Here is a 115,343-nt window from a genome sequence, read left to right as displayed (position 1 = left end):
CGACGACGGTTAAGTTTTCTTGCGTGCTGTAAAAAATCGTTCCGGACAGTAACGTCAACAGGCACAGGATCAATAGACCGCGGAAGTAGGATAACTGAAAAGCATGGCGTAATCCTTTAAATAATCGTGAAAAAATCGCAAGCATGGAAATCATCGTGTGCCTCCTTCGGACGGTCGTTGAATCGATTCGAGTGTATCATGAATCCGGTATCCGTTTTTACCATTGTATTTGATGTGATACATGGCCTGATCGGCATGATGAATCAACGTATCCAAGCTGATGCCGTGATCGGGTGAATAACTCAGTCCAATGCTCGTTCGAATCTCGATCAACTCTTCTGCGAGTATAAACGGATTGTCCTGGAAGGTCTCTAAGAGCGAAGCTGCGAACCGGTGCAACTGGTCCGGTGTCTGATTCGGCAACAGTAAAAAGAATTCATCGCCGCCGACCCGGGCAGCGAAACCGGGCGGCTTAACGGTCCGTTCAAGCAGCTGAGCCAAGTGAATCAAAAAGGCATCGCCGATTTGATGACCGTACGTATCGTTGATGCTTTTAAAGCCGTCGAGGTCAACGACGACGACCGTGACACTGTCCTGCTCGAGAATGGCTTGCCCGGCCCGTTCGTAAAAGTTACGCCGGTTGGGGATTTTCGTTAACGGGTCATGATAGGCGAAAAAGCGGATCGTCTGCTCGGCTTCCTTAAAGGACTGGATATCCCGAATCAGCAACATCCCGTGTAACTCCTGTTCGATGAAGACAAAGTCGGCGTCCATGACGACATACCGTTCCTGTTGTTCGAGCGTCAGGACCTTTGTTTCGTATTCGTTGAATTTACGTTGAGAAGCAAAGTGGACCTCATAATGCTGAAGCCAACCCTGTTGTTTTTTCTCCGGCAGGTAGTCGGCGAACGGCTGACCGGACAGTTTGTGTTCTTTCAACAATGTATGAGCCGCGGGATTCGCACTCTCGATTCGGCCGTGACGGTCGAGCAACAGAATCGCCGAAGGATTCAGATTGTACAGCGTCGCAAACCGTTTCTGGTAAGAGGCGAAATAATCGAACCGGCGCATGGCGATCGTCAGAGCACCGGCCCAAAACAGTCCGCCGTACATATAGGCGTAGGGCGGCATGACACCGTAGAACGAGTTGTATCCGAAGACGATATCCCAGACGAGAACAAGGAGCGCAACACTCAACAGGACATTGATGATTCCCCGGCGCGCATCCCGCAACTGGGTCCGCGCATAAAACAGTAAACCGATCACGAGAAGATGGAAGACGTTCCCGACAGTCATCGTGATTAAGTACGAGGCATTGAACTCCGGATAGATGAAGGCGCCGATCCGTTCAAATTGCTGACTGTTGATGACGTTCGTCTGAAAGGCATACGTGATCAGAACAATGACCATTGGTACATAAAAGATGCCCGGGTAAAGGAACCGCGGCATCTTTTTCCACAGATTCGAGACACGGAAGATAAAGTGGAGCGATGTACTGAAGACGAGTAGTCCGGCATTCCCAAACCAATACGTCACGAAAGCCGGACTCATCGAGACGGGCGCAGCGTTTCGGAAAAATTCACCGAGAAACAACATTCCGTAGGCGAAAGTAAAAAGACTCAGCAGCCGGTGTTGCGAACGTTTTGGATTGCGTAACAGGATATCGACGGCCATATAGAACATGATGAACGTCGGAATCAAATAGACGGCCGTATACAAAAATAAGGGAGTCATGAAAAACCGTCCTTCTGAATGAATTTAAAGTGTTTCTTTCATTATAGAAAGAAGAAAAGGACGAATCTGATATGTTTTGAACAAAAGGGGAATCAGTCTAAATTTAGTGTCAGTTGCCGGGTTTTGAGTGTCCCGACGAGACCGGACGGATCGTTTGCCGTTTTATGGGCGACGAAGGCTTCGTCTTCCGGAGCGGTCCGGACACGCAACGGCTTCTCATCGGCATGGACGAGTTTAAAGATCAACTCGGCGATCGTTTCCGGCGACTGGCGCTCGGCGTGCCGGACGCGGTACGTCCGTAAATAACTTTCGATGATCGGTTTGAAATCATCTTCGTGCAATCCGCCTGTCTGCTCAAGACGGTCGAGGACGCTTGCTGTGAAGTTCGTCTCGACGGCAGCCGGTTCGATCAACGTGACATCGATCGAGAAAAACGGTTTGTAATAAGTAGCTAAGCTTTCGAACAGTCCTTCAAGCGCAAACTTGCTGGCACAATAGATTTCGTTCATCGGCTGACCGACAAGTCCGCTGATGCTCGAGGTGGCTAATAAATGACTGCCGTTCGGAGCGGCTTTTAAAAGCGGCAGACAACATTCAATCGTCCGCATGACACCAAACACGTTGATATCAAACAGCTGAGTGATTTCATAACTCGTCGCTTGTCCGAGTGCGCGTAACAAGCCTTGTCCGGCGTTGCAGAATAAAGCATTCAAATGACCAACTTCTTGCTCAATGACGGAGACGGCCTGTTTTAAACTCATCAGGTCCGTGACATCGACTTCAAGGAAATGCAAATGCGGTAAGGCGGCTTTTTCCAGTGCCGGAGTCAGTTCACGGGTTCCGGCATATACCGTCCATCCTTCTTCAGCAAAACGTGTCGCCGTCGCGAGACCGATCCCGGACGAAGCACCGGTAATGAAAATCGTACGCATGCGTCATTCCTCCTCTTGAATTCCAGGCTATACCATTCTTTACCCGAATTGAGCGAAGTTATTTTAAGTAAAAATTGCATTATGTAATGTAAAAACTTAAAATGAAGAAAAAGAGCAGGAGGAAAAGGAAGATGGCTCAACAGGATCGACTTCAACAAATGCGCGAATGGATCAAGACGACACCTGAAATTTCACTTGATCAGCTGATGGAAGAGTACCGGATTTCCCGGGACACAGCCCGGCGTGATTTGATTCAGCTCGAGCGGGAAGGGAAAATCATCCGGGTCAAAAACGGTTTGATCCGTGTCGGGACAAATACGACCGTTCAGTATGACCGGCGGACCGAACAGCCGGAAAAGAACCGGATTGCGAAACACGCCGTCCGGTACGTTCAGCCGGACCAAACAATCATCCTCGATGCAGCTTCGACGGTCGCCCGGATGACGGTTCATCTGCCGGCGCAACCGATCCAAATCATTACGAATGCACTAGCTGTCGTCGAACAACTGGAGGCCCGTCCGGAAATTGATCTGTATGTGACCGGAGGAAAATGGGACCGGCATGCACACAGTTTAGTCGGGATTAAGACAGCGGATGATATTTTGAACTATCAGGTCGACCGTGTATTTCTTGGAGCGTGCGGACTGACGGAACAGGGGGTATTCGCTGAAAATCTGGAAGAAGCCATCGTGAAAAAGGCGATGATCCGCAGTAGCGCGGAAGTGATCGTACTGGCGGACCATACGAAGTTCGAGAAACGTTTTCTGCACAAAGTCTGTGATCTTGATCAGATCGATGTCCTGATTACGGATGAACACCCGACCGAACAATGGCAAAAGTGGCTGCAAGAAGCCCATATCTTGCTCGAAACAGCAGAGGAGGAACAAACATGACGACGATTCAAACGACATTAGTCGGATTCGGATTTTCAGCCGTAACGTTTCACGCCCCATTGATTCAAGCGTTGCCCGAATATACGGTCCGGCAAGTCGTATCCAGCCAAGCCGATAAAGTGGCGGCTGTTTTCCCGGAAGCCGATGTGATCGAAACACTCGAAGAGGCCTTACAGGATGAACAGACGGAACTTGTCATCATTACGACACCGACAGCTTTACATTTTGAGATGGCGAAACAAGCCATCGAAGCTAAAAAACATGTCCTGCTCGAAAAACCGGCCGTCGTGACGATGGAAGAGGCAATCGAACTGCAACGTCTCGCAATGCAACACGGCGTCTCTGTCGCCGTCTATCAAAACCGCCGTTACGACGGTGATTTCCTGACGGTCGAACAGTTGGTCGAGATGAATGAAATCGGAGATTGGCAATTGTTCGAATCACGGTTTGATCGCTATCGTCCGGTTGTACGGGATCGCTGGCGGGAAAAAGCAGGACCGGGTTCCGGTATTTTATTTGACCTCGGTTCACACTTGATCGATCAGGCGCTCGCTTTGTTCGGGGAACCGGATGCAGTCGTCGGGGATGTTTTATCCCAGCGCGACGGAGCGGAGACGGATGATGGATTCCACATTACGTTATTTTACGGAAAGCGTCGCGTCATCCTGCGGTCCAATTCCTTTATCCAAGGGGCAACGCCGCGGTTTGAATTGCATGCGACACGCGGAAGTTATCTCAAATACGGAATGGATCCGCAGGAAACGCGCCTTGCGTCCGGACAAACAATTGATGCCGCAATTGGTCAGGAGGAAGCCGTGAATTACGGATATCTGCAACTTGCGGATCATCCGGCGGAACGATTGGCGACACTTCCGGGGAATTACCTTGGTTTTTACAAAGCACTTGCCGAAGGTTTGAAGACGGGTGACGTGCCGGTCGATTTGACGGATGCACTCAAGACGATGCAAATCATCGAAGCCGTTCGTTTGAGCAGCGAGAAGGGACGGAAGATTTTCCGGAAGGAGTGGGAGCAATGAATCTGACGGAATTGTTGGTACAGGAAGAAACGCTGACGTTACGTCAGTTTACGAATCACGATGCCCTGCGTGCCGGACGATATGTCATCGACCGGGCAATCGAGGAGCAACTCAGCGTCGCCGTCGAGCTGAAACGGAACGGACAACGGCTGTTTTATGCGGCACTCGACGGAACGGCACCGGATCAGGAAGAGTGGATCCGGCGGAAATCGAACGTCGTCCTCCGTCACGGACACAGCTCGCTCTACATGCGACTGTATAACGAAAGTAAAAACCGGTCCTACCACACGATGTATGCGGTCAATCCGGCCGACTATGCCGACGCCGGCGGATCATTTCCGGTCCGGGTCGCGGGTGTCGGTGTCATCGGAACGATTACCGTATCGGGCTTATCGCAGGAAGCGGATCATCAGCTCGCGGTGGAAGCCCTGACTTTTTTAAAAGGATGAACAGATGAAAAAACGAGGCTGACTCAAAAAAGAATCACTCGTCTTTTCACGCCCTTTCCTCAGGCGAGACACAAGCCAGTTTTCCTGCCTCGTTTAGGCAGGGAAACGGGTCTTGTTTGTCTCTGACAGCGCAAAATGCGCTTTTCCCTGTAGGAGTGGCGTGAAACGAGTGATTCCCTTATTTTTGTAGGGACTGACTTTTGAGTCAGCCCTATTTTTGTATGGTCTCAAGAAGCCATCGAGTCGGAAGCAGGCGCTTCGACCCGTCGTTTGTTCCCGCGGTAAATAAAGAACAAGGCGGCTAACATAAACAACAGACCGGCAAAACGTTTCAAATCAAACGCGACTTCGACGCCGCCGAATGTTCCGAAGTGGTCAAGCACCATTCCGGCGGACAACTGTCCGATGACGGTTGCGATACTGGCTGCCGTCACCCCGATTTTCGGCACGGAGAGAATGGTCAGGAACAGATAACTGACACCGAACCAGACGGCACTGAGCTGCCACCGGGGTGCATCAAGAATTAACAGGACATCTCCTTGTCCGAAAAAGAGGACGGCGAGTGCAAGCAGGAGCATGCCGGTGAAAAAAGTTAAAAATGTACTTTCCAGTGCGCCGGCTTTTTGACCGAAGGCACCGTTGATGGAAGACTGGGCACTGAGGAGAATTCCTCCGAGCAGTGTCATGCCGAGTAATGCGATATTCATCAAGTTTCCTCCTTCTTAGAAAATCAAAAATAGCGCGACGACCATCAGGCCGGATGCGATTAATTTGTCTTTGTTAATGGCGACGCGGGGACTTCCGAGCCATCCTTTATGTTCAATGACCATGCTGGCGATCATCTGACCGATGATGACGCTGATCATGGCGAGACCGACACCGACGAGCGGGATGCTGATGATCAGGATCGTCAAATAAATACTTCCGAGTAATCCGCCGAGCAACGTCCATTTCGGAGCTTTGAATGTATAGCCAAGCGAACCTTTTCCAAAGAAAAGGGTGATGATGCCGATGATGATTGTACCGGCAAAGAAATTATAAAAGCTGCTTTCGAGTTTACCGATACTGTTACCAAGCTCCCCGTAGATGGCGCCTTCGATACTGAGCGCAATCCCGGCAAGTAAAGCCAACAGGTAATAAATGAATTTCACAATCCGTTCCTTCTTTCTTTTCCAAATCTACATATCGAGAATTGTCGATATATGAACAAAGGAAAACCCCTTAGAGTTCTCCTTTTAGATACTCTGCCAACTCGTTAATCTTTTCTTCATTTCGACGGTAATACGTCCACTTGCCGTGACGTTCGGATTCGAGCAATCCGACTTTTTGTAACATCGCCAAGTACTGGGATACCGTGGATTGGGACAGGTTGGCCTTCTCCTGGATATCACCGACACAGACGCCTCCTTTTTCAGCGAGATTCGTTGACAAGTGAGCTGCCGGTTTGTTGAAATGAGTTTCCGGATCTTTGAGCCAGCGCAGGATGTCGAGACGGACTTCGTTCGACAATGCTTTAAAAAGATCTACTTGTTGTGTCATGCCATCAATCTAATCGATACTTTCCGATATGTCAATTCATCGGTTTGAGTCGGCAAAAGCGGTTTTATCCAAAGTGTGCGTGATTTTTTCACCGGAAACGAGTTGAAATCCGAGACCTTGATAAAACGGATCGGCCTGTTCGCTGTATAAGACGAGTCGGTCATACGTCAAAAAGGCTTCAGACATGATTTTTTCAAGCAATGCCGTCCCGATTCCATGTGACCGGGCTTCCGGCAAGACATAGACATGACGGATCCGGCCGGTTCGGGCTTGACCGGATTGTTTCATATATCCGCCGCACGCGAGGACTTGATTGGTTGTCGACAGGGCGACGAACATCGCTTCCCCGTCTTCTTGAAACGATTCCTCCCGGCGGTTGCGTAACATTCGCTCGACGAGTTGGAATCCTTCCTGCGAACTTTTAGCGAGCAACGGAAGCCAGTTGTATCCATCAAAGTCGTTTACCCGTTCAATTGTCACATCCATCCGTGATTCCTCCTTCTTTTCTCTTGGATTATTCCTTTTTCAGGCCCCTCAAAAACCCAATTTTCTTTTTCGATGAATCTTTTTTTACGAGAGACTGGATTTTTAAAAGCCCTTTTGCGTATAATGAGAAGTAATGGATTGAACGCAAATGAAAGGAAGTGGCCGTCACAATGAGCCTCAGCCGTTTAAGTAAAGAAGAAATTACTGATCTTTCACTGATTAACTTCGTCAATGAAATGCTGCAAGAAGCGGGCGAACAGCCTATTACTTTCGATGACATCACAAAAGAAATCGAAAAATATCATACGTTTAAAAATGAAGAGGATAAGTTCGAGAAACTTGCCCAACTTTATACGGACATGAACATCGACGGAAACTTCGTTAACGTCGGAGCTAACCGTTGGTCGCTTCGTGCATGGTATCCGTTCGATAAATCGGACGAGGACTTGGTCATCGAAGCGCGTCAACGCGGTGAACTCGATGAGTTCGAAGAAGAGTTTAACTACGATGCAGAAGAAGATGAGTTCGAGACAATCGAAGATGATCTCGATACATTCGCGAAAACTGCTGATTATGATGCAGCAGATGACAGCGAAGAAGATACATTCAAAAAAGTTGCGGTCATTGATGACCTCGAAGACGATTTGGATGAAGAAGACCTCGAAGATTTCGAGGAAGATGACGAAGAAGTTTAACAACCGCAACCTGCCATTTTTGAACATGAAAATGGTAGTTTTTTCGTTGACGGCTGACACAGGTACGTGTGATTTTTGTCTTTAAAAAATCTGCTTGACGAAGTTTTCGGAATGACGTAAGTTAGTCATGGGCTTCTTTAAGCAACGTGCTTAATTTCAGCAAAAGTGTCTCCTGTGAATGGGGGCACTTTTGCTTTTTTATTTTTTAACGACCTCTGACAGATTTCTGGACTCGAGAAGGGAGCAATTTAATCATGACAAAGTATATTTTCGTAACCGGTGGGGTAGTATCTTCGCTCGGTAAAGGGATCACGGCAGCATCACTCGCTCGTCTCTTGAAAAACCGTGGCCTGAACGTCACGATCCAAAAATTCGACCCGTACATCAACATCGACCCGGGAACGATGAGCCCGTACCAGCACGGCGAAGTGTTCGTCACGGATGACGGTGCTGAAACGGACCTTGACCTTGGTCACTACGAACGGTTCATCGACATTAACCTCAGCCAAAATGCAAACGTGACATCCGGCCGGATCTACTCGACGGTTCTGAAAAAAGAACGTCGCGGGGATTACAACGGTGGAACGGTTCAGGTCATTCCGCACATCACGAATGAAATCAAAGACCGTGTCTTCCGTGCCGGAAAAGAAACGGGCGCAGATGTCGTCATCACAGAGATTGGTGGAACAGTAGGGGATATCGAATCGCTTCCGTTCATCGAAGCCATTCGTCAGGTGAAAAACGATATTGGGAAAGAAAACGTCATGTACGTTCACTGTACACTCGTTCCGTATCTTGCCGCTGCAGGCGAGCTGAAGACGAAACCGACACAACACAGTGTTAAAGAACTCCGCAGCTACGGGATTCAGCCGGATATCATCGTTCTTCGTGCAGAACATGATGTACCGCAAGAAATGAAAGATAAAATTGCCCTCTTCTGTGACACACGTCCGGAAGCGGTCATTGAAGCAAAAGATGCGTCGACACTTTACGAAGTGCCGCTTAATCTGCAACGTCAAGGCATGGACCAACTCGTCTGTGACTACTTCAAATTCGATACACCGGCTGCTGACATGACTGCTTGGAAGCAACTTGTCCACACCGTGACACACCTCGAGAAGAAAACAAAAATCGCTCTCGTCGGGAAATATGTCGAACTCCGTGATGCGTACATCTCGGTTGCAGAAGCTTTGAAACACGCCGGTTTCGCCTTTAACAGCGACATCGAAATCGACTGGATCAATGCAGAAGACGTCACGCGTGACAACGTTCAGGAATTACTCGGTTCAGCAAATGGAATCCTTGTCCCGGGCGGATTCGGAGAACGTGGAATCGAAGGGAAAATCGAAGCGACACGTTTTGCCCGTGAAAACAACGTCCCGTTCTTCGGAATTTGCCTCGGTATGCAACTGGCGACAGTTGAGTTCGCCCGTAACGTCTTGAATCTTGAAGGTGCCCACTCGGCGGAAATCGATCCGGCGACACCGTATCCGATCATCGATTTGTTGCCGGAACAAAAAGACATCGAAGATCTCGGCGGAACACTTCGTCTTGGTCTGTATCCGTGTAAGCTTGAAGACGGTTCAAAAGCGCGTGCTGCTTATTCGAGTGAACTCGTTTACGAACGTCACCGTCACCGTTATGAGTTCGGCAACGAATTCCGTGAACAGTTCGAAGCGAACGGCATGATCTTCTCTGGTACGAGCCCGGATGGCCGTCTCGTTGAAATCATCGAAATCCCGGAACACAAATGGTTCGTCGCTTGTCAGTTCCACCCGGAATTGATTTCGCGTCCGGAACGTCCGCAAGCCTTGTTCCATGACTTCATCCAGGCATCACTTGGTGAGTAAGAATTAAAGTGAATGACCAACAACCCTGTTTCCAAATCGGAGACAGGGTTGTTTAGTTTATTACTATAGAAGAAAAGCGTCATTCCCACTCTTCCGTCATCTCTTGTAACTGTGTCAAAATATGCGTCAACAGGAAGGCACCCAGTGCCAGACTCGGCAAACCATGACGGGAACCGTCCTCAGCCGGAAGCAATCCTTTATCGAATTTCAGAGCGAGCGGTGCAATCGACCGTTCGAGTGTTTCCGTCACATCACCAAGTGTGATGATTGAATACGGCGTATGCCATGCATCATAGCGGGCAAGTGACGCGAGTAGATCGGACCGTTCCGTATCCGGTGTGAAAATCAACACCCGGTCGACGGCATGCAACGTTTTATGATCCTTAATTTTCGTGACACGCTTCATCTGGTCCGGACCGTCGGACAGCATCGGATACAGTCCTTCAAACTCGCCGTAGGCATCGAGATAGACTTTTCCTTGACCGACGAGTGCCTGCGCAAGCAGACGGACGACATCGAATAATTCGTCTTCCTGTTTTGTAAGCGTTTGTAGTTTTCCGTTGAATTGTGTCGCTAAAATTTTCAGCATTTCTAACATCCTTTCTAAATTTCTCTCACACACAGTATATAGCAAGTTTTGCTTTCATGTAGAATGGAAATAACTATGAGGAGGAGTGTGGGAGATGAAAGGAAGATTACTCATCGCGGAAGATGAACCGGGGATTCGGAATTTACTGGCACAATTGTTTCGGGCGCAAGGATATACGACCGATGTCGCCGTCGATGGTCTTGAGACGATTGAACGGCTCAAGGAGACGGAATACGATTTGTTATTGATGGATGTCAACATGCCGGGGCGGACCGGTCTTGAAGTCCTGCGTCATCAGGATGAGGTCGGACGACGGATCCGCACGATTCTGATGACCGCTTTAGACGAAAAAGAAGCGATGGATGAAGCGAAACGACTCGGTGTCGTTGCCTTCTTCGGCAAGCCGTTCGACATCTTTGAATTAAAAAAAGAAGTGACTGTGCAAATTTCGAACGATGTAAGCGGTTAATCATTCACGTCGTCGTCACAATCCTAAATTCGGAGTGAAATGCTGTACGTTCCGGTGAATCAGTGTGTTATAATCAGTCTGAAAATGCACGTTTACGTGTAAGTAGCGATCAAAACAGAGGAGGATGTCATTATGCCATTAGTATCTATGACAGACATGTTAAACAAAGCTCTCGAAGGTAAGTACGCAGTAGGTCAATTCAACATCAACAACCTCGAGTGGACTCAAGCAGTACTCGGTGCAGCTCAAGAAGAGCAGTCACCGGTTATTCTTGGAGTATCTGAAGGTGCAGCACGTCACATGGGCGGATTCTACACTGTTGTTAAAATGGTAGAAGGTCTCGTTCACGACATGAAAGTAACAGTTCCTGTTGCAATCCACCTCGACCACGGTTCGAGCGTTGAAAAATGTAAAGAAGCGATCGACGCTGGATTTACATCTGTAATGATCGACGATTCACATAGTCCGATCGACACAAACATCGAAACAACAAAAGCTGTTGTTGAGTATGCGCATTCGAAAGGTGTTTCAGTAGAAGCGGAAGTTGGTACAGTTGGCGGACAAGAAGACGACGTCATCGGTGATGTCATGTACGCGAAACTTGACGACTGCGTTCGTATCGTCAAAGAAACTGGTATCGACACGCTTGCTCCTGCACTCGGTTCTGTTCACGGACCATACAAAGGTGAACCAAACCTTGGTTTCACTGAAATGGAAGAAATCCGTAACGCAACAAACCTTCCACTCGTTCTTCACGGTGGAACAGGAATCCCGACACACGATATCGAAAAAGCAATTTCGCTTGGTACTTCGAAAATCAACGTCAACACGGAAAACCAAATTTCGTTCGCGAAAGTGGTTCGTGAAGTCTTGGCTGAGAAACCAGAAGCATATGACCCACGCGTATTCATCGCACCAGGTCGCGAAGCAATCAAACAAACTGTCATCGGTAAGATGCGTGAGTTCGGTTCAAGCAACAAAGCTTAATTTTCCATGCCTAAAGCACGGTAGACACTCGTCTATCGTGCTTTTTTTCATCTAAATCAGCAGATTGTTTTGGAAAACGTTAGGACTTCTCACCGAAAAAATTTATAATGGAGGAGTAAGCGATTTCAAGGGATACTTTAAGGGATGAAAGGGGAAAGAGAGAGATGAGATTTTTTATCGACACAGCAAACGTAGAGGATATTAAAAAAGCACATAAAATGGGGATTTTAGATGGGGTTACGACAAACCCGTCACTCGTCGCAAAAGAAGGCGTCGATTTCCATACACGACTGCGCGAAATCTGTGAGATCGTCGGAGACGTCTCAGTCAGCGCTGAAGTCATTGCCCTCGATGCAGAAGGAATGATTCGGGAAGGGAAGGAACTTGCTCAGATTGCACCTAACATTACGGTAAAGGTTCCGATGACACCGGCAGGACTTGAGGCTGTTGCAGCACTTTCAAAAGAAAACATCACGACGAACGTCACGTTGATCTTCAATCCGAACCAGGCCTTGCTTGCGGCACGTGCCGGCGCGACATACGTATCGCCGTTCCTCGGTCGTCTGGATGATATCGGGCAAGACGGAATGGGGCTTGTCGAAACGATTGCCCAAATCTTCGTCATTCATGATATTCCGACACAAATCATCGCGGCTTCTGTTCGTAATCCGGTTCACGTCACGAATGCGGCGCTCGCTGGAGCAGACATTGCGACGATTCCGCTTAATGTCATTGAATCACTGACGCAACACCCGTTAACGACGCAGGGAATCGAACGTTTCCTGGCTGACTGGGAAAAAGCGCAGCAATAACAGATTGTAGAGAAAGGTTGATGGAATGTGGACATTTTGCATATCGTAGGACAACAACGTCTTGAAGGAACCGTCATGATCAGTGGATCGAAACAGAGTGCGATTCCGTGTCTCGCGGCAGCACTGCTGACCAATCAACAGGTCATTCTTGAGGGGGTACCGGACATTGGCGATGTCGCGACGATGATCCAAATCATTGAGATGCTTGGAGCCGTCGTAACACGTCAAGGCGATATGGTGACGATTGACCCGAGTCATGTCGAACCGATGCCGCTCACAGGGACAGATACACGAAAATTACGTGGATCCATTTATCTGATGAGTGTTCTCGCGGCGCGATTCAAACAGGGGGTCGTCGGTCTGCCCGGTGGTTATGCCATCGGTCCTCGACCGATTGATTTACACATCAAGGCACTGGAACGACTCGGTGTCGAGATGCGAAATGAACAAGGGGTTTACTACATGAACGTCGAAGAGTTGAAGGGAAACCGGATTTATCTGGACCTTCCTTCATTCGGTGCGACCATTAGTGCCTTGCTGGTCGCTGTCATGGCGGAAGGAACGACGGTCATTGAAAATGCAGCGTGTGATCCGGAAGTCATCGACGTGAGTACGATGTTGACGAACATGGGTGCGAGTGTCAAAGGTGCAGGGACCGATGAGATTCGAATCAAAGGCGTCGAGACGCTTCAAGGATGCCGTCATACGTTAATTCCGGATCGGATGGAAGCAGGGACGTTCCTGGCAATGGGAGCCGTCCTCGGCCGCGTGACGGTTGATAACGTCATTCCGTTACATCTTGAAAGCATCATTCAAAAGTTGGAACGGTTCGGGGCTAAAATCGAGTTGGCGGATGATTCGGTCACAGCGTCCATCGATATGGCGAAACCGATTGATATTCGTGTCTTTCATTACGGAGGATTTCCGAGTGATCTGCAACCGGTCATTTCGGCTGTCCTGTTGAAACCCAAAGGCGCAAGTGTCGTCGTCGACAAGCTGTATCCGCAACGTTTCCGGCATGTCCAGGAAATGCGGCGCCTGAATGCACGGATTACCCACGAAGACGCTTCAATCATCATCCGCGGCGGTGAAGCATTGCGCGGTACTGAAATTGAAGCCCATGATCCACGTGGTGCCGCGGCACTCGTATTAAGTGGAATGCTTGCTTCCGGTGAAACGTTATTACACCATGCAGAAGTACTTGATCAAAGCTACGAACGGTTTGACGAGAAGTTAAAAGGACTCGGCGCTCTTGTTTGGCGCGAAACGGTTTAAGGTTTTCAGTTAGGGAGAGGGGATTATACACATGGAGAGAAGTTTATCAATGGAACTCGTACGCGTAACAGAGGCAGCAGCACTGGCTTCGGCACGCTGGATGGGGAAGGGCTTGAAAAACGAGGCGGATGATGCAGCAACCAGCGCCATGCGTGATGTATTTGATACGATCCCGATGAAAGGAACAGTCGTCATCGGCGAAGGGGAAATGGATGAGGCACCGATGCTGTATATCGGTGAGAAACTCGGAAATGGATACGGACCGCGTCTTGATGTCGCAGTTGATCCGCTTGAGGGAACGAACATCGTTGCCAAAGGAACATGGGGTGCACTCGCAGTTCTTGCAGTCGCAGATGCCGGTGATTTGTTACACGCACCGGATATGTACATGGATAAAATTGCGGTCGGACCGGAAGCAGCGGGACATATCAGCTTGGATGCGACAATCGAAGAAAACATCGCTGCAGTCGCAAAAGCGAAAAACAAAGAAATCGAAGACGTCGTCGTCTCGATTCTTGACCGGGAACGCCATGAAGAAATCATTCAACGTATTCGCGCAACAGGGGCACGGATTCGTCTGATTGGTGACGGAGATGTCGCAGCAGCTATCAATACGGCTTTCCCGCATACAGGGATCGATATTCTACTCGGTTCAGGCGGAGCGCCGGAGGGTGTTCTGGCAGCCGTTGCTTTAAAATGTCTCGGCGGGGAACTTCAAGGCCGACTCTTACCGGCAGATGAAGCGGAAGTCGCACGATGCAAGAAGATGGGGATTGAAGACCCGTCGAAAATCCTCATGATGGATGACCTTGTCACGGGTGATGACTGTATCTTTGCAGCAACCGGTGTCACGGACAGTGAGTTGATGAAAGGTGTTCAATTTAGCGCGCAAGGCGGTCAAACACACTCTGTCGTCATGCGGGCGAAATCGGGAACGGTTCGTTTTGTCGAAGGGATTCATTCGTTCAAGAAAAAACCAAAGCTCGTTATTAAGTAATCGGCATTGCAAGCTTATCCAAAAGAATCTACGTTTTCTTCACCCGCTTTCCTCGGGCGAGACACAAGCCGCGCCTACTTTGTCCAAATGGACAAGTAGTCGGGTCTTGTTTGTCTCTGACAGCGCGGAAAAACTGCGCTTTTTCCCGTAGGAGTCGAGTGAAGAACGTCATTCTTTTTAAATCGATGATGTATTGCACAAGGGAGATGGATTTTCGTAAATTCGAAAATCCACCTCCCTTTTTTGCATGCAGAGAGTAAAAGATTTCGTTTGAAATGCTTGGTGGTGCATTGAACTTCCCTGTCCGAGAAAACAGAGCTGACTCAAACGTCAGTCTTTACAAAGATGAGGGTGGCAGATTATTATTCTGCCACCCTCATTCCGTTTAAACAGGGATCACTTGCTTCACGCCACTTCTACAAGAAAAAGCAGCGAGCTTGCGCTGTCAGAGACAAACAAGACCCGGTTTCCTGCCTGGATGAGGCAGGCTGGCTTGTGTCTCGCCTGAGGAAAGGGCGTGAAAAGACGAGGGATCTCTGTTTGAGTCAACCTTGTTTGATTATTGTATGCCGGAACTGTTTGTCGCAAGAAACTCTATTAATGATTGGCCGGAGCCTGCAACTGATGTGTCATCTGAACGAGTTTCCGGCGGGAGAAGAAACGGGTCATGAAGACATACACCGCATTGCTGCGACCGGGGATGACAAGCGTTTTTCCCTTCATGTATCCGGTGAACGAGAGTTGCGCGACGGTTGATGCGTCCATGATGCCGGGGCGCTTGAACAATCCGGACGCTGCAAGATCGGCAGTTTTGGCAAAATCCGTATGCGTGGCTCCCGGACAAACAGCTGTCACCTGAATATTGTAAGGGGCGAGCTCGTCTGCCAAAGCTTCCGAGAAACTGAGGACGTACGCTTTTGTCGCATAATAGACGCTCATCAAAGGACCGCCGTGAAAAGACGAGGTCGAAGCAATCTGAATGATCCGTCCGCCACCCTGTATTTTCATTCGCCGGGCAAAAGCTTTCGTCAAATGTGTCAGTGCCCGGATATTGACGTCAATCATATTGAGTTCGCGTGCTAAATCCGTCTCGATGAATTCCCCGTACAGACCAAACCCGGCATTGTTGATTAAAATATCGACCGGAGTGTTCTCTGTCGCACGTAACAGGGCTTTAATTTGAAGCGATTGCCCGATATCATATGGAAGCACGACGGCAGATCCACCGCGTTGTTCGACAAAGTGTTTCGTTTCGAAAAGTTGTTCGGCGTTCCGTCCGACCAGTAACAGATGATCTCCCTGTTCCGCATGCAGATAAGCCAGTTCGCGACCGATTCCGGCAGATGCGCCGGTGATTAATACGTTCATGACATGTCCTCCTTAGATAATCGGGTAGAAAAAAAGCGATCGAGCCGATGCTCAACCGCTTGGTAATTTCAATTATAGGTATGAACCCGCGCCGACAAGGCGTGAACCCCAGTAACCTGATTTGAAGCTAGAGTATTTAACGCCGCCTGTTTCTGAGTTAACCATGCTTGTTTTGCTTGTTGCCATACCGACGTGCTGAATGCCGCTACCGTGTGAGAAGAAAACAAGATCTCCAGGTTGAACGTTTGAAACACTTACTTTTCTAGAAGAAGCATATTGTGAAGAAGACGTACGTGGCAATGTTTTGCCTGCTGCTTTTTTGTAGACGTAGCTTGTGAAACCAGAGCAGTCAAATCCACGAGTTGTCGTTCCGCCCCATACATAAGGAGTTCCTTTATGTTTTGCTGCTTCGCTGAGAAGGCGTGTACGTGTTGAAGATGAAGTTGTTGATTTTTTAGCCGTTGAAGTAGAAGACTTATATGTTTTCGTATACTGTGTCGAAACGTAACGTGTTTTCCCACCGTATGAAATTTTAGTCCAGCTGCCTGATTTACCTTTGTATGTAAATGTTTGGCCTGCGTTTACTTTACCAACGATGCTTGCTTTTGTAGAAGGGCCCGTACGAACACGTAATCCGCTGTCTGTGATCTTAACTTTAGTTACTGTAGAAGCTGCTTCAACCTTACCTGTTCCCACTGATGCAAATCCTGAAACCACTAATGCTGCTGTCGCGACCGATGCTAGAAAACGTTTCATATGTGAAATCCTCCATGTCATTTTAAAGTAGTTTTGAAAACCGAGTTATATGATGTATCTCATTAAGTGTTTGTTTAAGCAGTATGCCTTACAACTGTGTAAGTTTTTCTCTGCACGATTATCTTAGCATGCGGATACATGAAAACGTTTTTTCAGTTCCGCTACAAAACATGACGTTTTTGTAACATAATTGCAATAATATACTCGAATATTACAAAGAAGAAATTCCCATTTCTTAAATCACGACGAAATGGATGAAATGTGATACCTTTAATTCACGAAGAATTTGCAACATGATCTTTTGCACCATGAAGAAGACATCCTTTGCTCCTGAATTTATACGAAGAATAGGTGAATGCATATGCCAACTGAAAAAACTGACAAACCAGAACGTTCCTATACACTTGCTCAACTCAGTAACCTGACATTAAAAGATTTATATGAGATCGCTAAAACAAAAAACGTACCGCAGTACCGTGAGGCTCGTAAGCGCGAATTGATGTTCAAGATTCTTAAAGCGCAGGCAGAATCCACCGGTCTTTATTTCCTCGAGGGGGTACTCGAAGTCATCCCCGGAAACCCACAAATGCAAAATGACGGCGGCTTCGGCTTCCTTCGTCCTATCAACTACTCGCAATCCTCTGAAGACATCTATATCGCCGCTTCACAAATCCGCCGCTTTAATCTCCGTAACGGAGACGTCGTGACTGGGAAAGTTCGTCCGCCAAAAGAAAATGAACGGTTCCAAGGCTTATTAAGTGTGGAAGCCGTCAATGGAGAAGCGCCGGATACAGCCCGGAACCGTCTGTTCTTCCCGGCATTGACACCAATCTATCCGGATCGCCTGATGCGTCTTGAGACAGAACCGCGTCATTTGTCGGTCCGGGTGATGGATATGATTGCCCCGGTCGGATTTGGCCAACGCGGTTTGATTGTCGCGCCGCCAAAAGCAGGTAAGACTTCTCTATTAAAAGAAATCGCCAATTCAATCCAGGTGAATCATCCGGATGTTGAATTGATTATTCTGTTGATTGACGAACGGCCGGAAGAAGTGACGGACATCGAACGTTCTGTCCCTGGAGCGGATGTCGTCAGCTCAACGTTTGACGAAACACCGGACAACCACGTTCGGATTTCGGAACTTGTGTTGGAGCGGGCGATGCGTCTCGTCGAGCATAAAAAAGATGTCGTTATTTTAATGGATTCGATTACACGTTTGACGCGTGCTTACAACTTAACGGTTCCGCAAAGCGGACGGACGTTGTCCGGGGGGATTGACCCGGCAGCCTTCCACAAACCAAAACGCTTTTTCGGTGCAGCCCGGAATATCGAACACGGCGGCAGTCTGACGATTCTCGCGACGGCACTCGTCGAAACCGGTTCACGGATGGATGATGTCATCTATGAAGAGTTTAAAGGAACTGGAAACATGGAACTGCATCTGGACCGGAAATTATCCGAGCGCCGGATTTTCCCGGCCATCGATATCCGGAAATCCGGAACACGGAAAGAAGAGTTGCTGTTACCGAAGGAACAACTGGATGCCTTATGGACGATCCGCCGGACGATGAACGAGTCCAATGAGTTCGTCGACAGCTTCTTACGCAAGATCCGGGATACAAAAAATAACGAAGAATTTTTCGTTGAACTGGAGAAAGAAAAGAAGAAACCCGTCCGGCGTGCGCCTGTGAAGCCACGTGTGACGAAAACCGATACAACGACTTGAAAATAGGTATTGCGGGGCATGAAAAAATCGTTTAGTATAGGAAGGTAACTTACTCTGGCTCAGCAAATGAACCAGGGCGGAAGGAGAGAAAACAACCATGAAACAAGGAATTCACCCAAACTACAACAAAGTTGTATTTATGGACTCAACTACTGAGTACAAATTCTTGACTGGTTCTACACGTTCTTCGAACGAGACAATCACTTGGGAAGATGGAAACGAGTACCCACTCATCCGTGTGGATGTGTCTTCGGACTCGCACCCATTCTACACTGGTCGTCAAAAGTTCAACGCTGCAGACGGTCGTGTCGATCGCTTCAACAAAAAATACGGCCGCAAGTAATTGCGACTTCAGTATTAAAAAACAGCCTGTCTCCTTCACTGGAGCAGGCTGTTTTTGTATAGGCTGAATTTGGCACGGTACGTCAGGTACGTCTTCAGAACGAAGGACAGACCGATTGCACCCGTAGCACCGACGAGGTACGGCAGTGTCTCCGGATTGTTCGCGAAATGTTCGAACAGTAGACTGAAGGAAAAATGACGTCCTAAAAAATATCCGGCTCCTAAAAAAACACTGATCCAAATGAGAGCACCTGTATACGCATAGGTGACGAAGATCCGGAACGGCATTTTCGAGACACCGGCAAAAAAGGCGGACAACTGTCGAAGGCCCGGTATGTAATAACCAATGATTAAGACGGTTTTTCCGTAACGTAAAAATCCAGCTTCGGCTTTAAAGATATGTTTTTCAGAAATCCGTAATTTCGGAGCCATTCGATGCAGTAACGGCATTCCGAGCTTCAAACCGAGCACGTAGCTGATCGTCATACCGATGCAACTGCCGGCATAGGCGGCAAGAATCGTTCCGATGAGCGGTAAATCACCGTGATGCATCCAAAATCCTGACATGACGAGTAATGTCTCGTCCGGAACCGGAAGACCGACGATTCCACCGGCCAGAAGAATTGCGAGTCCGAACGCTCCATATTGCTGGAGGACTTCATGTAATATGTGATGAATCGGAGTCACCTTCCTTCAAAGAAACTTCTCTTTCAGTGTACAGGAAATACATACCAGTTGAAATGAGAAGATGAAGAAAGTGGCGAATTTGGCAAGGGTTTTTGATTTTTAGAAGTCAATCCTTTTTCTCAATTTAGATTCGGGCTATACTCGTTAAAGTGACTAATTTAGAGGACGGTGTTTACGATGATGCATGTGATCAATCAATATGGTTGGATTGAAGTGATTTGCGGAAGTATGTTTTCCGGCAAGTCGGAAGAACTGATCCGTCGTGTCAGACGGGCACAGTATGGAAAGTTACCGGTTCAAGTGTTCAAGCCGGCAATCGATGACCGGTATCATGAGGAACACGTCGTGTCGCACGTCGGCAATTCGGTCATCGCGATTCCGATGGCGACGAGCCGTGATGTCTATGCAGCAGTGGCGGAAGAGACGCAAATCGTCGCAATTGACGAAGTTCAATTTTTTGACGATGAGATTGTCGCCGTCATCGAAGCACTAGCTCAAGATGGCAAACGCGTCATTTGTGCAGGCCTCGATCAAGATTTTCGGGCAGAACCATTCGGCAAGATGCCTGAATTATTGGCACGCGCAGAATTCGTGACGAAATTACAGGCGATTTGTCTGTCGTGCGGCGATCCGGCATCGCGGACCCAACGATTGATTGACGGAAAACCGGCCAACTACAATGATCCGATCATTCTGGTCGGGGCGTCTGAGTCCTATGAACCACGTTGCCGCCATTGCCACCAAGTACCGGGGAAACCACAACCGTTGCAGGAATGGAAAAAGCAACAACATAATTAAGCAATACAAAAAAGCGAACGATTCCCGGCAGTCAGGCCGAAGAATCGTTCGCTTTTTTGGGGTTCAGCCGGTCTGTGTCAAGTGGCTGAACTGTTCGACGAACTGCAGCGTTTCGCGGACAATCGTTTTTTGGTCGTGGTCAAGCGTTGCGACGTGGTAGGAGTCAAGCAGACAGTAACTGCGCTTATCTGCTGCACCAATCGTCCGGTACAAATAATCCGAACAGATCGGTGGGACGACATGATCCTCGGCAGAATATAAAATAAGCGTCGGAATTTGAATCGTCGCGAGGTGTGATCGCGTCTCCTCAATCAATCGTAACAGTTCCGAAGCGCAGACGGCGGGGACAAGATCATAGATGATTTCAAAAGCCGACTGTTTGATATCAGGGACACTTTCCGGAAGATAGACCGGACAATCGGTGAACGACAAGGCTTCGTAGGCAGGGACGGACAAGGCGGCATTGATGGTGATGATTCCTGCGACCGGGAGTCCTTCAGCGGCAAGTGACAGGGCAAGTGTCGCGCCCATCGATTGGCCGACGATGAAGACGGATTCGCATCGTCCCGCCAATTGTTCAAAGCCGTCCCGGACGCTCTGCTTCCAGTCATCGGCCGTCGCCGCTTCGAATTCTCGCAGATCCGTCCCATGCCCGTGCAGGCGTGGCGCATGGACGGAAAAACCGTGTGCTGCGAACTGTTCTCCTACAGCCCGAACACTTTGCGGCGTTGCATTAAAACCATGACAGAGCAAAATGCCGACGGATCCGCGTCCTAAGGAAAAGGCTTCGGCACCCGGTATAACAGGATAAACCATACTCATCATCTCGTCCTCCATTTCAAAAATAAAAACCCGTTTGGCTTTGGACGCAAACGAGTTTCTCGTGTGTATCATCCAAAGCAATTGCTTTGCTGGTCGGAGCACCTTGCCGATCGGCAGGTTGCCGTGGAGTCCTAGAGCCAGGTCTCTCGTCCACTCTTGATATATCGTATAGGAATTGTCGGATTAATCATTGAGAAGATGATAGCATTGACGGAAAGGGATTGTCAAACTCTCTTTATACGGCGTCGAAGAGCTTTCGGGAATCCGTCCTGTCCCGGGTTGCTGATCGATATGGGCCATATGGTTTATTTTTGAAAATATGGTTGACCTTTAAAAGATCTTTCTGTAGTGTAAAAATTAGTTTTACGACATAAGTTCAACCGGCAACAATACACATATGAATTTCATACCGCAACACTTATCCAGAGAGGTGGAGGGACTGGCCCTACGAAACCTCGGCAACAGACTCATTATGAGCACTGTGCCAATTCCATCAGACAATTGTCTGAGAGATGAGTCGAGTGGATTCTGCCATTGTGCGGATCCAGGTCTCTTCTTGTTTCTTAAGAAGAGACCTTTTTTGTATTTTGAAGGGGGAAAAAGTGGTGATTACATTCAAAAATGTAAAAAAAATCTATGAAACAAATGATCAATCGATTGCTGCGCTGAATGGCGTGGATCTCGAAATCCGAAAAGGCGAAATCTTCGGCGTCATCGGTTTCAGTGGAGCCGGGAAAAGCTCCTTATTACGTTGCGTCAACCTGCTCGAACGGCCGACATCCGGCAGTGTGACGGTCGATGGACAAGATTTGACGACACTGTCGGCGAAGCAGTTACGGGAGGCGAAGCAACACATCGGGATGATTTTTCAGCACTTCAACCTGCTGGATTCGAATACAGTATTTGCGAACGTCGCTAAACCGCTCGTCTTAAAAGGTGTCAAAAAAGATGAGGTCGAGCGGCGGGTCACGGAACTGCTGGAGTTCGTCGACTTGGCGGATAAAGCTGATCACTATCCGGATCAGCTATCAGGCGGACAGAAACAACGGGTCGGGATCGCCCGGGCACTCGCCACCCAGCCATCGGTCCTGTTATGTGACGAAGCGACATCCGCTCTTGATCCGCAAACGACCCAACACATATTGCGTCTGCTGAAACAAATCAATCAGGAATACGGCATTACGATTTTACTGATTACCCATGAGATGGGGGTCATCCGTGAAATCTGTGACCGGGTCGCCGTCATTGAAGCCGGTCAGCTGATTGAATCAGGGACCGTGTTCGATGTCTTCTCGAACCCGCAGACGGCAACGGCGAAAAACTTCGTCCGCTCCGTCATGCAGGATGAGATTCCGGCCTCGGTTCAAAAAGTCATCGATCAACGGGATGCCGGCCATCACATCTACAAAATCAACTTCCTTGGAGCAGGGACGGGACAACCGCTCTTATCGCAGGTCGCAAAACGGTTTGATGTCGATCTCAACATCCTGCACGGCAGCATTACGGAACTGCAAAACATTCCGTTCGGCAGTCTGCTTGTTGAACTGATTGGCGACGCGACGGAAATCAAGCGGGCATTACAATATATCGATCAGTCGGATGTCATCGTCGAGGAGGTGCTCGCAGATGCTAGTTAATTACACGGACATCTGGACTGCTTTTCTGCAGACGTTGACGATGGTTGGACTGTCATTACTCTTTTCGACATTGATTGGTTTACCGCTCGGGATTCTGCTTGTCGTGACACGCAAAGGAGCGTTGCTCGAACGAATTCCGTTCTTCAATGTCCTAAGCGGCATCGTCAATATCTTCCGGTCCGTTCCGTTCATCATTCTGCTCGTGGCAATCATTCCGCTGACCCGTTTAATTGTCGGATCGTCAATCGGAACACAGGCGGCAATCGTTCCGCTCGTCTTTTACGCGGCACCGTACATTGCCCGCCTGATCGAAAGTTCGTTGCTTGAAGTCGATACCGGTGTCCTTGAGGCAGCGGAAGCGATGGGGGCGACACCGTTGCAGACGATTTTCCGTTTTCTGTTGCCGGAAGCGCTCAGCTCGCTTGTTCTGAACCTGACGATTGCGACGATTGGTTTGATCGGCGCATCAGCAATGGCCGGGGCGATTGGTGGCGGTGGACTTGGTGACTTGGCGATTACCTACGGTTACCAACGGTTTGATACGACGGTCATGATCATCACGGTCGGAATTCTCGTCATCTTGGTTCAAGGACTACAGACGACAGGCAATCTGTTGGCACGAAAAATTCGGAGACACTAAAAAAAGAGAGAAAAAAGGGAGAGATGGATGATGAAAAAAGGTTTAGCGATTGGTGCAGCATTAACGACGGTATTGTTTGCGGGATGTGCCGCTTCCGGAGAAGAAGATCAAAAGACGGTCAAGCTCGGGGTCAGCGGTTCTGATACACAAGTCTGGGAATACGTCGCGAAAAAGGCGAAGAAAGAGGGCATCACGATTGAACTCGTCAAGTTCTCCGACTACGTCCAGCCGAACCTCGCCCTGGCGGAAGGGGAAATTGATGCGAACTCCTTCCAGACGGTTTCTTACTTTAACGCCTTCAAAAAAGAACATAAGTTAAAACTGTCGCCAATTGCGACGACGGTCATCGCACCGATGGGAATTTATTCGGATAAGGTCAAGGACGTCAAAGACATTCCGGTCGGCGGAAAGATTGCCGTTCCAAACGAAGCGACGAACATGGGTCGGGCATTGCTGCTGTTGCAGGAAGCCGGCTTGATTAAATTGCCGGATGACTTTGACGGCAACGGATCCGTTGATAAAATCGTCGAGAATCCGAAAAAACTGAAAATTGTCCCGGTCGTGGCCGGTCAGACACCACGCGTTCTGCCGGATGTCTCGGCCTCGATCATCAATAACGGAATCGCGGTCGATGCCGGATTCAACCCGATCAAGGACTCGATTCTCCATGAAAACGAGACGGCAAAACCATACATCAACATCATCGCGACCCGGACGGAAGACAAAGACAAAAAGACGCTTAAGAAAATCGCCTCGCTGTATCAGCAGGACGATGTCGCGGCCTTCATCAAAAAAGAATACAAAGGCAGCACGATTCCAACGTTCGTCCCACTCAGTGACATCGGCGAATAACTAAAAATCCAAAGGAGCTGACCGAAATGACGATTCAGACAAAACGGGAAAACCTGACACAAACGATTGAACAGGATATTGAACAAAAACGCGAGTCTTACCTCGAGACAAGCCACCGGATTCATGCGACACCCGAGATTGGCAATGAAGAATATTTTGCGTCACGCCATCATGCGGAACGACTGACGGCGGAAGGATTTACAGTTGAACTTGGTGTCGCGGGACACGACACGGCGTTTTTGGCCCGGAAGACTTCGGATAAACCGGGAGCGACCATCGCTTTTCTCGCTGAATATGACGCATTACCGGGGATTGGTCATGCGTGCGGTCACAACATCATCGGCACGACGAGTGTCGCGGCAGCAATCGCCCTCAGCAAGGTCATTGATGAAGTCGGCGGCAGTGTCGTCGTTCTCGGGACACCGGCGGAAGAAGGCGGGCCGAACGGCAGTGCGAAAGGCAGTTTCGTCAAACATCATCTGCTGACAGGGATCGACGCGGCCCTGATGGTTCATCCGTCCGGACAGACCCGGATCACCGGTTCGTCACTTGCTGTCGATCCGCTCGATTTTGCCTTTACCGGCAAACCGGCTCACGCGGCGGCATCGCCGGAAGAAGGGATCAATGCGCTTGACGCCGTCATTCAGTTGTTTAACGGGATCAACGCGTTACGTCAACAGTTGCCGAGTGATATCCGGATTCACGGTATCATTACGGATGGCGGAGATGCACCGAACATCATTCCGGAGTACGCGAAGGCCCGTTTCTTTATCCGGGCGACGACGCGGGAACGGTTGAATGCGGTGACGAAGAAAGTCAGAGCTGTTGCTGAAGGAGCGGCTCTAGCGACCGGGGCAACGCTTGAGGTCATCGCCTTCCAAAATGAGGTTGATAACCTGCTGTTCAATCGGACGTTTGACGAGATTTTCCGCGAAGAAGCGACGGCGCTCGGAGAAGATGTCAAGACGGACGAACGGCCGGGACTCGGTTCGACCGATGCCGGAAATATCAGTCAAGTCCTGCCGACGATTCATCCGTATATCAAGATCGGAGCTGATGATTTAGTGGCGCATACCGAAAGTTTCCGGGAGGCGGCAAAATCGGAACAGGGCGACGAAGCTTTGATTACGGGAGCTAAAATTCTGGCGCGGACCGGATTACGCCTGCTGACGGATGATTCATTGCTCGGTACGGTCAAACAGGAGTTTCACGACCGGAAAAACGGTTATTTGACGTAACCGGGACAGACAGAAGTATGGATTTTCCCGCCGGATCTTTTCTTGACCACCGGGCGGGAAAATCATACTTTTTTTCTTGCATCACAAAAAAAGAAAACAAATTCTTTTTTGTATTTTAAAATAACCTGTGCTAGTCTTGACCTGTACAACTGAATAACCAGTTCTTCGAGGTAGGGTGAAAATCCCAACCGGCGGTGATGCGATTTTTAAATCGACGAGCCCGCGACCCATAGTGTACGCACTATGGCTGACTTGGTGTGATTCCAGGGCCGACGGTAAAGTCCGGATGGGAGAAGAACGAAAAAATGTGCTTGAAACCATTTTCTGAAAAAATCTGTTCGGAAAAAGGTCTATTTCTGTATGCTTTTTAGCAGAAAACAAGACGTTTCTTTCGTGACCCTTCAATCATGACGCCCTGCATCTGCAGCGGCGTTTTTTCTTTTGAAAGGAGCGAAATCATGAATAATCGAATGCATCAGGCGATGCAATTGGCACGGATGTTAGACGGACAAACCAGTCCGAATCCGAGTGTCGGTTGTGTCATTACGAAACATGGAAAAGTGCTTGGCTTCGGCGCCCACCGGTTTGCGGGTGGACCGCATGCGGAAGTCGAAGCGTTAAAAATGGCAGGAGAGGCGGCGCGCGGTGCCGATCTCTACGTGACGCTCGAGCCGTGTAACCATCACGGCAAGACACCCCCCTGTACGGAAGCGATTTTAGCTGCCGGCATCAAGCGGGTGTTCGTCGCGACCGAAGACCGTCACGCCATCGTCGCCGGACAAGGCATCAAACGGCTGCGCGACGCGGGGCTGACAGTCGAAGTCGGACTGCTCGAAGACGAAGCCGTTCGCTTGTATACACCGTTTTGGCAAAGTCTCAAACGTCACCGCCCAAACGTCACCGTCAAAGTCGCACAAAGTTTAAACGGGATCGTCACGACAGGGCAACAACGCTTTATCACGTCAGTTGCAGCGCGAGAAGCCGGACGTGAGTTGCGGGCGACACACGACGCCATTCTCGTCGGAAGTGAGACGGTGATGGTCGATGATCCCGCATTGACATTACGGACGGAAGCCGGACCGGAACCAATCCGGATCGTCGTCGACCGGCGCGGACGTTTGCCGGAAACGGCGCAAATTTTCCGTGACGGCTTGAATACGACGTACTGGCTGACGGAACAACCGCGTGTCTCGGTTCAATCGAATGTCACGGTTCTCGTCGGCACGTATACGACACCGAATCAGATTTTAGACATATTGTACGACCAAGGCATCCGCAGTGTATTGATCGAAGGCGGACCGACGATTCAGTCGGCGTTTTTAGAAGCCGACCTTGTCGACCGTCTTGAGGTCTATCAAGCACCATCGGTTCTACGTGGAATGCCGGGATTATCAAGTACTGTCGAAATCGAAGACCGGTTTGACTTAACGGACGTCAAGCAAATCGGACAGGATGTCCACCTGCGCTACGAACGGAAAGGAGACGGCTTATGTTCACAGGATTGATTGAAGAAGTCGGAACGCTCAAACGCAAAGTTCCGCGCCCAAATGGTCTGGCGCTTGAAATTGAAGCGCAGCATGTACTCGAAGGAACAAAAATCGGTGACAGTATCGCGGTTGACGGGATTTGTTTGACGGTCACGGCGATGACTTCGACGGCTTTTACGGCAGATGCCGTGCACGAAACGATTCGGGCGACGTCTCTTCAGACCTTACGGGTCGGCACACCGGTTCAACTCGAACGGGCGATGCCGGCAGACGGACGGTTTGGCGGTCATTTCGTCAGCGGACATATCGACGGAACGGCTCGGTTCTTAAGCCGGCGCCCGGACGGTGAAGCGATGGAATACCGGTTTGAGACCGGTGACTGGCGTAAGTATTGTATTCCGAAAGGTTCGATTGCGATTAACGGAACGAGCCTGACGATTCAGCACATCGAGACAAACAGTCTGACCATCTCGTTGATTCCGCATTCGCGGCAGGTGACGACGTTTGACCGGTTGCAAAGCGGATCGCTCGTCAATATCGAGTGTGATTTAATGGCAAAACATCTGTATCACTTTACGCAGCAGGAACAAAAGACGGATTGGTCGGCATTTTTAGGAGGCGGAGCAGGATGAACGGATTTGATCTTGTAGAAGAAGCGGTGGAAGACTTAAAACACGGACGTCCGATCATCGTCTGTGATGATGAAAATCGGGAAAATGAAGGAGATCTGATCCTCCTCGCGGAACATGCGACACAGGAACAGATCAACTTCATGATTACGCACGGGAAAGGACTTGTCTGTGTCCCGGTCAGCCCGCAACTTGCAGCACGCCTTGAGCTGAACCCGATGACGGATGTCAATACCGATCCGCACGGGACGGCATTTACGATCAGCATTGATCATGAAGACGCGAAGACCGGCATCAGTGCCGCGGAACGTGCCTTGACGATTCAACGGATGCTGACGGACGGGCCTAAACAATTCAAACGTCCCGGTCATATCTTCCCTTTAATTGCAAAAGAGGGCGGCGTTCGCGAACGACGCGGTCATACGGAAGCCGGTGTCGATTTGGCCCGTCTTGCGGGAAGTGCTGAAGCAGCCGTCATTTGCGAAATTATTCTCGAGGACGGAACGATGGCCCGTGTGGATGATTTGCTGACGTATAAAGAAGTCCACGGGTTGAAGATGATTACGATCGATGCGCTTGTTGCCTATCTTGAACGTCCGGTCCGACGGGAAGCGGACGTCCTGCTTCCGGCGGTGCATGGCGCATTCCGGATGCTCGGTTATACGACGCCCGATCAAAAAGAGCATGTGACCGTTTTATCAGGAGAGCCGGAAGACGGGATGCTCGTTCGGCTGCATTCCGAGTGTCTGACGGGAGATGTCTTCGGTTCTAAACGGTGTGATTGCGGTCCGCAACTCGACGCGGCACTGGAACGGATTGGTCAGGAAGGCGGAGCCGTTCTTTACTTGCGGCAGGAAGGACGCGGCATCGGTTTGATGGCAAAACTGAAAGCCTATGAGTTGCAGGAACAGGGGCTCGATACGGTCGAAGCAAATCATGCGCTCGGCTATGCGACAGACTTACGCAATTATTCCGTTGCCGCCGCTATGTTGCACGATTTGGGAGTCACGAAAATCCGTCTGATGACAAATAATCCTGAAAAACAGCAGGCGTTGGAAAACGAAGGGATCACAGTGCTTGAACGGGTTCCGCTTGAAATTGCGGCGGTTCCGGAAAACAAACAGTATCTGCAGACGAAACAAACGAAACTCGGGCATTTGCTCGACATCCAAGGAGGAAACTAACATGGTATTCGAAGGATTTTTAACAGGTGAAGGACTGCGCGTCGCGATCGTCGCAGCACGATTCAATGAATTGATCACATCAAAATTAGTCGGTGGAGCGAACGATGCGTTCCGTCGCCACGGCGTCGCGGCGGACGCTGTCGACACGGCGTGGGTACCGGGAGCGTTCGAGATTCCACTCGTCGCGGAAAAGCTTGCGAAAAGCGGGAACTATGACGCTGTCATCACACTCGGGGCCGTCATCCGCGGCGCGACATCACATTATGATTATGTTTGCAACGAAGTCGCGAAAGGGGTCGCCGGCGCCTCACGGGAAACAGGCGTGCCGATTATCTTTGGTGTTCTGACGACGGATTCGATCGAGCAGGCTGTCGAACGGGCGGGAACAAAAGCCGGTAACAAAGGATATGAAGCGGCGGTTTCTGCGATTGAAATGGCCAACTTACTGCGCACCATTTAATGAGATAACTGAGTCTTGAGACCTGTTTCTTCACGGAACAGGTCTCTTTTTTCTTGATGGCGCAGGACTTCGCTGACATCATCCCTAATCAAAAGAGAAAGACTGTTCGCAAAGGGAGGGAACAATCCATGGGTGGTGTGAATAAATCGTATTATCTGCCTGGAATCGTCGGATTCATTGCGGGATATTATATTTGGCTCCTTGTTTTTAATCAGCAATCAGAATGGGTGTCTTGGGGAAGTAACTTATTCTCGATTTTCGGCTGTCTGTTCGCGACCATCCTGTTGGTTCGGGCGCAACGAGATCCGAATCAGCAGGAAGGGCGGTTTTTTCTGTACCTGGCCTGCGGGATTGGCAGTTATCTGATTGCGGAAATCATCTGGTTGACCTATGAAAACATCCTGCAAGTCGACGTACCGTTTCCCGGTGTATCAGATATTTTTTATGTTTTGCAGTCTGTTTTCTTTTTAATCGCCTTCATTCATTTAATTCACCGGCACGTTACGAAAAATCGGTTGCTCAGCTTTATTTTTGATATTGCCATCGTCATGACGGTGGCGGTCACGTACAGTTGGTATTTCCTGATCCGGCCGTTGTTTGATACACCGTTCGCATCGAACGCCGAGGTGATGTTAGCCTTTGCTTATCCGTTGTGCGACATCGTTTTGTTATTTTGTATGATCAGTATTTATTATCTGTTCGAGAAAAAAGAGTGGTACGAACGGCGGCGCTTGTTTCAGTTTCTATTTGCCGGACTGTTACTTCAGGTTGGAGCGGACACGTTATTTGTCTATATGACGACCGTCAGTGGAGACAATGCGATCCGGTTGATTGACCCGTTATTCATCCTTGGATTACTGATGGTCGGTGTCTCGGGGCATATCGTTAGTCCGGTAGATTCAAAAGAAGACAGACAGTCGAAACAACGGATAAAAGTGCAGGTCGGAAAGTTATTTTTACCGTATTTACTGGTTATTCTGCTGTTTTTGACGATGGCTTTCTATGCGCGTCGGGACGAAGCCTTAAACGGGTTGATGATTGGTTGTGCTGTCACGATTCTTCTGATTTTAGTCCGCCAGATTCTGATGATTTTAAGTCACCAGGAACTGATTCAGGAAATTCATGAAAAGGCGGATGAGCTGGAAGTCAGTGAAGAACGCTACAAGTCGTTGTTCACGTACCATCCGGATGCCGTCTATTCCCTTGATCTGAAAGGACGGATTGAGAGCGCGAATCCGTCTTTTGAAAAATTAACGGAGCAGCATGCGGAAGAGTTAGTCGGTAAAACGTATCGTCAGTTCACGACATGGCAACAGACGTCGACAGACAAGGCGACAGCACAGCAATTTGAAACTATTTTCCAAAAATCCGGCGGTCCGGATGTGTTGCTGAACGTAACCAACATTCCGATTCGCGTCCGGGACCGGTTCGTCGGAATGTACGGGATTGGTCAGGATATCACGACAATTAGGGAAAATGAATTAAAGATTCGCCGGCTTGCCTATTATGATCATTTGACCGGTGCCATCAACCGGACTTACTTTGAAGAAGTGTTGCACCATTTAATCGAAACGGAACAAGCCGATGAGACGATCGTCCTCTGTTTCATTGATCTCGACGACTTTAAACTCGTCAATGATTCGTTTGGTCACCATGTCGGGGATCAGTTACTGATTCAAGTGGCAAAACGCCTCCAAGAAGCCGTCGAACCGGACGATCTCGTTGCCCGGCAAGGAGGAGACGAGTTTACTGTCATCCTGCGGAATGTCACGTCGGATGATCAGGCGAGATGCCGTACGGCCCGTCTGCTGGATGATTTAAAACGAACGTATGCGATTGAAGGAATCGAATTGATTTCCAATCCAAGTATTGGAGCGGTCAGCTGCCGGCGGACGTCGGAAAAACATGTCGTGACGTTATTGAAGCAGGCCGATCTTGCGATGTATCAGGCGAAAACGGGTGGCGGCAAATCTATTATCTTCTTTGAAGATATTGCCGAAAAAGCGTCCTACCGCTTGCGACTCGAGTCGGAGCTGCCGATTGCTATCGAAACCAATCAGTTGATTTTACATTATCAGCCGCAAGTCGATACGGTCACGTACAAGATGGTCGGCGTTGAAGGACTGATCCGCTGGAATCATCCGGAACTCGGAATGATTACACCAAACGATTTTATTCCGATGGCGGAAGAAGCCGGAATGATTATCCGGCTCGGGGAATGGGTCTTGCGCGAAGGATTTTTACAGGCAAAACAGTGGCAGGATGACGGTCTGAACTTAAAAGTCGGACTCAATGTTTCGATGCAACAGTTTCATCATCCGACGTTCGTCCTGACGTTGATTCGGCTGGTCGAAGAAACAAAAGTCGATCCGACCCGGATTGATCTTGAAATCACGGAAGTCTCAGCCGTTGAAGACATCGAAGAGACCGTCTTGACGATGAATCGTCTGAAGGACCTCGGCTTCACGATTTCGATTGATGATTTCGGAACCGGTTATTCGTCCTTATCGCGGTTGGCGGATTTCCCGATCGACACATTAAAGATTCCGCGTGAGTTCGTCGAAAAAATCCAGCCGGCAACGACCGGTTACTCGATGATTTCGTCCATCATTCACTTAGCGAAGTCGCTTCATCTTGAAGTCATCGCCGAAGGTGTCGAGACACTTGAACAGGTCAACGTCCTGAACCGGTTGGAATGCTCGCGGATGCAAGGGTATTACTTTGGCCGGCCGATGCCGGCAGAACAAATCCCGGCTCTTTACTAAAAAAGAAGACGATCCTTTCCGGTAAAACAGGAAGGGATCGTCTTTTGGTCTTTTAGCATTATAAGCGCAAAGAAAGGGACGAACCTTTTCCAAGGACATCACGTTTCGTACTCAGGACGTCACTCGTCAACCAGTCGACGTAGGAGAGCGGTTGTTCGAGGATGAATCCGAAGTTTCCGCTCCGTGTTTCATCCGGAGCATAGGTTGCAGCGAGCGACTCAAGATAGATATCATCCTCGATCGTCTTCTCGATCTTGGTATCGAGTTTAAAGTGAGCGACGGGATTAAATGTGACCGGCTCATTACCCGTATTCGTAATCGTTACCCGTGTCTTGACGAGATCAAAGGATTCGTCATGGGTGAAGCCGTGAAAGAAGTCAATCATCCCGTAACTCGGACGGGCATGGAATACTTTGACTTCTTCGACTTTCATCCTGATCGGTCCGATCGTACGTGTTACATCCGGACGGACAAACTGTTTTAATGTCAATTCACCTTTGTCATCGGCAATTGATGCGTCGACTTTCGTCAGTTTCCGGTCATCCGGTAATTGCGGATTCGGGACGTAAGCGGCTGTTTTTTCAATCGATACCTGCTCCTGTTTTGGAAGGGACACCGGTTGTTTTGCCTCTTGGACCGGATTCCCGCAACCGGAAAGAATCGTTCCGAGCGTCAGGAGAACAACTAATTGTTTCATGAAAGACTCCTTATTTCTTTGACTTCAGCAAGTCGAATATGATTTTGGCGTGATCCGTATTATCGACTTGTCCGGCGAATCGTTCCTTCGCGGGACCGAAGGCATAGACCGGAACATCCTCCCCGGTATGTCCGCCTGTCGTCCAGCCGGTATGTGACCGTTCATTAAAGATCGCTTCGATGGCATTATCGATATCAAGCAGTTTCTGCGACTCCGCTGCACGAATGACGGATCCGATTTCGTCTTCCGTCAAGGCAAGTTTCTTTTGGTCGATATACGTCGTCAACGTCTGACGGACATCCGCTCCGTTGATAATTTTTTCCGCCATGAAGTCCGGTGTCTTTTTCGCCGCTTTGATAGGCTCGGCGAACCAGTTATAAATTCCGTCCGCGCCGATTGAATAACCGCCGGTCGAATGATCGGCCGTCGCGACGACGAGTGTATGTTTGTCTTTTTTCGCGAAAGCAATTGCCGCTTTAAAGGCGCGTTCGAAGTCTTCCATTTCGCTCATCGCTCCGACGATGTCATTGTCATGACCGGCCCAGTCGATCTGACTGCCTTCGACCATCAGGAAAAAGCCTTTTTTGTTGGAATCAAGACGTTTGATGGCGGAGTTCGTCATCTTCTCAAGGGACGGAACCGTGTTTTCACGGTCGATGCGCTTCGGCAGTCCGCCGTCTGCAAACAGACCGAGGACCTGCTTGTTTTGATCTGTCTGCAGTTGATCCAGATTCGTGACGTAACTGTAGCCGTCTTTTTTAAACGACTTCGTCAAGTCGACGTCCGGTCGGACGAAGTTGGATTTTCCGCCACCGAGGAGGACATCAATCTTATGATTACCGTTGACCCGTTCCTTAAAGTAATCGTCGGCAATTGCATTCATATTTTTCCGGTTCTCATCGTGTGCGCCGAACGAAGCCGGCGTTGCGTGCGTGATTTCCGATGTTGCGACGAGACCTGTGGATTTTCCGCGTTCTTTCGCTGCTTCGAGAACCGTCTTAACTTCCGATTTATCATTGTCGACCGCAATCGCCGCATTGTATGTTTTGACGCCGGATGACATCGCCGTCGCGGCAGAAGCGGAGTCCGTGACGTTTTGTTGCGGATCTTCCGGATACGTCATCTGTTGTCCGACGAGATACTGATCGAACGCCGTTTTTTCGGCCAGTGGCGTCGAAGGGTCATTCTTTAAGTAACGATGGGCTGATGTATACGAGACGCCCATCCCGTCTCCGATCAGGAAGATGACGTTCCGGATTTCCGGTGATTTCGCGTGCTTCGTTTTTGCTTCGGCATCGTTCATCGAGACCATCGTGCTTAAGGAAAGGGTCGATAAAGCTAGGACAGGAATGATTCGTTTCAAGGTCATGAATGGTTCCTCCTTCAGGAAAATGAGTACGGTTCAGATCTACAGGACTAACTCTAGCGTTGGAGTGTAAAACGCACATTTGACCGATGTAAAGTTTTGTTAAGAATCATCAAAGAAACTTTACGTTTGGCAAAGGGACGTTCAGTTTGATGAGTAAAAAAGAGTCAGAACGGTAATAGTATAAGAAATGGTTTTGAAACATTTTCCAGTGATAAGTCGTAAATAAAGATAATCAATTTCAAGGAGGAATGACGATGAAGAAGACAAGGTGGATGACAGTCGGTCTCCTCACGGCGACAATTGGGCTGGCAGGATGTAATGACCAGACGATAGAAGATGGTCAAGGGGAAAACGGGTCGAAACAGCTCTCGAATACGGAGTTGCTGAAAAAAGCATCGAATGCGCAAGAAGACATTAAATCGTTCCGGATGGAAGGAACGACGGCATCGGATGTCGGCGACATGACGGTCGATCAGAGGGTAACGGTCGATCTGATTCAGGAACCGCTCGCCATGCATCAGACGGTTAATATGAAAAACCCGCAAGATGGAAAAGATCTTCAGGTGGAAAGTTATATCATCGATGATAAGTTGTACCTCTCCCAAAATGATCAGTGGTTTGTTCAGGATGCATCCCAACTCGGTGAGATGATGACTCAGATGAAATCAACCGTCTCAACAGATAAAAACCTGCAATTACTGAAAAAGTATAAAGACAGCTGGACAGTTAAAAAGACCGGTAACGTCTATCAGGTGGATGTGGATTTAAAAGGGGGTCAGTTGAAAGCGTTTATGAAGGATTCACTGGAACAGTCCGGTCAATTTAATCAGATGAAAGAGGTCATGGATCAAATTGAGTATAAAAAGATGGTCTACTCGATGACCTACGATGCAAAAACCTACTATCCAAAAACGATGGATATGGAGATGGAGTTTGCGGTTGACGGGAAAACGGACTTTTCGATGAAAAATGAATCGACGTTCTCGAAATTTAATGAAATTCCAGCCATAAAATTGCCGATGGAAGCTAAAAATGCACAGGAATTGCCGGGCGGTAATCAATAAAAAAGCTGATTTACCTAAAGAAGCAATCGTCTCCCGGATTACTCCGGATAGATGATTGCTTTTTACTAAGCAGTAAAAAATACAATAATGTAATATGGACAATCGTATGCATAAAAAATTAATCATTGACAATAATCTGTAAATTCTGAAAAAATAGAAAAGTACATAGTAAATTGAAGGAGGGGATTGGAATGGGAACATCGTTCAGTGATTGGATTGGCGCGGTATCGGATTTCGTCTGGGGTCCGCCGTTGCTCATCTTTTTGGTCGGTACGGGGATTTACTTGACGATACGACTTGGATTCATTCAGATCACCAAACTTCCGTATGCCTTGAAACTGGCATTCTCGAAGCACCAGGACGATACGTCGGAAGGGGATATCAGCCATTTTCAAGCCTTAATGACGGCACTGGCAGCGACGGTCGGCACGGGGAACATCGTCGGAGTTGCGACAGCCGTCGTCCTCGGAGGACCGGGCGCGATCGTCTGGATGTGGTTATCCGGATTGTTCGGGATGGCGACGAAGTATGCCGAGGCGATTCTCGCCGTCAAATACCGTGTCGTCGATGAGAAAGGACAGATGGCCGGGGGACCGATGTACTATCTCGAGCGGGGATTAAAACAGAAATGGCTCGGTGTCCTGTTTGCCGCGTTCGCGTCGCTCGCCGCCTTCGGAATCGGAAACGGCGTCCAGACAAACTCGGTTGCGCTGGCGATGAAATCAACGTTTGACGTACCGTTGTATGTAACCGGAATCGTCTTGATGGTGGCGACGGGGGTCGTCATTCTCGGCGGGGTCAAATCAATCGGCAGAGTCGTCAGTTATTTTGTGCCGTTCATGATTTTCTTTTATGTCGGAAGCGGTCTCCTCATCATGGTGATGAACTTTGATCTGATTCCGGGAGCACTCGCGACAATCTTCAGCAGTACGTTCTCGAATGAAGCAATCACGGGCGGAGCGATCGGAGCCGCGATTCGTTACGGGGTCGCACGTGGCGTCTTCTCGAATGAAGCCGGTCTCGGTTCAGCACCAATCGCAGCAGCTGCTGCGAAAACGGATTTTCCGGGACGGCAGGCACTCGTCTCGATGACACAGGTTTTCCTTGATACACTTGTCGTCTGTTCGATGACCGGATTGACGCTCGTCATGGGTGGTCAACTTGATAAAAAGCTCGAAGGGGTCGAATTGACGACCGCCAGCTTTGAAGTGTTCCTTGGACCGGCCGGGAAGTATATCGTGACAATTGGTCTTGTCATGTTCGCCTTCTCGACCGTCCTCGGATGGTCCTACTACGGAGAAAAATCGATCTATTACCTGTTTGGTCAAAAGTCGATTTTACCGTACCGGGTTCTGTTTGTTCTCGTCGCGGGACTTGGGGCGATGACGACGAACTTAAACATGGTCTGGGCGATTTCCGACGTCTTCAACGGACTGATGGCCATTCCGAACTTGATCGGCTTGATTGGTCTGTCGGGCGTCGTCATTGCGGAAACAAGGTTGTTCCGGGAACAGCTGAAACGGGAAGAAGCTAACCGGCGCGTGTCCTAGAGATCACTTCATCTAAACAAAACCCCGCATTCTCAACTGAGAGTGCGGGGTTTTGTGTAGTCAGACCGTCCGGTACAGCATGACGGATTCGTATGGCCGTAAGATAAGCTGTCCGGATTTCTCTGAAACCTCCGGATAGTTCTGAATCAATACCTGATAGTCGAGCCACTCGTCCGGTAACGTGAACGGACGGTCCGTGCCGTAAAAGTTCGACAGGACGAGAAGTTGTTCGTCGTCGGTCGCCCGTTCGTACGCCCAAAGCGAGAGATCGTCCGGTGTCAGAAGCCGGTAACTTCCGTTCGTCAAGACGTCATACTGTTTGCGCAGGTGAATCAGCTGCTTGTAATGATAGAAGACCGAGTCCGGGTCGGCGAGAGCCGCTTCGACATTGATCGAGGTATGGTTTTCAGGAACCGGAATCCACGGTGTCGCTGTCGAGAAACCGGCGTGCGGTGAAGCGTCCCACTGCATCGGTGTCCGGGCATTATCGCGGGATTTCTGACGGATGGCTGCCAAAATGTCTGCTTCCGTCTCCCTAAGCGCCGCTTTTTCGGTATACGCGTTCAGTGTCTCGACATCCCGGTAATCGGTCAGATCCGTGAAGTCCGGATTCGGTGTACCGATTTCCTCGCCCTGATAGATGTACGGTGTTCCTTGCAAACCGTGCAACGTCGTCGCGAGCATCTTCGCACTTTCGACCCGGTAAACCGTATCGTCCCCAAACCGGCTGACGACACGGGGCTGATCATGATTACACCAGAAAATCGCATTCCAGGCATTTCCCTGCATTCCGACCTGCCAGTCGGAGATAATCCGTTTCAGTTCCAGGAAATCGAACGGCGCCGCCGTCCATTTCTCCCCGTTCGGATAATCGACTTTCAGATGATGGAAGTTGAACGTCATCTTCAGCTCCTGCTCATTCAGATTCGAATAACGGAGGCAATGATCGAGTGTCGTCGACGACATCTCGCCGACGGTCATTAAATCATGACCGGCAAAGACGCGTTGATTCATCTCCTGCAGATAGTCATGGACACGTGGACCGTCCGTGTAGTGTTTCCGTCCGTCACCGGTCGGGTCATTGGCGAAACTGTCGTCTTTTGAAATCAAGTTGATGACATCGAGCCGGAAACCGCGGACACCTTTATCACGCCAGAAGCACATCATCTGATAGACAGCTTCCCGGAGTGCCGGGTTTTCCCAGTTGAGATCGGCCTGAGTTTCGTCAAACAGATGCAGGTAATACTTGCCGGCCACCTCGTCAAACGACCAGGCAGGTCCGCCGAATTTCGATACCCAATCCGTCGGTTCGTCCCGCCAGATGAAGTAGTCGTGGTAGGGGCTGTCCGGATGTTGTCCTTGCCGGAACCACTCGTGATCGGTCGAACAGTGATTGACGACGATATCCATCATGACGGATAACTGGCGTTTACCGGCTTCCGCAATCAATTGATCGAAGTCTGTCATCGTGCCGTAAGACGGATCAATCGCATAATAGTCACTGACGTCATAGCCGTTGTCGCGCTGTGGTGACGCGTAGACCGGCGTCAGCCAAAGATAATTGACGCCGAGCTCCGCCAAGTAATCGAGTTTTGCGGTCACGCCGCGTAAAGTGCCGGTCGGTTTGCCTTCCGGACTGTAAAAACTTTTTGGATAGATTTGATAGACGGCGGATTTACGCCAGTCGGTTGTCGTAAGGGTCATATCAGGTCACACCTTTCTAAAACTTAAGCTGCCTCTTTGAGTGCCGCTTTGCGGGCACGTTTGGTCGAGACATAATGGAACAGGAACGTACAGACGATCGGAACGATGATCGCGATAACCATTCCGATGATGAACGACAGAATCGATCCCGGAACAATCGAGATGAACGCCGGAAGACCACCGACACCGATCGCCGGTGCGAGTACACCGCTGACTGCGATGAACGAGGAAGCAATCGCGGATCCGACAAGTGCCGCATAAAACGGATACTTGAACCGGAGATTGACCCCGAACATGGCAGGTTCCGTAATCCCGAAGTAAGCCGAGATGGCAGAAGTTGATGCCATGTTTTTATCGTTGACGTTTTTCGCAAGGAACAACATCGCAAGTGTCGCTGATCCTTGGGCGATATTCGAAATCGCAATCATCGGCCAGATGAATGTTGTCCCGCTTTGACCGATCAATTGCAGATCGACCGCGATGAACATATGGTGCATCCCCGTAATGACGAGTGGGGCGTAAAGCGCACCAAACAATAGAGCGCCGAGCAATGGAACAGCTTCAAATGTATTAACGACGCCGATCGTAATCCAGTCCCCGATTTGGCGCGTGACCGGACCGATGACGGCAAGGGCAAGAAAACCTGTTAACGTAATCGTCGTAATCGGAACGACAAGGAGTTGAATCGCATTTGGAACACGATTTTTCAACCAACGTTCGATTGTACTTAAGACGTAAGCGGCAGCGAGGACAGGTAAAATCTGTCCTTGATAGCCGACTTTTTCGATTTCGAATAAGCCGAGGATATTGAATGTCGGAATGTCGCCTTTGAGGGCACTTTGTCCATAATTCCAGGCATTGAGAAGATCCGGATGGACGAGCATCAGTCCCATGACAATCCCGAGGATTTCACTGCCACCAAAGCGTTTCGTAGCGGACCAGCCGACCAGGGCCGGCAGGAAGACGAAGGCTGTGTTCGCCATCATGTTGATGAGATCCCATAAGCCCTGCAGGTTCGGATACCGTTCGATCATCGTCTTGCCGCCAAACTCGATGCCGAAAAGATTGTTAATTCCCATTAACAGTCCGGCGACGATGATGGCCGGGATGATCGGCATGAAGACATCAGAAAAGACTTTGATCAATTTTTGGAACGGATTCATTTTCGAAGCACCGGACGATTTGACGTCAGCGATGGTCGTCGCCTGTAAACCGGTCAATTGAATGAACTCGGCGTAGACACGATCAACGTCGCCGGCACCGATGACAATCTGATAGACACCTGCATTCAAGAAGGCTCCTTTGACGAGCGGGACTTCGAGTAATGCTTCCTGCTCGACCAGACTTTGATCTTTTAATGTCAAGCGGAGGCGGGTGACACAGTGGGCGGCCTGCTCGACGTTATCTTTGCCACCGATTCGTTCGATGATTTGTTCTGCAATTTGCCGATAGTTGGATTTCATCTCACATTCTCCTTTGGGATTGAACTGAAGACTCATTTTGAAATGAAAACGTTTTCTTATATGCGCACACTCATCTTAACTTATCTATATAAGTTAAGTCAACAACTTATCTATATAAGTTTGGAGGCGCTTGAATTCAATTAAAAAAGACCGACTCGAAAGCCGGTCTTTTTTGATTGTATCGGTTTATATAGTAACAGTCAGATTGTCGGCAACAGTCTATTCAGGAAGATTGCAGCGCCTCAAAGACGAAGTGGGACTGCTTCACATCCAAGTACTGACATTCATATTCGATCTGACCGTTATCCAGTTCGATCGCCTGAAGCGGTCGGACCGGAATCGGCTGTTGCTTCAAAATCAAAACGAGTTCAATCCCTTCATGAACAGGCAGATGTAGCGGGGAATAGAAGGAGACACTATGCATGGTCCCTTTGGAGACTGCGATATTTGTTCGACCGACGTGGATATCCTGTCCGTTCAACCGTTGAATCGTAATCGAAGCATCGATTGTCCGGGTGCTGATCGGAGAAGTCATCGCTTCCGTCGCTGCAATTTGCCGCCTACGCATCGCCTGTTCGAAATCTGCTTTTGGCAGGGGTTTACTGAACAGGTAGCCTTGAATAGTTGTACATTCGAGTCCCCGTAGGAAGTGAAGTTGTCCCATCGTCTCGACGCCTTCTGCGACGACATCCATTCCGAATTCCTTGGCCATGAAGAGGACACTCCGGACGACGGATTGCGTTTTTTTATCTTGGACCAACGTCGTCGCGAACTGCCGGTCAATCTTAATCGTGTCGATTGGATACTGTTGCAGGTAAGAAATTGACGAGTATCCTTTTCCGAAGTCATCGAGGGCGATCTTGATCCCCATTTGGCTGAGCATCTGAAGCGACTGTTGAATTTTACTGTTATCAAACAGGACATCGGTCTCGAGAATCTCGATTTCAAGCATGCTTGGGGAAACACCGAAGCGTTGGAGTGTCTCCTGGCAGGTCTCGGCAAAGTTTCCGTGAATCAGACGTTTGGGAGAAACATTGATCGAGACCGGAACGATCGGTAAGTCGGCAAGAATCCATTGGTTGATGTTCCGGCATGTTTCTTCGAGCACCCAGTCGGCGATCAGGATATGCATCTCGCTTTCCTCGGACAACGGGATGAAATCGTTTGGCGGAATCCGGCCCCAGTCCGGATGTTGCCAGCGGATCAATGCCTCGGCTCCGACGATCGTTCCGGACCAGGCGTTAACCTTCGGCTGGTACTCGAGGAACAGTTCATTCCGGCGGATAGCTGTCCGGATACTTTTTTGAAGCTGATGACGCCGGTAAGTCTCGATATTGAACGTCGAGGAATAGACGCTGTATTCATTCACACGGGCCCGACCGAGAGCGATGCTCGCTGTTTTGACAAGGTCTTCCGCCGAATCCGCATCTTCCGGAAAACGGCTCACACCGATGCCGATTGACGGGTACCATTCATAGGAATCGATGACGATCTTTTGTTTGGACAGTTCAATCAATTGTTCACAAATCTTGTTGATCGAACATTCTTCGACGACGTTCGGGAACAGGACGATGTATTCGTCACCGTACAGATGTCCGAAGTAAGAAGCGCCAGGAAGTTGATGCAAGAGTTGAGTCGCCGTTTTCGACAACCACTTATCCCCGATTGCATAACCGAAATCATGATTGATGTCTTGAAGCGTGTTATAGCTGACCGTCAACACGCTGAATGTCGGATATGTCTTAATCCATTGTCCGATTTTCTCGAGAACCAGTGTCCGGTTCGGCAGCCCCGTCACGCGGTCATGCATGGCCAGCTGAAAGATTTTCTCTTCCTGCTGTTTTAACCGGGTGATGTCCTGAATGACACTTTGAAAGGCGGAGACGATACCGTCTGTGTTGCAGATCGGCGTCCGGTTTTCTAACACCCAGTACAATATTCCGTCGTGTTGAATCCGGTACGAAAGTTCAATTTCATGGTTGGCGAGGATACGCTGATGACTCGCTTCGACTTTCGAACGGTCTTCTTCCAAAATCAAATCCGTTTCCCAGGTTCCTTCCGTGCCTTCATAGTGATGAAGGATGCCGGAAAAAATCTTCTCGAAGCCGCGTGTATGAAAAATGATTGTCTTTTCCGTGAAATCGTAACGGTAGATGGCACTGGTCGAGACTTGTTGGAACGTCAGCAACTTTTCCTTTTCATCATGAAGTTGTTTATCAAGCAATTTATGCTCGGACAAGTTATAGATGACGCATGTCAGCTCCGCCTGTTCGTTCGCGCCGGTCCGGCGGAAGGCGCACCGGCAAAAGACATCCTGAAATCCGTGTTGCGGATGGATGACACGGGTTTCGATATCGAGCGAAGGAAGAAGACGGTTGGCTTTCAGCAAATCGAGAAATTCCCGGAATTCCTGCTGATGTGCAGGATCGATCCGTTGAAACAGTTCCTGTTTGGACAACGTCTTAATCTGGTCCGGTGAAACACTAAACAGTTCGGCGAATGAATCGGACGCACGTAACAAACAGCCGTCTTCATTAAAAGCGGCAATGGCGATACCGGGAAGCGTTTCGACCAATTGTTGATCGAACTGAATCGCATCCATCTGTTGTTTCATGACGCGGCTTGTCGTCAAGTCACGAATGATTCCGTAGGCCCCGACAATCAAGTTGTTTGAAAAAATCGGGATGTTGACGATTTGCATCTCAAGATACTGTCCGTTGACGTGACGAACGCGGATCGCATAGGTCTCACTGCTCCCGGACATGACTTTCTGAAAATGTTGCAGCGTCGTCTCTTGGTCCTCCGGATGAACAAAAAAACTGAAATGGTTCATTAAATCGCGTCCTGTATATCCGAGCAGCAAAGAGGTTTTATCGTTCAGACGTGTCACACGTCCGGTCGGGTCAAGGGTAAAAATCGCATCTGGATGGTTTTCCATGAAATGTTCGTCGATGACGGAGACATCCTGCCCACGTTTTAGTAAAGTATGTAATCCTTTCTTAAATGGCAAAGGTAAAACCTCCAGTTGAAAAATATATGAAACTGCCTAAAATTTGACTTCTTTTTTCTATAATATAACATTCAAATGAAAGAGTGAATGATTCCTTAAAAAAAGAGAGAACGGAATTTAAATCCGCTCTCCCATAGTTCTGTTTAAATGTGTGTTCGTTTTTTTGCTCAGCGGCGTGCGATATCGGTGAATTGGAACTTATCCAGCCGGTGACGCGACTGCGTCCGTTCGAAATGCTGTCCCTCGTAAAAATACGTGTCATTCGTAATGACGATGACGTGGGAGGTGCCTTCGAGGTCAAGATACTGCTGATCTTCTGCCGTCGCGGGTTGGGCTTCGATTTTTCGTTTGGCATAGCTGATCTGCCGTCCGAGAGTCTGTTCGATGTATGCATAGATCGATGCGCCGGCAATTTCTTTCGTCAGACCGGGGACGAGGGACGTCACGAACAGGTTGATATCAAAGATGACCCGTTCCCCGTCAATCGTCCGAACCCGTTTGACCTGTGTTAGTGATGTGCCGGGTGTGACATGAAACAACTGTGCCATTTCCTCGGTCGCTTCGATCAGGTCGCAGGAGATGACCTCCGTCTTGACATCATGTCCAGTCATTTGCCGGTTGGCTTCCGAAAAGCTGACGATGCCGTTGAACTGAAAGGCAATCGCGTCCTGGCTGAGGACGAAGACGCCTTTGCCCTGGTGTTTGCGGACGAAGCCTTTGTCCTGTAAGGCATCAATCGCCTTTCGGACCGTCCCGCGACTGGCACCGAATTCCTGCATTAATTCCGTTTCGGAAGGGAGTTTTGTTTCGGTCGGTAACGTTCCGTCCTGGATCCGGTCGACCAATTGTTGATAAATCTGAAGATATTTGGGCATGATCGATTCCGTCCTTTTTCACAAGTATTGGGGATAGTGTAGCACGGAATTAACGTTTCCACCCAATCATCCGACGATATGAACTGAAAGCGGGCCAAGCGAGAATCGCGACGGCAAGCCAGTAGAGAAATTGATTTTCAGACGAGATGATACCGATGATGGCAGCGAGTAAAACAGTCGTATAGACAGAAAACACGATGATCAACAGCGGATGAATCTTCGGAAAAACCGTGAAACGACCAAGACGTTCGTTTTCGCTTCGGACATAAAGCAGACTGCCGAAGCTGACCACGACGACAAGCAAGACGAAGTTGAATACGAGCGCACTGGTTAACTGTTCTTCTTGGAACAACAAGGTAAACGGAGAAGCTATCGTCGTCAGGAAATCGAATGACGAATCCTGCTCTTCTGCAAGGCCGAAACCAAGCGTCGTGATGGCAACGACCGCAAAAAAGGTCAAGTAGTTTAAAAACAAGAAGAACAGACCGAGCAGCAACTGACCGATGACATCACCGGCAATCGTTCCCGCGAGTAAAAAGATGCTGAAGACGACGAGGTCGAACAGGAAATAGGACACGAAGTCGAGTGCCAGGCCGGACAAGCTGACATAGTCAAAAGGATGAATGCCGCCGAGTCCTTGTAAAATCAGCCAGCTGAAGAAGAAACCGATGATCGGCAGAATCAGCAGGACCGCGACACCAAGACCCCACTTGATCCAGTAGAGCGTTTTTTTATTGACCGGCAGCGCATGGAGCATTAAACTCCGGCCGCTTCCCCGTTCTTTGCCGAGGATTAAAATCGCGAAGACAGCCATCAAAATCGCACCGAACCCGGCAAAACTCGGACTAACGAGTACAGACTGGATGATTTCGGTTTCTGCGCCGCCGTATGTACCGAAGTTATCGATGACCGTATAACTGCCGAAGCCGTAACTGAAGACGGCGAGCAGGAAAAGGGATGCGAGTGGCCAGATGCCTTGCTTGATATGATAACGGATCAGTTGTTTATACATGTTGATCGCCTCCGAACGTTCCTAAAAAGTAATCTTCGAGTTGGACAGGTAATGCATCCTTTAGTAACGGATTCGTGTTATCGACGTAGGCAGCACCAGCTTCTGAGCGGACGATCAGCGTGACGACCCGACCGGTCTGCGATAAGACGTGGACGTCATGATGTTGGAAATCCGGGACCGTCTCGTAGGCGAGCTGCCATTTCTGCATGCTCGATTTTGCATCTTCGAGTGTTTGCGGTTCTTTGACGAGGTGTTGTTCGATCGTCATGATCCGGTCGGCCAGTGAATCGAGTTCCTCCAACTGGTGGGACGCGATCAGGACGGCGGTTTGACGTTCAGCAAGCAGGGTCACGAGCTGTTTTAAGTAATTCCGTTTATTGATCCGGTCCAGTCCGTCCGTCGGTTCGTCAAGCAGCAGGACCGGTGCATTCGTCGCGAACGCCAGCTGCAGTAAAAACAGTTGGGCCTGACCTTTCGAGAGCGAAGCGACACGCCGTCCGCGATCGAGGTTCAAGGACCGGCAGTAGTTTTCGATGAAGGTCCGTTCAAAATTCGGATAAAAGGCATTATAAAAGCCGATCAGTTCTCCGAGTGTCATCTGGCGGTAGACCCCGAGTGAATCCGGGACTAAAAACAGATGCTGCCGGGCTGCCGGAACGTGATGGATCGACTGTTGGTTCCATTCGACTTTTCCGCGCGACGGCTCCAGTGCTCCGACGAGTGTCTTCATTAATGTCGTCTTCCCGGCACCGTTTCGTCCGATCAGTGCCGTGATTGTTCCGGCCGGTAACGTGAACGAGGCATTTTCGTAAATCATTTTGGAATCAATCTGTTTGGTCAGGTGAGACACGGTCAACATGATGAATCCTCCCTTGTTTGAATAAGTAGTTGATACAGATCTGCATTGGATATCGATAATTCATCGGCTACAGCGCACAGTGTCTGCACATGCGGCTGAATCGCCGCCTGTTTGACCCGTTCAATCGGCAGGTCGGAAATGAACGACCCTTTGCCGCGCATCGTGACGATGAAGTTCTGACTTTCGAGTTCCTGATAGGCACGGGAAACGGTATTCGGATTGACGAGTAACGTGCTCGCCAGTTCGCGGACGGACGGCATCTGTTCGCCGGACCGAAGCAATCCACGGGCAATCGCACGGATGATTTGGGCGACCAGCTGCTCATAAATCGGCAACGAACTTTTAGGGTCAACCGTAAACATTCGATGACCTCCTTAAGTGTATTAATTCAATTAGTACACTAATTATAGGGAATTCTATCCAGTCCGTCAATAGGTGAGGAATTAAGAAGGAACACTTCTAAAAGGAAGAAATGTTTCTTCAGCGTAACGTATCTTTAAATATTTGCTATACTGACGACAGAAGAATCATCAGGAAGGATGACCGAAAATGTTAGAGCGATTAAGTGCGTTAGAGGACCGCTACGAAAAATTAAATGACCTGCTGGCGGATCCAGCCATCATTAAAGATACGAATCAATTGCGTGAGGTGTCGAAGGAGCAGTCGCAACTGGCACCGACTGTCGAAGTGTACCGTGTCTACCGCGACAAGATGGAGGCGTATCAGGAAGCGCGTCAGATGCTGACCGACCCGGAGATGCGCGATCTTGCCAAAGAAGAAGTCGCCGTGCTGGAACCGGAGATCAAGGAACTCGAGACGAAGCTGAAAGCGCTGCTCCTGCCGAAAGATCCGAACGACGACAAAAACGTCATCGTCGAAATCCGCGGCGCGGCAGGCGGCGACGAAGCGGCGTTATTTGCCGGTGACCTCTTTAAGATGTACTCGAAGTTTGCCGAAAAACAGAACTGGAAAATCGAGATCATCGATGCCAGTTATACGGAGCTCGGCGGCTACAAGGAAATCATCTTCATCGTCAAAGGAACGGGAGCCTACTCGAAACTGAAATACGAGAATGGCGCGCACCGCGTCCAGCGTGTTCCGTCAACGGAGTCAGGCGGACGGATTCATACGTCAACGGCGACCGTCGCCGTCTTGCCGGAAGCGGAAGATGTCGAGGTCGAGATTCATGACAAGGATGTCCGTGTCGATACATTCACATCGAGCGGACCGGGCGGGCAATCGGTCAATACGACCCAGTCGGCGGTTCGCGTAACGCACGTCCCGACCGGCATCGTCGCCAGCTGTCAGGATGAGAAGTCACAAATCAAAAATAAAGAAAAAGCGATGAAGGTATTACGGGCCCGTGTTTACGACAAGATTCAACGCGAGCAGCAGGCCGAGTACGATGAAAAACGGAAATCGGCGGTCGGCACGGGTGACCGGTCGGAACGAATCCGGACGTATAACTTCGCCCAAAACCGTGTCACCGATCACCGGATCGGTCTGACGATTCAAAAACTCGACCGGATTCTCCAGGGCGAGATGGATGAAGTCATCGATACCCTTGTGATGGAGTATCAGGCCCGAGCATCGGAGGCGGCGAACTGATGCGGATCGCAAAACGTCTCAATCAAGCACAAACGGTGCTCGTGACGGCAGGACGCGAGGCCTCGAGTGCCGAATGGTTACTTATGCACGTTTTACAGGTCGACCGGACCGGATTATTGATCCGCCTGTCGGACGAACTCGAGCCGGAACAGGACCTGTTGTTCAGTGAATATTTATTGGCGCATTTAAATGGTGTCCCGGTTCAGCATTTGATCGGATATCAACCGTTTTACGGACGAAATTTCCGTGTGTCACCGGCCGTTCTCATTCCGCGCCCGGAGACGGAGGAATTGATTGAATTCGTGACGGGACGCCTGCAGGGCGAAACGTTCCAACCGGGGGAAATCGTCGATATCGGCACCGGCAGCGGCGCAATTTGTCTGACGCTTGCGCTTGAACTCGGACAACCGGTCACGACGGTCGATATTTCACCGGAAGCCATTGCGGTGGCAAAGGAAAATCAACAGACGCTTGGAGGAGAGGTCACCTTTTTGGAAGGTGACTTACTGGCACCGCTTGCTGACCATTCGGTCCGGGTGCTGGTCTCGAATCCCCCTTATATTGAAGAAGATGAATTGCTCAGTGACGTCGTGTTTGATCATGAACCGCACCTTGCTTTATTTGGCGGGAAAGACGGACTTGTATTCTACCGCCGCCTGCTTGAAGATAGCGCACGTGTCTTACGCGATGATTTTCGTCTGATTGCGTTCGAAATCGGACACAATCAGGGACAAGAAGTGCAAATGATGTTAAAAAAACGTTATCCAACTGTAGAAACGGGTATTTTAAAAGATATAAACGGTAAAGACCGTATCGTGTATGCGGAACGAAAGGATTGTCCAGAGTGAAGACGGAAATGATTCAGCAGGAGACATTAAAGGAAGCGGTACGACTATTACAGGAAGGTGAGGTCGTCGCGATTCCGACGGAGACCGTCTATGGTCTTGCGGGAGATGCGACGAGCGAAACGGCCGTTCGGCGAATTTTCGCCGCGAAGGGTCGACCTTCCGACAATCCGTTGATTGTCCATGTCGCATCCGTCGAACAGGCAAAGCAGTTCGTCACTCATATTCCGGATGTCGCGGCGCAATTGATGGATACGTTTTGGCCGGGTGCCTTGACGATCATTTTAGAATCAAACGGGCGTGCATCCTCACTCGTCACCGCAGGACTGGATACGATCGGATTACGGATGCCGGACCATCCGCTGGCGCTTCAGTTGATTGAAGCGACCGGACTGGGTCTAGCAGCACCAAGTGCCAACCGTTCCGGAAAACCCTCACCGACGTCATCTGCGCACGTCGCACATGACCTCTCGGGCCGCATCGCCGCAATCGTCGATGGCGGGGAGACCGGAATTGGTGTGGAATCGACGGTCATCGACTGTACCACGAATCCACCGGTGATTTTACGACCGGGCGGTGTGACGCGGGAACAGATCGAATCTGTCATCGGGAACACGGCACTTGATCCTGCCTTATCGATGAAGGATCAGACACCGAAGGCACCAGGGATGAAGTACACGCATTATGCACCGGAAGCCACTTTATCCGTTGTCGCGGGTGACCTCTCATTCCTGCAGCAACTCATCGATGAAGCACGCCAAAATGGACAAAAGACAGGCGTCATTCTCTTTGACGGAGAAGACATCGAAGCCGATGTCCGTTGTTTCCTAGGAACAACGATGGAAACAGCTGCGCAGCGTCTTTACGATTGTTTACGGCGATTTGATCAGACGACAGTAGATCAGATTTTTGTACGGGACCTATCAGAAGAAGGGGTTGGGCTAGCAGTCCGGAATCGGCTCCACAAGGCAGCAGGTGGTCGGATCATTCGCCCGTAAAGAAGGAGGATACTGAGATGAGCACACGTCGTGTATTGTTTATCTGTACAGGAAACACATGCCGCAGCCCGATGGCAATGGCATTATTACGCTCAAAAGTGGCCGATCAAGAATTCGATGTCCGCTCTGCCGGTCTGCGTTCGATGCAAGGGTTTGATGCTTCCGAAAACGCCTTACAGGTCTTACGGGAGCGCGGAATCGAACTCGAGCACTATACGCAAGTCTTTGACGACGTCCTCGGGCGTTGGTCGGATATCATCTTGACGATGACACGCAGTCATAAACAGGAAGTCGGCGAACGGTACCCGGAACTGAAAGACCGGACGTTTACGCTGTACGAGTATGTGACCGGCCTTGAACGGGATATCAATGATCCGTACGGCGGATCGATGAACGTCTACCGGCAGGTCCGAAATGAACTCGAACCCCTCGTCAACCGTCTTGTGTTAAAATTGACGCAGAACGGAAACGGAAGAAAAGCACCGGACAACCGGAAACTTCCGAAAAAACAACCTAAACAAACGGGGGAATAGTAACGATGAAAGTAGCAATTGGAGCAGACCATGGTGGTTTTAAGTTAAAAGCAGAACTGAATGAACTCTTACAGGAGCTCGGAATTGATTATACGGACTTCGGCACGTATTCATCCGAATCAATTGATTATCCGGACGTCGCGATTCCGGTCGCGGAAGCAGTTGCGAACGGTGAATTCGACCGCGGGATTTTAATTTGCGGAACCGGAATCGGAATCGGCATCGCTGCGAACAAAGTCAAAGGTATCCGCGCGGCGCTTGTCCATGACACGTTCAGCGCAAAAGCGACACGTCAGCATAACAACTCGAATATCCTGACGATGGGCGAACGTGTCATCGGACCGGGCCTTGCGCGTGACATCGCGAAAATCTGGCTCGAGACGGAATTCGAAGGCGGACGTCATGAAAACCGTGTCTGCAAAATCTCAGATTATGAGGTGAAGTAAATGGATTTGGAACAAATCAAACAGGATCTCGAAGCCTCGTTGACGGAACTGAACGAACGTTTCCCGTTGAAAGGGAAGTTACTTGTCATCGGCTGTTCGACAAGTGAAGTCATCGGGAAACAAATCGGAAAAGCGGGTTCACCCGAAGTCGCAGAAGCGTTGTTCGATGTCTTTGATACGTTCCGCCGTTCGCATCAGGTCGATCTGGCGTTTCAAGGCTGTGAGCACATCAACCGTGCTTTGACGCTGGAACGGCAGATCGTCGAACGGCTTGGACTTGAAGCGGTGACAGTCGTTCCGGTTCCGGAAGCGGGCGGTTCGATGGCAAGTGTCGCCTACCAACGTTTTTCGGCACCGGTCGTCGTTGAAGCGATTCAGGCCGATGCCGGCATCGATATCGGAGACACGTTCATCGGGATGCATTTGAAACATGTGGCGATTCCGATCCGTCTGCCGCACCGTGAAATCGGTGAGGCGCATGTGACGGCAGCCGTCACACGACCAAAACTGATTGGTGGCGCACGCGCTAAATACGAATGATTTGCGCAAGGGGTTGCACTCCCCTTGCTTTTTTAATGGATTTTTAGAGGGTGCCCGCAAGCGATTATTCGTGTTAAGATAGGTTTATCGAAATGAATGGGGGAATTCAGATGGAACAAACACCACTAACGTATCTGAAACAGCAAGATGAGGAACTCTTTTCGGCTATGCGCAAGGAACTAGGACGTCAACGCGATAATATCGAGTTGATTGCGTCAGAAAACTTTGTCTCACAAGCGGTCATGGAAGCTCAAGGCAGCGTGCTGACGAACAAATACGCAGAAGGGTACCCGGGTCGTCGTTATTACGGCGGTTGTGAGTTCGTCGATTTAGCGGAAAACCTGGCACGTGACCGTGCGAAGGCCATCTTTGGAGCAGAGCACGTTAATGTCCAGCCGCACTCAGGTGCACAGGCCAACATGGCCGTCTACTTCACGATTCTCGATCAAGGCGATACGGTCCTCGGGATGAACCTCTCCCATGGTGGTCATCTGACACACGGCAGTCCTGTGAATTTCTCCGGTGTTCAATACAACTTCGTCGAGTACGGCGTCGATCCAGAAACAGAGATGATCGATTACGATGTCGTCGCGAAGCTTGCGGAAGAACACAAACCAAAACTGATCGTTGCGGGAGCATCGGCTTATCCGCGCGTGATTGATTTCAAACGATTCCGCGAAATCGCGGACAGTGTCGGTGCCTACCTGATGGTCGACATGGCGCACATCGCGGGACTCGTCGCAGCCGGCCTCCATCCGAATCCGGTCGAACATGCACACTTTGTGACGACGACGACGCACAAGACACTTCGCGGACCACGCGGCGGAATGATTCTTTGTAAGGAAGAACATGCGAAAGCCATCGATAAATCGATTTTCCCGGGAATCCAAGGCGGACCGCTCATGCACGTCATCGCAGCGAAAGCCGTTGCCTTTGCGGAAGCATTAGCACCTGAATTCAAGGAGTACATCGAGCAAGTCGTGGCCAACGCAAAAGTCCTCGGCGAAGAGTTGACGGCACGTGGATTACGGATCGTCTCCGGCGGTACGGACAACCACCTGCTGCTCGTTGATCTCCAACCGCTTGGTATCACGGGCAAGCTGGCAGAGCATGCGCTGGACGAAGCCGGTATCACGGTCAACAAAAACACGATTCCGTTTGATCCGGCGAGCCCGTTCGTCACGAGTGGGATCCGGATTGGAACAGCGGCAATGACGTCGCGTGGATTCAAAGAATCCGAGATGAAACAAATTGCAGAACTGATCGAACTTGTTCTGAAAAATCCGGAAGATCAAGAAACACTGACAAGTGCCCACAAGCAGGTCCTGGCCTTGACAGGTCGTTTCCCGCTTTATCCGGAACGCGGTTAAGTTTTAAGCGTACAATCACCACCTCGACCTTTTCGATTGATGAGAAGTGCGGGGTGGTTTTTTGATGACCTTCAGCTAATCGGAAAGGAAGTGAAGGATGATGAAGATTTTAGTCGTAGAAGACGATTTACATATTCAGCGACTGGTTAGGGAGACACTTGAAGCGGACGGCCATCAGATTGTCGCGACGGCGGACGGGAACGAAGCAGCCCGGTGGATGAGTCATCAACTGTTCGAAGCCGCCGTGCTGGATGTGATGGTGCCGGGACGAACCGGTTTTGAACTGTGTACCTTGTTGCGGGAAAGTCAGGAAATTCCGATTTTGATGCTGACGGCTCTCGGAGAACTGACCGATAAACGTGACGGCTTTTCAGCCGGCGCCGATGATTACATCACGAAACCGTTTGATCCGGAAGAACTGGTGTTTCGTCTGCATGCCGTAGCCCGGCGTTATCAAAAAGCCGTCGTCCCGATCATGCAGTTCGGTGAAGTCGTAATCGATAAACAGAGTCAGCAGCTGACGATTGGAACGACCCGGTTGACGATTCCCCGCCGTGAGTTCGAATTGTTGCACCAACTGGCGAGCTTTCCGGGACGGGTCTTCAGCCGCGAAGAACTGATTGAACACGTTTGGGGGCTCGATTTCATGGGAGACGACCGGACGATTGACGTCCATATCAAGCGGTTGCGTGCCCGTTTACAACAGACGGATGCGATCACGATTCAGACAGTCCGTGGTCTCGGATACCGGTTAGAGGTGAAATCATGAAGTCGTTATATGTCAAAATCGTCGGCCTCGTCTGTCTGGTCCTGCTCGTCTCGGCGTTGATTGCCTTATTGATCAGCAATGTCTTGTATTACACGGTTTGGCAAGCTTCTTACAGCCAGAAGGTCGAAGAAGCGGTCGAGACGTCGTTCGCGTATTACGAACAGCATGGGGACCGGCGTGTTGACTCATTTTACGAGATGCTCAGTGCGACCGGCTTTCAACTCTATGTCGTGTCGGAATCCGGACAGGTCAAGCGGTACGGGAATCCGTTCCGTAATGAGACAATCGCACCTGAGATCCTTCGATCGGTGCAGGACGGACAGGTCTATCAGGGGATGCGGGACTACCCGTTCCATTTGTTCCTGCTCGGATTGTTTGATAACGAAGTCATCAATACGTACGGAACGTCCTTACAAACGGCTGCAGGGACAGACGCCGTATTCATCCGTCCGGACTTAAGCCGGCAGATTCGGGAGCTGCATCTGTTCGTCGGTGCGTTCCTGGCATTACTCGTTCTGCTCAGTTTTCTGCTGCTGATTTTCTCAATCCGTTACCTGGTGCGTCCGATCAAACGATTGACGATGGCGACGGAACAGATGACGGCCGGGGATTACTCGATTTCGGTCGCGACGGCCGGACAAGATGAGATTGGAGAGTTATCACGGCGGTTTGACGAGATGGCGCAGGCCGTCGCGAAGTCGGACGCGGAACGTAAAGCATTCGTCGCCAATGTCTCGCACGAATTCCAGTCGCCGCTGACGACAATCAGAGGATACGCGGAGCAGCTCGAACGGTCTGCTGAAACGGAAGAGCGTCTGAAGTTACGGACGATCGGACAGGAAGCGACCCGGATGGCCGAGTTGACCCGTCAATTACTGACTTTGGCCCGGCTCGATGAAGGGCGACCGCTTAAACGACAGCCGATTCAGCTCGTCCAATCCATTCAGGCGACACTGGAGACGCTTCGTTACCAGTTGGATGAACGGGGTATGGCCGTTGCGCTTGAGGCATCGGATGAGCCGGTGATTCTGGCGGATGAGTTGGCGCTAGAACAGATTTTTCAAAATCTGATTCGAAATGCCTTACATGTCTCAGCGGAAGGCGATTTGATTACGATTCAAGTCGATACCCAAGCCGAATCGGTCCTTGTGCGGATCAAGGATCAAGGACCGGGTATGACGGAAGAAATGATCAGCCATGCCTTCGAACGATTTTATCAGGGCGATACGTCACGGGGGACGAGTGGGGCCGGTCTCGGACTGGCGATCGTCAAGGAGACGGTTGATCAATTAAAAGGACAGATTCGGATCGAGTCGATTCCCGGTACAGGGACGACGATTGTCCTGACTTTTTTTAAGTAAGACGGAGTCGTTCATGTTCCGTTCATCTTCGCCCGCTACAATCAAATCTGTAACGTATAAACAGGAGGGATGACAGATGAAGATGGGATGGCGTGAATTGATTCGGATGCGGCAACGGTTCTTCTTGATGGCAATCGTGACGACGTTGATCGTCTTGTTGATTTTGATGATTTCCGGACTGGCCGATGGACTGGCATATGACAATGGAGCAATTGTCCGTAACTTGCCGATCGAGCAGGTTGCCTTGAGTAAGGATGCGGAAGGGCAGCTGACACGATCCTTTTTAGAGCGGACGGATCAACCGGTGGCAACGGAAGCACTAGGTGTACAAAACATGGTGCTTGAAAAAAGGAATGGAACAAAAGACGATGTGACCGTGTTCGCTTCTCCGAGTGATACGCGTTACGGACCGCGTCAACTGGCGGACTTAAAGGACGGACAGGTGTTGGTCGATCAACAGTACGCTGAACAGAGCGGTACGAAAGTCGGTGATTCGGTCACGGACTTCCGGACGAAACAGACGTTCGAAATCGTCGGTACGGTCAACGACGGACGCTACAGCCATGCACCGGTCGTCTGGATGACGCTTTCGACATGGGACGACTGGCAACAGCAGATGGGGACGGATTATGTCTCTGCCTTCATCAGCGGGAAACCGATCAAAACTACGCTTGCGACGTATACGAAACAGCAAATCGTTGAACAGGTACCGGGTTACGCGGCGGAACAAAACTCGTTCCAGATGATGCGGCTCGCTCTGATCGTCATCGGTTCGTTGATTTTGACGGCCTTCTTCTACATCTTGACGATGCAAAAGATGAAACAACTCGGTATCCTGAAAGCAATCGGGATTCGGACGCGGACGATTGGGCAAGGACTCGTCCTGCAGGTATTTTTGCTGACGGTCGTCTCGTTTTCAGTCAGTCTGTTGTTGACTTGGACGGCCGGACAACTGTTACCGGACGATTTACCATTCCGCTTTGAATGGACGACCAGTCTGCTGTACGGTGGATTGATCATCGTGACAGCACTACTCGGTGGTCTGATTCCGTTGCGTGCTTTGAGAAAACTGGAACCGGCGGATGCGATGGGAGGAATGACAGGATGATAAAGCTGACGGAGGTCGAACAAACGTATGGGGCGATGAAAGTGCTGCAACATGTCTCATTTGAAGCAAAAGAAGGAGAGTTGATTGCACTTGTCGGACCAAGCGGCAGCGGGAAAAGTACATTACTCCAGCTGCTTGGTCTTCTGCAGACCCCGTCCGGAGGAAAGATCCAGTTTGATGACCTACTCCTGCAGGACACGTCGGATGAACAAAGACGACAAATGAGACTGCTCGAAATCGGCTTCATCTTTCAGGAATCCCACCTCGTGCCCTTTTTAACCGCAGCGGAACAACTGGAGCTTGTCGCGGAAGAAGCCGGTCACACCATCGATGCGGCGACCCATCTTGAAGTGTTCGGATTACGTGACCGCGCCGACCATCTTCCGCAAGCATTATCCGGCGGAGAACGGCAACGGGTTGCGATTGCCCGGGCGCTTGTCAATGATCCGCGTCTTGTCTTAGCGGACGAACCAACCGCGAGCCTCGACTATACGAATGCTCGACAGGTGATGGAGTTGTTGCAGCGACAGGCACATGAGCACGGCAAGACGGTCATCGTCATCACCCATGACGAACGGATGCTGACGTATTGTGACCGTGTCTTACGGATGGAAGATGGACAGATTCAAGAAATCAATTAAAACAGGATACTGCTCTGACTTTTGTTTTCGCACTAAAAATAAAAGTTAGAGCAGTATTTTTGATATACTTAACTGAATACGAATAATTTAAGGGTGGATTTAAACGATGGACTTATCTAAATTCATACGGTCGGAACTAGAGACGATTAATACGGCACACATTACGAAATGGTTGGAAGATAAAAGTTTATCAAAACGTGACTATAAACGATTGGTTGAAGATTTTAAAGCCATTGTCATCATGGAACAAGCCGGTTTTTATGAACAGGCCGATGCACGGTTCATGCAGTGGAAACCTCTTCCGTTACCGGCGGAGATTTACCGTTACCGATTGGCGATTGCAGGAAAAATCGGTGGGAAACGATTGGCCCGAAAACGTTTTTCGGCATATCCTTCTGTTGTACAAAATCATTCGCAACTGAAGTCATGGAAAAAAATTCTTCGGAGCAATCCGTTGTGGTTAGGTGGATTAGTCGTAGCCGGCCTATTAGCAGTCGGCATTACGCAAGTTGATTTTTCCGAGGAAGCTCCGCCTAAAAAAATTTCCGAACAAACGAGCGTTGAACAAAAGCTTGCAACTTTAGAAAAAGAAGTCGAACAGCTGAAACAAAAAAATGAGAAGCTGACGGCATCTGAAGAAAAAAAGACGGAAACAAAAAAAACTAAAGCCGATCAATCGAAAGAAACGGAACAAGAGGAGCCACAAGCGTCAACGAAGGGTCCTGAGCAGGCCCTTCAGGAGGCAGTTTCTTCCGTTCAGTCCAAAGAGTATGAAACGGCGAACCAATTGTTGACCGGAAAGGTCCTGACGAATAAAGAGACAGCCGGTATGGCACGTTTCTACAAACTGATTGCAGCCGGAAAGCTGAAGGAAACGAAACAAAGTGACTATCTGGCGTATCGGAATGATTTCCCGGAATCCGGTTACATGAGTGATGTCTTATGGATGCAGGCTGTTTACGAACAAAAAAATAAAGTCGGTAATTACAAAACTACATTACAGGAATTAGCGAAACAACCTGACAACGAATGGTCATATGCTGCGAAGGCAATCCTTCAAGGGAAGAGTACGCTGGGAGATTGATTCGAAGAAAACAGTTCCCAAGCAGTCGCTTTTTGGAGTACAATGCGAAAAGAGAATGGAGAGGAGATGCAAAACAATGAGTAAAGTACATGTATTTGATCACCCATTGATTCAGCACAAGATGACGATCATGCGTAAAGTCGAAACAGGAACGAAACAATTCCGGGAGCTTGTCGACGAAGTGGCTTCATTGATGGCATATGAACTCACACGCGACCTACCACTTACTGACGTTGAAATCGAGACACCGGTCACGAAAACGACGCAAAAAATGATCGAGGGCAAGAAACTGGGAATCGTTCCGATTCTTCGTGCAGGTCTTGGGATGGTGGACGGCATGCTTCGCATGATGCCGAACGTCAAAGTAGGACACATCGGTCTTTACCGTGATCCGGAAACACTTGAGCCGACAGAATACTATCTCAAATTACCGACAGACGTCGCAGAACGTGATTTCGTCGTCGTCGATCCAATGCTTGCGACAGGCGGTTCTGCTGCTGACGCAATCTCCTCTTTGAAAAAACAGGGTGCACAAAGCATTAAGCTGGCTTGCCTCTGTGCGGCACCTGAAGGCGTCAAACGCATTCAGGAAGAACATCCGGATGTCGATATCTATCTTGCGGCACTTGATGAGAAATTGAACGACCATGGTTATATCGTTCCCGGACTCGGGGATGCGGGTGACCGTCTGTTTGGTACAAAGTAATAAACAGAATGAAAGGCGCTTCCTGCGAAGGGAGCGTCTTTTTTTGTATGAGTTGCCACAAGTGCGGACTGCGCACGTGACGCGGAATATGTTTTAATGAAAACAGAAGCAAGAAGGAGGAAGTCCGTATGCCCATCAAAGTCATGCCGATTTTCGGCACACGACCGGAAGCCATCAAAATGGCACCGCTCGTCAACGTCTTAAAGAACAACCCTGCGTTTGACGTCCATGTCACGATTACGGCCCAACACCGGGAGATGCTCGATCAAGTCTTGGAGCTGTTCGAGATTACACCGGATCATGACTTGAACATCATGAAAGCGCGGCAGACCCTGGTCGATATCACGACACGCGGTCTCGAGGGACTCGATGCTGTCATGAAGGAAGTCAAACCGGATCTCGTCCTTGTCCACGGTGACACGACGACGACGTTCGTCGGCAGTCTCGCTGCCTACTACAATCAAATCGCTGTGGGACATGTCGAGGCCGGACTTCGTACATACAATAAGTACTCACCGTTCCCGGAAGAAGTGAACCGGCAATTGACCTCGACGCTGGCCGATCTGCATTTTGCACCGACCGAGCAGGCGGCAGCGAATCTGGCGTCTGAAAACAGACACGCGGGTGTTTTCGTGACCGGAAACACAGCGATTGATGCCCTGCAAACGACGGTCCAACCGGATTACGTCCATCCCGTTCTCGAACAAATCGGTTCGAAGCGACTTGTCCTGATGACGGCCCATCGGCGGGAAAATTTAGGTGCGAAGATGCACCAGATGTTCCGGGCGATCCGGCGTCTTGTCGACGACCATCCGGACATTCATATCGTCTATCCGGTTCATTTGAATCCTGTCGTCCAGGAAGCGGCGAGTGACGTATTCGGAGGACACGACCGCATCACCTTGATTCCGCCGCTCGACGTCTTTGACTTCCATAACTTTGCGAGCCGGGCGCACCTTATCTTGACGGATTCCGGCGGCGTCCAGGAAGAAGCTCCGTCACTCGGTGTGCCGGTTCTCGTCTTACGCGATACGACCGAACGTCCGGAAGGCGTTAAAGCGGGAACGCTGAAGCTGGCCGGAACGGATGAAGAAACAATCTATCGTCTCGCGAGTGAGTTGCTCGAAGACGAAGTAGCACATAACAAGATGGCCCAGGCTTCAAATCCTTATGGAGACGGTCATGCTTCTGAACGGATTGCGGCGGCAATTCTGGAACATTTTAATCAGGATGCGGCGTTTGAGCCGTTTAAAGTAGAGAACTGACGAAAGTATAGGCATACAGCAAAAGGACCGATGTCCCCGTCAAAAACGGAGGCCTCGGTCCTTTTTGGAATACAACAGAATTATCTGTTCCAAAGATGGACGTACGAACGATGTGTCAATAGGCGACGTGAACGTCCTCGTTTCATGCGACTCCTGCAGGAAAAAGCGCGTTTTTTTGCGCTGTTAGAGACAAACGAGACCCGGTTTCCTGACCACAGGGGCAGGAAAGCTGGCTTGTGTCTCGCCTGCGGAAAGCGCATGAGGAAGAGGACGGAACGCCTGTTAAGATAGTATGACGGTTATGTTTGGAAAAGAGACACTCCTCTTGTCGGAGAATAGTGAATTACGCCCAGTGTGACGGGCGGAGCAACCGTTCCGGCAGATGTGTCTTCGCGTCGCCTTGTGCCGCATTGACCTGCGCCTGTGTCAAAAACAACGCATCGGTCAAATCGGCACCGGCCAGCTGACAGTCCCGCAAATCGGCACCGAGGAAGTTGACGCCACGCAACCGACTGTTCGATAAGTTCGTCGCGAGTAAAAACTGGCCGCGGACACTAACGCCGGAGAAATCCTGTCCGGCAAGATTTTTTCCGATCCAGTCGCGGGGGAGCGGACGTCTGCTTGTCCCTGAGACCGGCGTTTGAACCAGTTCTTCGATTTGGGCAAGAAGCGGTAGAACGGTTGCCCTTACCTGATCGAGATCGAGTGCCGCCAGTTCTTCCGGAGAAGAGTGGGTCAGGGCATCGAGTTCGGCCAGCTTGTCCTCGAGCAAATGATGAATCGGGCGGGTGGCCGGCCGGATACCGTCTGTCAGGTACCACATCATTTCCTGCAGATGGACCATCTTCGGATAGAGGGCGTACATGACCGGTTTTGTCGTCTCATCGTACACGCCGGAAAATGTCACCTGCGAAATCTGTTGCCCGGCACCGAAGCAGTCATAGACGGTGCATCCTTTATAGCCGCTTGGACGCAGCCGGTCGTGAATCCGGCAGCGGTACTCGTTGTCTAAATTCCGGCAGGGTGTCGCTTCCGGTTTGTCGTGACCAAAATCGCTTGAAGCGGAAAACGCGAGGGCCGTACAACAAAGTCCGAAGCAATCCCCGCACTGAACACGAAAGCGTTCGGTTTCCATGAGGTTCACTTCCTTTTGATTGGTTCATGTCACTTCTTTTTACCATATGTAGCCAATCGTTTTCAAATCAAGGTAGATGAGTAAAAAAACAGTAGCCCACTACTGAAGCGGAAGGACTAAATGTATGATTTTTGTTAAAAAAAGAGCCGTATCATGACCTTGAAAATAGAAAGTCATCCGTGAATTTTTAAGCTGTGACAAGGGACACACGGAACGAATTGGAAACCATGCATCCGCTTTGTTACAAACAGATGTCAGAGGGGGTAAACCGTCCCATAAAGGAAGCGTTTACAAATGTGAACGAAAAATGTTTTTTCACAAAATCGACACAAATCAGATTTAGGTGACTTGTTTCTCATTTCAGAACACGATATAACGTTACTGTTCAAGGATTTTGTTCACCTAGTGAACCATCTCGATAAACGTTGATAATACTACATATTTTCTTCACATCTTCGTGAAAAGAGTGGCACGGGACACCTCTGTGAAAACCTTATCAATTGTTGATATACAATGGTTTTACGGCTCCATTTTAATTGTGAATTCATTTGACTATGAAATGGTTCTCATTGTATTCTTGACTAGTATGAAAATCCGCAAATTGTGGGAAAGAAAAAGAACTCACAACTGGGAAAAGGGGGTCGTCTCTAGTGCGCCAAAAAGGGCTCGCGACGAGTATGGTCATGGCCTCGCAAATTTCGACGGCACTAGCCGCACCGATCGTCATCGGCTTTCTTGTTGGGAACTATGGGGAACAGCAGGATTGGTGGCAAAAGATGGGTGCGACGTTTGCAGTGTTCATCGGGATTTTCATCGGAATTCTTTGCATGATCGCAATGATCAGGCACTTGTTAGGAGACAAGACATGAATATCATCCTTCAAGATGCGTTGTATCGTGCGTACTTACGATGGTTCGGACTCTATTATGGAATCCTTGCCGTCCTGTTACTTGTCGGTTATCCGAGTGATCCGGTGATTTATGGACTGGCACTGGGTGGGGCAGGTAGCTTCATGATCTTGACGCTGCAACGATTAAGCGTCGATCGAATGTATCGTGTAATCGAGCGTGGGCGCAAGCCGATGTCTCGAGGGACCGTATCACGCATGGCGGTCGCGGTACTCTGTGTGATGATCGGCTTGAAGTATGAAGCCGAATTGTCATTAACTGCGGTGGTAATAGGCCTTCTCGCCGGCCACGTCATACAATTTTGTGAGTATTTTACTCACGAACTTAAGCGGGAAAAGAGGTGAATAATCAAATGAACCACGAAATGCCACTTTACGAAATCCCACTCTGGGGCGACTTCGTTCTGTACGGTAGCTGGACAAACTTGATCACAGTGCTGATTGCAGCTGCTCTCGTTTTCCTGATTGCCGTGGCCGGTACGCGACGTCTTGTGATGAAGCCGACCGGTGCTCAAAACGTGATGGAGATGTTCCTCGAGTTCGTTCGCGGAATCATCAGCAGCACGATGGACTGGAAAACAGGGGGTCGCTTCCTAACTTTCGGAATGACACTGTTCCTGTTCATCATCGTGTCCAACTTAATGGGTCTTCCCTTTAACGTTGTGACGGGTCACTACATTTGGTTCAACTCACCAACTGCAGATCCGTATGTGACACTTGCACTTTCATCTATGGTAGTGGTCATGAGCCATTATTACGGTGTGAAAATGCGCGGCTTCGGCTCGTATGCGAAAACGTTTATGACGCCGATGTTTATTATTACCATCATCGAGGAATTCGCAAACACGTTGACTCTCGGTCTTCGTCTTTACGGTAACATCTTCGCGGGTGAAATCATGATTGGTATCATTCTTTCGATCGGTATCGTCTCTGGAACGAACGATTTCCAATTCCTCGGACCAGTCGGTGCTATTCTGTCAGCGATCCCAATGTTGATCTGGCAAGGATTCTCACTCTTCATCGGAGCAATCCAAGCGTATATCTTCCTTATCTTAACGATGGTTTACATCGGGCATAAGGCAGCGCACGACCATTAATTCGAAGGTAAAGCATCTGCTTTTCCGATAATCGCACGACCAAATTTCGAACACAATCTAGGGAGGCAATTCATAATGGAACTTATTGCAACAGCGATCATCATCGGACTCGGCGCACTCGGCGCAGGTATCGGTAACGGTCTTATCGTAAACGGTACAGTATTAGGACAAGCACGTCAGCCAGAACTCAAAAACGAACTTCGTCAAACAATGTTCATCGGTATCGGTCTCGTTGAGGCACTTCCAATCATCGGTGTAGCGGTCGGTTTCCTTCTTCTCAACTCTTAATCCGTATTTAATTTTACGCACGAAGAACTGAGCTACATAGGGCGTTATTCGTTCCATTAGAGTGAACCGTCATGGGGGCTACGGCTCCCTTATGTAGATACTAGAAGTAGGACCAACCACGAGGGGAGTGTAATCGAATGAATCTCACGTATCGTGCGGCTGAAGGAGTTGCAGAAAGCAACCATCTTCTTCTCGCCAATATGATCGTCACGATCGTCGTTTTCCTCTTGCTCCTCATCCTCTTGAAGAAATTCGCATGGGGCCCGCTCGTCAACATGATGAAAGCGCGGGAAGAGCATGTGGCTAGCGAGATCAATTCGGCTGAGAAAAGCCGGAAAGACGCTGAAGTCTACGTAGAACAACAACAAGCAGAACTCAACAAGGCACGTACGGAAGCACGTGACCTGTTAGAAGCATCACGCCGTCAAGCTGAGGCAGAACAAGCACGTGCGATGGAGCAGGCACGTGTCGAAACAGAATTGAGCAAGGAAGAAGCTCGCCGTGCAATCGAACGTGAACGCGCTGAAGCACAAGCTGCTTTGAAGAACGATGTTGCTCTTCAAGCAATCGCTGCAGCACGCCACGTCATGAAAACACAGCTGGCGACAGACGAAGCGGCACAACGTGCACTCGTCGATCAATTCCTCGCTGATACTAAGGGCACGAACTAATGCGTGACCACGTAGCGGGACGCTACGCAAAAGCGCTCTTCGATCTTGCACTTGAGCATCACGTGCTCGACCAAGCAGAAGCTGATGTGCGAACGCTCGGCGAAGTGCTCCACGCAACACCAGAGCTCGCATCGGTGTTAGAAAACCCATCGATTTCTGCAGAAGAGCTGAAGCAAGTCCTTCAGACGAGCTTCACAGGCTTCAATACGATTGTCTTGAATACGATCCTCGTCATGGTCGAAAACGACCGGGCGGCGGAAGTATTATCATTGCCGGAGCATTTCATCGCGTTGTTGAATGAGCACCGTAACGTTGCGACAGCAATCGTCACAAGTGCATACAAACTGTCGGACGAAGAACTCACGAACGTGAAGGAAACGTTTGGCCAAAAATCAGGTAAAACGCTTGAAGTAGAAAATGTTGTTGATACGAACGTAATCGGCGGACTTCGTGTTCAAATCGGTTACACGACATATGATGGCACGATCGAAACGAAACTAACGCGACTTGAGCGTGAGCTGTTAAAAGCGTAAGAAAATAGGGGTGAAACGCATGAGCATTAGAGCTGAAGAAATCAGCGCCCTGCTTAAAGCGCGTATCGCGCAGTACGGTTCTACGATGGAAGTGAACGAGACAGGTACAGTCATCCAAATCGGTGATGGTATCGCTCGTGCACACGGACTCGACAACGTCATGTCGGGAGAGCTCGTAGAATTCGCTAACGGCACAATGGGCTTGGCGCAAAACTTAGAAGAAGGCAACGTCGGTATCATCATTCTCGGTGACTACCTTGAAATCAAAGAAGGCGACTCTGTTCGCCGTACGGGCCGCATCATGGAAGTACCAACTGGAGACGCACTCCTCGGACGTGTCGTTAACCCGCTCGGTATGCCAATCGATGGTCTGGGTCCAATCGAAACAGAACACTATAACCCAATCGAGCGTAAAGCTTCTGGTGTTATGGCACGTAAATCGGTTCACGAACCGCTTCAGACGGGAATCAAGGCAATCGATGCCCTCGTTCCAATCGGCCGCGGACAACGTGAGTTGATCATCGGTGACCGTCAGACGGGTAAAACGTCGATCGCCATCGATACGATCATCAACCAAAAAGAAGAAAACATGATTTGTATCTACGTCGCAATCGGACAAAAAGAATCAACAGTCCGTGGTGTTGTTGAAACACTCCGTAAAAACGGTGCACTCGATTACACAATCGTCGTTTCGGCAGCAGCTTCACAGCCGGCGCCACTTCTTTACCTCGCACCATTCGCTGGTGTAGCGATGGGTGAACACTTCATGGATCTCGGCAAGCACGTTCTTGTCATCTATGATGATCTTTCGAAACAAGCAGCGGCATACCGTGAGCTTTCGCTTCTTCTGAAGCGTCCACCAGGCCGCGAAGCCTACCCGGGTGATGTCTTCTACCTTCACTCACGTCTCCTTGAGCGTGCGGCGAAATTGAACGACGGACTTGGCGCAGGTAGCTTAACAGCACTTCCGTTCATCGAGACACAAGCGTCGGATATCTCGGCTTACATCCCGACAAACGTTATCTCGATCACGGATGGTCAAATCTTCCTTCAATCGGATCTCTTCTTCTCAGGTGTCCGTCCAGCGATCAACCCGGGTCTCTCGGTATCGCGTGTAGGTGGTTCGGCTCAAGTGAAAGCGATGAAGAAGGTTGCGGGTACGCTCCGTCTTGACCTCGCTTCTTACCGTGAGCTCGAAGCCTTTTCACAGTTCGGATCTGACCTTGATAAAGCGACACAATCGAAGCTTAACCGTGGTGAGCGGACAGTAGAGGTTCTGAAACAGGATCTCAACCAACCGTTGACTGTCGATAAGCAAGTCATCATCATCTATGCCTTGACTCGTGGTCACCTTGATGATGTTGCCGTTTCAGATATTCGTCGTTTTGAAAAGGAACTCAACCTCTGGCTCGATCAAAACCGCAAACAACTTTGCGACGAGATCCGTAAAACAGGTAACCTTCCAGCTGACGAAGAAATCGTTACTGCAATCTCAGAATTTAAGAAAACGTTCCAACCGACAGTCTAAGAGATTTCTCTTAGGCTCGGCGGAACACTCTTGATACTAACAAGGTGGTGAATCGAAATGGCATCGTTGCGCGAGATACAAATGCGGATCAACTCGACGAAAAGTACGAAACAGATCACGAAAGCGATGAACATGGTTTCGGCGTCGAAACTGAACCGCGCTCAAGCACATAGCGCGAAGTTCCAGCCTTACATGCTGAAAATGCAGGAAGTGCTCGGAACCATTGCGAATGGCACGACAGGTGCTAGCCATCCGATGCTCGAAAAACGTCCTGTCAAAAAGACAGGCTATATCGTCATCACATCGGATCGCGGCTTAGCTGGTGCATATAACGCCAACGTGCTGCGTGAAGTCTACCGGGAAATCAATGAAAAGCATACTACGGACAGTTACGTCTTGTTCGTGGTCGGTAAAGTCGGTGTCCAGTTCTTCCGTTCACGCGGAATCACGGTCACGGATGCGATCACAGGACTAAACGATTCTCCTTCGTATGTCGATGTCGCAGAAATCGTGAAGCGTACAGTGAGTGCGTTCACGCTCGGCGAAATCGACGAACTCAAGCTGTGCTACAACCACTTCATGTCTGTCATCAGCCAGGAAGTGAAAGTCGAAACCCTTCTCCCGCTCGGAGAAATCGAAGCTTCGTCTTCGACGACTTATGAGTACGAGCCAAGCGAGGAACAAATCCTGGCTGAACTCCTTCCGCGTTATGCGGAGAGCTTGATTTTCGGTGCGCTTCTTGACGCGAAAGTAGCAGAACATGCGTCACGTATGACAGCAATGCAAAGTGCGACAGATAACGCAGATGACTTGATCGGTCGATTGACTCTCGTCTACAACCGGGCTCGACAAGCTGCAATCACGCAAGAAATCACAGAGATCGTCAGTGGAGCCGCTGCGCAGCAGTAATCCACTCGGCGTAATGATAGCTAGGAGGAAACACGATGAACGAACTCGGTTTAAAAGGCCGCGTCGTCGCGGTCATGGGACCTGTCATCGACGTTAAGTTCGACGGACACTTGCCGAACATCTACAACGCGCTTCGTATTCAATATACGCCGCAAACAGTAGAAGAAGTGGCTATCGACTTGACGCTTGAGGTCGCCTTGCACCTTGGTGACGACGTCGTCCGTACCATTGCGATGGATTCTACGGATGGTGTACGCCGCGGAGTGGAAGTACTGGACACTGGTGCTCCAATCTCGGTACCTGTCGGAGAAGCAACGCTTGGTCGCGTCTTCAACGTACTCGGTAACCCAATTGATGAAAAAGAACTCGATGCAAGCGTGGAACGTCTTCCGATCCACAAAAAAGCACCGACGTTTGATAACCTTTCAACAAAAGTTGAAATCCTCGAAACAGGAATTAAAGTCGTTGACTTACTCGCTCCTTACATCAAGGGTGGTAAGATTGGTCTCTTCGGTGGTGCTGGTGTAGGTAAGACCGTCCTCATCCAGGAATTGATCAACAACATCGCCCAAGAGCACAGCGGTATCTCGGTATTCGCAGGTGTTGGTGAGCGGACGCGTGAAGGTAATGACTTGTACCACGAGATGACGGATTCAGGCGTTATCAAACAAACAGCGATGGTCTTCGGTCAGATGAACGAGCCGCCGGGCGCACGTCTTCGTGTTGCCTTGACTGGTTTGACAATGGCGGAATACTTCCGTGATGAGCAGGGACAAGACGTTCTTCTCTTCGTTGATAACATCTTCCGTTACACACAAGCAGGTTCAGAGGTATCGGCCCTTCTCGGTCGTATGCCATCTGCCGTTGGTTACCAGCCGACACTTGCGACAGAGATGGGTATGCTTCAAGAGCGTATCACGTCAACAAACAAAGGCTCGGTTACATCGATCCAAGCGGTTTATGTACCGGCCGATGACTATACTGACCCGGCTCCTGCAACGACGTTTGCTCACTTAGATGCAACGACGAACCTTGAGCGCCGTCTCTCTGAGATGGGTATCTATCCTGCCGTGGATCCACTTGCTTCTACATCACGTGCCCTTTCACCGGAAATCGTCGGCGAAGAGCATTACGGCGTAGCACGTCAAGTTCAGGAAACACTTCAGCGTTACAAAGAACTTCAAGATATCATCGCGATCCTCGGTATGGACGAGTTGTCTGAAGAAGACAAATTGACTGTACACCGTGCGCGTCGTATCCAGTTCTTCTTGTCGCAGAACTTCCACGTAGCTGAGCAGTTCACAGGACAAAAAGGATCGTACGTCCCAGTTAAGGACACGATCCGCGGCTTCAAAGAAATCCTCGGTGGGAAACACGATGATTTGACGGAAGAAGCATTCCGTCTCGTCGGTCCGATCGAAGATGCGATTGAAAAAGCGAAGACGCTTGTCTAAGTGACAAAGCATAAGGGGGACTTGAGATGAACACACTTCATGTCAATATCGTCACCCCGGATGGCGAAGTGTATGATGGCGATGTCCGTATGGTCGTTGCGAAAACGATATCTGGTGAGATCGGGGTTCTCCCGCACCACGTACCGCTCGTAACACCACTCGACATCAGCATCTTGAAGTTGCGCCACGAAGATGGCGGACGCACGTTGATCGCTATCAGCGGTGGCTTTATGGAAGTGCGCCAGGATACAGTGACAGTTCTTGCTGAAACGGCTGAAGCTGCAGACAAGGTCGATTACGACCGGGCTTCTGCTGCGAAAGTCCGGGCAGAACGTCGCCTCCAGGACACGAAATTATCAGATCTTGAGTTCAAACGCGCTGAGCTTTCATTGAAACGCGCAATCAACCGTCTCAACCTAAAAGAATACGGTCGCGATTGATTCAAGTTAAAGACCCGGTTTCCGTCATGGAAGCCGGGTCTTTTTTTGAGGATAGGTCAATGATTTCCTGCAGGACAACCGTTTTCCCAAATCCATTTGGGGATTCAGGTTTAACAACCCTAAAAAAAGTAAAAGTACAATATATGTGTCCTCTTCACACATTTTTCAATCTTATTATGTGGAATTTTCCATAATCATCTTTTCATAATATATTTTATACGATAAAATAAATTATCTTGTGCCTTTTTGTTTGCGCAATCATTCATTGTATGAAATCATGGTAAGGTTGGAAAAACCTTAACAGAAGAGGTGCAGTAGCAGTGACGTCAATCGGTTTAAGTGCACTAATCAGTATGCTTGTTTATTTAACGGCGATTGTCTTCGCCTGGTGGGCACTCCTTCCGGTCAAATGGGAGAAGTTCCTGCAGCATCCGAAAGGACCACAGGCGGTTGTCTTACGTGTGTTGCTTGCCGTGGCGCTCGGTTCGCTGATCGCCCGCTTTTTGCTCGACTATTCGGGATTCGCACAGCGTCTCCAGTTCTTAGTCGGGTGAACTTGTAACTTCGTTGTAAACCCTAAATCATCAATCTGATTTAGTATGGAACAGGATAGTATTCTTATAATGAAGAAACGTAACCATTGTGAAGCTGAAAAGTCGTGTTGGATTTGGAATGAGAGATCAACTATAGGGTGTTTCTCTTCTATCATGCGTTGGTTTTCAACTATGATGCACACCAATCGCGAATTGAACATAATAGAACAGAAACGAAAGCAGAGGAGTATGAGTAATGGAAAAAATCGTTGTCCGTGGCGGACGTAAATTAGCTGGAACGGTAAAAGTAGAAGGTGCAAAAAACGCAGTCTTGAAAACATTGGTCGCAACATTGCTTGCTTCAGAAGGTACATCGGTCCTTCAAAACGTTCCCCGTTTGGCAGACGTATACACAATCAACAACGTCTTACGGAACCTGAACGCAGAAGTGACATTTGATGCAGAAGCAAACACGGTCTCGGTCAATGCCGAAGCAGAATTGAAAGACGAAGCACCACTTGAATACGTCCGCAAGATGCGTGCGTCGATTCTTGTCATGGGACCACTTCTTGCACGTCTCGGTCGTGCGCGTGTTGCCATGCCGGGCGGCTGTGCAATCGGTTCACGTCCGATTGATCTTCATTTAAAAGGATTCGAAGCAATGGGTGCAAAAACAATCATCGGTAACGGATTCGTTGAAGCACACGTCGACGGTCGTCTGCAAGGTGCGAAAATCTACCTCGACTTCCCGTCAGTCGGTGCGACAGAAAACATCATGATGGCAGCAACACTTGCTGAAGGTACGACAGTCATCGAAAACGTCGCGAAAGAACCTGAAATCGTCGATCTCGCTAACTTCCTCAACGCAATGGGCGCTAAAGTCCGCGGTGCCGGAACAGAGACGATTCGCATTGAAGGTGTGGAAAAACTTCATGGTGGCAACCACTATGTCATTCCGGACCGCATTGAAGCCGGTACATTCATGATTGCAGCGGCAATCACGGAAGGTGACGTTGAAGTCATCGGTGCCGAGCGTGAGCATCTCCGTCCATTGATTTCAAAAATGGAAGAGATGGGTGTTAAAATCTCGGATACAGAAGAAGGCCTCCGTGTCATCGGACCGAAGAAACTCGTTGCGATCGACGTCAAGACAATGCCACACCCTGGTTTCCCGACAGACGTTCAAGCACAAATGATGGCGTTGGTCTTAAAAGCAGAAGGCACATCCGTCATCACGGAAACGGTCTTCGAAAACCGCTTTATGCACGTCGAAGAATTCCGTCGCATGAACGCTGACATCAAGATTGAAGGACGTTCATCGATCATCACGGGCGGTGTACAACTTCAAGGAGCAGAAGTTCTTTCAACAGATCTTCGTTCTGGAGCAGCACTTGTCACGGCAGGATTGATTGCAGAAGGCGAAACACGTGTTGGTGCACTGCATCACATCGACCGCGGATACGTTGATTTCCATCTCAAATTACAAGCACTCGGCGCAGATGTCGAGCGTATTACGGAAGAAACAGTTGCCATCGAAGAGACGGCAGCGGCGAAGCTTTAAGCTATCATTTCATTCCTTTATATTCTTGACGACTTTCTTTTAAAGAAAGTCGTCTCTTTTTGTTTCCCTGTGCTAGAATTGAAAGGTATGTATACATAAATGGGTTAGACGTCCAAACGACGTGCTATATTTTGGAAGAATAGCCAGTGGATAAAGGAGATCACGCGAGATGTTTTTGACAAAGGATATCGGAATTGACCTGGGGACAGCAAATGTCGTCATTCACGTAAAAGGTAAGGGAATTGTACTCGACGAGCCATCGGTCGTCGCGATTGATAAAGCAACAGGAAAAATCCATGCAGTCGGAACGGAAGCCCACCAGATGGTCGGCCGGACACCGGGAAACATCGTCGCGATTCGTCCGTTACGCGATGGTGTAATCGCTGATTTTGAAATGACGGAAGCGATGTTACGTCACTTCATCGATAAAATCGAAGTGAGAAGTATGTTCGGCGGCGTCCGGATGTTGATTTGTACGCCGGCCAGCATCACGACGGTCGAAGCGAAAGCGATTCGTCAAGCCGGTGAAAAATCAGGCGCCAAAACTGTTTTCCTTGAAGTCGAACCAAAAGTTGCCGCCGTCGGAGCAGGCATGGATATCTGGATGCCGGCCGGACACATGGTCATTGACATCGGTGGCGGCACGACGGACGTTGCGGTCCTTTCGATGGGCGATATTGTCTGCGGTGAAACGATCAAAGTCGCCGGAGACCGGTTTGATCATGATATCATCCGTGCGATCAAGGATAACCATAAACTCATCATCGGAGAACGGACGGCCCAAAACGTCAAGATGACGGTCGCGACCGTGTCCGATGAAGGACGTCAAGAAGAGATGGACATTCGGGGTCGTAATCTAGTGACCGGACTCCCGGACAACATCACGATTTCCTCGCAGGAGATGCATGAAGCATTGGCGGAAGCCGCGATGGAAATCGTCGAAGCGACAAAACGTGTCCTTGAGAAAACACCACCGGAACTGGCGGCGGACATTATCGACCGCGGAATCATCCTGACGGGTGGCGGGGCATTACTTGACGGCATCGATCAGTTGCTGGCAAAAGAACTCGGACTTCCGGTCTTGATCGCGGAAGATCCAATGTTATGTGTTGCCCGCGGAACGGGAATCATGCTTGATCATTTAGGAAAATAATCCGCATCAATGCCTGTGTTGGACGTCTCCGCCATCCTCGCTTTCCATGGGCGGAAGGTAAGCCGTGGCATCCCGCACTCCGTGCGGTCATGCCGGGTCTTACCTGTTCCTGACGGAAGCGTTAATCACGCTTCCTTTTCCCATAGGAGTCGAGGATGAACGTCTCCGTCCTCCATCAATCAAAAATGGCCGATCATCCTGTCTTTTCACGGGATTATCGGCCATTTCTATGGGGTTTTTTATTTTTTTACGAAGAAAAAGTGGGTGGTTTCTTTTGATACTGATTCAAAAACGATTCGCATTTCCTTGTGCGCGATATCTTGATTATTGCGTACTGCGCATGAAATCCTGATAGGCATCAAAATCATGATAGACGATGGCGCTTGGCGGCAGGGAACTGTTCATCGTTTGATTAACGAGCTGATTGAGCGCAGTCCGTGTCTTTCCGTAAAAGGTGATGCTTGGTGTTTCCGGCAGTTCCGTGAATTCCAGAGCGTACGACAAACGATGTTGATGACTGGCGGCGTAGAGCGCATCAGTCATCGTAATCGCAGCAAGTCCGTTTCCACCGCTGTAGACGGTCCGGTAACTCATCAAGGTGACTTCATCTGCCAACTCCATCGCCCATTCGCTGAGCGGTTGTCCGGAAGCATCCGGCACGGTATGGAACCAAAACGGCAGAAACAGTTGCAACGGAAGACGTTGCGACGTGCTGACATCGTGAAAAGCTGTCAACAGGCGTTGATAAGAGGCGATGACAGACGCTTGATCCGTTTCCCAGGCCGGTAAGGCGTAAGGTTCGAGATCGACGCTGATGCCATCCGGACGTTCCATCGTTTCTTGCAGATAGACACTGATCCAGGCTAACGGATCTTCGACGTTCGGCCGGTTCGTCGTGCCTTCATTCGTAATCCAGCTCGGCTGACCGAACAAAAAATAGACTTCGATTCCGGCAAGATGGGCTTTTTCAACGAAGGTGCGGTAGAGAGTTCGGTCACCCTCAACAGCGACATGCAGGTAGACACGTTTCATCTGTCTGTTTGCCAGCTGTGTGACTTTCGTTGAAATTTGTTTCGCTTCAGGAATGGACCACATCACGGTGTGACGCGTGACGGCGACGGCTGCTTCAGTTCTAACAGGTAGAAGCGTCGCAGCCATCGTAAGACAAAGCAAACTGAGGATGAAGCGTTTCATATCGTTCACTCCCTTATTGAGTTACCTTATTATCGGTCGTCCGCCGTGTCTTGGATATAAGCCAATAGTCCGGGAGTCCTGAGAATCAGTTCAAATCCTAGACATTTCACTTTGTGAAGTGTATATTAGAAGTTGTTGAATTGAAACGGAATTACCATTAAAAAGGAAGTGATGCCACAATGCCATTGTGGAAAAGAAATTTAGTCGTTGTTTGGATTGGTAGTTTTTTGACGGCTGCCGCGTTAAGTTTAGTTTTACCGTTTTTGCCCTTATTCATTGAAGAACTTGGTGTCCACGGACGCCAGGAAATTACGACCTGGTCCGGCGTAGCGTTTGGTGCGACCTTCCTCGTCGCAGCGATCGTGTCACCGATTTGGGGACGCTTGGCTGATAAAAAAGGACGGAAGTTGATGTTACTGCGGGCAAGCCTCGGGATGTCGATTGTCATGTTCCTGATCAGCTTCGTACAGGATGTCTATCAGCTCGTCTTCTTACGACTTGTCATGGGTGCCGTCTCCGGATTTATCTCTGCCGGAATCACCATGGTTGCCTCACAAACCCCAAAAGAGAAAAGTGGCTGGGCGCTCGGTACATTATCAACCGGTGGGATTGCCGGTGGATTACTTGGACCTCTGATTGGAGGATTCCTTGCCGATATGATTGGGCTTCGACCCGTTTTTCTCTTTACGAGCATTCCGCTCTTCCTGACGTTCCTTGTCACGTATTTCTTCGTCAAAGAGGACTTTGTTCCGTTACAAACGAAGAAAATGGCGTCAGCTAAAGAAATCATCCAATCGTTACGTCATCCGGAACTGATTTTAAGTCTCTTCCTGACGACGTTCCTGATTCAGTTTGCGGCACAATCGATCAGTCCGATTTTATCCCTGTACGTCCGGGAACTCAGTCCCGGTACGGAACGATTGGCCTTGCTGTCCGGTATCGTCGCGTCAGCTCCAGGGATTGCGGCCTTGATTGCCGCGCAGCGGCTCGGCCGGTTATCGGATAAAATCGGGGCGGAACGCGTTTTGTTCTTCGCCTTGCTGATTTTCGCCGCATTCCTGATTCCGCAGGCGTTCGTGACGGATACAAGCCAATTGATCATCTTACGGATGGGAATCGGTTTTGCGACCGCCGCACTGATGCCGTCAGTCCAGGCGCTTCTCCGGAAACATACGCCCGCGAATGCATCGGGCCGGATCTTCGGTTATAACCAGTCGGCGCAGTTCATGGGGAATTTCCTCGGACCACTTGCGGGTGGTCAGATTGCCGGTCACTTCGGTTTTGAAGCGTTGTTCCTGTTCACCGGTTTGATTGTCATTACAAACGCGGTGCTCGAACGGACGCAAACGGCAGTCCTCAGTAAAAAACACTCTTGATGCATACGAAAAAGGCGATTCCGATTCTGCATCGGTATCGCCTTTTTGATGTGTCAGGATAACATAAAGAATTCATCGAGCCTAAGTTGCTCGGATGTCTCGAGCGCCTTCATGATTTGTCCCGATTGAGCCCGGACTTTATAGTCGGCCGAATAATGGAACAGCCCGTTATCGAGTTCGGTCACGGCGAGCGGTTCGATCAGTGTTTTCGGATGGACGATGTCCGTCAATTGAAGCGACAGTTCGATTTGATGATCGACCGGTAAGCGGATCGACGCATAAAAATGAACGGAACGGTTCGTACTGCGGGTGATGAGGATCGGTGAAGCCCCAACGTTGACATCTTTTCCGTTTAACCGTGTGATCGAGATGAGTCCGTGCAGAGACGGCAACGGTTTTTTCGGTGACTTCTTCATTGATTCGACGGGGTGCAGGACACCTTGTTTCAACAGCAGACGTAAGGTGTCGATGCCGACCGGACGGCTGAACAGATAGCCTTGAACGGCGTGGCATTCAAAGTCCCGGAATTGATCGAGCTGGTGCAGTGTCTCGATTCCTTCAGCGACGACCGACAACTGAAATTCTTTTGCCAGGTAGACGATGCTTTTGATGAGCGGAACCGGCTGCTCGTCTTCTTCAAGTCGGGCGACGAACGACCGGTCGAGTTTCAGACTGCTGATCGGATATGTTTGAAGACTGCTCAACGAAGAAACACCGCTTCCGTAGCCGTCGAGAATCAGCTGGATCCCCAACTGGTGAAGCTGTTGCAACGTCTCTTTGACGAACTCACTCTCATGCAACAACACACTTTCCTGAAGCTCGAGTTGCAAGTACCGGGCCGGAACTTGATGGCGGTGCAGACACGTCCGGACCGTGTCGACGAAATCCCGGTGCAGCAGCTGCTTCGAAGACAGATTGATTGAAATCGGGACGACTGGACTTTGTTGTTGCAAAAGGGACTGAATCGTCCGGCAGACCGTCTCGAGAACCCATTCACCGATCGGCAGATAACAATGACCTTCCTCTGACAACGGAATGAAGTCTTGCGGCGGAATCCGTCCCCATTCGGGATGATCCCAACGAATCAAAGCCTCGCATGCCAGAATCTGCCCGCTCCAAATGTCGACTTTTGGTTGATATTCGAGAAACAGCTCATCCTGCTGGATCGCATTCCGCAGACTCTGTTCCAGTTGATGACGGCGGTAAATTTCAAGATCAAGCTGGGACGTATAAAATTCGTAAGCGGGCTGTGCTTTCAGTTTGGCACGGGACAAGGCCCGGCTGGCAGTATGCAACAGCTCGGTAGCCGCCATTTCGTCATGTTGGAATGGACTGAGACCAATCGCGAGCTCGGCCGCCAGTTCATAGCCTTCGATTTGAATCCGGGTCGTGTTCAACGCCAGCAAATCGAGACACATCGCTTTCAGGGCGACTTCATCAAACGGTTGTGTCGACAAGGCGGCATAATGATCACCGGTCAGACGGGCGCAATAGAGGTCCGGTAATGTTTCCGTTAAGTAGCGGCTCGTCTGGCGTAACCATTGATCACCAATATCGTAGCCGATCTGTTCATTGATCCGATGCAACTGATTGAAATCAAGCGATAGAATCGTAAACGGATGGTCGGTCCGGATCAAGTGCTCGACTTCTTCGAGGAATAACGTTCGGTTCGGCAGTCCCGTCACTTGATCGTACAAAGACAGTTTCCGGATATCTTCCTGTTGCTCGAGACTGGTCCGGTCGGACGTACGCTCCATTTCCATTTTACCAGTCGGTTTTACGACAGACTGAAAGAGAAAACTGAACAGCTCCTCGGAACCGTCTTCGGAGCGGAGTCCGTGACAGGACACTTCTTGTGAATAGTCGCGTGTCTGATTCATTCGCAAGGTACAGACGGCAGTCGGTTCTCCGGCCTGAAGGGATGTCAGCTGTTGCTTGAAGCGTGACCGGTCATCAGGATGGATTTCAAGTAAAAATTCATCGTAATCAAGTGAAGCGAGCCGATGTTGCGAGATGTCCAGTAACGAGGCGAAATGAGCCGATAAATTCAGTCGGTCCCGTGTCGCTTCGTATTCCAAAAAAGCCAGACCCGGGAGCGACGCCGTCAGCTGTTCTTTCGCTGACAGCCGGTTATGCTGAAGTCGCAGCTGAATATGCTGGGTGATGTCCCGGGCAATTCCGTAGACACCGATGATGACATGGTTTTGATAGATGGGAATGTTCGTGACATTCATTGTCAGGTGATGACCGTCGTGATGGGCGACTTCTGCCGTGAAGTGGACCGTTTCGCCGCTTAAAGCCCGCTGTTTGATCGGAGCGATTCGCTTTGCTTCAGCCGATGTGATGAACTCACTGAAGTGCTGGTGCTGAAGTTTTTTCCCACCGTAGCCGAGCAACAGGGACAGTTTTTGATTGTAGGAAACAATCTGTCCTTCTAAATTCAAGGTATAGACCGCATCGGGATGGTTTTCGAGAAAGTGTGTCGCATCGACCAGTTGCTTAAAATCCAGGGAGCCGTTGATGAAGGATTCTGTGTTCTTCTTTTTGAAGAAGGGCATGATCTCACCTCATTTAGTGTCGTTATAACTTGATTATAACAATTTATGGGATTTAGACATATCATGTCTGTTGAAAAATAAGCAAATGTTTTTGAACGAATGGGGTAGGCCTTTCGATTCATCTACGCGATTCATTCCCTTATTTTGAAAAAAACATCGAATTTCTAAAAAATTGACCGATATACTTAAGGAACAGAATTGAACAATAAGTCAATGAGGAGCCAACACATATGTTACGAGGAATGTATACGGCGTCTGGTGCGATGCAGGCGTTACAACGGCAGCAAGAGATGTTAAGCAATAACCTGGCCAACGCCCGGACGCCGGGCTTCCGGGCCGATCAGGCGTCCCTCCGGACCTTTCCTGAGATGATGATCCAGCAGTCGGGCGTCAATGAACAATCCGGTGTCCGTTCCCGCGGGACAGTCGGGAAACTCGCGACCGGTGTTTTCATGCAGGCGGCGACACCGAACTTCGCGCTCGGCTCGATTACAGAGACGGGTAATGCGACGGATCTTCAAATCAGTTCGCTTGAAGGAGCGGCTCTGTTTACGATCCGGCATGCCGATCCCGCGACCGGCGAAGAAGAGACACTCTATACGACGAACGGTCAATTCGCCGTCGGACAGGACGGTCTCTTGCGGACGACGGAAAATGATCTCGTCCTCGGTGACGACGGTCAGCCGCTGAACGTCGTGAATGAAGATTTCACCGTCAGTGCAGACGGTGCCGTCACGGATGGAAACGGTCAAGCCATCGGCAACCTCGGTCTGGTCGTCACGAATCAGCCGGAAACGCTTGAGCGGACCGGGAACGGTCTATTCCGGTCACCGGATGCGTTAAATGGCGGTGCCATCAAGGTCGATCAAGGGGTACTCGAACTCGGAAATGTCGAAGTTGAACAGACGATGACAGAGATGAACGCCGGTCTCCGCCAGTTCGAAGCCAATCAGAAAGTCATCCAGGCCTATGACCGGACGGCGGAAAAAGCAGTCTCGGAAATCGGACGCGTCCGTTAATCAAGGAGGAAGTTCATGCAATCACTTTATACATCGGCCAGTACGATGGCTCAGCTTCAAAAGCAGCTCGATACGACCGGACATAACTTGGCGAATGCCAATACGAACGGCTACAAACGGCGGGATTCCCAGTTCAATGAACTGCTCGTCCGGAATCTGAACAATCAACCGGCGGGACTGACGCCGGGACCGCTGACGACACCTGCTGGTCTGCGCCTTGGTGTCGGCGGATACGTCGCTAATGAAGCAACGCGTTTCGCAACCGGGACGTTCCAAAATACCGGACGTAAGCTCGACGCGGCGCTCAGCAATCCGCACCATTTCTTTGGTGTGATTGATGCGGACGGCGTGACGAAGTTTACACGTGACGGTAATTTTGAATTGTCTCCGCAGGCAAACGGACAAGTCCTGTTGACAGATGATGCCGGACGATCGGTCATCAATCAGGCGAACGAACCGATTACATTCCCGGACGATGCGACGTCGATCGAACTGAACAAAGATGGCAACATCACCGGCGTCCTGAACGGGGAACGGCGTGTTCTCGCCCGGATCGGTGTCGCCGATATTCCGAACCATGGTGAATTGACCGATGTCGGAGGCGGTCTCTATACGACGGCAGGACAATACCAGAATGCGACGGGAAATCCGTTGACGGTCGGAACGCTTGAGACCTCGAATGTCGATATGGCGACGGAGATGACGAACCTGACGCAGATTCAGCGGGCGTATCAGTTTAATTCCAAAGCCTTGACGACATCGGACCAGATGATGGGTATCGTGACGTCACTGAAATAAGGATGCAAAGCATCGCGTATATCGACACATCAAAAAGAGGGAGGGGATCGTAAAGATTCCCTCCCTCTTTCGTCTGTGTATTGTCTGAAAAACCAGACGGTCAGTTGTTTTTCAACGAGACGTAAATCGCCGCCATGTCTTCGTCGCCGTGGCCACTTTCCAAGGCATGCTGATACTGCGTCTGTGCTGTCGCTGCCAGTGGCAGGTCGAGCGTCAATCGTTTCGCTTCTTCCGTAATCAAGCCAAGATCCTTTGCCATCAAGCGGAGCGGAAACGCAGGCGGGAACTGTTCGTCCCGGTACATCGTCTGTTTCCCTTGGAAGAGCGGCGTGTTCATTCCGGATGCTCCGATCAGCTGAATCAGCTTCTCTTTGTCGAGTCCGGCCCGTTCGCCGAGCAACAGCGTCTCGGCAACACCTTCCCCGACAAGTGCGAGCAGGAGGTTGATGGCAAGTTTGGCCGAACTCCCTGTTCCATGGGCACCGAAATGAATGCTTTCCTTACCGAGAATCTCGAAATAGGGACGACAGGCGGCAATCGCTTGTTCGTCTCCGCCGAGCAGCAGGACGAGCTGACCGGCTTCCGCGACCCCGACGGATCCGGAGACCGGTGCTTCAAGATACGTCGCGCCGGCCTGTTCGATCTGTTTCGCAAAGTCGATTGATTGTTCCGGTGAGATCGTACTCAAGTTGACAAGCGTTTTCCCCGACAGCTCACTTGTCAGCAGCCCGTCTTCCTGTTCGAAGATGGCCATGATGGCAGGGCCATCCGCAAGCATCAGAAAGATGATATCCGATTGCTCGACGACGGCACGGGGGGATTCCAGTGCAACAGCCCCTTCCTTGACGAGAGAAGCCGTCTTCTCGACCGTCCGGTTATATACGTTAAGTAGATGCCCGGCTCGTCTGAGACGTAACGCCATCGGCACCCCCATATGACCTAATCCAATCCAACCTAATGCCATGTCTAAAACTCCCTTCGTTTTTCAGCTATTCTCCTAATACCCGTCCTGCCGTAGTCCGTAACCTGACAAAAAAACGTGCCCTTGTCGAATGACAAAGGCACGTCAGTTTATTCTTCATACGTGAGGATGGTCGAGATGACCGCAATCGGGAAGCGGATCGTAAACGTCGATCCGGCACCGATCGTCGACTCGACATCAATCGTCCCGTTATGGTGCTTGACGATTTCCTTACAAATCGACAGGCCAAGTCCGGTTCCACCGATTTTCCGCGTTTCTGAATTGTCGACCCGGTAAAACTTATCGAACAACTTCGACATCGCTTCTTGGGGAATACCGATTCCTTGGTCACGAATCGTGATTTCCGCAAAGCCGTCGTGGTTTTCGATACGAATCGCGACGTTGCCGCCATCCGGTGAATATTTGATTGCATTGCTGAGCAGGTTGTTCAGCAACTGTTTGATTTTTTCCGCATCGGCATCAATCATGATCGGTCCGACAGCTTCAAACGACAATTCGTGTGTCGTATGGGAAGCATCATGGAAGTCGATCAATTCTGCTGCCAGCTGAACGAGGTCAAACGTCGCCATCTGATAACGTTGTTCGCTTGATTCCATCCGCTGGACATCGAGGAAATCATTGACGAGTGTCGTCAGGCGTCCCGTTTCCGAGTGGATCGTCGTCAAGTACTTGCGTTGTTTCGGCGGATCGATTTCCCGGTTCAGCATCAGTTCCGTAAAACCGTAAATCGAGGACAACGGTGTCCGCAGTTCATGCGAGACCGTCGAGACGAACTCTTCTTTCATCCGGTCCGCTTCCGTCTCTTTCGTGACGTCGCGTAAGACAAGCATCGTGCCGACCCAGACCTGATTGATCTGGATTTTTTCCGCATAAATCTGGATGTAGGCACTGTGTGAACGGATCGAGACGAGAAGACTGTCTTTCGGCAGATTCTGTTCCACGATTTGTTCGATATACTGCTCGAACGGTTCCGGTTCATCGATGATGGCGGAGAGTGCCGACATCGCCTGGCGGAACGAGGACAGATTACTGTCGTCCTGGTATTCCGTCTGGACTTCCGGGAACAGTTTCATCAACGGTTCGTTGACAAGAAGTTCGTCGGATTCGTGTTCGATGTAGACGACGGCTTCCCGGATCGAGTTCAGGAGTTGGCCGGTCTTATTTTTCTCGTGCATCATCTTCTCATAAATTCCCATCCGCATCAGTGAAAGGGACAACTGGTGCGAGAACGACAGGATGTCACCCATCTGTTCCGGTGTGAACGCATCCCGGTACCGGACGAGGTAGACGCAGGCGATGATCTGTTCTTCGTTCGGATCAAGGATCGGCACGGCAACCTCATACATATAGTACGGATACGGCAACGGACTGTCATGAGCAACTTGTTTTGACGAATGGACCGGTCGTTTTAAGACGCGGGCCCGGTGGAACAACGATTGATCGTCCTTGACGAGCTGACCGACCATCTCTTCCGTCATCCCGTACTCAATCGTCGAGCGGACGTCATGCTGATCGAGGAACAGCAGGGCACCGATTTCTGAGTGGGTGATGGCGACAAGTTTTTCGATGATTTCCGGATACGCCGTCAACGTCTCGCGTGACGCGAGGGTCTCCGTCAGTTCATTGCGGTATTTCAGATGCTGTTCGCTGCGTAACGTGATTTCGAGTGCTTCTTCGAGCTCTTCCTGTTGTGCCTGCAACTCTTCCTGCTGGGCGACAAGCTCTTCCTGTTGCGCTTGTAACTCTTCGTTTTTCGCCAGCATATGGACTTTATTGTCGGCGATCGACGTCGCCATCCGGTTAAAGGATGTCGTTAAGATATACAGCTCATCCTGACGTTTTGGTAATGGAATCGTGTTGATGTCCTCTCCGCTTGCGAGCAGGGCACTGTCACGGGATAACGTGTTGACCTGCTTCGTCACCCGGCTGATGAACGGTCGCACGAGCAGTAACAGGATGATGATCAGGACGACGAGATTCGACAGCCAGATGAACTGAGCGACCCGCATCTCACCGAGCAGGTCCGTTTTCGCTTCCGTCTCTTTGTTTTGAATCAACGTCAAGTAGTCCGTGAGTAACGTATCGATGCCGGCTGCATCCGTATCTGTCGTCAATTGACTGTTTGAGCCTTTTAACGTGCCGTTTTCATTAAATAAATTTTCACCGTTCGACAAGGAAGCAAGGGTTTTCGGATCAAGGAATGTTTCGTCGATCGATCCGTCTGTCTTACCGGCGACGTATTCTGTCAACAATGGAAGGGCGGTCCCGAAGTAATCATCATAAAGTGTCCGGGTGGCGACCGCATATTCCTTTCCTTGTTCGTAAATGGCATTTTTTTCGAACCAGGTCGTCAAACGATTGATTTCCCGCTGATTCGCTTTGATCGTATCGAGTATTTCTGGTGTACCGAACAGCACATACGATTTCACATTGCTCTGCACAAGTGTCCATTCGTTGGCTAATGTATTGGCATTCGTTCGGCGTTCCCGTAAATCATCGAACGTGGCATTCGTCTGGTCGATCTTTCGTTCCGTATAAGTATAGACGATCGCTGACGTCAGACTGAGCGCGATGAAAACCATATAAAAGGCAAACATCAATTGGCGACCAATTTTTTGATTAATCCATTTCACTTGTTTATCCTCCGTATTCTGTTTTGTAGGTTCAAAAAATTAATCCAATATTTTTATATTACTTAATCAAATAGGTATCCATCAAACTTTAACACGCAAAGATGCAAAAAAGATATTTTAATTACTAGATTTATCACCGGAACGAATGGGAAGCAACTTCACAAACACTTTTGAATGAATGCTTCTTCAACTATTTTTTGAAAATAAGGATTAGAAGCGTCGGGATAAAGGGAATCTAATGAAGGAGAAGTCCTCATTTTAATCATAAGGAAGTGACAAGGTGCAAAAGATGTTCGAAAACAAATGGTACCGCGGTGCCTGGTGGATCATGACGCTGCTGATTATCGTCTGGATTGGTAATCATGTGACGTTCTTGTTCCGGCCGATTGCGATTTTACTGCAGATGGTCGTTCCGCCGCTCGCAATTGCCGGTATTCTGTATTATGTCCTGCTACCGATTGTCGAGCTGCTCGAGAAGAAGATGAAACGGCGCCCGGCCGTCATTCTCGTTTTGCTCGGACTCGTCAGTATTTTGACGGCGCTCGGGTTCATCTTCGGTCCGATGCTATCGGATCAGATTACGGAATTCGTCAATTCGATTCCGACACTCGCTTCCCAGTTCCAGCGTCAGCTGATTGATGTCCGGGATCAACTTGAAAACAGTGCTTTCTTCTCCCGGTTCCTCAGCGGACAGGATGATCTGTTTAATAAGTTTTCCGGAAATGTTTCGGAGTATGCCTCGACCTTCCTGAAAAACATCGGAACCGGTGTCGGCGGGTTCGTCAGTGTCATCACGACAACGGTCGTGACAATCGTCATCATCCCGATCATGTTGATCTACATGTTGCTTGACGGGGATAAGCTGAAAGGCAATCTCGTTAAGATGATGCCGTTTGAGTACCATAAAGAAACAAAAAAAATTTTGCATGACGTCCATTTGACGATCATGAGTTACATCCGCGGCCAGGTCATCGTCAGTATCGGGGTCGGAATCATCGCTTATATCGGTTACTTGATCATCGGTATCGATTACGCGCTGTTACTCGCTTTGTTTGCGACGTTGACGAACATCATTCCGTTCCTTGGACCGGTCATCGGCGTTGTTCCGGCACTGATCGTCGGATTCATCCAGGATCCGATTCTTGCCGTCTACGCCGTCATCGTCATGACGGTCGCACAACAGATTGATTCGCACATTATGTCGCCGCTCGTTCAAGGGAAGACGCTGGATGTCCACCCGTTGACGATCATCATCGTCCTGCTCGTTGCCGGAAACATTGCTGGATTCTTTGGTGTCCTGCTCGGTGTTCCGTTCTACGCCGTCATGAAGGTCGTCATCCTGAACATCCGTCGTCTGTATCACCTGCGGTCGCAAAAGAAGATGGTCATCGCAGAAGACGAGAAGACGTTTAATACGATCGTGACGACAAAAGACTGACTTTTGAATTTTGCTGGCAATTCCGTCATACTGAGAACGTAGTCGATTGTGTCACGAAAGGGGTATGTGTCAGATGGATCAACGTCACGTGGAAGAACAGGCTGATTTATTGGCCCTCCAAAAGTTTCAGCACAATTTCGAAAATAGTCTCAAGTCGAGTGTCATCTATATCCTGCGGGATGGAGCGTTGACGATCGGGGAGATTGAACAGCGTCTCGATCAGTCACATGGTCAGATCCTTGAGCAGTTGCAGGAACTGATTGAAGACGGACTCGTCTTACAGCAGATGTCGGAAAAAGTCCACGGACTCGCGTATTCCTTGACGGGACCGGCGGAAGAACTCGTTCGTCAGTTCAAGGAATCGATTGCCTGGAGTAAACAACATATTACGTATTAAGGAAGTCCGCCCTCGAGCAGTTGCTCGGGGGTTTTTCGTTATTATAATTGTGAAAAAATGTATAATTATTGAATCGAAAACGACATAATGAAAGCAAGAGTAATGACGTCAGAGTGGGAGAGAAGGAATCGGAGTGAAAAAAACAATCCTATTGTATGTCCTGATACCGGTATGCATCATTTTTGTCATCGTCAAGTGGATTATTCCCGTCGTCGGGTGGGGAGCAGACTCTGAACCGGTCAAGGCGAATCCGATTCCCATCATGCAAAAATGGGATGAAGGTCAATTGAAACAATTTGATCGGGAAAACCGGGTCGGGACCCGGTATACACTCGGTGGACTGGAAGTCGAGACGTTAGCGATGCAACGGCGGGAGACAGTCCGGACGACACCATTGTTGCGGGTGCTGGTCTCAAAAGAAAAACTGGTTCAGGTCGGAACCGGAACAAATCGGTTACTGGCTTTGACCGTCACGATTCAAAATCAATCGGACGATCCGATTGAAATATCGAACAAACTCGGAGAGTATGAAACGAATGGTAAAAGAACTGCCGTTTTACATGAGAAACATCCGCTTGTCGGCACGTACCGGGCAGGAGAAGAACGGACAGGCGTTTTATTCATCAAAACAGAGCAGAAAGAACTGACGGCAGGACATCTTGATTTACTGTACCAAACACAATCAGGTGAAAAACAACTGCGTGTTTCGTTGAATCAACAAAAAAACTGACCGGCTCCTATGTATTGGAGTCGGTCAGTCGGATTATTTTTGAACGGCACTGAACGCTTCTTCGGATTCAATTCCGGCTTTGTTGACAGCCGTGATGATGAAACGTCCGGTTGTATCTTGCGGTAACGGGAAGGCTTTTCGTTCGATTGATTCCGTCGAACCAAGTTTTTTCCGTTTTCCGTCTTGTTCCTAATAGATGTTATACGTGACGACCTCATCATCAGTCGAGGCATACCAGTTCACGAATCCACCTGAGACACGGACATTTGTCGCTGGTTTTGGCGGCGTTTTGACCGGGTCAGATGCCTTTTGATCCAGTTCCGTGAAGACGACGAGACGGTTGTCGTATGTGCCTTCATTTTCATCATACGTCCCGATACACGTGATCAAGTTCAGGTTTCGCTGATCAGAAGCACCAAAGATTTTTTCTAGCGGTGCATCGAGGTGACCATATTCGACCAGTTTTTTGACACGGAAGACAAGATTACGTCCCGATTCATCCTTGATTTTGATGGTATCGCCTTTTTTGAGTTCGTGCAGCTGGTAAAAGACGGCCGGACCGGTTTTGGTGTCCGTATGACCGTCGATGACGGCATTTCCGACGTCACCGGGACGGGGTCCGAACTTATACCACCCGACTTGTTGTTCATTTTTCGGCGTTCCCATGGCACCTTTTTTATCGAGACCGACTTGTTCAATATTCGTTTTGACCTTGAGCGAATCAATTGTCAACGTTTTCGGCAATTCGACCTGGTTCGTCGACAGACTCTTGAATTCTTTTTTAAAGATTTCAGATGGTTTGAGTGGATCTTCCTTTGTCTCGGAAGATGCCGCAGATTCAGTTTTTGTATCGCCTTGCGTAATATTCGTTTCCGGTTCCTTCGTGTTTCCGATCAGTAGAAAAATTAACGTACCGATTGAAACGAGCATCAACAGGATGCTGACCGGTAATAACCATTTTTTCAAGACACGTCACTCCTTTCCGAGACAAAGCCTCTTACACAGAAAAAGGATAGTGCCGAGGCGCTATCCTTTTTAGTATACCCGAAATCTTATGCGTTTTGACGTTTGCGTGCGAGGACGATTCCGGCTGCACCGAGTGCAAGACCGAAGAGCGCGATCGCACCTGTTGTACCTGCTGTATTGTTGTCGCTCATGCCGCCGTTACCTGTGTTCGGCATTGAACCTGGTGTACCATCCATGAATTTCTCAGGTGATTGTTTGACGATCGCTTCACCGAGGTTTTCACCGACGCCGTACATGTAAGCATACGACTCACGGAACGTGTCAGCTGATCCTTTGTAGTCGCCTTCGACATACTGCATGAACGTATCTTGGACGTATGTTTCATGACCAGAGACCGCTTCTTGTGCTGCTTTTGTCGGAAGGTTCTCTTCTGTTGCTGCGCCAAGGAACGCACCGAAGTCATTCGAGAACATTTTGAGCATGTCTTGCGCATCACCCATCAATTTCTTGTCGTCGTTGATGGCTGCTGTGACGAGGTTCGCTTGCGCTTCAATGTGGTTTTTCGTCCAGACTTGCTCGAACTGATCCGCACCTGCTTGACCGTAAACCGATTTCATAGCGGCTTTGAAGTCAGCTGTGTGCATGTCTTCTGCCCAGTTCGCTGCATCGTAGTCTTTCGCTTGATCGACGCCCGCTGTCATGCTGATGTTGGCAAGTGCCACGTGTTCAGCTGCGAGGCTGTTGAGTGTTGACCGGAGGTCAGCTGCTTTTGTGTCTGCTTTCGTGTTGTCGAACTTCTCAGGCATTTGTGTTGTGATCGCGACGGAGAGTGCTTTTGAGATATCATACATGCGGCTGTAACCTTCACGGAACGTGTTGTACGATCCTTCGTAGTCACCGGCTGCATATTGTTGGAATGTTTTATAGACGTCTGCTTCATGAGCACGGAGAACTTCTTCCGCTGCTGCCTTCGGCAGTTTACCTTCCGTTGCTGTGTCGAGGAAGCTCGAGAGATCTTGAACGAACTCTTCTGTTTCTGCTTTCGACGCGTTGATGCCGTCCTGGTCATCGGCTTTTACGGCTTTGACGAGATCCGTTGTGTATTTGTTGTGGGCCACGAAGATTTTTTCGAATTGTTTTGCACCTTCGTCGCCGTAGACAGAAGCGATTGCCGGTGTCATGTCGAGTGCGTTCTGTTTCAGTGCCGCTTCATAATACTGAGCATCTTTTGATCCGTCATATTGTTTTTTCATGTCCATGACGGCAAGCACGAAGTGCTCCGAGAGTAACTGATCGAGTGTTGCACGGAGGTCAGCGGCTTTTGTTTTGACCGTGACATTCTTCGCGCTCTCCTCATGTTTCATGTCGTCTCCGCCACCGGAAGCGAATGCTGCCGTTCCTGGTAATACGAGTGCTGCTGCCATGGCTGTTGCTGCGAATTTTTTCGTGTTTTTCATCTTGTCTCATCCTCTCAAATTTGGGTGTTGTTTTTGTATATTTGGTAGTTGTTGTCTGCATCGTTCTGAACAGCATACGCACCCGGATTTTGTTTGGATTGAAAAAATTGAAAAATTTTTTTAAAAAAGACCGTATGGTTCTGTTTCTTCCTTATATATAAAATGCAGAACTTTTTTTACAAGTTCACGGTTTGTGCATGTTACACTTAAAAAAAGAACCGTTTTGTAGCTGAACTGCAACTATTTAATACCAGGTACTAATATGCTATACTGTTCTTTAGACTGAACCAATGAAAGGTGATCAAGATGGTACAAAATCAAGCCGGAACGGACCAACCGACCCGTGAACGTCTGAAACGTAATCAAGAGGTTAAGAACGAACAGCCGCAAGAACAGGAACCGAAGCAACGTAAAAAATTACGTCAGTATTCTTCACGTCGCGTTCCGATTATTGCTCGTTTATTGATCATTGTTCTTCTTATTGTCCTTGCGTTAGTGATCGGCGCAATGGTTGGATATGCGACACTTGGTGGTGGCGAAGCGATGGATGTCCTTAAGCTCGACACATGGACCCGCATCACCGATTTTTGGACAAAATCTTAAATTAACCAGTGATTGGAGCTGCGCTATATGTATACGATTGAACAAATCAAGGAAGTCATTCCACACCGTTATCCGTTTTTGCTCGTCGACCGGATTCTCGAAGTCGAGGAAGGAAAACGGGCTGTCGGAATCAAAAATGTCACGGCAAATGAAGAATTCTTTAACGGCCATTTCCCGGATTACAACGTCATGCCCGGTGTGTTGATTGTCGAGGCGTTGGCGCAAGTTGGTGCTTTTGCTGTTCTCAAGATGGAACAAAACCAAGGCAAACTGGCCTTTTTTGCCGGCATCGAGAATTGTCGTTTCAAGCGTCAGGTCGTTCCCGGTGACCAGCTCCGACTGGAAGTCGAACTGACGAAACTGCGTGGACCGATCGGTAAAGGGCGTGCCACAGCAACAGTCGATGGGGAAGTCGCCTGTACTGCTGAACTGACTTTCGCAATCAAGTGAATCCGTGATGAAGCGTTTGCTGATTCCCTTGGCAATCTCGCTGCTTGTCATTCCCGGTTGTCAGCGTGCTGACGAGGTGGAGACCGCTTCCCCGACGGTCATCATCGATCCTGTCACGCGTGCCGGACAAACGGAAAACATCTCGGCTCAGATTTCAGCAACGGACAACGACCGGATGCGTCTGACGATTCGGACGGCCAATGACATCCGGCTGGATGACCAACAGGTTGATATTCGACTGGATGTCGCCAATCAGTCGATTCCGTTCCCCTTTGTTTCGTTTACGGCGAAAAAGATGGGGGAAATCAGAACGTACACGTCGGATACGACGATTGAAAAAGAAGTCTTCGATGAAAACCGCTTGCCGGTCCTGATCATCGATGCAGGCGCCGGACGTGGCATTGAAATTCCGCTTGAAGTCGTCCGTTAATGGAAAAGAACCATACGATAACCAGTTGTTCCCCGGTTATCGTATGGTTCTTTTTTTGTTTTAAGAGAGTGTATCCGGGGAAGAAGGATACTAGCGTTTACTTAGTCATCACTTCAAAGGGGGAATCATATTATGCACGAAGCACATCAGGAAGCTCTAACGACACTCGAAGCCTGTATCGTCGCCTGTAACACTTGTTTTGACGCCTGTCTGAATGAATCCCACGTTACTCATATGACGGATTGTATTCGTCTTGACCGGGACTGCGCCGACATTTGCAGCCTGCTCAGTCAGGCCATCGTCCGAAACAGTCCAAACATCGCCGTGCTTGCGACGGCCTGTAAGGAAATCTGTTTAGCCTGTGCCGAAGAATGCTCGAAACACGATCATGACCACTGTCAAAAATGTGCTGCAGCCTGTGAAGCGTGTGCGAAAGCCTGTGATTCACTCGTATAATCTTAAGACGACTGATCCTTTTTGAGGGACAGTCGTCTTTTTCTTGGACGAATTTCGGAAATCAGGTGGTTTATTTTCCCTTTATTGTTTAAAATCTAGGTAACACATATTTTAGAATGGAGCGAAAACAAACATAATGCGAAAAATTGGAATGTACATAGCAGCGTGTCTGCTTGTCTTTGGTATCATCACACCAGCTCAGGCAGAAACGATTTCTGCATGGGATGTCACCGGAACGGGAACGAATCCGTATACGTTGACATTCACGGGAGAAGGGACAGTCAATCTTGAATCTGAAACGGAATTGGTCTTTGAAGGCGGATTGACGGGACAAGCAATTGATATCGTCAAAAACCCGACCGTCACGTTTACAGCGGAAACGGCACCTGTCGTGAAAGTAACATCGACGGATCAGGCGAAGACGATTTTGATTCAATTCGGCCGCGAAGTCAAAGCGGAGCCGACACCGGAAGAACCCGTGACAACGGAACCAACGCCGGAAGAAAAACCGACACCGGAGGAGCCGGAGACGGAAGAACCAATCAAAGAAGAACCCGTGGAAGAAGAACCCGTGGAAGAAGAACCGGTCAAGGAAGAACCGAAGCCGGAAACGGAACCCGTCAAGGAAGAGCCGGTAAAGGCGACGACGGGAATCATCAACGGACTCATCTGGTTTGATGAAAATGAAGACGGGATCCGTCAGGAAAAAGAAACACGCATCAGTGACGTCCCGGTGTACCTCTTAAATAAAAACTACGATGTCGTTGAGGAAGTTTACACGAAAGACGGACTCTACACGTTCAAGGACATCGAGCCGGGCACGTATTACATTGAAGTGTACGGCATGGACATCGGGTACTATTACACGTCTCCTCAACACGAAGGAACGGATCCGACGATCGATTCGGATCTTGACGAAGATGACCTGGCAAAAGTGAAGCTGCAAGCAGGGGACATCGTTCAAGTCGATGCCGGTCTCTACGGTCTCGAAGACGAAGAAATGGACATGGCGAACCTTCTGATCGTCACGAACTTCCTCGATGCGAATAACGATCAGATTCCGGGTTACACGGAGCAGACGATTCCTGCAACCTATACGATTACGGATGCCATCACGGGGAAAGACGTCTACACGGAAGAAGTCGGAAAAGACGATGCCTTGTCGATCGAATTGACACCGGGAACGTACACAGTGAAGACGGAAGTCGCTGCCGGATACACAGTCGAAGCGATGCACCACGTCTCGCTCGATGAGATGATGGATTCGTTCGAATTGACGAAAGCCGGAGCGGAAGCCCTTGCTGTCGGTATGGCAGATGAAGACGAAGAAGAATTCCCGGGATACGATGAATTCCTCAAACTGTTCAAACGAAAAGCAACGACGGATTCGGTCACGTTGACGGATGAGACGATGGGGTATTTCCTGCTTGCTGAAATCAAGAAGACGAAACCGGTCGTGGAACCGAAACCAACGCCGCAACCAACGAAGACATCGACTACACCGGCGCAAGCACCGGTTACGGAAGTCAAAGCAGACAATCCGGATACAAGCACAAGCAATAGCAATGCATCCGGTGAACGACTCCCGCAAGCAGGGGAAGAGAAACCGTTCCCGTACGCAGCGACAGGAGCAGGACTGGCAGTCGTCGGACTCTGGTTACTGTTACGACGCGCAGGATAAGGACAACCCTCTGGACCATACCGGTTCGGAGGGTTTTTGATGTGTGTATTGATTGACACACACGCACACACGTGTGTATAGTAAGAGTATCAAATGAATGGGAAAGAGGGATTACGATGTTAACGACAAAACAGATCAGTGAATTGTTACGCGTATCAGAAGAGACGGTCCGCCGCTGGATCCGCACAGGCGAATTACATGCGGAACAGGACGGTAAAGGGTATTTGGTCGACGAGCTGGCACTCAAACGTCTGGTTGACGAGAAGTCACAGATCCCGGGCAACGCGATGAATAAAGTTTTGCCGATCATCAACGACCTGTTTGGTCCGGAAGCGGCGAAGTTTGCCAAGTCAAACCTGTTTGATCCGCTCCGTCAGTCAATGGATCAGTCGGCACCGCCACGCCCGGAAGCGTCACCGGAGTCGGTTGCAGAAGAACTGAGCCAACTGAAACGGAAAAAACGTCGCCTCGAACTCGAACATGAACTGAAGCTGCTAGAAATCGAAGAGAAGATTGCCGTCCTCGAACAAAAGGCGTCACGTCTTTAATCGAAGTGCTGAAACGATTCCGTCAACCGGAGTCGTTTTTCTTTTGGATGGAAACTCTGACGAGCAAACGAGTACGGCTTCCGCAACAGGCTATGCGACAATGAAAGCATCATAAGTGGAGGAGTTGGAAAAATGTTCGAACGTGATATCAAGAATCATTGGCAAGTGACATATCAACAAAACGGTTATCCCCATGTCCAACAGGGCTGGGTGCTGTCACCAGACCGGAAAGACGAGTTTGATCCGTTTATCCTGATGGCGGAGGACTGGTTCAAACGCGGAACGTTTTCCGATCATCCGCACCGCGGCTTTCAGACAATCACGTATGTTATCGACGGTCGGCTCGAACATATCGATAATCATGGCGGGCACTCCATTCTTGACGCCGGAGACATCCAGTACATGAATGCCGGCTGGGCGGCACGACATGCAGAAGAAGCGGTCGATGACGATTTGATTCATACGTTGCAACTCTGGCTCAATCTACCGAAGCGTTTGAAAGAGACGACGACATCGTATCAAAACGTGTTGCTTGAACAAGCTCCGGTCGTGACGTTTGACGGCGGACACGTCCGCGTTTATTCCGGTGAGATTGCCGGCGTGACGGGACCGCTCGACAGTCTTGTCCCGATTACGATGAGTGAGATCTTCCTGGAACCGGGTGCGACGTATGAGCACGTCTTACCGACGAACCATAATGCCTTTTTGTATGTCTTAGCCGGCGAACTGGAAGTCGGGACAAGCAAAACCCGACTTTTGAAGACGATGGCCGCGACATTGACGTTTGAAGAACAGGCAGCAGGAGACAGTTCACTTGCGTTGACGGCAGTCAGCCGGACGAAGGTCCTGATTTACTCCGGCCAACCGATCCGGGAGGAGACGATTGCCTACGGACCGTTCGTCATGAACACGGAAGACGAGATCCGTCAGGCATACCGCGATTACCATGACGGAAAATTCGGACCACCGGCCGTCCTGTAACGACAAAAAAACCAGTTCCGTTGATCGGACTGGTCTTGTGTGATCGATAGGCGGACACCGCTCGACCTCAATTTGAGGCAGAACCGGTCGTCCGTTTTTTCTTGCGGCGCCAAAACCAGTAACCGAGCCCGAGTGCAATCGGGATCGCGGCCAGGTAAGGGTTCGCTTCTAAATAACTGATGATCTCAAACAGCGCGAACCATCCACTGAGTAAACCGAGGATGAGTAAGATCGTCCGAATCGCTTCGGGAAGCTTGCGGATACGATATGCGAAGAGACATACGAGGCAAAAGATGATAATCGCCACGAGCATTCCTCCCATTCCCGTATTCAGTATAGCGTATTCGAAAAGCTTTTTCGATGTTGAATGATGTGTTTTTTATCAGCAGGATTTTCGAACAATCCAACTTCCTGACCTGTCATATAGGGTGAGTCCATCAAGGATTCATCCTATTTTTTATGGTAAAGGAGAAGACGGATGAAAATCGATTACTTCAGCGTCATGCCGAGTGGTCCGAAAGGCGCACTGGAAACACATTGTCTGACGAACGGAAACTGGTACGAACGGATCAGTGAGGAGTGGGAACGGGCGATTCATTACGGAGCGGGTCTGATCCGGATCAAGGACAAAGGGGCCGAACTGCGGATTCCGATTGAATTCGGACTCGGTTATGTCCTGCAATACTTACGGCAGTTCACGGCAGCAGAACGGCATACGGTCGACCGGGCGCGACGGCATCTCCAGCAGCAGCTCGAATGGATCGGACGTGGGCTGCCGATTCAATTGCGTCGCTTGGACGACATGATCGAACTGACAGCGGACGCGGATCACCGGTTTCGACGCGACTCGTTTTTGGAAGCGATAGAGCAAGCCAATCGAAGTATATCTTAATCCTGAAGCCGTCATGAATAATCCATGACGGCTTTATTATATTTCAGAAAAACATTAGTAAGTATGAAATTTGATATAAATGTAAGCGTTTTCTTAAAAAGGTATGACCAGTTTTTCAATTTCCATATACGACCTGTAAATATATTTTACTAGTTACTACTATTCACCTAATTTTTACAAAAAACCTATTGTCGTTAGTTTCTGAATTTTGTATATTTGAGCTGTAGCTGAGTGATTCACTGATTTCAAAGTGAGGCTTGGTACGAACCTACGACATACCGGATGCCTTACCTGTAAGGCGTTCGACAGCATGTTCCTGTTCATCCCAAACTGGATACATAATGGATCACTGACGATCGTCTACTGAATAGGCGATGGATCGGCGTGTGAAACAGAACGTATTCCTCCGAAGAAGGCAGGGACTTTGTTGAATGGATTAAAGTAAAATATTTGTAAATATTTACTTTAAGTGTAGGTTATCTGGTTGGGATTGTCGCATTTAGTTTTGAAAGACAAGAGGAGGAATTGTAAACATGGCTTACACGAAAAAATCAAACAAATTGTACGCTGCTGCAGCTGCACTCGCAGTCACTGCATCTGTCGTCGCACCGGTTGCTGCTGACGCGGCTTCGAAGGTCTCTGTTAAATACATCGAACCAATTTTGATGAAACATGCAGGCGGTTCAAAGTACGCTGTTAAGAAATTGATGTTACCGACGAAAGTCAAAGTCAAGCTCACAAACGGTAAGTACGAAATGCGTTCAGTGAAGTGGAACGGTACCGTGAAGTTCGAGAAGAAATACATCAACAAGTTCCAAGTTCTTTACGGAACAGTTGCTGGTACTTCGAAAAAAGCAATCCTCAAAGTAGAACTTCAGAACTATCCGGTTGATGTCCTCGAACCAGTCCTCGAACCAGTTGCAGTCGGAGGGAAAGTTGTTCTTCCAAGCACAATCAGTATCCGTTACAAATCAGGCATCGTGGTTAAACGCCCAATCAGCAAGTTCAACCTGAAAACACCGAACACTTCAAAAGCCGGCAAATATAAACTTGCTTACTCATACAAAGGTGCGAATTCTGTCGTAACAGGTTCAATCAGCTATGAAGTTAAAGCAGCTGACATCACGAACGTCATGGGAAGCGTCGATGATCAGACACTTTCTGTTAAAGCGGACGTCATGTACGCAGCGACAGGCGCAATGGCAGAACTCTTAATCTACCCGGGTAAAGATATGTCAAAAGCACCAATCGTCGTCAAAGGATCGCTTTCAAACGGGAAATTCATGGCTTCACAAGGTGGAATCCCTGAAGGCACACACAGCTATGTCGTCAAAGTCGGCGATGTGAAATCAGCAGCAATGGACTTCACAGTAGCGAACACGATGCTGACATCAGCAAAAGCAATCGGCAACAAAAAAGTCGAAGTTTCATTCTCACGCGCCGTTGATAGCGCATCAGTCGAAAACTTCAAAATCGCAGGCGGAACAGTTACAGCTGTTACCCTCAGCCCGGACAAAAAATCAGCACTCCTCGACGTGTCAGGTCTTGAGTACGATAAAGACTACACAGTTGAAGCGAAAGGCATCATGATCGGCGGCGTCGCTCGTGACCTCGGTTCAATCAGCTTCATGACACAAGGCGTTGAAAACCTCTGGATGCTGGAAGTTTCACCGAAAGCCTCGACAATCGTCGCAAACGGAGCTGACAACACAGAAGTGACGTTCTTACTCAAGGACAAAGCAACTGGTGAAGTCGACAAAAACGCAGACGATATCGTCTTGAAATTATCCACATCATTCGGTGCCCTTGCGAAAGACCGCGTGACAATTCAAGACGGAAAAGCAACGGTCATCCTCACTTCAGAGTTCAGCAACACAGACCTCGAAGCCATGATCCGTGCCGAAATCATCGAAACGGCAGCAGGCGATTACAAAAACCTCATCGGTAAGATTTCAGGAGAGACGAAAGTCAAGTTCAGCACAATCGCTGTTACTCCGGCTCCGATCGAGATGATCAACGTTCTTGCAGCTGAATCAAACCAGGCAGATCGCGTGACGGTCTTCCTTGATAAAGCCGTTTCACGTGAACTCTTACTCAAATCATTCGGACTTGATAAAGTCATGCAAGGTCTTCACGAAGAAGATTACCTCGCAAACGACAACATCCAGATTGAACAATTTGACGGCATGAAACGTGTCATCGGTGTTAAAGCGATTCCTTCGAATCCGAAAGCATTCGAATTGATCCTGGACAAAGAAACACCACTCCAAGACAATGCAGTCGTTAAGCTCGTCGCAAAAATCACGAGCAGCACGGATACAGAAGTGAAATCAAAAGCAAGCTTTAAGTTGACGGATGCTCGTCCTGCTGAAGTAACATCTGTTAAAGCAGTCGGTCTGAACCAACTCGAAGTGAAATTCTCTGAAGCAGTCGATTCTGCGAAATTCAAAATCGACGGTCAATACGGAGAGAAGTACTTCAAAGTCATCCATTACGGATTTGACAACAAAACTGGTGTCGATCGCCGTGATACAGTCCGTATCATGCTCGATGATAACTATCCAGGTGTCAAAGAAGGTTACTTCGCTGCAGGTAAACACTCGCTTCAAGTCTGGGATACAATGGACTTCGCAGCACTTTCAGATGAAAGTAACATCGGAACGACACAAAACCTCGACTTCACGGTTGCGGCTGACACAGTCAAACCGACAGCTGGCGTCGTTGTTGAGTCACCTGAGCAATTCCGCGTGATGTTCAGCAAAGGCCTCAAAAATGCGAATATCCTGGCATTGCTTGATAACGAACTGAAGTTTGAGCGTTACAACTCGAACACGAAGAAATACGAAGACTTCAGCAAGTATGTCAATGTCACGTCTTATAACAAAGAGACGGGCGAAGCTGTCATCGAGTTGATGAAAGACTGGACGGAAATCTACGATACAGTCAACACGAAAGAAAACTACTACAACGATAAGTTCCGCATCACGCTCGACAAAGGTGCTATCCAGGCCGAAGCGAACGGTGAGAAGAACGATGCGTTAATCCTTGACCTCAGCTATGAAGGATCGCCGCTCAACACGCCGGACCTGAAGAGTGCTGAAATCAACACGATCGACCGCGTACCAATGACAAACGACTTCGTTGTCATGATGAGCGAGCCGGTGAAAATCCGTGACCTCGATGAGTACAACACGCCACTCATCAATGCGGACGGTATCGTCTTGCCTCCGAAAACGACAGTTGAATTCATCGGTAAGAACAAAGATGGAAAAATCGTTACAATCGACGGATCTGTCGTCAAGTACACGGATACAACGGACAAAAACTTCCAAGTCAAAGCAAACGAGAGCCTGCAAAAACTCGTCGACATGGAAGGGTACGGCGAAGACTGGAAAGTCGTCGTCAAATCATTGTCTGATGATGTCGGTAACACGGTTGCAACAGCGACACATGACTTCAAACTCATGAAAACGCCTGTTAAACCAGTCTTGACGCCGTTCGAAATCGTTAAAGTATCAGCGAACGAGAAAAACGAGAAAGACGTCATCCGCATCAAGTTCACAGAGGGCGTTCAATACTCTGGTATGTACGATGCGACAAGCACAGCGAACTACATCCTGAACGGAAAATCACTTCCGGTCGGAACAAGTATCTCGCTTGCTGACTCAGATGACATCGTATCGAACGGACTTGATATCGTTAAAATCAAAGTCCCGGCTGGTACACTCAAAACGTTGTCGAACGTCATTGTCGTCAACAAAGATCTTCAGTCATACGACAACTCAGTCTTGACTGGCGGTTACGAGAAAGCAGTTCTTCTCGGATTAAACTAATTCCCTCGAACACCTTTCGTCCGGAAATGGATGGAAGGTGTTCTTTTTTATGACAATTAGTGCAATCGATTGCATTTTGTTAAATATATTGACTTTTTTTGAAAAATAGAAGGTGTTATCTTGAAAGAAAGATGTTAAATTATGTGATGTTGTTTAGTAATTAAAGGAAAAAATAATCAATTAAATACAGATAGTAAAGGAGACTTATATTGATGAAGAATACCAAAAAAGTATCGGCTGGACTGCTTGCTACCCTCGTAGCAACAAGTAGCTTCGGTGTAGCACCAAAACAAGCAGCAGCTTATACGTCAGGTGAGAAATTGGATAACCATGTCATCTTCCAGAGCTTCAGCCTCTACCAACCATATGACAGCAATATGTACCGGACTCTTGCTAAAAAAGGTGACCTGTTAAACTCATGGGGAGTAACAGATGTATGGATGCCGCCTGCGTATCGTTCGTTTGATATGGCGCGCTACATGGAAGGGTATGCTATTGCCGATCGGTATGACTTAGGTGAATTCCCACAAGGACCAGGCGGGACAACGGCAACGAAATACGGTAAAGCCAGTCATCTCGAGATGATGGTCGACATGTTGCATGATGATAACATCAAAGTTCAAATGGACTTGGTTCCAAACCAGATGCTTGGATTAAACAAGCGGGAAGCTGTTTTCGTACGTCGTGCGACAAGCTCAGGTGAGTTATTCACGAATCCATACACGGGCGGACAGACAACAAAAACGCTCGCGACACCTTACCTCGCCTATACAAAAGGCGGCGGACAGGGACAAGAAAAATACGGGTACCTCAAAGAGTGGAACAAAACCTTCTTAAATGGAACATCGCTTCAAGGTCAAGGTACAGGACGTGTCATGACGGACAAAGACGGTAAACCGTACCGTTACTTTGGACCGGAGAATGAGAAAAACTATTTACCTGAATGGTTGATTGAAGCGTCTAAAACTCAAAACTTGAATGTCGTCGATACTTATCTCGCGGCTGACGGTTGGTATGAAGTTTCACCGCAGAACTGGAAACCGATGTTATCGCAATACGCGAAGGATCCGGGTTACCTTGCTTATATGAAAGAAAATGGTTTCGAGACAAAAGAAGCACTCCTCGCGTCAGCGGACAATGGAACGATTGCGAAGTTGACGGAAGAATACATGAAGACACAAGCAACTTACGGATACGGAACAGAAGAACGTTCGTATCAGAATGATAACTCGGGCATCGATATCGAAGATCAGTTCCTCTTCGTAGATGAAACAGGATTTCCGCTTCAAGCCTATAACAAGACGATGACGAATAACGATGAGTTCTTACTTGGCGTAGACTTAGCCAACTCGAACAAAGAAGTCATCAAAGAACAAAAGAACTGGATGAAGTGGATGCTTGAAACATACAAGTTCGACGGCTTCCGGATTGATGCAGCGTCACACTACGATACAGCGATTTTAAAAGCGGAAGCAGAAGTCGCGAAAGAACACTTCGGTAAAAAAGAGCATTTAAGCTATATCGAGAGCTATAAGTCAGAGCAAAAAGCATACATGAAAGCTAATAACGATGAGCAGCTGATCATGGACTCACCACTTTACTTCACGATGCGGAATGCCCTTGGAAATGAAGCATCAAAACGTCCCTTGAGTGCCATCGTGACAGGTTCAACTGTTGATCGTTCAGCGACTGGTGCAACAGATGTATCAGCTAACTGGTCATTCGTTAATAACCACGATCAAGAGAAGAACCGCGTCAACCAGATCATGCTCGATCTGTACGGCATCAAAACAGGTATTCAGTACAAAGCAGGCGAAGAGCCGAAATCGTTTGAAAAAATGTACGATAAAGATACAGAAAAACAAGCACTCGCAATCTACAATGCAGAACTCGCAAGCACAAAGAAAAAGTATTCAGTGGATAACGTCGTCTCACAATATGCGTTCTTGCTGACGAACAAAGATACGGTTCCGACTGTTTACTACGGTGACTTGTATCAGACGGATGCTTCATATATGTCTAAGCAAACGCCATACTATGACGAAATCACGAACTTACTGAAAGTCCGTAAGCAATATGCATACGGTGCTCAGAAAGTGGCGTATCATACGACGAACACTTCAAAAGTCGCCGGCAGTCATTTGATTTCAAGTGTCCGACTCGGTAAAGACCGTAACACGGGTGTTGCGACAGTCATCGGGAAGAAGTCAACACTTAACACGACAATCAAAGTCGATATGGGCAAACAACATACGAACCAAGTCTTTGTCGATGCGAGTGGTGTAACCCAAACGAAACTTGTCACAGACAAAAACGGAATCTTGACAGTTCCGGTTAAAGGGATGAGAACGGCAGAAGTAAATGGATACCTCGGTGTCTTCGTTCCACAAACAACAAAAGCACCGACGGCAACAATCGAGAAAGCAAGTGTCTATCAAGGTAAAGGTATCAACCTGAAAACAAAAGTCTTGAATACGTCATCAACTGTATCATCGATTCGTTATCAAGTAGCGGACACGTCAAAAGCAACAGTGGATACTACGGGACGTCTCGTTGGTAAAGCATCAGGCAAAACGACTGTGACGGCAACCGTGACATTAAAAGACGGATTCGTCCTGACAACTACATTACCGATCGAAACGAAAGTCAATGAAGTGAAGCTGAAAGCTACACAAAAAACATTGAAAAAAGGTCAAACAACGACAATCGGTTATGCGTCAGCAACCGATAAAATCAAATCTGTCAGCTATGCCTCGCTCAATAAAAAAATCGCGACGGTGAACACAAAAGGACAAGTTAAAGCAGTCACTAAAGGAACAACATCAATTCGCGTTACCTATACGACTGTTGGAAATTATAAGGTCGTTAAAACCTTCAAAGTCATCGTGAAGTAAAACAAAAATCCATCACCTGTTGAGGTGGTGGATTTTTTATTTAAAAATAAATAAATTAGGTAAATGATTTTTAATATACCACATTATTCCAAAATTTACAGGTATATAGGTGTAAGGACCTAAGACAATTGGAGGGTGAAGGAATGAAAAAAATCGTCGCAGGAAGTCTCGTAGTCAGTTTATTCATCGGATTCAGCATGAACGGGGAAGCGGTGAATGAGCAAAAAATGGTCAGTGCAAAACAAAAAACTGTCAGTACCAAACAAATCAATCAAGCGAAAGCACTGCCGACATTCCACGGCAGTTATGTCGGAGCGCCGATGAAAGGACGTTTCGATGAAGATGGATTTGACATCTGGTACATGGATGCAAAAGACTTTGTCAAAGACGGGACGCATCTTGAATTTGATCTTGATTGGGACGTTTACGGGACGATCTTTACGAGTAAGGCAGATGTCGACGCCGGACGTGTCTACAACCGTTATTTCCAACGCAATGATGAGACCATGTATTTCCCGCTGAGCTGGAGCGGACGACAGTATTTGGTGTTGGAAGGATATCCGGGCGATACATATTCTGTCCCGTTCAGTGTCTCGCGTTACGAGCCGATTGAAGCGACCAGCAGTTCTGCAGTCCAAGCAAAGGCGAATACGGCAACGGCTCTGATCGTTCAGACAAAAACCGGTATGGTCCGCAGCAGCAGTCTCGGTGCGAAGACTGTGAAATCAGTCGCGCCGGAATTACGTCTTGAGAAGTTGACGTATCGTTCGGCGGCGGAAGCAAAAGCCGCGAAACAGAAGTTTGAGCAGTCGAGTGCGACGGCCTACGTCGAATACGATACACCGATTCAAGCGTTCGGAGCCGATGCTTTTAAGAAACACCAATGGTCCTTGTTGAACACCGGTCAGAAAAAAGGTCTCAAAGGAGCGGATATTGGTCTGACGGCGATGCAAAAACGGATCGCGAAAAAGAAACAGTCGACGACACTTGTTGCGGTCATCGATTCCGGTGTCAATCCGAGTTATGCGGATTTCGCCGGGAAAGTCCGGATGGATCTCGGCTACGATTTCGTCAACCGTTCGAAGACGGCCTGGGATGATTACGGTCACGGCTCGCATGTCGCCGGTATCATTGCAGCGGGGACGGACAATACGTATGGCATGACGGGCATCAATGCGAAAGCCGCGATTATTCCAATCAAAGTGCTCGATGAGAACGGTGCCGGCTATACATCGGACCTCGTCAGCGGTATCAATCACGCCGTTAAAAAAGGCGCTAAAGTCATCAATCTCAGTCTTGGTGGCGATACATCTTCGAAAGCGGTCGAGTCGGCACTGTCTTATGCGAAAAGTAAAAATGTGTTGATCGTCGCGGCGTCCGGTAATGCCGGCAAAAAGGATCTATCATATCCGGCACGCTCGAAATATGTGCTTTCCGTTGGTGCAACAGGGCGGACAGATAAACGGGCGTCGTTCTCGAACTACGGGACGGGACTTGATCTCGTTGCACCCGGCGTCTCGATTCCGAGTTATCTCGCAGATGGAGAACTCGCCTTTGCGAGCGGAACTTCGATGGCAGCGCCGCATGTCGCGGCTGTCGCCAGTGTCTTGTACAGTCTAAAGCCGACAATCAAGGCAGCAGACGTTGAAAGTATCCTTAAAAAATCAGCGAAGGACCTCGGTTCGAAAGGATATGATACGACCTATGGTTCCGGTCGTCTGAATGCTGACCGGGCGACGAGTTACATTAAATGAAACAAAAGGTGGATCCGGTTGACGCCGGATTCACCTTTTGTGTGAAGTGACTTGAAAACAGAAAAAAAATCTACGCGAAACGTAAAAATTAGGTGTTTAGCGTAAAATTTTCCATTATACTGGTTCTGTAGGTCAAGAGGTGGATGAAGGAGTGGAGAAATGAAAAAATGGATCGCAGGATTGACAGTAGCAGGTCTTCTCGGGACGATGATCCCGACTCAAATAGAAGCAGCAGGTACCGGGGCAAAGAAATTACCGACGCTGGACGCGAAAACAAAGAAAGCCTATATCAAAGGCAAGTTTGACAGTAAAGGAAAAGCATTATTTTATTTCGATACGAAAACCTACCTGACAGGCGGAACCCATCTGAAATTTGCTGCCGACGAGACAGAAGCCGTCACCGTTTATAAATCACAATCCGACTACAAACGACAACTGGTTTACGGACGATATGATCAAGTTACGGATCAGTCGCTCGTCTTCCCGCTCAGTTGGAGTGGTCGTCAGTACATAGAAATCGAAGGGAAGAAAAATACAGCGTTTGTCGTGCCGTTTAAGCTTGAGCGGTTGCAGCCGCTTCGGGAATCGATTGGACAATCGGGTACGGTCGCGAAGTCGAGCAGTCTCGTCGTCAAGATAACAGGCACGAGCAGTCAGAAACAACAACTGTCCGAGAAAACGGCAGCCGTGAAGCACGAAACAATTGATGCCGGCCTCGGCCTCGTCAAGTTCACGTACCGGACGGTCATGCAGGCATTGGCGGCGAAACAACAACTCGCAAAATCGAACAGTGTTGCGTATGTCGAGCTCGACAGCTCCATGCATGGACTCGGAGGCGACGTCTTCAAATCGTATCAGTGGTCACTAAACAATACAGGGCAACGCGGTGGCGTCAAAGGCGCCGATATCAACTTCGATGCGATGAAGAAACGGATTGCCGGTAAAAAACAATCGACGGTCCTCGTCGCAGTCATCGATACCGGGATCAATCCGACGTACGCGGACTTTGCCGGACGTGTCCGGATGGACCTCGGTTACGATTTCGTCAACCGCCGTCAACTCGCGATTGATGATCACGGGCACGGCTCGCACGTCGCCGGTATCATCGCGGCGAACAGCAACAACACGTACGGCATGTCTGGCATCAATGCCAAGGCTTCGATCATTCCGATCAAAGTGCTCGGCGAAGACAACTACGGCTTGAACTCGGATATCGCGAAAGGGATTTTACATGCCGTCAAACAAAAAGCGAAAGTCATCAATATCAGTATCGGCGGTGGGTTCTCATCCCGGGCGATCGAAGACGCTCTCGCATATGCGAAGCGAAAAGGGGTTCTCGTCATTGTCGCTTCCGGTAACGAAGGACAAAGTAAATTGTCCTATCCGGCCCGGTCCCAGTATGCGTTTTCGGTCGGATCGACGAATCGGTTCGATAAACGTTCATCCTTCTCGAACTATGGCAAGGGACTGGATTTAGTCGCTCCGGGACAAGACATCCCGAGTTATCTCAGTGACGGCGAATCCGCTTTTTGGAGCGGGACTTCGATGGCAGCCCCTCACGTCGTCGGTGTCGCGAGTCTCCTCTACAGTCTGAAGCCGACGATCAAAGCATCAGAAGTGGAAGCGATTCTCAAAAAATCAGCACAGGATCTTGGTGCCAAAGGATATGATCCGTCATACGGATACGGGCGACTCGATGCGGATAAAGCTGTGCGGTTACTGAAATGAAGAGAGTAGGGACAGTATGAGAGTTTTGAAACAACTGGTGTTGATGCTGGTCATCGGTGTTCTCTGCTTAAGCGGGACACTCGGTGGACAAGCGGCATCCAAGGAAGAGCAAAGTGTATTAAAAGACTACCGGTCGTTTAAATTTGGTCTGACACTGACGCAGGTCGCCAAAGTCATGTACGGTCCATCCTACAAACAACATTTGAAACAGACGAATGGCACGACAGTTTTTAAGAAAAAAGCCGATTGGACGCAGAATGAAAAAGGGTACCGTGAACGGGGCTATTCGTTTTACGACCAATCGAAGACATTACCAAGACTGATGACACTTGAGTTTCACACGAGAAAGAATCAAACGACGTATTTCCTGGTCCAAAAAACATTACAGTTTGCAGCGGATACGAACAGCGGATTACGGGAAAGTACCCGGACGCTTAAACATGTGACGTATATTCGGGGAGATGAAACGGAAACAGAACTCGACGAGCTGTTATCCGGTAAAGGTCTTGGTCAGGTCGCGATGCGCTGGTCCTGGGACTTTACATCCGTCCAGACCAAACAGGAACGAAAAGAATATAAGTACCGCGGTCAGATCAAAATCTATACGTTCAAAAGTTCAAATCCGAAAAAGCAGATTGAAACGACGATGAAGTTTGATCATGCGAGTAAACAGTATAAATTGAATAACTATACCATTCTCCCGATTAAAACGAAGTAAAAGGGGCAGTCTTTCATGCCAAGAGGATTATGGAAATATGTAGTCTTGATAACGTTGTTAACTTGGACTGTAATCAGCAGCCCGGTCGGTGCAGCCACCAAACAGGAGAAACAAGTCACGACGGATTTTACGAAATATAAGCCAGGCATGATGATTACCGAGTTTGCGAAACAGCGGTATGGCAAAACCTATAAAAAACATCTGACGAAAAAGAATGGACGAACGATTCTAAAGGAAAAGTCACCAAAAGAAGAGACGTCTAAGGATTTAGACTTCACAGTGTACTTCGTTCCCGGCAAAGAGGAAAAAAACTATATGACCTTTTTGTTTGCAGCTAAGCCGAACGATAAAGTCTACCGTTTGGCAGTAAGGTCCCTTGATTTCAGTGGAGAAAATCCGATGGGCGTCCGGCAAAGTGATCGACAACTCAAACGAGGCAAACGGGTCCAGTACGATATGACGGAGCAGCAGCTCGACAACGTATTGACAGGAAAAGGTCTCGGTGACTGGATGAGATGGTCGACAACAGACTTCAGTCATAGCTTTTCCAAACAAGAGCTGAAAAAAATGGGTCTAGGAGAAGGCAAGACGAAGATTTATATTTTCCAAACGAATCATCCGAAGAAACGGTTACAAGTCCATATGACATTCGATTCAAAGAAAAAAACCTATCGTGTCGATTGGATGGAAACCATCTCGAGTACGCAAGAACTCTACTAATCCTAAAACAGAAAAGAGCGAATAGACATGACAACAACATTTGGTAAACTCACAATCGCGGCATTAATCGCCGGATCAACACTGATCGCCGGAACAGCAGAAGCGGCAACGAAACAAGAAACAAAGGTAACGACGCAATTCAAGACATTGAAGAATGGGATGACGATTGAACAGGCGGCAAAAGTTCTTTACGGAAAAGACTATAAAAAACAATTAACGAAAAAGAACGGAATGACCGTCCTCAAACAAAAAGCAGAGGCGACGAGCACGACACAAGGTCAAAAGACGACGATTTATAGTTTTTATGACAAAAAGGAAATCGTGCCTTCTGATATTACGACGCTGATGTTCATGACGAAGAAAAATAGTTCGGTTTATCGTTTGACATCGAAGTCGCTTGATCTGTTCCGTGACTCTTCGACAGGCGCGCGTGAAAGTAAGATGAAACTTGCAAAAGGCGCGAAAATTAAAACAGGAATGACTGAAAAACAATTGGATGGTGTATTGTCAGGAAAAGGATTAGGCGAATGGACAGGACTGGATTCAATTGATATGACATCTGTCCAAACGAAGCAGGAGATCGATTTAGGACTTGCGATTAAATCAGAGTTTAAAACATATGTCTTCCCGACTTCGACAAAACAGAAAAAATTTGTCATGCTCGAATACAATGCAAAAAAGAAAACGTACGTCGTCTCAAGTCAAATGTCATATTAATCTAGACGAAAGAGTCTGCCAACCGGTAGACTCTTTTTTTCATCTTTTCCCGTTTTTGACAATTCGTCCGCGATTTTCAGTATACTCGACTGTAAGATCGTTTTTATTTGACCGATAGTAACGAGAACTGATGAAGTTACATAGGAAACAAGCAACGTATAATAGAAGGGAACGTGGGAAAGTGGAACGTGTCAAAAAAAGAAAGAAAGTCAAAAAGCGGTGGACGCCGTTAAAGGTTATGCTGTTAATCGCTCTAGTACTGGTCGTCGGAATCGGAGGGTTTATCGGCTACACGTATTATCAGGTTGATCAAACCGTCAAAAAGATTCAGTCGCCGGTTAAAAATACAGGGGACGAAGTCGTCGAAAAACAAAAACCGGTGTCAGTCTTGTTACTTGGAGTCGATCAACGTCCGGGCGAGCGGGGGCGGAGTGACTCAATCATGATCATGACGCTCAACCCGACGCAAAACGAAAGCCGTTTGATCAGTATTCCACGGGATACGAAAGTCGAGATTGTCGGTCGCGGGACAAACGATAAAATCAACCATGCTTATTCGTTCGGCGGACCGGAGATGGCGATCAAAACCGTTGAGAAGTTCCTCGATATTCCAATCAACTACTATGCGGAAATCAACATGGAAGGTTTCACTTCACTCGTTGATGCCGTTGGTGGAGTGACCGTCAATAATGACTTAGATTTTAAAGTAGGCGATAAACAGTTCACGGTCGGAAAAATCAACTTAAACGGGGACGAAGCCTTAAAATATACACGGATGCGTTATGAAGATCCACGTGGAGATTTTGGTCGTCAAATGCGCCAACGCCAAGTCATTGAACAAGTCGTCGCCAAATTATCATCGGACGTTTCTGTCAGTAAATTCAATGCAATCATGGATGTCGTCGGTAAAAACGCTCAGACGAATGTATCGTTCAAACCGATGCGGACGCTTGCCTTTGATTATATGGATGCGTTTAAAAACCAAAAGAATTTAAAGCTTGAAGGAACAGGTGGAAAAGAAGCGGATGGCATTTATTACTGGCATCCGACTGATGATTCACTGGCCCAAACGAAAACCGCATTACGTTACTCGCTTGGTCTGGAGTAAACAAAAGGGACAATCCATTTTTCGGATTGTCCCTTTGCGTTTCATCATGTTATAAATTTTGTTCAGCCAAACGCACGCGGCTGGTACTTGTTTCTGTTTGTTCAAACCGTTGCAGACGGTAAGAATTACTTGTGACAAGACCAGTCGTCTCCGTTTCCAGTTGAAGCGGCGCAAGGGTAGCTAGTTCAGCATTTGTGATTGCTGTTTCTGACCAGTCAATCGCAATGACTTTATCATTTTGGAGTGTAAAGAAATGATTACCGTAGAACAGATACGTGTTTACTTCGTCAGAAAACGTCCGTTCCGGTGGACCATAAGCACTATTTAAATCTTCGGCAGATTTGCCGATAAGGTCAATGAGCGTCTCAGTAACGAAGCTTGTATCGAGATTATCACCGACCCATGTTAATAACGATTCGTCGGCAATTGCATCTTCTTTCAGTGATTTTGTCGTATCCACCGTTTTGATGTATCCGGTCAATTCGTCTGTCAATTCGATTTTGCTGACGGTATCCGTTGTTTCAAGAATCCGGTATCCATCACCAAAGTCGGCTTCGTAAAGAGTATCGGTTAGACCAGAGTCACTGTAAATGTTCGTGTTACGGGTTTTGACGTAAAGAACGTCAGGTTCTGCTTTCACATCGGGTGTTTCTTCCTCAGTCTTTTCCTCGGATTTTTCAACCGTCACCGGTTGTTCGACGGATGATTTCGGTTTTGTGTCGGGAGACGCGATGTAATTCGAATAGACATACGTCCCGCCGGCGCCGAGGAAGAAACAAAGAAGCAGTAAGGCGATCCATCCCCATGGAATTTTTCGTTTAGAGCGAGGTTCGGGTCTTGTTTTGATTTTCTTTCTGCGTGATGCTTCTGGTTCACGGTGCGTCCGCGATAAGGCTGGAGCAATTTCGATGTCCTCTTTAGGTTCGACAGGGCCATCTTCCTCAAGAATCGGACGAGCCACGAGTGTTCCGTAAAAATCAGCTAATGCTTCATGATGTTTGCCGGCTAAAAAAGCTGACCATTCGTCGGCGGTTACTGTATCCTGCTTGAACGGAACAAGTGGTGTCTGGCCTGTCAAACGAATCATCGTATCCGTTAACGATTCTGTCGAAGCAAAGCTTAAACGAATCCGTTCATGAAGGCGACGGATGTCTTCTTCCGAGTGCGATGTATAGTATTGAAGGGCTTGTAGAGAGCGATGCATGAAGATCTTCCTCCTATGTTGATATCCGGAAATTCATGTAAAAAGAAACATGTCATTCTTTATTATACGCAACAAATTTCAAAAAACGTATGTTATTTCCTGAAATTTAATCAACCATTTCCCAATTTTTTGTTATACTGAGTTCTAGTTGATGAAAAAAGACACCGTATTAGACAAATAAAGGAGAATAATCAAACCATGAATGAAACGATCAGCTTACAAGAACTATTTTCAATTTTGAGAAAATCGCTTTGGCGGATTCTCGCACTGACCATCGTCGCAGCCGTCATCTCATTTGCCGTCAGTACCTTTTTGATCAAACCGACGTATCAAGCCGGTACGCAAATTTTGGTCACACCGAAAAAACAGGAAAACGATGTGATTGATGCTTCGCAAGTCCAATCGTCCGTCACACTTGTCAATACATACCGTGTCATTATCAAGAGTCCCGCTATCTTAGAAAAAGTTCAAGCAGAAGTCGAAAACGCACCTGACAATATCGGTGCTTTGAACAATATGATTACTGTCGAGAGTGAACAAAATTCCCAGGTTATCAACGTCTCTGTCCAAAATACGGATGCCGCCCTTGCGTCAAACGTTGCAAACTCCGTTGCGAAAGTCTTTAGTGAAGACATCACGGAACTGATGAACGTCGATAACGTCAAAGTATTATCTGTTTCAGGCATTCCGACTGCTCCGGTCAGCCCAAATATCATTTTGAATACAGCAATCGCCGCAGTGGTTGGCTTCTTATTAGGTGTAGGACTTGCTTTCTTACGTGAAGTACTCGATCGTCGAATCCGCACAGAGGAACAAGTGCAACAAATTCTTGACTTGCCTGTTCTAGGAAGTATCCCGGATATTGACAGCAAAGTCTTCAAGTCATCAGCGAAAGCAACAAAAAGAGAGGCGGCAAAACAATATGGCTAAGAAAAATAAGATGAATAAAGATGCCCGTAATCTGATTACGGTCACTCAACCGAAGTCGCCGATTGCAGAGCAATACCGGACAATCCGGACAAATATCGAATTCATGGCAGTCGATAAAGAGATTCAGGTCATGCTTGTGACATCAGCGACACAAAGTGAAGGGAAGTCTACGACTTCTTCGAATCTCGCAGTCGCATATGCCCAGCAAGGAAAAAAGGTCCTGATCATCGATACCGATATGCGTCGTCCGACGGTTCATTATACGTTCCGGGTTGCTAACGGTCTGGGATTATCCAGTTTGCTGACACGACAAGCCGAGCTTGAAAAAGCCATTCTTCCGACAAAAGTCGAAAATTTATCGATCTTGACGGCAGGACCAATCCCGCCGAACCCGGCTGAATTATTATCGTCTAAGGCGATGGAAAACCTCATTTTGAAATTACGGGAAGAATATCATGTCATCATCCTGGATGCACCGCCATTACTTCAAGTGGCCGATAGCCGGATCACGTCTAAATTGACAGATGGTGTCGTCCTTGTCGTCAGCTGTATGACGTCAGATCGTCAACGTGTTTTGAAGGCCAAAGAACAACTCGAACTGGCCGAAGCGAAGATCCTCGGTGTTGTCTTGAACCGTCGTGAACTGACGGATGATTCAGCGTATCAATACTATTATTCCTATGAATAAGGGGTGCCATCATGGTTGATCTTCATTGTCATCTTTTACCGCTGGTCGATGACGGTCCGGCGAGTGTCGAGCAAATGTTAAAGCTGGCGGAGCAGGCAGCAAGTGAAGGGGTCACACGAATCATTGCGACACCGCACCTGTTTCATCCGCAGTTCGAGACGGAAGACGTCGATGTAAAACTGAATGTCGATGAACTAAACGTCCTGTTCCATCAGCGAAGTATTCCAATCACCGTATATCCGGGACATGAAATTCGTTTGACGGGTGATTTGATTGAAGAAGTTCAAAAGGGTATGGCGTTGCCACTTGCGGATTCACGTTATTTACTGATTGAATTTCCTTCGACCGGAATCCCGTCCTATGCGCGACAAGTGTTTGCCGAATTAATTTCTGACGGTTACGTTCCCGTCATCGCTCATCCGGAAAAAAACAAAGCGATCATTCAAAATCCAACGTTTCTGTTTGACTTGATTTCAAATGGGGCGATCAGCCAGGTGACCTGTGCCAGTCTGATCGGAAAGTACGGCAAAGACGTCCAACGGTTTGCCGTTGCCTTACTCGAAAACGGACTGGCCCATCTTGTGGCGTCCGACGCCCACCATACTGAAAAACGTCCGTTCTATTGGGAACAATGCCGAAAGTATTTGGAGCATGAATTAGAAGACTGGTTGTACGAAGAAATTTATGAGAACAATGAAGCAGTTCTTCTAAATCAACTCGTGACGATAAATCCTCCAAATCCAGTCGAAAAGAACTGGAAGGGTCAGTGGGTATAAAGGGTTTAATGTGAAGAAAATGTAAAGAGAGTGAAAAGACACTCTCTTTTTTCTATGTTAACGCTTACAATATCAACAATTGGAAAACTTTATGGAATAAATAGCAATGGATGTGTTATCTTAATTTACATAAAGAATGCCAAATTGATTATATTATGGGAATCTGAAATTAGAACTGGGAGTTGATTTCATGAATCGTGTAAAAAAAGCGGTTATTCCAGCTGCTGGACTTGGCACACGTTTTTTACCGGCAACCAAAGCGATGCCGAAGGAAATGTTGCCGATCGTCGATAAGCCGACGATTCAATATATCATTGAAGAAGCGATTGAATCGGGGATTGAAGATATTTTAATTATTACCGGTAAAGGGAAACGCGCGATTGAGGATCATTTTGATTCCGTTCCGGAACTGGAGGCGAACTTGATCGCCAAAAATAAATCAGAGTTGTTACATCTCGTTGAAGCGACAACTAACATTAACATCCATTTTATTCGTCAATCAAAGCCGAAAGGTCTCGGAGACGCGATTCTCCAAGCAAAAGCCTTCATCGGCAATGAACCGTTTGTTGTCATGCTCGGTGATGATATTGTGCAAGCAGAAGTACCATGTACACGGCAGCTAATTGAACAGTATGAGATTACGAATAGTTCCATTATCGGTGTACAACCGGTTGCGGATAAAGATACGCACCGTTATGGAATAGTTGATCCAAGCACAAGCATCTCAGAGCACTTACATAAGGTAAAATCGTTTGTTGAAAAACCAGCACCAGGAACAGCGCCATCGAATTTAGCAATTTTAGGCCGCTATTTATTGACACCGGAAATTTTTAAATACTTAGAAACACAAAAGGTCGGATCGGGCGGTGAAATTCAATTGACCGATGCGATTACGCGACTCAATGAAATGCAACGGGTCTTTGCCTACGAATTCGACGGAAAGCGTTATGATGTCGGGGAAAAACTGGGTTTCATTCAAACGACACTCGAATTTGCCTTGAAACGCGATGATCTTGGAGACGATGTGGCCAAGATGATGGAAGAATTACTGGCAGAACGAGCAAAAGCATCTTCACTTGTCTAAGTACTTTTCACCAATCATAAACAGAAAGGAGACTGCTTTTTGAAATTCTACTATTATTACCGAACCCTGACGTTAGCTTGTATTGATGCCGTAGCTTTAGGGCTTGCGATGGGATTTACTTATTTTTTCTTATATCCTAAAGAATTGTTTGAACTCATTGATAGTCAGTTGTTATTGCAATCAGCTGCTGTCTTTGCTTTGTTGTTCGTCACATTGGCTTTCTTAATGAAGCTGTACCGTGTCAACTGGAAGTATGCAAGTATTCAGGAGGCACTGACTTTATCGTTGTCACTTGGTGCAAGTTCGATTGGCTTAATGGTCTATCAGAATTTTGTGTTTGGACAAGTGCTCGAACGGATCACAATTCTTAGTTTTTGTATTTCGCTATTGCTGCTTGGTGCGATTCGTGTGGCCTTACGCTTACTTGGAATTGGTCAACATTGGCGCAAATATGCATTACCTCGCCGGATGGTCAAGTCACGTAAACGCACGCTTGTAATTGGAGCTGGTCGAGCCGGACGTTCGTTAGTTCGACAATTGTACGCGTCACCGTTTCATGAGTTAAAGCCTGTTGCTTTTTTGGACGATGACCCTAAAAATATGCATTTCATGATTCAAGGGATTGAAGTTGTTGGAACAACAAAAAATTTAAAATCTGTCATTGAAAAACACCAGATTGAAGCGATTGTCCTTGCAATTCCATCATTAACACAACAACGACGGATTGAACTAATCACGGAAGCGAAAACGCTTTGTAAAAACGTCCAAACGTTGCCAATGATTGAGGAGTTGATTACAGGTAAGGTTTCTGTCAGTGCGATTCGTGATGTTTCCATTGAGGATTTGCTGGGTCGTGAGCCGGTCGAACTCGATATTTCAGGAATTAAATCAGAAATTGAAGGACGAACAGTCCTTGTGACTGGAGCCGGCGGATCGATTGGATCAGAAATTTGCCGACAAGTCATTCAATTTAATCCAACAACGATTTTACTACTTGGTCATGGAGAAAACAGTATTTACCTGATTGAACGAGAACTACGTGGACTTCAGTTTCCGATTAACTTAGTCCCCATCATTGCCGACGTTCAAGATCGAACGCGACTGGAAGAAGTGTTTGCGACACATAAGCCACAGGTTGTTTTCCATGCAGCGGCCCATAAGCATGTTCCGTTAATGGAAGCAAATCCGTACGAATCCGTCAAAAATAATGTATACGGAACAAAAAATGTCGCTGAAGTGGCTGATTTATTCGAAGCAGAACGCTTTGTCATGATCTCAACTGATAAAGCCGTGAACCCGACGAACGTCATGGGCTCAACAAAACGGATTGCCGAAATGGTTGTTCAGGAACTGGGACGTCGCAGTAAAACAAAATTTGCGGTCGTTCGTTTCGGAAATGTACTGGGTAGTCGTGGATCGGTTATTCCACTCTTCAAGTCACAAATTTTAGCAGGTGGACCGGTTACCGTCACTCATCCAGAGATGACACGTTTCTTCATGACAATCCCGGAAGCTAGCCGTTTAGTCATTCAAGCCGGTATCTTAGCGGATGGTGGAGAAGTGTTTGTCCTTGATATGGGTGAACCGGTCAAGATTGTGGATCTTGCGAAAAATATGATTGAACTGAGTGGTTTTACAGAAGACGAAATGCCAATTGTGTTCTCAGGGATTCGCCCGGGGGAAAAAATGTATGAAGAATTACTAAAAGACGGCGAAGTGGACCCGGAAGCAATTTATCCAAAAATCTTTGTCGGTCGAACGCGACAAAAAGAACCAGTTATGAATATTTTGAATGTAGTGGATCGCCATAAGAATGTACCACTGCAATTAAGAACGGTCTTACTTGATATTGCGAATGATGTGGTTGTGCGTGAAGAAAACTTAGTTTGATAAACCGTATATAAAAAGGAGGAATGAAATTTGAATTACTTAAAAATCAAACGTCCCCTGGGATTTTCGATTGCCCTTGTTGCTTGTTTCGTTTTAATTCCTGTTTTTATTCTGATCATGGCTGCAATTAAGATCGAATCACGAGGTCCAGTGTTTTTTAAGCAAAAACGAGTTGGTCTAAATAAAAATCATTTTAACATTCTAAAATTCCGAACGATGTATATTGAAACACCAAATGATACTCCAACTCATTTGTTGGCAGATCCAGATGTATACATTACACGTGTTGGTAAAATTCTACGGAAAACAAGCCTCGATGAATTACCACAGCTCTTTAACATTTTGAAAGGTGAGATGGCATTCGTGGGACCACGTCCGGCTTTATGGAATCAATACGACTTAATCGATGAACGTGATAAGTATCAAGCCAATGATACATTACCTGGTTTGACAGGTTGGGCACAAATCAATGGTCGTGATGAACTACCGATTGATATCAAAGCCAAGCTTGATGGAGAGTATGTTCAACGAATGGGGATTCTGATGGATACACGTTGTTTCATTGCAACAATTTTTAGTGTTCTGAAAAGTGATGGAGTAGTTGAAGGTGGCACAGGAAAGATTGCTGTAAAAGAAGTTGCAAGTACGAAGGAGTAAAAAAAGTGATGAAAAAGGTTCTTGTTACAGGAAAAAAAGGCTATATAGGTTGTAAATTTAAAGAGTGGATTAAATCAAATAATAAAGATATTGAATTAGATTATATTTCTTTAAGAAGTGAAGCATGGCGAGATGTTGATTTTACTAAGTATGATTCTATACTACATCTTGCTGGTATTGCTCATGTTTCTAATGATAAAAAATTAACAAATGAATATTATAAAATAAATCGAGATCTTTCATATGAAGTTGCCAAAAAAGCGAAAAAAGATCAAGTAAAGCATTTTATATTTATGAGTAGCGTTATTGTTTATGGAGATTGTAGAAATAATCATGGTCAAATAAATAAAAGTACTGTTCCTAAACCAAGTAGTGATTATGGAAAAAGTAAACTAGAAGCAGAAAATTTAATTCTTCAACTACGAGATAATGAATTCAATATTTCAATTGTGCGACCTCCAATGGTATACGGAAAAGAATCAAAAGGAAACTATAATAAATTATCTACTCTAGCAAAAAAAACACCAATCTTTCCTCAAATTCAGAATAAAAAAAGTATGATATATATTGAAAACTTATGTGATTTTATATATTACATTTTAGATGGAAAAATCGATGGACATTTTCATCCACAGAATAAAGAGATAATTGGAACTAGCTTCTTAGTTAAAGAAATAGCTAAGAGCAATAAAAGAAATATACTATTTTTAGATGGTCTGAATAAAATAATAAATTATTTATCGCACAAGTATAGTTATATAAACAAAATCTTTGGTGATCTTTATTATGAGCAAAAAATGTCTAATTACGATTATGAATATAATAAAATCAGTTTCTCTGAGAGTATAAAAATTACTGAGTCAAGGAGAGTAACAAAGTGAAAAGAAAAATTCTGATAATGGGAGATAATAATCTCGAAACAGTTGGTGGAGAGCAAGAATCAACTAAAATCATTTTGAAAAATTTGAAAAATCATTTCGAATTTCATGTAATACAGCCTGGAGATACAATAAAACCTATAAGTGGAATTAATTATAAATATTTGTCCGAACAAGATAGATTGAAAAAATTAATAAAAAATCCATTTTTATTTATAAAGTATATTTTAGATACCAAAAAGATTATAAACGAGATCAATCCAAATATTATTCATACTCAAGCACAAGTTAGCTTTTTTATAATCGGTATGCTCATTAAATTTAAATCTTTAAAAAATAATAACTTAGTGGTTGTACACACTGAAAGAGGATTATACAGAAAATATAATCTGTTTTTCAAAAGAATATTCTACTTATTCTTGAAAAATACTGATTTACTTATTACTACTACAGAATATAACAAATTGGATTGGGAAAAGGCTTTAAAGAATAGAAACAGTTTTCGCGGAGAAATTAAAGTTATAGAAAATACGGCAGGGGACTTATTCGAAAAATTTGATGACATGAAAAAAATTAAAATTACTGATGAATATGTTATTGGATTTGCTGGAAGATACTGTGATTGGAAAAACTGGCCGTTAGCCGTAGAAATAATCGAAAAAGTGTATAGAGATACAAAAAATGTTAAAGTGAAAATGGCAATCGGATGTTTAGATAAAACATCTGAAAAAGAAACAATAGAAATGTTTAAAAAAATCGAAAAAATAACTAATGGAAATTTTGACGGTTACATAAATCTAAATTTAGAGGAAATGAATAATTTTTATTATGATTTAGATTTCTTTATATTGACTTCGAAGACAAATACAGAATCATTTGGTCGTACTTTAGTTGAAGCAATGAGCAGAAAAACAGTTGTGTTTTCTACAGATGCTGGTGGAACAACAGAAGTAA

111 protein-coding genes and 3 riboswitches (2 of these 114 running past the window's edge) are annotated in these 115,343 nt (G+C 48.4%); of the genes, 81 read left to right on the top strand and 30 right to left on the bottom strand.

The features are described from left to right. The 3 genes from KNP91_RS09775 to KNP91_RS09765 form a co-directional block, all read right to left on the bottom strand. Positions 1-154: the start of a potassium channel family protein gene (locus KNP91_RS09775; protein WP_014971462.1), read on the bottom strand. The gene continues 173 nt to the left of window position 1, outside the view; only the first 154 of its 327 coding nucleotides appear in the window; it begins with the start codon at positions 152-154; the stop codon falls past the left edge of the window. Then, positions 151-1,734: a sensor domain-containing diguanylate cyclase gene (locus KNP91_RS09770; RefSeq protein WP_214849907.1), complete on the bottom strand. Its 1,584-nt coding sequence runs from the start codon at positions 1,732-1,734 to the stop codon at positions 151-153. Before KNP91_RS09770 ends, KNP91_RS09775 begins: the two co-directional genes overlap by 4 nt. A gap of 92 nt (positions 1,735-1,826) precedes the next feature. Beyond that, positions 1,827-2,666, bottom strand: coding sequence for an SDR family NAD(P)-dependent oxidoreductase (locus KNP91_RS09765; protein ID WP_012371607.1), 840 nt, complete (start codon positions 2,664-2,666; stop codon positions 1,827-1,829). A 131-nt stretch (positions 2,667-2,797) separates the two neighbouring features. Between KNP91_RS09765 and KNP91_RS09760 the strand changes: the two genes are divergently transcribed. The 3 genes from KNP91_RS09760 to KNP91_RS09750 are packed head-to-tail and all read left to right on the top strand — an operon-like array spanning position 2,798 to position 5,045. Beyond that, the gene (locus KNP91_RS09760; RefSeq protein ID WP_214849905.1) at positions 2,798-3,559 is read left to right on the top strand and encodes a DeoR/GlpR family DNA-binding transcription regulator; all 762 of its coding nucleotides are present in this window, start codon (positions 2,798-2,800) and stop codon (positions 3,557-3,559) included. Further along, the gene (locus KNP91_RS09755) at positions 3,556-4,596 is read left to right on the top strand and encodes a Gfo/Idh/MocA family oxidoreductase (protein ID WP_214765447.1); all 1,041 of its coding nucleotides are present in this window, start codon (positions 3,556-3,558) and stop codon (positions 4,594-4,596) included. The genes KNP91_RS09760 and KNP91_RS09755 overlap by 4 nt, the downstream gene beginning before the upstream one ends. Continuing rightward, positions 4,593-5,045 (top strand): heme-degrading domain-containing protein, encoded by a 453-nt coding sequence (locus KNP91_RS09750; RefSeq protein WP_214765445.1) that lies wholly within the window; start codon positions 4,593-4,595, stop codon positions 5,043-5,045. The genes KNP91_RS09755 and KNP91_RS09750 overlap by 4 nt, the downstream gene beginning before the upstream one ends. A 227-nt stretch (positions 5,046-5,272) precedes the next feature. On the opposite strand, the gene KNP91_RS09745 is transcribed toward KNP91_RS09750, so the two are convergent. From KNP91_RS09745 to KNP91_RS09730, 4 genes are all read right to left on the bottom strand, one after another. After that, positions 5,273-5,752 (bottom strand): DMT family transporter, encoded by a 480-nt coding sequence (locus KNP91_RS09745; protein WP_012371603.1) that lies wholly within the window; start codon positions 5,750-5,752, stop codon positions 5,273-5,275. Positions 5,753-5,767: 15 nt separating this feature from the next. Beyond that, entirely contained in the window at positions 5,768-6,196 is a 429-nt protein-coding gene (locus KNP91_RS09740; RefSeq protein WP_012371602.1) for a DMT family transporter, read from the bottom strand. Between the two features lie 70 nt (positions 6,197-6,266). Then, on the bottom strand, positions 6,267-6,584 hold the full coding sequence (locus KNP91_RS09735) for an ArsR/SmtB family transcription factor (protein ID WP_012371601.1): 318 nt from the start codon (positions 6,582-6,584) through the stop codon (positions 6,267-6,269). Positions 6,585-6,620: 36 nt separating this feature from the next. Beyond that, on the bottom strand, positions 6,621-7,070 hold the full coding sequence (locus KNP91_RS09730) for a GNAT family N-acetyltransferase (protein WP_012371600.1): 450 nt from the start codon (positions 7,068-7,070) through the stop codon (positions 6,621-6,623). A gap of 170 nt (positions 7,071-7,240) precedes the next feature. On the opposite strand from KNP91_RS09730, the gene rpoE reads away from it, so the two are divergent. Further along, positions 7,241-7,765 (top strand): DNA-directed RNA polymerase subunit delta, encoded by a 525-nt coding sequence (gene rpoE, locus KNP91_RS09725; RefSeq protein WP_012371599.1) that lies wholly within the window; start codon positions 7,241-7,243, stop codon positions 7,763-7,765. Between the two features lie 254 nt (positions 7,766-8,019). Then, positions 8,020-9,615, top strand: a complete 1,596-nt coding sequence (locus KNP91_RS09720; protein WP_012371598.1) for a CTP synthase — start codon at positions 8,020-8,022, stop codon at positions 9,613-9,615. Between the two features lie 79 nt (positions 9,616-9,694). Here KNP91_RS09720 and KNP91_RS09715 read toward each other — a convergent pair whose 3' ends face one another. Further along, positions 9,695-10,204 (bottom strand): DUF2529 family protein, encoded by a 510-nt coding sequence (locus tag KNP91_RS09715; RefSeq protein ID WP_012371597.1) that lies wholly within the window; start codon positions 10,202-10,204, stop codon positions 9,695-9,697. Positions 10,205-10,298: 94 nt separating this feature from the next. Between KNP91_RS09715 and KNP91_RS09710 the strand changes: the two genes are divergently transcribed. The 5 genes from KNP91_RS09710 to glpX all read left to right on the top strand — a co-directional run bounded on the left by KNP91_RS09710 (position 10,299) and on the right by glpX (position 14,744). Further along, the gene (locus KNP91_RS09710) at positions 10,299-10,673 is read left to right on the top strand and encodes a response regulator (protein ID WP_214765439.1); all 375 of its coding nucleotides are present in this window, start codon (positions 10,299-10,301) and stop codon (positions 10,671-10,673) included. 132 nt (positions 10,674-10,805) lie between these two features. Further along, positions 10,806-11,660, top strand: a complete 855-nt coding sequence (gene fba / locus KNP91_RS09705; RefSeq protein WP_012371595.1) for a class II fructose-1,6-bisphosphate aldolase — start codon at positions 10,806-10,808, stop codon at positions 11,658-11,660. A 164-nt stretch (positions 11,661-11,824) separates the two neighbouring features. Continuing rightward, complete coding sequence (gene fsa, locus KNP91_RS09700) at positions 11,825-12,472, top strand: fructose-6-phosphate aldolase (protein ID WP_012371594.1); 648 nt, start codon at positions 11,825-11,827, stop codon at positions 12,470-12,472. 27 nt (positions 12,473-12,499) lie between these two features. Further along, the gene (gene murA / locus KNP91_RS09695; protein ID WP_012371593.1) at positions 12,500-13,747 is read left to right on the top strand and encodes a UDP-N-acetylglucosamine 1-carboxyvinyltransferase; all 1,248 of its coding nucleotides are present in this window, start codon (positions 12,500-12,502) and stop codon (positions 13,745-13,747) included. 31 nt (positions 13,748-13,778) lie between these two features. Further along, positions 13,779-14,744 (top strand): class II fructose-bisphosphatase, encoded by a 966-nt coding sequence (glpX, locus tag KNP91_RS09690; RefSeq protein WP_214765437.1) that lies wholly within the window; start codon positions 13,779-13,781, stop codon positions 14,742-14,744. Positions 14,745-15,341: 597 nt separating this feature from the next. On the opposite strand, the gene KNP91_RS09685 is transcribed toward glpX, so the two are convergent. Beyond that, positions 15,342-16,112 (bottom strand): SDR family NAD(P)-dependent oxidoreductase, encoded by a 771-nt coding sequence (locus KNP91_RS09685; protein WP_214765435.1) that lies wholly within the window; start codon positions 16,110-16,112, stop codon positions 15,342-15,344. Positions 16,113-16,184: 72 nt separating this feature from the next. Next, a complete protein-coding gene (locus KNP91_RS09680) occupies positions 16,185-16,868 on the bottom strand; it encodes a C40 family peptidase (protein WP_012371590.1) in 684 nt (227 codons plus the stop codon). A gap of 361 nt (positions 16,869-17,229) precedes the next feature. Here KNP91_RS09680 and rho point away from each other — a divergent pair, with 361 nt between their 5' ends. After that, positions 17,230-18,594, top strand: coding sequence for a transcription termination factor Rho (gene rho, locus KNP91_RS09675; protein WP_012371589.1), 1,365 nt, complete (start codon positions 17,230-17,232; stop codon positions 18,592-18,594). A 97-nt stretch (positions 18,595-18,691) separates the two neighbouring features. Further along, entirely contained in the window at positions 18,692-18,937 is a 246-nt protein-coding gene (locus KNP91_RS09670) for a type B 50S ribosomal protein L31 (protein WP_012371588.1), read from the top strand. A 35-nt stretch (positions 18,938-18,972) separates the two neighbouring features. Here KNP91_RS09670 and KNP91_RS09665 read toward each other — a convergent pair whose 3' ends face one another. Further along, positions 18,973-19,623 (bottom strand): DedA family protein, encoded by a 651-nt coding sequence (locus KNP91_RS09665; protein ID WP_214849904.1) that lies wholly within the window; start codon positions 19,621-19,623, stop codon positions 18,973-18,975. Positions 19,624-19,800: 177 nt separating this feature from the next. Between KNP91_RS09665 and KNP91_RS09660 the strand changes: the two genes are divergently transcribed. Next, positions 19,801-20,421 carry a thymidine kinase gene (locus tag KNP91_RS09660; protein WP_012371586.1) on the top strand — a complete coding sequence of 207 codons (621 nt, stop codon included), beginning with the start codon at positions 19,801-19,803 and terminating at the stop codon, positions 20,419-20,421. Between the two features lie 63 nt (positions 20,422-20,484). Here the strand turns inward: KNP91_RS09660 and KNP91_RS09655 are convergent, their stop codons facing one another. Next, positions 20,485-21,243 carry an alpha/beta hydrolase gene (locus KNP91_RS09655; RefSeq protein WP_251135973.1) on the bottom strand — a complete coding sequence of 253 codons (759 nt, stop codon included), beginning with the start codon at positions 21,241-21,243 and terminating at the stop codon, positions 20,485-20,487. 62 nt (positions 21,244-21,305) lie between these two features. Beyond that, positions 21,306-21,409: riboswitch (SAM riboswitch) on the bottom strand. 249 nt (positions 21,410-21,658) lie between these two features. Continuing rightward, positions 21,659-21,762: riboswitch (SAM riboswitch) on the top strand. An 86-nt stretch (positions 21,763-21,848) separates the two neighbouring features. Here KNP91_RS09655 and KNP91_RS09650 point away from each other — a divergent pair. From KNP91_RS09650 to KNP91_RS09610, 9 genes are all read left to right on the top strand, one after another. Next, positions 21,849-22,880 carry a methionine ABC transporter ATP-binding protein gene (locus KNP91_RS09650; RefSeq protein WP_214765431.1) on the top strand — a complete coding sequence of 344 codons (1,032 nt, stop codon included), beginning with the start codon at positions 21,849-21,851 and terminating at the stop codon, positions 22,878-22,880. After that, entirely contained in the window at positions 22,870-23,520 is a 651-nt protein-coding gene (locus KNP91_RS09645) for a methionine ABC transporter permease (RefSeq protein WP_214765429.1), read from the top strand. The genes KNP91_RS09650 and KNP91_RS09645 overlap by 11 nt, the downstream gene beginning before the upstream one ends. 30 nt (positions 23,521-23,550) lie before the next feature. Next, entirely contained in the window at positions 23,551-24,372 is an 822-nt protein-coding gene (locus KNP91_RS09640; protein ID WP_034770134.1) for a MetQ/NlpA family ABC transporter substrate-binding protein, read from the top strand. Between the two features lie 26 nt (positions 24,373-24,398). Continuing rightward, complete coding sequence (locus KNP91_RS09635; protein WP_214849902.1) at positions 24,399-25,610, top strand: M20 family metallopeptidase; 1,212 nt, start codon at positions 24,399-24,401, stop codon at positions 25,608-25,610. Positions 25,611-25,767: 157 nt separating this feature from the next. Continuing rightward, a riboswitch (FMN riboswitch) is annotated at positions 25,768-25,912 on the top strand. Between the two features lie 156 nt (positions 25,913-26,068). Next, positions 26,069-27,115 carry a bifunctional diaminohydroxyphosphoribosylaminopyrimidine deaminase/5-amino-6-(5-phosphoribosylamino)uracil reductase RibD gene (gene ribD, locus KNP91_RS09630; protein WP_214849901.1) on the top strand — a complete coding sequence of 349 codons (1,047 nt, stop codon included), beginning with the start codon at positions 26,069-26,071 and terminating at the stop codon, positions 27,113-27,115. Then, on the top strand, positions 27,100-27,729 hold the full coding sequence (gene ribE / locus KNP91_RS09625; protein ID WP_214849899.1) for a riboflavin synthase: 630 nt from the start codon (positions 27,100-27,102) through the stop codon (positions 27,727-27,729). Before ribD ends, ribE begins: the two co-directional genes overlap by 16 nt. Further along, positions 27,726-28,910 (top strand): 3,4-dihydroxy-2-butanone-4-phosphate synthase, encoded by a 1,185-nt coding sequence (ribB, locus tag KNP91_RS09620; protein WP_214849897.1) that lies wholly within the window; start codon positions 27,726-27,728, stop codon positions 28,908-28,910. The genes ribE and ribB overlap by 4 nt, the downstream gene beginning before the upstream one ends. 1 nt (position 28,911) lies before the next feature. Further along, positions 28,912-29,370 (top strand): 6,7-dimethyl-8-ribityllumazine synthase, encoded by a 459-nt coding sequence (gene ribH, locus KNP91_RS09615; RefSeq protein WP_012371577.1) that lies wholly within the window; start codon positions 28,912-28,914, stop codon positions 29,368-29,370. Between the two features lie 128 nt (positions 29,371-29,498). Continuing rightward, a complete protein-coding gene (locus KNP91_RS09610; protein ID WP_214765421.1) occupies positions 29,499-32,135 on the top strand; it encodes a putative bifunctional diguanylate cyclase/phosphodiesterase in 2,637 nt (878 codons plus the stop codon). Between the two features lie 58 nt (positions 32,136-32,193). On the opposite strand, the gene KNP91_RS09605 is transcribed toward KNP91_RS09610, so the two are convergent. Further along, positions 32,194-32,832, bottom strand: coding sequence for a DUF4352 domain-containing protein (locus tag KNP91_RS09605; protein WP_012371575.1), 639 nt, complete (start codon positions 32,830-32,832; stop codon positions 32,194-32,196). 10 nt (positions 32,833-32,842) lie between these two features. Further along, positions 32,843-34,144 carry an alkaline phosphatase gene (locus tag KNP91_RS09600; protein WP_376778101.1) on the bottom strand — a complete coding sequence of 434 codons (1,302 nt, stop codon included), beginning with the start codon at positions 34,142-34,144 and terminating at the stop codon, positions 32,843-32,845. A gap of 311 nt (positions 34,145-34,455) precedes the next feature. Here KNP91_RS09600 and KNP91_RS09595 point away from each other — a divergent pair, with 311 nt between their 5' ends. Both KNP91_RS09595 and KNP91_RS09590 read left to right on the top strand, forming a co-directional pair. Then, positions 34,456-35,265, top strand: coding sequence for a DUF6612 family protein (locus KNP91_RS09595; protein WP_214849893.1), 810 nt, complete (start codon positions 34,456-34,458; stop codon positions 35,263-35,265). A gap of 191 nt (positions 35,266-35,456) precedes the next feature. Then, positions 35,457-36,815, top strand: coding sequence for an alanine/glycine:cation symporter family protein (locus KNP91_RS09590; RefSeq protein ID WP_012371572.1), 1,359 nt, complete (start codon positions 35,457-35,459; stop codon positions 36,813-36,815). A 60-nt stretch (positions 36,816-36,875) separates the two neighbouring features. Here KNP91_RS09590 and treC read toward each other — a convergent pair whose 3' ends face one another. From treC to KNP91_RS09555, 7 genes are all read right to left on the bottom strand, one after another. After that, positions 36,876-38,519, bottom strand: a complete 1,644-nt coding sequence (gene treC, locus KNP91_RS09585) for an alpha,alpha-phosphotrehalase (RefSeq protein WP_214849890.1) — start codon at positions 38,517-38,519, stop codon at positions 36,876-36,878. Positions 38,520-38,542: 23 nt separating this feature from the next. Further along, positions 38,543-39,982, bottom strand: coding sequence for a PTS system trehalose-specific EIIBC component (treP, locus tag KNP91_RS09580; protein WP_214849887.1), 1,440 nt, complete (start codon positions 39,980-39,982; stop codon positions 38,543-38,545). Between the two features lie 223 nt (positions 39,983-40,205). Next, the gene (locus tag KNP91_RS09575; protein ID WP_214849884.1) at positions 40,206-42,992 is read right to left on the bottom strand and encodes a sensor domain-containing protein; all 2,787 of its coding nucleotides are present in this window, start codon (positions 42,990-42,992) and stop codon (positions 40,206-40,208) included. Positions 42,993-43,159: 167 nt separating this feature from the next. After that, positions 43,160-43,870: a trehalose operon repressor gene (gene treR / locus KNP91_RS09570; protein WP_483297835.1), complete on the bottom strand. Its 711-nt coding sequence runs from the start codon at positions 43,868-43,870 to the stop codon at positions 43,160-43,162. 46 nt (positions 43,871-43,916) lie between these two features. After that, positions 43,917-44,879 (bottom strand): hypothetical protein, encoded by a 963-nt coding sequence (locus tag KNP91_RS09565; protein ID WP_214765412.1) that lies wholly within the window; start codon positions 44,877-44,879, stop codon positions 43,917-43,919. Beyond that, entirely contained in the window at positions 44,872-45,738 is an 867-nt protein-coding gene (locus KNP91_RS09560; RefSeq protein WP_214849879.1) for an ABC transporter ATP-binding protein, read from the bottom strand. The genes KNP91_RS09565 and KNP91_RS09560 overlap by 8 nt, the downstream gene beginning before the upstream one ends. After that, positions 45,732-46,100: a GntR family transcriptional regulator gene (locus tag KNP91_RS09555; RefSeq protein ID WP_214765408.1), complete on the bottom strand. Its 369-nt coding sequence runs from the start codon at positions 46,098-46,100 to the stop codon at positions 45,732-45,734. The genes KNP91_RS09560 and KNP91_RS09555 overlap by 7 nt, the downstream gene beginning before the upstream one ends. Positions 46,101-46,287: 187 nt before the next feature. Here KNP91_RS09555 and prfA point away from each other — a divergent pair, with 187 nt between their 5' ends. From prfA to wecB, 14 genes are all read left to right on the top strand, one after another. Then, positions 46,288-47,346, top strand: a complete 1,059-nt coding sequence (gene prfA / locus KNP91_RS09550; protein ID WP_214765406.1) for a peptide chain release factor 1 — start codon at positions 46,288-46,290, stop codon at positions 47,344-47,346. Further along, complete coding sequence (gene prmC, locus KNP91_RS09545) at positions 47,346-48,194, top strand: peptide chain release factor N(5)-glutamine methyltransferase (RefSeq protein ID WP_214849877.1); 849 nt, start codon at positions 47,346-47,348, stop codon at positions 48,192-48,194. The genes prfA and prmC overlap by 1 nt, the downstream gene beginning before the upstream one ends. Next, positions 48,191-49,189 (top strand): L-threonylcarbamoyladenylate synthase, encoded by a 999-nt coding sequence (locus KNP91_RS09540; RefSeq protein ID WP_012371561.1) that lies wholly within the window; start codon positions 48,191-48,193, stop codon positions 49,187-49,189. Before prmC ends, KNP91_RS09540 begins: the two co-directional genes overlap by 4 nt. 17 nt (positions 49,190-49,206) lie before the next feature. Beyond that, complete coding sequence (locus KNP91_RS09535) at positions 49,207-49,722, top strand: low molecular weight protein arginine phosphatase (RefSeq protein ID WP_012371560.1); 516 nt, start codon at positions 49,207-49,209, stop codon at positions 49,720-49,722. A 5-nt stretch (positions 49,723-49,727) separates the two neighbouring features. Beyond that, the gene (gene rpiB, locus KNP91_RS09530; protein ID WP_012371559.1) at positions 49,728-50,168 is read left to right on the top strand and encodes a ribose 5-phosphate isomerase B; all 441 of its coding nucleotides are present in this window, start codon (positions 49,728-49,730) and stop codon (positions 50,166-50,168) included. Then, entirely contained in the window at positions 50,169-50,708 is a 540-nt protein-coding gene (locus tag KNP91_RS09525; protein ID WP_214849875.1) for a TIGR01440 family protein, read from the top strand. A gap of 110 nt (positions 50,709-50,818) precedes the next feature. Continuing rightward, positions 50,819-52,078 (top strand): serine hydroxymethyltransferase, encoded by a 1,260-nt coding sequence (locus tag KNP91_RS09520; RefSeq protein ID WP_214849872.1) that lies wholly within the window; start codon positions 50,819-50,821, stop codon positions 52,076-52,078. 97 nt (positions 52,079-52,175) lie between these two features. Further along, positions 52,176-52,847: a response regulator transcription factor gene (locus KNP91_RS09515; protein ID WP_251135972.1), complete on the top strand. Its 672-nt coding sequence runs from the start codon at positions 52,176-52,178 to the stop codon at positions 52,845-52,847. After that, on the top strand, positions 52,844-54,208 hold the full coding sequence (locus KNP91_RS09510; protein ID WP_214765393.1) for a HAMP domain-containing sensor histidine kinase: 1,365 nt from the start codon (positions 52,844-52,846) through the stop codon (positions 54,206-54,208). The genes KNP91_RS09515 and KNP91_RS09510 overlap by 4 nt, the downstream gene beginning before the upstream one ends. A 76-nt stretch (positions 54,209-54,284) precedes the next feature. Further along, positions 54,285-55,316 carry an ABC transporter permease gene (locus KNP91_RS09505; RefSeq protein ID WP_214765392.1) on the top strand — a complete coding sequence of 344 codons (1,032 nt, stop codon included), beginning with the start codon at positions 54,285-54,287 and terminating at the stop codon, positions 55,314-55,316. Next, the gene (locus KNP91_RS09500) at positions 55,313-55,957 is read left to right on the top strand and encodes an ABC transporter ATP-binding protein (protein WP_214765390.1); all 645 of its coding nucleotides are present in this window, start codon (positions 55,313-55,315) and stop codon (positions 55,955-55,957) included. The genes KNP91_RS09505 and KNP91_RS09500 overlap by 4 nt, the downstream gene beginning before the upstream one ends. 106 nt (positions 55,958-56,063) lie before the next feature. Then, the gene (locus KNP91_RS09495; RefSeq protein WP_214765388.1) at positions 56,064-57,041 is read left to right on the top strand and encodes a hypothetical protein; all 978 of its coding nucleotides are present in this window, start codon (positions 56,064-56,066) and stop codon (positions 57,039-57,041) included. A 76-nt stretch (positions 57,042-57,117) separates the two neighbouring features. Next, positions 57,118-57,747 carry a uracil phosphoribosyltransferase gene (gene upp, locus KNP91_RS09490; protein WP_012371551.1) on the top strand — a complete coding sequence of 210 codons (630 nt, stop codon included), beginning with the start codon at positions 57,118-57,120 and terminating at the stop codon, positions 57,745-57,747. Positions 57,748-57,875: 128 nt separating this feature from the next. Continuing rightward, the gene (gene wecB / locus KNP91_RS09485) at positions 57,876-59,012 is read left to right on the top strand and encodes a non-hydrolyzing UDP-N-acetylglucosamine 2-epimerase (RefSeq protein ID WP_214765386.1); all 1,137 of its coding nucleotides are present in this window, start codon (positions 57,876-57,878) and stop codon (positions 59,010-59,012) included. Between the two features lie 343 nt (positions 59,013-59,355). Here wecB and KNP91_RS09480 read toward each other — a convergent pair whose 3' ends face one another. After that, on the bottom strand, positions 59,356-60,147 hold the full coding sequence (locus KNP91_RS09480; protein WP_214765384.1) for a pentapeptide repeat-containing protein: 792 nt from the start codon (positions 60,145-60,147) through the stop codon (positions 59,356-59,358). 650 nt (positions 60,148-60,797) lie between these two features. Between KNP91_RS09480 and KNP91_RS09475 the strand changes: the two genes are divergently transcribed. From KNP91_RS09475 to mreB, 13 genes are all read left to right on the top strand, one after another. Then, positions 60,798-61,016: an AtpZ/AtpI family protein gene (locus KNP91_RS09475; RefSeq protein ID WP_012371548.1), complete on the top strand. Its 219-nt coding sequence runs from the start codon at positions 60,798-60,800 to the stop codon at positions 61,014-61,016. After that, positions 61,013-61,399: an ATP synthase subunit I gene (locus KNP91_RS09470; RefSeq protein ID WP_012371547.1), complete on the top strand. Its 387-nt coding sequence runs from the start codon at positions 61,013-61,015 to the stop codon at positions 61,397-61,399. The genes KNP91_RS09475 and KNP91_RS09470 overlap by 4 nt, the downstream gene beginning before the upstream one ends. A gap of 8 nt (positions 61,400-61,407) precedes the next feature. Continuing rightward, positions 61,408-62,151: a F0F1 ATP synthase subunit A gene (atpB, locus tag KNP91_RS09465; RefSeq protein WP_012371546.1), complete on the top strand. Its 744-nt coding sequence runs from the start codon at positions 61,408-61,410 to the stop codon at positions 62,149-62,151. Positions 62,152-62,226: 75 nt separating this feature from the next. Continuing rightward, a complete protein-coding gene (atpE, locus tag KNP91_RS09460) occupies positions 62,227-62,439 on the top strand; it encodes a F0F1 ATP synthase subunit C (RefSeq protein ID WP_012371545.1) in 213 nt (70 codons plus the stop codon). Between the two features lie 137 nt (positions 62,440-62,576). After that, entirely contained in the window at positions 62,577-63,110 is a 534-nt protein-coding gene (gene atpF, locus KNP91_RS09455) for a F0F1 ATP synthase subunit B (RefSeq protein ID WP_012371544.1), read from the top strand. Next, entirely contained in the window at positions 63,110-63,643 is a 534-nt protein-coding gene (locus KNP91_RS09450) for a F0F1 ATP synthase subunit delta (protein ID WP_214849867.1), read from the top strand. Before atpF ends, KNP91_RS09450 begins: the two co-directional genes overlap by 1 nt. A 19-nt stretch (positions 63,644-63,662) precedes the next feature. Further along, a complete protein-coding gene (gene atpA / locus KNP91_RS09445; protein ID WP_012371542.1) occupies positions 63,663-65,171 on the top strand; it encodes a F0F1 ATP synthase subunit alpha in 1,509 nt (502 codons plus the stop codon). 57 nt (positions 65,172-65,228) lie between these two features. Further along, complete coding sequence (gene atpG, locus KNP91_RS09440; RefSeq protein ID WP_012371541.1) at positions 65,229-66,080, top strand: ATP synthase F1 subunit gamma; 852 nt, start codon at positions 65,229-65,231, stop codon at positions 66,078-66,080. 35 nt (positions 66,081-66,115) lie between these two features. Further along, on the top strand, positions 66,116-67,534 hold the full coding sequence (atpD, locus tag KNP91_RS09435; protein ID WP_012371540.1) for a F0F1 ATP synthase subunit beta: 1,419 nt from the start codon (positions 66,116-66,118) through the stop codon (positions 67,532-67,534). 26 nt (positions 67,535-67,560) lie between these two features. Continuing rightward, complete coding sequence (locus KNP91_RS09430) at positions 67,561-67,974, top strand: F0F1 ATP synthase subunit epsilon (RefSeq protein WP_012371539.1); 414 nt, start codon at positions 67,561-67,563, stop codon at positions 67,972-67,974. A 320-nt stretch (positions 67,975-68,294) separates the two neighbouring features. Then, complete coding sequence (locus KNP91_RS09425) at positions 68,295-68,528, top strand: DUF1146 family protein (protein ID WP_012371538.1); 234 nt, start codon at positions 68,295-68,297, stop codon at positions 68,526-68,528. A gap of 235 nt (positions 68,529-68,763) precedes the next feature. Beyond that, complete coding sequence (gene murA / locus KNP91_RS09420) at positions 68,764-70,068, top strand: UDP-N-acetylglucosamine 1-carboxyvinyltransferase (protein WP_214849864.1); 1,305 nt, start codon at positions 68,764-68,766, stop codon at positions 70,066-70,068. A 169-nt stretch (positions 70,069-70,237) separates the two neighbouring features. Continuing rightward, on the top strand, positions 70,238-71,221 hold the full coding sequence (gene mreB, locus KNP91_RS09415) for a rod shape-determining protein MreB (RefSeq protein ID WP_214849862.1): 984 nt from the start codon (positions 70,238-70,240) through the stop codon (positions 71,219-71,221). A 324-nt stretch (positions 71,222-71,545) separates the two neighbouring features. Here mreB and KNP91_RS09410 read toward each other — a convergent pair whose 3' ends face one another. Continuing rightward, a complete protein-coding gene (locus KNP91_RS09410; RefSeq protein WP_214849860.1) occupies positions 71,546-72,415 on the bottom strand; it encodes a hypothetical protein in 870 nt (289 codons plus the stop codon). 179 nt (positions 72,416-72,594) lie between these two features. Between KNP91_RS09410 and KNP91_RS09405 the strand changes: the two genes are divergently transcribed. Continuing rightward, positions 72,595-73,791 carry a multidrug efflux MFS transporter gene (locus tag KNP91_RS09405; RefSeq protein ID WP_214765371.1) on the top strand — a complete coding sequence of 399 codons (1,197 nt, stop codon included), beginning with the start codon at positions 72,595-72,597 and terminating at the stop codon, positions 73,789-73,791. 53 nt (positions 73,792-73,844) lie between these two features. Here KNP91_RS09405 and KNP91_RS09400 read toward each other — a convergent pair whose 3' ends face one another. Continuing rightward, positions 73,845-76,349 (bottom strand): sensor domain-containing protein, encoded by a 2,505-nt coding sequence (locus KNP91_RS09400; RefSeq protein WP_214849859.1) that lies wholly within the window; start codon positions 76,347-76,349, stop codon positions 73,845-73,847. Positions 76,350-76,579: 230 nt separating this feature from the next. Here KNP91_RS09400 and KNP91_RS09395 point away from each other — a divergent pair, with 230 nt between their 5' ends. Continuing rightward, positions 76,580-77,368: a flagellar hook-basal body protein gene (locus tag KNP91_RS09395; protein ID WP_214765367.1), complete on the top strand. Its 789-nt coding sequence runs from the start codon at positions 76,580-76,582 to the stop codon at positions 77,366-77,368. A 15-nt stretch (positions 77,369-77,383) separates the two neighbouring features. Then, complete coding sequence (locus KNP91_RS09390) at positions 77,384-78,166, top strand: flagellar hook-basal body protein (RefSeq protein ID WP_214765365.1); 783 nt, start codon at positions 77,384-77,386, stop codon at positions 78,164-78,166. A gap of 100 nt (positions 78,167-78,266) precedes the next feature. Here KNP91_RS09390 and KNP91_RS09385 read toward each other — a convergent pair whose 3' ends face one another. Beyond that, on the bottom strand, positions 78,267-79,130 hold the full coding sequence (locus KNP91_RS09385) for an NAD(P)-dependent oxidoreductase (protein WP_214849858.1): 864 nt from the start codon (positions 79,128-79,130) through the stop codon (positions 78,267-78,269). Between the two features lie 107 nt (positions 79,131-79,237). Next, on the bottom strand, positions 79,238-81,781 hold the full coding sequence (locus tag KNP91_RS09380) for a HAMP domain-containing sensor histidine kinase (protein WP_214849857.1): 2,544 nt from the start codon (positions 81,779-81,781) through the stop codon (positions 79,238-79,240). A gap of 289 nt (positions 81,782-82,070) precedes the next feature. Between KNP91_RS09380 and KNP91_RS09375 the strand changes: the two genes are divergently transcribed. From KNP91_RS09375 to KNP91_RS09365, 3 genes are all read left to right on the top strand, one after another. Continuing rightward, positions 82,071-83,219, top strand: coding sequence for an AI-2E family transporter (locus tag KNP91_RS09375; RefSeq protein WP_251135998.1), 1,149 nt, complete (start codon positions 82,071-82,073; stop codon positions 83,217-83,219). A 73-nt stretch (positions 83,220-83,292) separates the two neighbouring features. Then, positions 83,293-83,616 carry a winged helix-turn-helix transcriptional regulator gene (locus KNP91_RS09370; protein ID WP_214765361.1) on the top strand — a complete coding sequence of 108 codons (324 nt, stop codon included), beginning with the start codon at positions 83,293-83,295 and terminating at the stop codon, positions 83,614-83,616. Between the two features lie 133 nt (positions 83,617-83,749). Then, positions 83,750-84,346, top strand: a complete 597-nt coding sequence (locus KNP91_RS09365; protein WP_214765359.1) for a hypothetical protein — start codon at positions 83,750-83,752, stop codon at positions 84,344-84,346. Between the two features lie 189 nt (positions 84,347-84,535). Here the strand turns inward: KNP91_RS09365 and KNP91_RS09360 are convergent, their stop codons facing one another. Further along, a complete protein-coding gene (locus KNP91_RS09360; RefSeq protein WP_251135971.1) occupies positions 84,536-85,312 on the bottom strand; it encodes a class F sortase in 777 nt (258 codons plus the stop codon). An 86-nt stretch (positions 85,313-85,398) separates the two neighbouring features. Continuing rightward, entirely contained in the window at positions 85,399-86,769 is a 1,371-nt protein-coding gene (locus tag KNP91_RS09355; protein ID WP_214849855.1) for a copper amine oxidase, read from the bottom strand. A gap of 306 nt (positions 86,770-87,075) precedes the next feature. Here KNP91_RS09355 and KNP91_RS09350 point away from each other — a divergent pair, with 306 nt between their 5' ends. The 7 genes from KNP91_RS09350 (at position 87,076) to KNP91_RS09320 (ending at position 91,918) form a co-directional block, all read left to right on the top strand. Then, the gene (locus KNP91_RS09350) at positions 87,076-87,372 is read left to right on the top strand and encodes a DNA-directed RNA polymerase subunit beta (RefSeq protein WP_214767706.1); all 297 of its coding nucleotides are present in this window, start codon (positions 87,076-87,078) and stop codon (positions 87,370-87,372) included. 27 nt (positions 87,373-87,399) lie between these two features. Next, the gene (gene fabZ, locus KNP91_RS09345) at positions 87,400-87,822 is read left to right on the top strand and encodes a 3-hydroxyacyl-ACP dehydratase FabZ (RefSeq protein WP_012371522.1); all 423 of its coding nucleotides are present in this window, start codon (positions 87,400-87,402) and stop codon (positions 87,820-87,822) included. Between the two features lie 7 nt (positions 87,823-87,829). Next, positions 87,830-88,252 (top strand): hypothetical protein, encoded by a 423-nt coding sequence (locus KNP91_RS09340; RefSeq protein ID WP_012371521.1) that lies wholly within the window; start codon positions 87,830-87,832, stop codon positions 88,250-88,252. Positions 88,253-88,384: 132 nt separating this feature from the next. Then, positions 88,385-88,708: a four-helix bundle copper-binding protein gene (locus KNP91_RS09335; RefSeq protein ID WP_214767704.1), complete on the top strand. Its 324-nt coding sequence runs from the start codon at positions 88,385-88,387 to the stop codon at positions 88,706-88,708. Between the two features lie 136 nt (positions 88,709-88,844). Then, positions 88,845-90,389, top strand: a complete 1,545-nt coding sequence (locus KNP91_RS09330; protein WP_214849853.1) for an SdrD B-like domain-containing protein — start codon at positions 88,845-88,847, stop codon at positions 90,387-90,389. A 116-nt stretch (positions 90,390-90,505) separates the two neighbouring features. Then, positions 90,506-90,937, top strand: coding sequence for a helix-turn-helix domain-containing protein (locus KNP91_RS09325; protein WP_012371518.1), 432 nt, complete (start codon positions 90,506-90,508; stop codon positions 90,935-90,937). A 132-nt stretch (positions 90,938-91,069) separates the two neighbouring features. Next, positions 91,070-91,918, top strand: coding sequence for a pirin family protein (locus KNP91_RS09320; protein WP_214849849.1), 849 nt, complete (start codon positions 91,070-91,072; stop codon positions 91,916-91,918). A gap of 67 nt (positions 91,919-91,985) precedes the next feature. On the opposite strand, the gene KNP91_RS09315 is transcribed toward KNP91_RS09320, so the two are convergent. Then, positions 91,986-92,231: a hypothetical protein gene (locus KNP91_RS09315; protein ID WP_376778098.1), complete on the bottom strand. Its 246-nt coding sequence runs from the start codon at positions 92,229-92,231 to the stop codon at positions 91,986-91,988. 165 nt (positions 92,232-92,396) lie between these two features. Here KNP91_RS09315 and KNP91_RS09310 point away from each other — a divergent pair, with 165 nt between their 5' ends. From KNP91_RS09310 to KNP91_RS09270, 9 genes are all read left to right on the top strand, one after another. Next, on the top strand, positions 92,397-92,810 hold the full coding sequence (locus KNP91_RS09310) for a hypothetical protein (RefSeq protein ID WP_214849846.1): 414 nt from the start codon (positions 92,397-92,399) through the stop codon (positions 92,808-92,810). A 533-nt stretch (positions 92,811-93,343) separates the two neighbouring features. Further along, the gene (locus KNP91_RS09305) at positions 93,344-96,643 is read left to right on the top strand and encodes a hypothetical protein (RefSeq protein ID WP_214849843.1); all 3,300 of its coding nucleotides are present in this window, start codon (positions 93,344-93,346) and stop codon (positions 96,641-96,643) included. Positions 96,644-96,855: 212 nt separating this feature from the next. Further along, a complete protein-coding gene (locus KNP91_RS09300; protein WP_214849840.1) occupies positions 96,856-99,537 on the top strand; it encodes a glycoside hydrolase family 70 protein in 2,682 nt (893 codons plus the stop codon). Between the two features lie 143 nt (positions 99,538-99,680). Next, complete coding sequence (locus KNP91_RS09295) at positions 99,681-101,291, top strand: S8 family peptidase (RefSeq protein ID WP_251135970.1); 1,611 nt, start codon at positions 99,681-99,683, stop codon at positions 101,289-101,291. Between the two features lie 159 nt (positions 101,292-101,450). Continuing rightward, positions 101,451-103,019, top strand: coding sequence for a S8 family peptidase (locus tag KNP91_RS09290; RefSeq protein ID WP_214849838.1), 1,569 nt, complete (start codon positions 101,451-101,453; stop codon positions 103,017-103,019). Positions 103,020-103,035: 16 nt separating this feature from the next. Beyond that, positions 103,036-103,737 (top strand): hypothetical protein, encoded by a 702-nt coding sequence (locus KNP91_RS09285; protein WP_214849835.1) that lies wholly within the window; start codon positions 103,036-103,038, stop codon positions 103,735-103,737. A gap of 15 nt (positions 103,738-103,752) precedes the next feature. Continuing rightward, complete coding sequence (locus KNP91_RS09280) at positions 103,753-104,457, top strand: hypothetical protein (protein WP_214849832.1); 705 nt, start codon at positions 103,753-103,755, stop codon at positions 104,455-104,457. 27 nt (positions 104,458-104,484) lie between these two features. Next, positions 104,485-105,174: a hypothetical protein gene (locus KNP91_RS09275; protein WP_214849830.1), complete on the top strand. Its 690-nt coding sequence runs from the start codon at positions 104,485-104,487 to the stop codon at positions 105,172-105,174. A gap of 181 nt (positions 105,175-105,355) precedes the next feature. After that, a complete protein-coding gene (locus KNP91_RS09270) occupies positions 105,356-106,282 on the top strand; it encodes an LCP family glycopolymer transferase (protein ID WP_214849828.1) in 927 nt (308 codons plus the stop codon). Positions 106,283-106,331: 49 nt separating this feature from the next. On the opposite strand, the gene KNP91_RS09265 is transcribed toward KNP91_RS09270, so the two are convergent. Then, on the bottom strand, positions 106,332-107,486 hold the full coding sequence (locus KNP91_RS09265) for a hypothetical protein (RefSeq protein WP_214849826.1): 1,155 nt from the start codon (positions 107,484-107,486) through the stop codon (positions 106,332-106,334). 198 nt (positions 107,487-107,684) lie between these two features. Between KNP91_RS09265 and KNP91_RS09260 the strand changes: the two genes are divergently transcribed. From KNP91_RS09260 to KNP91_RS09225, 8 genes are all read left to right on the top strand, one after another. Further along, positions 107,685-108,416, top strand: coding sequence for a YveK family protein (locus KNP91_RS09260; protein WP_214849823.1), 732 nt, complete (start codon positions 107,685-107,687; stop codon positions 108,414-108,416). Then, entirely contained in the window at positions 108,409-109,104 is a 696-nt protein-coding gene (locus KNP91_RS09255; RefSeq protein ID WP_026830246.1) for a CpsD/CapB family tyrosine-protein kinase, read from the top strand. The genes KNP91_RS09260 and KNP91_RS09255 overlap by 8 nt, the downstream gene beginning before the upstream one ends. A gap of 11 nt (positions 109,105-109,115) precedes the next feature. Beyond that, the gene (locus KNP91_RS09250) at positions 109,116-109,880 is read left to right on the top strand and encodes a tyrosine-protein phosphatase (protein ID WP_214849819.1); all 765 of its coding nucleotides are present in this window, start codon (positions 109,116-109,118) and stop codon (positions 109,878-109,880) included. Between the two features lie 190 nt (positions 109,881-110,070). Further along, complete coding sequence (gene galU, locus KNP91_RS09245; protein WP_214849817.1) at positions 110,071-110,964, top strand: UTP--glucose-1-phosphate uridylyltransferase GalU; 894 nt, start codon at positions 110,071-110,073, stop codon at positions 110,962-110,964. Between the two features lie 39 nt (positions 110,965-111,003). Further along, the gene (locus tag KNP91_RS09240; RefSeq protein WP_214849815.1) at positions 111,004-112,854 is read left to right on the top strand and encodes a nucleoside-diphosphate sugar epimerase/dehydratase; all 1,851 of its coding nucleotides are present in this window, start codon (positions 111,004-111,006) and stop codon (positions 112,852-112,854) included. A 30-nt stretch (positions 112,855-112,884) separates the two neighbouring features. Beyond that, a complete protein-coding gene (locus KNP91_RS09235) occupies positions 112,885-113,511 on the top strand; it encodes a sugar transferase (RefSeq protein WP_214849813.1) in 627 nt (208 codons plus the stop codon). Positions 113,512-113,519: 8 nt separating this feature from the next. Beyond that, a complete protein-coding gene (locus tag KNP91_RS09230; RefSeq protein WP_214849812.1) occupies positions 113,520-114,392 on the top strand; it encodes an NAD-dependent epimerase/dehydratase family protein in 873 nt (290 codons plus the stop codon). Beyond that, a protein-coding gene (locus KNP91_RS09225; protein ID WP_353048723.1) for a glycosyltransferase family 4 protein crosses the window boundary here: on the top strand, positions 114,389-115,343 show its 5' portion. It continues 173 nt past the right edge of the window; 955 of the gene's 1,128 nt are visible here — the first part of the coding sequence; the start codon lies at positions 114,389-114,391; its stop codon lies beyond the right edge, outside the window. The genes KNP91_RS09230 and KNP91_RS09225 overlap by 4 nt, the downstream gene beginning before the upstream one ends.

The sequence above is a fragment of the Exiguobacterium sp. s138 genome, from assembly GCF_018618775.1.
In the GTDB taxonomy this organism is placed as follows: domain Bacteria; phylum Bacillota; class Bacilli; order Exiguobacteriales; family Exiguobacteriaceae; genus Exiguobacterium_A; species Exiguobacterium_A artemiae.
This window is presented reverse-complemented; position numbering and strand designations above follow the sequence as displayed.

Bases quoted from the DNA above. Each gene is read 5' to 3' on its own strand.
- KNP91_RS09770 (WP_214849907.1), bottom strand. From the start codon at position 1,734: ATGACTCCCTTATTTTTGTATACGGCCGTCTATTTGATTCCGACGTTC.
- KNP91_RS09765 (WP_012371607.1), bottom strand. From the start codon at position 2,666: ATGCGTACGATTTTCATTACCGGTGCTTCGTCCGGGATCGGTCTCGCG.
- KNP91_RS09760 (WP_214849905.1), top strand. From the start codon at position 2,798: ATGGCTCAACAGGATCGACTTCAACAAATGCGCGAATGGATCAAGACG.
- KNP91_RS09755 (WP_214765447.1), top strand. From the start codon at position 3,556: ATGACGACGATTCAAACGACATTAGTCGGATTCGGATTTTCAGCCGTA.
- KNP91_RS09750 (WP_214765445.1), top strand. From the start codon at position 4,593: ATGAATCTGACGGAATTGTTGGTACAGGAAGAAACGCTGACGTTACGT.
- KNP91_RS09745 (WP_012371603.1), bottom strand. From the start codon at position 5,752: ATGAATATCGCATTACTCGGCATGACACTGCTCGGAGGAATTCTCCTC.
- KNP91_RS09735 (WP_012371601.1), bottom strand. From the start codon at position 6,584: ATGACACAACAAGTAGATCTTTTTAAAGCATTGTCGAACGAAGTCCGT.
- KNP91_RS09730 (WP_012371600.1), bottom strand. From the start codon at position 7,070: ATGGATGTGACAATTGAACGGGTAAACGACTTTGATGGATACAACTGG.
- rpoE (WP_012371599.1), top strand. From the start codon at position 7,241: ATGAGCCTCAGCCGTTTAAGTAAAGAAGAAATTACTGATCTTTCACTG.
- KNP91_RS09720 (WP_012371598.1), top strand. From the start codon at position 8,020: ATGACAAAGTATATTTTCGTAACCGGTGGGGTAGTATCTTCGCTCGGT.
- KNP91_RS09715 (WP_012371597.1), bottom strand. From the start codon at position 10,204: ATGCTGAAAATTTTAGCGACACAATTCAACGGAAAACTACAAACGCTT.
- KNP91_RS09710 (WP_214765439.1), top strand. From the start codon at position 10,299: ATGAAAGGAAGATTACTCATCGCGGAAGATGAACCGGGGATTCGGAAT.
- fba (WP_012371595.1), top strand. From the start codon at position 10,806: ATGCCATTAGTATCTATGACAGACATGTTAAACAAAGCTCTCGAAGGT.
- fsa (WP_012371594.1), top strand. From the start codon at position 11,825: ATGAGATTTTTTATCGACACAGCAAACGTAGAGGATATTAAAAAAGCA.
- glpX (WP_214765437.1), top strand. From the start codon at position 13,779: ATGGAGAGAAGTTTATCAATGGAACTCGTACGCGTAACAGAGGCAGCA.
- KNP91_RS09685 (WP_214765435.1), bottom strand. From the start codon at position 16,112: ATGAACGTATTAATCACCGGCGCATCTGCCGGAATCGGTCGCGAACTG.
- KNP91_RS09680 (WP_012371590.1), bottom strand. From the start codon at position 16,868: ATGAAACGTTTTCTAGCATCGGTCGCGACAGCAGCATTAGTGGTTTCA.
- rho (WP_012371589.1), top strand. From the start codon at position 17,230: ATGCCAACTGAAAAAACTGACAAACCAGAACGTTCCTATACACTTGCT.
- KNP91_RS09670 (WP_012371588.1), top strand. From the start codon at position 18,692: ATGAAACAAGGAATTCACCCAAACTACAACAAAGTTGTATTTATGGAC.
- KNP91_RS09660 (WP_012371586.1), top strand. From the start codon at position 19,801: ATGATGCATGTGATCAATCAATATGGTTGGATTGAAGTGATTTGCGGA.
- KNP91_RS09655 (WP_251135973.1), bottom strand. From the start codon at position 21,243: ATGAGTATGGTTTATCCTGTTATACCGGGTGCCGAAGCCTTTTCCTTA.
- KNP91_RS09645 (WP_214765429.1), top strand. From the start codon at position 22,870: ATGCTAGTTAATTACACGGACATCTGGACTGCTTTTCTGCAGACGTTG.
- KNP91_RS09640 (WP_034770134.1), top strand. From the start codon at position 23,551: ATGAAAAAAGGTTTAGCGATTGGTGCAGCATTAACGACGGTATTGTTT.
- KNP91_RS09635 (WP_214849902.1), top strand. From the start codon at position 24,399: ATGACGATTCAGACAAAACGGGAAAACCTGACACAAACGATTGAACAG.
- ribD (WP_214849901.1), top strand. From the start codon at position 26,069: ATGAATAATCGAATGCATCAGGCGATGCAATTGGCACGGATGTTAGAC.
- ribE (WP_214849899.1), top strand. From the start codon at position 27,100: ATGTTCACAGGATTGATTGAAGAAGTCGGAACGCTCAAACGCAAAGTT.
- ribB (WP_214849897.1), top strand. From the start codon at position 27,726: ATGAACGGATTTGATCTTGTAGAAGAAGCGGTGGAAGACTTAAAACAC.
- ribH (WP_012371577.1), top strand. From the start codon at position 28,912: ATGGTATTCGAAGGATTTTTAACAGGTGAAGGACTGCGCGTCGCGATC.
- KNP91_RS09610 (WP_214765421.1), top strand. From the start codon at position 29,499: ATGGGTGGTGTGAATAAATCGTATTATCTGCCTGGAATCGTCGGATTC.
- KNP91_RS09605 (WP_012371575.1), bottom strand. From the start codon at position 32,832: ATGAAACAATTAGTTGTTCTCCTGACGCTCGGAACGATTCTTTCCGGT.
- KNP91_RS09600 (WP_376778101.1), bottom strand. From the start codon at position 34,144: ATGGTCTCGATGAACGATGCCGAAGCAAAAACGAAGCACGCGAAATCA.
- KNP91_RS09595 (WP_214849893.1), top strand. From the start codon at position 34,456: ATGAAGAAGACAAGGTGGATGACAGTCGGTCTCCTCACGGCGACAATT.
- KNP91_RS09590 (WP_012371572.1), top strand. From the start codon at position 35,457: ATGGGAACATCGTTCAGTGATTGGATTGGCGCGGTATCGGATTTCGTC.
- treC (WP_214849890.1), bottom strand. From the start codon at position 38,519: ATGACCCTTACGACAACCGACTGGCGTAAATCCGCCGTCTATCAAATC.
- treP (WP_214849887.1), bottom strand. From the start codon at position 39,982: ATGAAATCCAACTATCGGCAAATTGCAGAACAAATCATCGAACGAATC.
- KNP91_RS09565 (WP_214765412.1), bottom strand. From the start codon at position 44,879: ATGTATAAACAACTGATCCGTTATCATATCAAGCAAGGCATCTGGCCA.
- KNP91_RS09560 (WP_214849879.1), bottom strand. From the start codon at position 45,738: ATGTTGACCGTGTCTCACCTGACCAAACAGATTGATTCCAAAATGATT.
- KNP91_RS09555 (WP_214765408.1), bottom strand. From the start codon at position 46,100: ATGTTTACGGTTGACCCTAAAAGTTCGTTGCCGATTTATGAGCAGCTG.
- prfA (WP_214765406.1), top strand. From the start codon at position 46,288: ATGTTAGAGCGATTAAGTGCGTTAGAGGACCGCTACGAAAAATTAAAT.
- prmC (WP_214849877.1), top strand. From the start codon at position 47,346: ATGCGGATCGCAAAACGTCTCAATCAAGCACAAACGGTGCTCGTGACG.
- KNP91_RS09535 (WP_012371560.1), top strand. From the start codon at position 49,207: ATGAGCACACGTCGTGTATTGTTTATCTGTACAGGAAACACATGCCGC.
- rpiB (WP_012371559.1), top strand. From the start codon at position 49,728: ATGAAAGTAGCAATTGGAGCAGACCATGGTGGTTTTAAGTTAAAAGCA.
- KNP91_RS09525 (WP_214849875.1), top strand. From the start codon at position 50,169: ATGGATTTGGAACAAATCAAACAGGATCTCGAAGCCTCGTTGACGGAA.
- KNP91_RS09520 (WP_214849872.1), top strand. From the start codon at position 50,819: ATGGAACAAACACCACTAACGTATCTGAAACAGCAAGATGAGGAACTC.
- KNP91_RS09515 (WP_251135972.1), top strand. From the start codon at position 52,176: ATGATGAAGATTTTAGTCGTAGAAGACGATTTACATATTCAGCGACTG.
- KNP91_RS09510 (WP_214765393.1), top strand. From the start codon at position 52,844: ATGAAGTCGTTATATGTCAAAATCGTCGGCCTCGTCTGTCTGGTCCTG.
- KNP91_RS09505 (WP_214765392.1), top strand. From the start codon at position 54,285: ATGAAGATGGGATGGCGTGAATTGATTCGGATGCGGCAACGGTTCTTC.
- KNP91_RS09500 (WP_214765390.1), top strand. From the start codon at position 55,313: ATGATAAAGCTGACGGAGGTCGAACAAACGTATGGGGCGATGAAAGTG.
- KNP91_RS09495 (WP_214765388.1), top strand. From the start codon at position 56,064: ATGGACTTATCTAAATTCATACGGTCGGAACTAGAGACGATTAATACG.
- upp (WP_012371551.1), top strand. From the start codon at position 57,118: ATGAGTAAAGTACATGTATTTGATCACCCATTGATTCAGCACAAGATG.
- wecB (WP_214765386.1), top strand. From the start codon at position 57,876: ATGCCCATCAAAGTCATGCCGATTTTCGGCACACGACCGGAAGCCATC.
- KNP91_RS09480 (WP_214765384.1), bottom strand. From the start codon at position 60,147: ATGGAAACCGAACGCTTTCGTGTTCAGTGCGGGGATTGCTTCGGACTT.
- KNP91_RS09470 (WP_012371547.1), top strand. From the start codon at position 61,013: ATGAATATCATCCTTCAAGATGCGTTGTATCGTGCGTACTTACGATGG.
- atpB (WP_012371546.1), top strand. From the start codon at position 61,408: ATGAACCACGAAATGCCACTTTACGAAATCCCACTCTGGGGCGACTTC.
- atpE (WP_012371545.1), top strand. From the start codon at position 62,227: ATGGAACTTATTGCAACAGCGATCATCATCGGACTCGGCGCACTCGGC.
- atpF (WP_012371544.1), top strand. From the start codon at position 62,577: ATGAATCTCACGTATCGTGCGGCTGAAGGAGTTGCAGAAAGCAACCAT.
- KNP91_RS09450 (WP_214849867.1), top strand. From the start codon at position 63,110: ATGCGTGACCACGTAGCGGGACGCTACGCAAAAGCGCTCTTCGATCTT.
- atpA (WP_012371542.1), top strand. From the start codon at position 63,663: ATGAGCATTAGAGCTGAAGAAATCAGCGCCCTGCTTAAAGCGCGTATC.
- atpG (WP_012371541.1), top strand. From the start codon at position 65,229: ATGGCATCGTTGCGCGAGATACAAATGCGGATCAACTCGACGAAAAGT.
- atpD (WP_012371540.1), top strand. From the start codon at position 66,116: ATGAACGAACTCGGTTTAAAAGGCCGCGTCGTCGCGGTCATGGGACCT.
- KNP91_RS09430 (WP_012371539.1), top strand. From the start codon at position 67,561: ATGAACACACTTCATGTCAATATCGTCACCCCGGATGGCGAAGTGTAT.
- murA (WP_214849864.1), top strand. From the start codon at position 68,764: ATGGAAAAAATCGTTGTCCGTGGCGGACGTAAATTAGCTGGAACGGTA.
- mreB (WP_214849862.1), top strand. From the start codon at position 70,238: ATGTTTTTGACAAAGGATATCGGAATTGACCTGGGGACAGCAAATGTC.
- KNP91_RS09410 (WP_214849860.1), bottom strand. From the start codon at position 72,415: ATGAAACGCTTCATCCTCAGTTTGCTTTGTCTTACGATGGCTGCGACG.
- KNP91_RS09405 (WP_214765371.1), top strand. From the start codon at position 72,595: ATGCCATTGTGGAAAAGAAATTTAGTCGTTGTTTGGATTGGTAGTTTT.
- KNP91_RS09400 (WP_214849859.1), bottom strand. From the start codon at position 76,349: ATGCCCTTCTTCAAAAAGAAGAACACAGAATCCTTCATCAACGGCTCC.
- KNP91_RS09395 (WP_214765367.1), top strand. From the start codon at position 76,580: ATGTTACGAGGAATGTATACGGCGTCTGGTGCGATGCAGGCGTTACAA.
- KNP91_RS09390 (WP_214765365.1), top strand. From the start codon at position 77,384: ATGCAATCACTTTATACATCGGCCAGTACGATGGCTCAGCTTCAAAAG.
- KNP91_RS09385 (WP_214849858.1), bottom strand. From the start codon at position 79,130: ATGGCATTAGGTTGGATTGGATTAGGTCATATGGGGGTGCCGATGGCG.
- KNP91_RS09375 (WP_251135998.1), top strand. From the start codon at position 82,071: ATGTTCGAAAACAAATGGTACCGCGGTGCCTGGTGGATCATGACGCTG.
- KNP91_RS09370 (WP_214765361.1), top strand. From the start codon at position 83,293: ATGGATCAACGTCACGTGGAAGAACAGGCTGATTTATTGGCCCTCCAA.
- KNP91_RS09355 (WP_214849855.1), bottom strand. From the start codon at position 86,769: ATGAAAAACACGAAAAAATTCGCAGCAACAGCCATGGCAGCAGCACTC.
- KNP91_RS09350 (WP_214767706.1), top strand. From the start codon at position 87,076: ATGGTACAAAATCAAGCCGGAACGGACCAACCGACCCGTGAACGTCTG.
- fabZ (WP_012371522.1), top strand. From the start codon at position 87,400: ATGTATACGATTGAACAAATCAAGGAAGTCATTCCACACCGTTATCCG.
- KNP91_RS09340 (WP_012371521.1), top strand. From the start codon at position 87,830: ATGAAGCGTTTGCTGATTCCCTTGGCAATCTCGCTGCTTGTCATTCCC.
- KNP91_RS09335 (WP_214767704.1), top strand. From the start codon at position 88,385: ATGCACGAAGCACATCAGGAAGCTCTAACGACACTCGAAGCCTGTATC.
- KNP91_RS09330 (WP_214849853.1), top strand. From the start codon at position 88,845: ATGCGAAAAATTGGAATGTACATAGCAGCGTGTCTGCTTGTCTTTGGT.
- KNP91_RS09325 (WP_012371518.1), top strand. From the start codon at position 90,506: ATGTTAACGACAAAACAGATCAGTGAATTGTTACGCGTATCAGAAGAG.
- KNP91_RS09320 (WP_214849849.1), top strand. From the start codon at position 91,070: ATGTTCGAACGTGATATCAAGAATCATTGGCAAGTGACATATCAACAA.
- KNP91_RS09315 (WP_376778098.1), bottom strand. From the start codon at position 92,231: ATGCTCGTGGCGATTATCATCTTTTGCCTCGTATGTCTCTTCGCATAT.
- KNP91_RS09310 (WP_214849846.1), top strand. From the start codon at position 92,397: ATGAAAATCGATTACTTCAGCGTCATGCCGAGTGGTCCGAAAGGCGCA.
- KNP91_RS09305 (WP_214849843.1), top strand. From the start codon at position 93,344: ATGGCTTACACGAAAAAATCAAACAAATTGTACGCTGCTGCAGCTGCA.
- KNP91_RS09300 (WP_214849840.1), top strand. From the start codon at position 96,856: ATGAAGAATACCAAAAAAGTATCGGCTGGACTGCTTGCTACCCTCGTA.
- KNP91_RS09295 (WP_251135970.1), top strand. From the start codon at position 99,681: ATGAAAAAAATCGTCGCAGGAAGTCTCGTAGTCAGTTTATTCATCGGA.
- KNP91_RS09290 (WP_214849838.1), top strand. From the start codon at position 101,451: ATGAAAAAATGGATCGCAGGATTGACAGTAGCAGGTCTTCTCGGGACG.
- KNP91_RS09285 (WP_214849835.1), top strand. From the start codon at position 103,036: ATGAGAGTTTTGAAACAACTGGTGTTGATGCTGGTCATCGGTGTTCTC.
- KNP91_RS09280 (WP_214849832.1), top strand. From the start codon at position 103,753: ATGCCAAGAGGATTATGGAAATATGTAGTCTTGATAACGTTGTTAACT.
- KNP91_RS09275 (WP_214849830.1), top strand. From the start codon at position 104,485: ATGACAACAACATTTGGTAAACTCACAATCGCGGCATTAATCGCCGGA.
- KNP91_RS09265 (WP_214849826.1), bottom strand. From the start codon at position 107,486: ATGCATCGCTCTCTACAAGCCCTTCAATACTATACATCGCACTCGGAA.
- KNP91_RS09260 (WP_214849823.1), top strand. From the start codon at position 107,685: ATGAATGAAACGATCAGCTTACAAGAACTATTTTCAATTTTGAGAAAA.
- KNP91_RS09255 (WP_026830246.1), top strand. From the start codon at position 108,409: ATGGCTAAGAAAAATAAGATGAATAAAGATGCCCGTAATCTGATTACG.
- KNP91_RS09250 (WP_214849819.1), top strand. From the start codon at position 109,116: ATGGTTGATCTTCATTGTCATCTTTTACCGCTGGTCGATGACGGTCCG.
- galU (WP_214849817.1), top strand. From the start codon at position 110,071: ATGAATCGTGTAAAAAAAGCGGTTATTCCAGCTGCTGGACTTGGCACA.
- KNP91_RS09230 (WP_214849812.1), top strand. From the start codon at position 113,520: ATGAAAAAGGTTCTTGTTACAGGAAAAAAAGGCTATATAGGTTGTAAA.